The organism is Arcicella rosea (assembly GCF_040543805.1).
Classification (GTDB): domain Bacteria; phylum Bacteroidota; class Bacteroidia; order Cytophagales; family Spirosomataceae; genus Arcicella; species Arcicella rosea.
This window is the reverse complement of sequence record NZ_JBEUMS010000017.1, coordinates 1-115,343: the sequence shown is the minus strand read 5'-3', so window position 1 is coordinate 115,343 and position 115,343 is coordinate 1. Positions and strand designations below refer to the sequence as shown.

General features: G+C 36.0%; 68 protein-coding genes and 1 riboswitch. Of the genes, 34 read left to right on the top strand and 34 right to left on the bottom strand.

Annotation, left to right across the window (positions count from 1 at the left end; genetic code table 11):
- Positions 1-56: 56 nt before the first annotated feature.
- Both ABID42_RS19890 and ABID42_RS19885 read right to left on the bottom strand, forming a co-directional pair.
- Entirely contained in the window at positions 57-1,601 is a 1,545-nt protein-coding gene (locus tag ABID42_RS19890) for a SusD/RagB family nutrient-binding outer membrane lipoprotein (protein WP_367285147.1), read from the bottom strand.
- A gap of 12 nt (positions 1,602-1,613) precedes the next feature.
- A complete protein-coding gene (locus ABID42_RS19885; protein ID WP_367285146.1) occupies positions 1,614-4,814 on the bottom strand; it encodes a SusC/RagA family TonB-linked outer membrane protein in 3,201 nt (1,066 codons plus the stop codon).
- A 254-nt stretch (positions 4,815-5,068) separates the two neighbouring features.
- Here ABID42_RS19885 and ABID42_RS19880 point away from each other — a divergent pair, with 254 nt between their 5' ends.
- A complete protein-coding gene (locus ABID42_RS19880; protein ID WP_323329148.1) occupies positions 5,069-5,827 on the top strand; it encodes a DeoR/GlpR family DNA-binding transcription regulator in 759 nt (252 codons plus the stop codon).
- 122 nt (positions 5,828-5,949) lie between these two features.
- Here ABID42_RS19880 and ABID42_RS19875 read toward each other — a convergent pair whose 3' ends face one another.
- The 5 genes from ABID42_RS19875 to ABID42_RS19855 all read right to left on the bottom strand — a co-directional run bounded on the left by ABID42_RS19875 (position 5,950) and on the right by ABID42_RS19855 (position 12,695).
- Entirely contained in the window at positions 5,950-6,366 is a 417-nt protein-coding gene (locus ABID42_RS19875) for a DUF983 domain-containing protein (RefSeq protein WP_367285145.1), read from the bottom strand.
- 207 nt (positions 6,367-6,573) lie between these two features.
- Positions 6,574-7,824: a sugar MFS transporter gene (locus ABID42_RS19870; protein ID WP_367285144.1), complete on the bottom strand. Its 1,251-nt coding sequence runs from the start codon at positions 7,822-7,824 to the stop codon at positions 6,574-6,576.
- 204 nt (positions 7,825-8,028) lie between these two features.
- On the bottom strand, positions 8,029-9,960 hold the full coding sequence (gene nagB, locus ABID42_RS19865) for a glucosamine-6-phosphate deaminase (protein WP_367285143.1): 1,932 nt from the start codon (positions 9,958-9,960) through the stop codon (positions 8,029-8,031).
- A gap of 458 nt (positions 9,961-10,418) precedes the next feature.
- Complete coding sequence (locus tag ABID42_RS19860; RefSeq protein WP_367285142.1) at positions 10,419-11,882, bottom strand: aldehyde dehydrogenase (NADP(+)); 1,464 nt, start codon at positions 11,880-11,882, stop codon at positions 10,419-10,421.
- Between the two features lie 99 nt (positions 11,883-11,981).
- Complete coding sequence (locus tag ABID42_RS19855) at positions 11,982-12,695, bottom strand: NUDIX hydrolase (protein ID WP_367285141.1); 714 nt, start codon at positions 12,693-12,695, stop codon at positions 11,982-11,984.
- A gap of 210 nt (positions 12,696-12,905) precedes the next feature.
- Here ABID42_RS19855 and ABID42_RS19850 point away from each other — a divergent pair, with 210 nt between their 5' ends.
- The 7 genes from ABID42_RS19850 (at position 12,906) to ABID42_RS19820 (ending at position 25,641) form a co-directional block, all read left to right on the top strand.
- On the top strand, positions 12,906-16,658 hold the full coding sequence (locus ABID42_RS19850; protein WP_367285140.1) for a ThuA domain-containing protein: 3,753 nt from the start codon (positions 12,906-12,908) through the stop codon (positions 16,656-16,658).
- Positions 16,659-16,722: 64 nt separating this feature from the next.
- A complete protein-coding gene (locus ABID42_RS19845) occupies positions 16,723-17,718 on the top strand; it encodes a sugar phosphate isomerase/epimerase family protein (protein ID WP_367285139.1) in 996 nt (331 codons plus the stop codon).
- A gap of 354 nt (positions 17,719-18,072) precedes the next feature.
- Entirely contained in the window at positions 18,073-19,374 is a 1,302-nt protein-coding gene (locus ABID42_RS19840; protein WP_367285138.1) for a leucine-rich repeat-containing protein kinase family protein, read from the top strand.
- Positions 19,375-19,537: 163 nt separating this feature from the next.
- Positions 19,538-21,757, top strand: a complete 2,220-nt coding sequence (locus tag ABID42_RS19835; RefSeq protein WP_367285137.1) for a TonB-dependent receptor — start codon at positions 19,538-19,540, stop codon at positions 21,755-21,757.
- A 187-nt stretch (positions 21,758-21,944) separates the two neighbouring features.
- Entirely contained in the window at positions 21,945-23,690 is a 1,746-nt protein-coding gene (locus ABID42_RS19830) for a DUF885 family protein (protein ID WP_367285136.1), read from the top strand.
- 19 nt (positions 23,691-23,709) lie between these two features.
- Positions 23,710-24,960 (top strand): NAD(P)/FAD-dependent oxidoreductase, encoded by a 1,251-nt coding sequence (locus ABID42_RS19825; RefSeq protein ID WP_367285135.1) that lies wholly within the window; start codon positions 23,710-23,712, stop codon positions 24,958-24,960.
- Between the two features lie 72 nt (positions 24,961-25,032).
- On the top strand, positions 25,033-25,641 hold the full coding sequence (locus tag ABID42_RS19820) for a Crp/Fnr family transcriptional regulator (RefSeq protein WP_367285134.1): 609 nt from the start codon (positions 25,033-25,035) through the stop codon (positions 25,639-25,641).
- 43 nt (positions 25,642-25,684) lie between these two features.
- On the opposite strand, the gene ABID42_RS19815 is transcribed toward ABID42_RS19820, so the two are convergent.
- Together ABID42_RS19815 and ABID42_RS19810 are read right to left on the bottom strand one after the other, a co-directional pair.
- Entirely contained in the window at positions 25,685-27,370 is a 1,686-nt protein-coding gene (locus ABID42_RS19815; protein ID WP_367285133.1) for a RagB/SusD family nutrient uptake outer membrane protein, read from the bottom strand.
- Between the two features lie 128 nt (positions 27,371-27,498).
- Positions 27,499-30,558 (bottom strand): SusC/RagA family TonB-linked outer membrane protein, encoded by a 3,060-nt coding sequence (locus ABID42_RS19810; protein WP_367285132.1) that lies wholly within the window; start codon positions 30,556-30,558, stop codon positions 27,499-27,501.
- 379 nt (positions 30,559-30,937) lie between these two features.
- A riboswitch (cobalamin riboswitch) is annotated at positions 30,938-31,155 on the top strand.
- Positions 31,156-31,357: 202 nt separating this feature from the next.
- On the opposite strand from ABID42_RS19810, the gene metE reads away from it, so the two are divergent.
- Positions 31,358-33,688 (top strand): 5-methyltetrahydropteroyltriglutamate--homocysteine S-methyltransferase, encoded by a 2,331-nt coding sequence (gene metE, locus ABID42_RS19805; protein WP_367285131.1) that lies wholly within the window; start codon positions 31,358-31,360, stop codon positions 33,686-33,688.
- 39 nt (positions 33,689-33,727) lie between these two features.
- Here metE and ABID42_RS19800 read toward each other — a convergent pair whose 3' ends face one another.
- The 4 genes from ABID42_RS19800 to ABID42_RS19785 form a co-directional block, all read right to left on the bottom strand.
- Positions 33,728-34,126, bottom strand: a complete 399-nt coding sequence (locus ABID42_RS19800; protein ID WP_367285130.1) for a helix-turn-helix domain-containing protein — start codon at positions 34,124-34,126, stop codon at positions 33,728-33,730.
- A gap of 11 nt (positions 34,127-34,137) precedes the next feature.
- Entirely contained in the window at positions 34,138-34,434 is a 297-nt protein-coding gene (locus tag ABID42_RS19795; protein WP_323689462.1) for a type II toxin-antitoxin system HigB family toxin, read from the bottom strand.
- A gap of 147 nt (positions 34,435-34,581) precedes the next feature.
- The gene (locus tag ABID42_RS19790) at positions 34,582-37,950 is read right to left on the bottom strand and encodes a DEAD/DEAH box helicase (RefSeq protein WP_367285129.1); all 3,369 of its coding nucleotides are present in this window, start codon (positions 37,948-37,950) and stop codon (positions 34,582-34,584) included.
- Positions 37,951-38,020: 70 nt separating this feature from the next.
- Positions 38,021-39,856 (bottom strand): alkaline phosphatase, encoded by a 1,836-nt coding sequence (locus ABID42_RS19785; protein ID WP_367285128.1) that lies wholly within the window; start codon positions 39,854-39,856, stop codon positions 38,021-38,023.
- Between the two features lie 334 nt (positions 39,857-40,190).
- On the opposite strand from ABID42_RS19785, the gene ABID42_RS19780 reads away from it, so the two are divergent.
- The 3 genes from ABID42_RS19780 to ABID42_RS19770 all read left to right on the top strand — a co-directional run bounded on the left by ABID42_RS19780 (position 40,191) and on the right by ABID42_RS19770 (position 46,098).
- Complete coding sequence (locus ABID42_RS19780; protein ID WP_367285127.1) at positions 40,191-41,594, top strand: TolC family protein; 1,404 nt, start codon at positions 40,191-40,193, stop codon at positions 41,592-41,594.
- 2 nt (positions 41,595-41,596) lie between these two features.
- Complete coding sequence (locus ABID42_RS19775; RefSeq protein WP_367285126.1) at positions 41,597-44,869, top strand: efflux RND transporter permease subunit; 3,273 nt, start codon at positions 41,597-41,599, stop codon at positions 44,867-44,869.
- Positions 44,870-44,979: 110 nt separating this feature from the next.
- Positions 44,980-46,098 (top strand): efflux RND transporter periplasmic adaptor subunit, encoded by a 1,119-nt coding sequence (locus ABID42_RS19770; protein WP_367285125.1) that lies wholly within the window; start codon positions 44,980-44,982, stop codon positions 46,096-46,098.
- A gap of 86 nt (positions 46,099-46,184) precedes the next feature.
- Here ABID42_RS19770 and ABID42_RS19765 read toward each other — a convergent pair whose 3' ends face one another.
- The 4 genes from ABID42_RS19765 to ABID42_RS19750 all read right to left on the bottom strand — a co-directional run bounded on the left by ABID42_RS19765 (position 46,185) and on the right by ABID42_RS19750 (position 55,307).
- Complete coding sequence (locus ABID42_RS19765; protein ID WP_367285124.1) at positions 46,185-48,947, bottom strand: PQQ-dependent sugar dehydrogenase; 2,763 nt, start codon at positions 48,945-48,947, stop codon at positions 46,185-46,187.
- Positions 48,948-49,375: 428 nt separating this feature from the next.
- Complete coding sequence (locus ABID42_RS19760) at positions 49,376-52,534, bottom strand: efflux RND transporter permease subunit (RefSeq protein WP_367285123.1); 3,159 nt, start codon at positions 52,532-52,534, stop codon at positions 49,376-49,378.
- Positions 52,535-52,684: 150 nt separating this feature from the next.
- Entirely contained in the window at positions 52,685-53,827 is a 1,143-nt protein-coding gene (locus ABID42_RS19755) for an efflux RND transporter periplasmic adaptor subunit (RefSeq protein ID WP_367285122.1), read from the bottom strand.
- 112 nt (positions 53,828-53,939) lie between these two features.
- Positions 53,940-55,307, bottom strand: coding sequence for a TolC family protein (locus ABID42_RS19750; protein WP_367285121.1), 1,368 nt, complete (start codon positions 55,305-55,307; stop codon positions 53,940-53,942).
- 753 nt (positions 55,308-56,060) lie between these two features.
- Here ABID42_RS19750 and ABID42_RS19745 point away from each other — a divergent pair.
- The 8 genes from ABID42_RS19745 to ABID42_RS19710 all read left to right on the top strand — a co-directional run bounded on the left by ABID42_RS19745 (position 56,061) and on the right by ABID42_RS19710 (position 69,323).
- Positions 56,061-57,566: a malate:quinone oxidoreductase gene (locus tag ABID42_RS19745; RefSeq protein ID WP_323689472.1), complete on the top strand. Its 1,506-nt coding sequence runs from the start codon at positions 56,061-56,063 to the stop codon at positions 57,564-57,566.
- Positions 57,567-57,704: 138 nt separating this feature from the next.
- Positions 57,705-58,535, top strand: coding sequence for a ThuA domain-containing protein (locus ABID42_RS19740; RefSeq protein WP_367285120.1), 831 nt, complete (start codon positions 57,705-57,707; stop codon positions 58,533-58,535).
- Between the two features lie 218 nt (positions 58,536-58,753).
- A complete protein-coding gene (locus ABID42_RS19735; RefSeq protein ID WP_367285119.1) occupies positions 58,754-60,100 on the top strand; it encodes an SWIM zinc finger family protein in 1,347 nt (448 codons plus the stop codon).
- Positions 60,101-60,103: 3 nt separating this feature from the next.
- Entirely contained in the window at positions 60,104-61,681 is a 1,578-nt protein-coding gene (locus tag ABID42_RS19730; protein ID WP_367285118.1) for a DUF5691 domain-containing protein, read from the top strand.
- 58 nt (positions 61,682-61,739) lie between these two features.
- Positions 61,740-62,816 carry an ATP-binding protein gene (locus tag ABID42_RS19725; RefSeq protein WP_367285117.1) on the top strand — a complete coding sequence of 359 codons (1,077 nt, stop codon included), beginning with the start codon at positions 61,740-61,742 and terminating at the stop codon, positions 62,814-62,816.
- A gap of 37 nt (positions 62,817-62,853) precedes the next feature.
- The gene (locus ABID42_RS19720) at positions 62,854-65,865 is read left to right on the top strand and encodes a DUF4132 domain-containing protein (RefSeq protein WP_367285116.1); all 3,012 of its coding nucleotides are present in this window, start codon (positions 62,854-62,856) and stop codon (positions 65,863-65,865) included.
- 3 nt (positions 65,866-65,868) lie between these two features.
- Entirely contained in the window at positions 65,869-68,139 is a 2,271-nt protein-coding gene (locus ABID42_RS19715) for a DUF5682 family protein (protein ID WP_367285115.1), read from the top strand.
- On the top strand, positions 68,136-69,323 hold the full coding sequence (locus ABID42_RS19710; RefSeq protein ID WP_367285114.1) for a VWA domain-containing protein: 1,188 nt from the start codon (positions 68,136-68,138) through the stop codon (positions 69,321-69,323). The genes ABID42_RS19715 and ABID42_RS19710 overlap by 4 nt, the downstream gene beginning before the upstream one ends.
- A 128-nt stretch (positions 69,324-69,451) precedes the next feature.
- Here ABID42_RS19710 and ABID42_RS19705 read toward each other — a convergent pair whose 3' ends face one another.
- Entirely contained in the window at positions 69,452-70,696 is a 1,245-nt protein-coding gene (locus ABID42_RS19705; protein ID WP_367285113.1) for an MFS transporter, read from the bottom strand.
- A gap of 619 nt (positions 70,697-71,315) precedes the next feature.
- On the opposite strand from ABID42_RS19705, the gene ABID42_RS19700 reads away from it, so the two are divergent.
- Positions 71,316-75,110 carry a T9SS type A sorting domain-containing protein gene (locus ABID42_RS19700; RefSeq protein WP_367285112.1) on the top strand — a complete coding sequence of 1,265 codons (3,795 nt, stop codon included), beginning with the start codon at positions 71,316-71,318 and terminating at the stop codon, positions 75,108-75,110.
- Here the strand turns inward: ABID42_RS19700 and ABID42_RS19695 are convergent.
- A complete protein-coding gene (locus ABID42_RS19695) occupies positions 75,107-75,358 on the bottom strand; it encodes a hypothetical protein (RefSeq protein WP_323689476.1) in 252 nt (83 codons plus the stop codon). The two genes, ABID42_RS19700 and ABID42_RS19695, sit on opposite strands and share 4 nt — an antisense overlap.
- A gap of 310 nt (positions 75,359-75,668) precedes the next feature.
- Here ABID42_RS19695 and ABID42_RS19690 point away from each other — a divergent pair, with 310 nt between their 5' ends.
- The 5 genes from ABID42_RS19690 to ABID42_RS19670 all read left to right on the top strand — a co-directional run bounded on the left by ABID42_RS19690 (position 75,669) and on the right by ABID42_RS19670 (position 80,820).
- Positions 75,669-76,670, top strand: a complete 1,002-nt coding sequence (locus ABID42_RS19690) for a pectinesterase family protein (protein WP_323689477.1) — start codon at positions 75,669-75,671, stop codon at positions 76,668-76,670.
- Positions 76,671-76,853: 183 nt separating this feature from the next.
- Complete coding sequence (locus ABID42_RS19685; RefSeq protein WP_323689478.1) at positions 76,854-77,150, top strand: hypothetical protein; 297 nt, start codon at positions 76,854-76,856, stop codon at positions 77,148-77,150.
- 203 nt (positions 77,151-77,353) lie between these two features.
- Complete coding sequence (locus ABID42_RS19680; protein ID WP_367285111.1) at positions 77,354-79,672, top strand: efflux RND transporter permease subunit; 2,319 nt, start codon at positions 77,354-77,356, stop codon at positions 79,670-79,672.
- A 172-nt stretch (positions 79,673-79,844) separates the two neighbouring features.
- The gene (locus tag ABID42_RS19675) at positions 79,845-80,201 is read left to right on the top strand and encodes a hypothetical protein (protein ID WP_323689480.1); all 357 of its coding nucleotides are present in this window, start codon (positions 79,845-79,847) and stop codon (positions 80,199-80,201) included.
- Between the two features lie 91 nt (positions 80,202-80,292).
- Entirely contained in the window at positions 80,293-80,820 is a 528-nt protein-coding gene (locus tag ABID42_RS19670) for a ferritin (protein WP_323689481.1), read from the top strand.
- 56 nt (positions 80,821-80,876) lie between these two features.
- On the opposite strand, the gene ABID42_RS19665 is transcribed toward ABID42_RS19670, so the two are convergent.
- The 9 genes from ABID42_RS19665 to ABID42_RS19625 form a co-directional block, all read right to left on the bottom strand.
- Positions 80,877-81,128: a (2Fe-2S) ferredoxin domain-containing protein gene (locus ABID42_RS19665; protein WP_323689482.1), complete on the bottom strand. Its 252-nt coding sequence runs from the start codon at positions 81,126-81,128 to the stop codon at positions 80,877-80,879.
- 144 nt (positions 81,129-81,272) lie between these two features.
- A complete protein-coding gene (locus ABID42_RS19660; RefSeq protein ID WP_367285110.1) occupies positions 81,273-82,211 on the bottom strand; it encodes a DUF6607 family protein in 939 nt (312 codons plus the stop codon).
- Positions 82,208-83,413, bottom strand: a complete 1,206-nt coding sequence (locus ABID42_RS19655; RefSeq protein ID WP_367285109.1) for a PepSY-associated TM helix domain-containing protein — start codon at positions 83,411-83,413, stop codon at positions 82,208-82,210. Before ABID42_RS19655 ends, ABID42_RS19660 begins: the two co-directional genes overlap by 4 nt.
- A 4-nt stretch (positions 83,414-83,417) precedes the next feature.
- Positions 83,418-85,739, bottom strand: a complete 2,322-nt coding sequence (locus ABID42_RS19650; protein WP_367285108.1) for a TonB-dependent siderophore receptor — start codon at positions 85,737-85,739, stop codon at positions 83,418-83,420.
- A 30-nt stretch (positions 85,740-85,769) separates the two neighbouring features.
- Positions 85,770-88,100 (bottom strand): TonB-dependent siderophore receptor, encoded by a 2,331-nt coding sequence (locus ABID42_RS19645; protein WP_367285107.1) that lies wholly within the window; start codon positions 88,098-88,100, stop codon positions 85,770-85,772.
- 33 nt (positions 88,101-88,133) lie between these two features.
- Positions 88,134-90,590, bottom strand: a complete 2,457-nt coding sequence (locus ABID42_RS19640) for a TonB-dependent siderophore receptor (protein ID WP_367285106.1) — start codon at positions 90,588-90,590, stop codon at positions 88,134-88,136.
- A gap of 12 nt (positions 90,591-90,602) precedes the next feature.
- Entirely contained in the window at positions 90,603-93,020 is a 2,418-nt protein-coding gene (locus ABID42_RS19635) for a TonB-dependent siderophore receptor (protein WP_367285105.1), read from the bottom strand.
- A 147-nt stretch (positions 93,021-93,167) separates the two neighbouring features.
- On the bottom strand, positions 93,168-94,322 hold the full coding sequence (locus ABID42_RS19630) for a PepSY-associated TM helix domain-containing protein (RefSeq protein ID WP_367285104.1): 1,155 nt from the start codon (positions 94,320-94,322) through the stop codon (positions 93,168-93,170).
- A gap of 20 nt (positions 94,323-94,342) precedes the next feature.
- Positions 94,343-96,709 carry a TonB-dependent siderophore receptor gene (locus tag ABID42_RS19625; protein WP_367285103.1) on the bottom strand — a complete coding sequence of 789 codons (2,367 nt, stop codon included), beginning with the start codon at positions 96,707-96,709 and terminating at the stop codon, positions 94,343-94,345.
- 425 nt (positions 96,710-97,134) lie between these two features.
- Between ABID42_RS19625 and ABID42_RS19620 the strand changes: the two genes are divergently transcribed.
- From ABID42_RS19620 to ABID42_RS19595, 6 genes are all read left to right on the top strand, one after another.
- Positions 97,135-99,192 (top strand): TonB-dependent receptor plug domain-containing protein, encoded by a 2,058-nt coding sequence (locus tag ABID42_RS19620; protein WP_367285102.1) that lies wholly within the window; start codon positions 97,135-97,137, stop codon positions 99,190-99,192.
- A 178-nt stretch (positions 99,193-99,370) separates the two neighbouring features.
- Positions 99,371-99,724: a hypothetical protein gene (locus ABID42_RS19615; RefSeq protein ID WP_323689492.1), complete on the top strand. Its 354-nt coding sequence runs from the start codon at positions 99,371-99,373 to the stop codon at positions 99,722-99,724.
- A 4-nt stretch (positions 99,725-99,728) separates the two neighbouring features.
- Positions 99,729-100,130, top strand: coding sequence for a SpoIIAA family protein (locus tag ABID42_RS19610; protein ID WP_323689493.1), 402 nt, complete (start codon positions 99,729-99,731; stop codon positions 100,128-100,130).
- A 10-nt stretch (positions 100,131-100,140) separates the two neighbouring features.
- The gene (locus ABID42_RS19605; RefSeq protein ID WP_184134048.1) at positions 100,141-100,353 is read left to right on the top strand and encodes a hypothetical protein; all 213 of its coding nucleotides are present in this window, start codon (positions 100,141-100,143) and stop codon (positions 100,351-100,353) included.
- 67 nt (positions 100,354-100,420) lie between these two features.
- The gene (locus ABID42_RS19600; RefSeq protein ID WP_367285101.1) at positions 100,421-101,038 is read left to right on the top strand and encodes an HmuY family protein; all 618 of its coding nucleotides are present in this window, start codon (positions 100,421-100,423) and stop codon (positions 101,036-101,038) included.
- A gap of 145 nt (positions 101,039-101,183) precedes the next feature.
- Complete coding sequence (locus ABID42_RS19595) at positions 101,184-101,516, top strand: DUF6686 family protein (protein WP_184134045.1); 333 nt, start codon at positions 101,184-101,186, stop codon at positions 101,514-101,516.
- A gap of 82 nt (positions 101,517-101,598) precedes the next feature.
- On the opposite strand, the gene ABID42_RS19590 is transcribed toward ABID42_RS19595, so the two are convergent.
- The 4 genes from ABID42_RS19590 to ABID42_RS19575 all read right to left on the bottom strand — a co-directional run bounded on the left by ABID42_RS19590 (position 101,599) and on the right by ABID42_RS19575 (position 108,742).
- Complete coding sequence (locus ABID42_RS19590; RefSeq protein ID WP_367285100.1) at positions 101,599-102,672, bottom strand: phytase; 1,074 nt, start codon at positions 102,670-102,672, stop codon at positions 101,599-101,601.
- Positions 102,673-102,784: 112 nt separating this feature from the next.
- Positions 102,785-104,035 (bottom strand): right-handed parallel beta-helix repeat-containing protein, encoded by a 1,251-nt coding sequence (locus ABID42_RS19585; protein ID WP_367285099.1) that lies wholly within the window; start codon positions 104,033-104,035, stop codon positions 102,785-102,787.
- 22 nt (positions 104,036-104,057) lie between these two features.
- Positions 104,058-106,814: a TonB-dependent receptor gene (locus ABID42_RS19580; RefSeq protein ID WP_367285098.1), complete on the bottom strand. Its 2,757-nt coding sequence runs from the start codon at positions 106,812-106,814 to the stop codon at positions 104,058-104,060.
- Between the two features lie 281 nt (positions 106,815-107,095).
- On the bottom strand, positions 107,096-108,742 hold the full coding sequence (locus ABID42_RS19575) for a tetratricopeptide repeat protein (RefSeq protein ID WP_367285097.1): 1,647 nt from the start codon (positions 108,740-108,742) through the stop codon (positions 107,096-107,098).
- Between the two features lie 265 nt (positions 108,743-109,007).
- On the opposite strand from ABID42_RS19575, the gene ABID42_RS19570 reads away from it, so the two are divergent.
- Positions 109,008-110,273, top strand: coding sequence for an alkaline phosphatase family protein (locus ABID42_RS19570; RefSeq protein ID WP_367285096.1), 1,266 nt, complete (start codon positions 109,008-109,010; stop codon positions 110,271-110,273).
- Positions 110,274-110,380: 107 nt separating this feature from the next.
- On the opposite strand, the gene ABID42_RS19565 is transcribed toward ABID42_RS19570, so the two are convergent.
- Complete coding sequence (locus ABID42_RS19565; protein WP_367285095.1) at positions 110,381-111,301, bottom strand: ParB N-terminal domain-containing protein; 921 nt, start codon at positions 111,299-111,301, stop codon at positions 110,381-110,383.
- 20 nt (positions 111,302-111,321) lie between these two features.
- Positions 111,322-112,269 (bottom strand): ParA family protein, encoded by a 948-nt coding sequence (locus ABID42_RS19560; RefSeq protein ID WP_184134037.1) that lies wholly within the window; start codon positions 112,267-112,269, stop codon positions 111,322-111,324.
- 1,203 nt (positions 112,270-113,472) lie between these two features.
- Between ABID42_RS19560 and ABID42_RS19555 the strand changes: the two genes are divergently transcribed.
- Complete coding sequence (locus tag ABID42_RS19555; protein WP_367285094.1) at positions 113,473-114,951, top strand: replication initiation protein; 1,479 nt, start codon at positions 113,473-113,475, stop codon at positions 114,949-114,951.
- Positions 114,952-115,343: the final 392 nt, after the last annotated feature.

Genomic DNA, 115,343 nt, shown 5'->3' with positions numbered 1-115,343 from the left:
CGTCGCTACGGATGAGGTTCGCTTTTATAATTTAAAATTGGATAATAGCATTTTGATTACTTATCCCACCAAACACGGGTCAATAAATCATCAAGACCTTGTCTTTGAACAGCTTCGTTGTACGACGTTCTGTTAAGTGTTTGTTCAGAAACAGGATACAAGAATCTACGGAAGATTTTACCACCTGTAGCGTTGCCTGGATAAACGTTTGGCGTTAAAGCTGGATAACCTGTACGACGGTAATTATTGTAAACTTCCTGAGCATCAGGGAAAAGTCCAACCCAAACTTCATTGTAAATTTGTTCCGTCTGAGTTGCTACTGTTCCAGTAGTTTTTAAAGCATGAGCCGCAACATAACTATCGATACGTGCTTGAGCAATTGTACCTGTTGTTCCGCTAATTAAATCCCATTGTTTCATCGATGCACGAATTCCTGTTTCATATAAATTAGTAGCAGTTTCTGCACTGTACCAACCTCTTAAAGCTGCTTCTGCCAATAAGAAATTAGATTCAGCTGCTGTAAATAACAACAAAGGAGCATCTACTTTCAATACCGTTGTTTGCTTTGGCTCTGAATAAGTAATAAAATCAGAAGGCTTTGTACCATTGATGGTTGCAGGCATTCCTTTCTGAATACTTTCATCTGAACTTGCCGAACCGTTTACATATACTACAGAAAGAGCACTTAAACGAGGGTCGTTATTGGCTTTCAATGAGTTGATAAATACTTGTTGATATTTTCCACCTTCAGTATTGTTTGTACCGTCGGCACGAAGGTAATTATCATTCAACAACTGCCATGCGATAGGGTTTTTGTTGATGTTTTGCCCTCCAGAAGTATAAGTCATTTTAGCAATATCAGCATACTCTCTGATTACTCCGCCCGCAATTGCCTTAGTTACCCAGCTTTGTGCCGCTGCTGCATCAACTTTTGTTAAACGCATACCCAAGCGAAGCATTAATGAATAAGCAAACTTTTTCCATTGCGTTACATTTCCTTGATAAATCAAATCTGAATTACCGAAAGTTGTCGTATTAGCAATCGTCAAAGCTGTTGCAGATGCTTCTAATTCTTTCAACATATCTGCATAAATCGCACTTTGAGAATCGTATTTAGGCTGAAAAATAGAAAGATTATAGCCTTGTCCTGCATCAGTATAAGGAATATCGCCATACAAATCGGTCAAGCGACTGAAACAATATACTCGCCAAATACGAGCTGTTGCGTATAAATTTACTTTTGTTGGGTCGTCTTTTACGGCTTTAATTACCTCACCAATTTCATTAATCTGATTTGGATAAGAATTGGTAAAAACACCACCTGTGGCATTTACTTGTGAAGCTGTATATTTAGAGCCGAAACCTTCTACATCGTTGTAGCTGGTAGTATATTGCATCAAACCAAACAAAAGGCTACCCTTGTTACCACTGTTGGCTGCGCCATCGTACAAAGCTTTACTGAAGATGTAAGCAGTAGTCGGAACAGAAACGGCATTGGGATTGGTATTGATTTCAGCGAAATCTTTATCGCAAGCCGTAAATAGCGTCATGCTACACGCTGCCAATAAAGGAAATGTATATTTTGAAAATAACTGTTTCATTGTCTTGCTTTTTTAGAATTTCAGATTCAAGTTCAAACCATAAGAACGAGTACGTGGCAAACCGATTGACTCAATCCCTTGTGCAGCGCCGTTCGTTAAGCCTTGCTCAGGGTCAAAATTGTCGGTCTTTTTGTATAAAATCAGAAGGTTACGACCCACTAATGAGACACTTGCCGATTGTACGCCTAAAGATTTCAAGAAACCTGCTGGCAAACGGTAAGAAATAATCACCTGACGTAGTTTTACGAAACTTGCATCATGTACAAATAATTCTGTGTAGCGGTTTAGGTTGTTGTAGTAAGCACTACGCAAATTCGCTACTGGTACAGTATAAGAATAGGCATCACCATTGGCTGTTACACCTTTTAGAGCTAAACCATTTTCACGACCCGGCAAAGTTGATTTCATTAAACCCAAACGAGTAGCATATACTTCCATTACTGAGAAAATACTACCACCAAATTTACCATCAACCAACATGTCTAAAGAGAAGTTTTTGTATTTGAAAGTATTATTCAAACCCATAGTGTATGGTGAAACGCCATTGCCTAAATATTGGTTGTTGTCAGTTTGTAAAGGAAGATTCGAGTTGGTATCATAAATGATATTTCCAGCAGCATCTCTTTTCATACGGTATCCATAAATACCTCCGAATGGCATGCCTACTTGGTTGTTAATGAATGCGTTACCATTTGCAGAGTTACCAATTGAAAAAGTATTAATGCCATCAGCTAATTTTAATACTTCACTTTTGTTATAGGCAAAGTTGAAGCTAGTATTCCATGAGAAATCAGCAGATTTGATTGGTGTACCTTCTAGCAATAATTCTATCCCTTTGTTACTTAATTCACCTGAGTTTAGAATCGCACTTGTATAACCTGATGCACCAGAAATCGGTACACTTACAATATCATTTGATGATTTCTTGTCATATACAGCAGCATCAAAACTTAAACGTCCTCCGAATAATCTTGTGCTTAAACCAAGCTCAAGCGTTGTAGAAGTAAATGGTTTTAAACCAGCGTTGGTAATTGAAGCTGAACTTACGTTTTGTAATGGTACACCACTTGCACTCGGCACATTGCTGTATGCTAAGTTGATAGCGTAAGGGTCAGGACCACCACCACCTACTTGTGCCCATGAACCACGTAGCTTTAAATTGTCAATAACACGTGGCATGTTTATCACATCCGAAAGCATTAAACTTGTACCAATACTTGGATAGAATACATTATTATTTTTAGGACTTAATGTTGAAAACCAGTCCTGACGACCCGTTAAAGTTAAAAACCAGATGCCTTTGTAATCTAAATCTGCTGAACCAAAAACTGAGTTTGTTTTGATATTGCTAGTTACTGGCGTTGCCGTAGAAGTTGCCAAATTTGAATAACTATAGAAGTAAGGAATGGTGTATCCTTGTCCATAGAAATCAAATTGGTTGTTTTTAAACTGGCGAGTATTTGCTCCTCCTAAAACTGATAAGCCTATTGTTTCTGCAAATTTGGTATTATAAGCAGCGGTAATCATACTGTTGGTTTCTGATACATCTGATTTAATGCCATCGTACTGACCTTGAGGGATATACTGCCCACCTGTTGGCATAATACTGGTGAAATTATAATTATAAAAATCACGAGTAGTAGTTGCTTTTAAGGTTAAGTTTTTCAATAAATCATAAGAAACAGATGCTTGTCCGATAAAGCGATCTTTTGTATCTGTTTGTTTGAATTTATTGACGAAAAAATAACCATTCGTTACAATACCTGCATCATTCCAGAAAATCTCATTACCATTTGCATCATGTCCCGGGTTTAACCATCTAACATCCACCGTATTAGCTACTTCATAAGCCATCCAGTTTGGATTACCCAAAGCATCACCTGCGATTGGGCGATTATTTCCTTGCTCAAGATTATATTGTACTACTGCTTCTGCTCTAAGGCGCTCGCTAAGTTTGGCTGAAATATTCAAACTAGCCGTTTTACGATTATAAGTATTAGAAGGCAATACACTTTTTGCACTTAAGTCTGCTAAAGAAAGACGATACAGAATGGCATCATTTCCGCCAGATAAGGCAACTGAGTTCGTAAAAGTAGTTCCTGTCTGATAGAAATTTTTCAAATTATCTTTCTGAGCAAGATATGGGTGATTTTTGCCATCGGCAGCCATATAATTGGTAGAGCCGTCGATTTTTGCTCCAAACGAACGACGACCCGTAGCCTGAGCTTGAGCCAAAGTTGTAGGCATTACGCCGCCATCACCTTGTCCGTATTCATATTGAAAATCTGGAAAAACAGATACATTTTCCATCGTAAAAGTACTGTTGTATTCAAGACCGATACCTTTTTGAGCTTTTCCTTTTTTCGTTGTAATCAAGATTACTCCATTTGCCCCACGTGAACCGTATAATGCTGCGGCCGCACCACCTTTCAATACTGTCATTGATTCAATATCATCAGGGTTGATGGCTGAAATACCATCTCCACGGTCAGTACCCGCTTTCGTTCCTAAACCATTTGGTAATGAGCTTCCGCCCGGAACACTGTTATCAATCGGCATCCCGTTGATTACGTATAAAGGTTGACTGTTACCCGTCAAAGAACCATTACCACGAATTACCACACGACTTGAACCACCCGGACCAGTAGATAAACCTGTAGCATTTACCCCTGCAATTTTACCTGTTAAGCCATTCGCAACGTTGTTTTCACGAGCTTGTGTAAAGTCTGAACCATTAATTTCTGATACAGAATATGCCAATGCTCTTTTGTCTTTTTTTACACCCAAAGCCGTTACCACAACTTCGTTAAGTTGTTGCACGTTTTCTTTTAAAGAAACAGTAATTGAACTTTGATCTGCCGATACAGCTACTTCAAATTTTTCAAAACCGACACTTGTAATAACTAATGTAATGTTTTTAGTAGCAAAATTTTCTGGCAAATTCAATTTGAAATTCCCTTCGGCATCAGTAGTTGCACCAACTCGTGGATTTTCTTTGATAAAAACCGCAGCACCAATCACTGGGCTTGCATCTTTTGCAGCAATAACTTTCCCTCCAATCTCTTTCACAATACTCAATCTTGCTGATTTCGGCAGATGAGTAGCGGTATTTTTATTCACATTAGCATGCGAATTGCCACTTATTGCTAAACTTCCGATGAGAGAAAGCCATAATAAGCGTTGAGAGCCTTTTAATAGTCTAATTTTTTTCATGCTTAAAAGTTTTTTATGGTAAATTGGATTGTTGCAATAAATGCAAATAAATATTGCATTTATTGCACAAACATATAAACTTTTCGTAGAAAAAAAGGCTTTTGTTAAAAAAATATTATTAATGAGTAATTAAATTGAGTATTTTATCTCAATAATTGCAAAGTTTGCAATATAATTTGCGGTAAAAACCACGGATAACTTGCAGTTTTTTTATATCTTTGTTCTACTCAATTTGAAAAAATGTAATTATTATAATGTCGATTAGCTTATTAAAGAAAGAACGTAAAGATTTGATTTTGAAGGAAATCAATGTTCATACAAGAATATCTTTAGGGGAATTAGTAGAATCATTGAATGTATCGGAAGATACCATTCGAAGAGATATTAATGAATTAGCCGAAGAAGGTGAAATTATCAAGATTAGAGGCGGTGCGATGTCGAAAGCTTATCACCATTCTTCAAATCTTAAGGAAACCTATGCGCATTCTCATAAAGTAGAAATCGGACAAAAAGCATTTTCTTTATTGAAAGAAGGAATGTTGGTGTTGATTGGTGGTGGTACTACCATCCGTGAATTTGTGAAACTGATTCCAGAAGATTTTTCGGCTACTTTTATGACGGTCAATCCATTGACTGCCGTTGAGTTATTAGACAAACCCAATATTGAAATTATTCTGATTGGCGGACAAGTATCAAGATATAGCCAAATGTCAATCGGTGGCGAAGTACATCACCGACTTTCAGAAATGAAAGCTGATTTGTGTATTTTGGGAACAAATGCTTTGGATGCTCAGGGAGGAGTAACGGATTCTGACTGGGAAACTGTTCAGGTGAAAAAGGCGATGATGAAAGCTTCGGATAAAGTAGCAGTATTGGCAATTTCTGAAAAATTGAATTCTGTCATGAAAATGAAAGTAGCCGACTTGCAAGAAATCGACTACCTCATTACTGAACTGCCCTCCAATTCACCAGAATTATCTGCTTATCAAAATAGTAAATTGCAGGTTATATAATTGTGAATTAGTGAATTGTGAATTAGTGAATTGTGAATTAGTGATTTTTAAAAATTGGAATAAAATGAATTTTTGGGAACTCAATTTAGATAAACCTCCCTTCCAATCACTAAATCACTAAATCACTCATTCACAATTACTTCTGGTTTGTATTTTACAAAACCGAAGAGATGTAAAAAGATAGATCTTGATATTCTGAAATTAAAAGGGACAGAAATTAAAGAAATTACTGTGATTGGAATGATGTAACCCATAATTGGTGGGTCATTGAAAAACCAATATAAAACCACTCCTAAAACTGCTAATATTAAAATCGAAAAACCGTAACTCACAAACATTGCTCCATACCAAAATCCTGGTTCTACTTCGTAACGCAAATTACAAACAGGGCAATTACTGTGCATTTGGTCAAACTTATCTACTCGAAAAAATGGATATTTAAACATTTTCCCTTCTCTACATTGTGGGCATCTCCCCTCTGCAATGGCTTGAAAACGAGAAGGATGAGGGTCTAATTTTAAGGTCTGATACTGGCTCATATCTTTATTGTTTTATTGAAAGTAAATGACATTTATCATTTAATAATCATACAACAAAGCTAGGGAAGGACTATCCAAAACGATGGTATTTAACAAGCCGTCTATGGTACTTTTTACTTATTTAGTGATTGAGTGAATTGTGAATTAGTGATTAAATAGGAAAAACAATTCACTAACTCACAATTCACTCAATCACTAAATGTCGCTCTACCACGATTGTTTTCTGTGACCTATCGTTGCGAAGAACAAAATATATAAATAGCAAGGAATCAAAATCAAATAAGCTTCTTGAATGCCAAACGACTCAGCCAATTTTCCGTAGAAGTATGGTAAAATCGCTCCGCCACCGATACCCATGATAAGTAAAGCCGAACCGAATTCAGTTTTCTTTCCTAAGCCTTTAATCGCTAATGGAAAAATTGCTGGCCACATCAAAGCATTGGCTAAACCAAGCATTGCCACAAAAGCTACCGAAGTAAAACCAGCAGTAAACACAATACCAAGGGTGAAAATTGAGCCAATAATTCCGCAGTACATTAAAGCTTTATTTTGTGAAATGAATTTTGGAATTGCCACAATACCAACAAAATAACCAACCAACATTGCAATCAACGTTAGCGAAGTAAAGTTTTTAGACACATCTAAACTGATGCCTAACGAACTTCCGTATTGTCCGATGGTATCCCCTGCAATTACTTCAACACCAACACAACAGAAAATCGCTAAAATCCCAAATACTAAATTGGCGTGTTGTAAAACACTCTTCTCTCCTGTTTCTTGAACTGTCTCGTTTTCATCTTTACTTGTGTCAATTTCTGGTAAGCTAGATTTATAAATCAAAAATGCCAAAAGCACTAAAGCAATTGCCATCACGATGTAAGGAACGATTACTCTTCCTGCCAATTCGTTCAAGAGTACTTCTTTTTCAGCAGCTAGGCTTGTTTTTAATTGCGTTTCGATGTCGTCCGCACCATCTAAAATGATTGCTCCTAAAATCAGGGGACTCAAAGCACCTGCAATTTTATTGCAAACACCCATAATACTAATACGTTGCGCTGCACTTTCGATTGGACCTAAAATACTGATATAAGGATTTGAGGCAGTTTGGAGTAAAGAAATCCCAGCACCTTGAATAAATAATCCTGTAAGAAACAGCACAAATGAACGAGATTGAGCCGCAGGCACAAAAATAATTGCGCCAATCGCCATGACAACCAAGCCCCAAGCCATACCGTTTTTAAAACCAACTTTCGTCAGAATCATCGAAGATGGAATCGCTAAAAACACATAAGCAATATAAAAGGCAAAAGTTACCAAAAGTGCTTGAGCGTATTCAAGTTCACAAGCGATTTTGAGGAATGGAATAAGCGTACCGTTGAGCCAAGTGATAAATCCGAAGATGAAAAACAACATCCCGATAATCACGATGGGAGAAAAAAATGATTTACTTTTAGTCATAATGGTGGTTGGTTTGGGGCAAAATATATAAATAAAGTAAGGAACAGATTTCTGAAAGGTTCATATTAAATAAATTCACTACAGGCATCGCCCGTAGTGAATTCTAATGTTCAAGCATTATTAATATATAACCAGTTCTAACTAAATTTTCAAGTTTGTGAATGAAGTAATGCTTGGAATCTTATTCAGACTCCAAGCATAATATTAAAAGTGGTATCGCACAAAAGCCTCGATGGCTGCGTATTCTGCAAAACCTAATTTATTGTATAAATCTGCCGTTGCGCTGTTTCTGTCTTCAGCACGTTGCCAGAATTCTCTCGAATCGTTTCCTTGGAAAACTACTCCGTCTTTTTGTGACTGATGTTTAAAAATCCCGTGACGCTTTTGTAATACTTGTGTTGGGCTCATCGGTACAGCCATTTCAATTTCATGAATGTCCCACTCTGCCCAAGCTCCACGGTATAGCCAAACCCAACAATCGTTCATGTAATCTTCTTTTTTCAAACGCTCAAGCGACTCAAAAATGGCATCCAAACAAACTTTGTGTGTTCCGTGTGGATCAGCTAAATCGCCTGCCGCAAAAATTTGATGTGGTTTTATCTCAGCAATGATATTTGAAACAATTTTGATGTCAGCTTCACCTAATGGCATTTTTTGAATGGCGCCCGTTTCATAAAAAGGCATATCTAGAAAGTGAACATTGGTCGCAGGAATTCCAACGAAACGGCAAGTAGCCTTTGCTTCTCCCTGACGAATAATTCCTTTTACATAACGCACCGCAGGAATATCAATTTCGCTGTCTTTCTTTTTACTTAAAAATGCTCTGGCTTCTTCAAAAACAGTATTGTATTTTCTGTTTTCAATGTCGAAAGCCGAATTGAAATCGTCTAAGAAATCAATAAAACGCAAAGCTTCATCATCAGCAACAGCAATATTTCCAGACGTTTGATATGCCACGTGAACATCATGCTCTTGGTCAACCAAACGTTGGAATGTTCCGCCCATTGAAATAATATCGTCGTCTGGGTGTGGACTAAAAATCAATACTCTTTTTTGTGCAGGGAAAGCTCTTTCTGGTCTGTTGGCATCACTCGCCAACGATTTTCCACCCGGCCAGCCTGTAATGGTATGTTGAAGACTTTGGAATACTTGTAAATTAATATCGTAAGCCTGACCGTAATTCGCTAATAAATCACTTAGTCCGTTTTCGTTATAATCACGATTGGTTAATTTCAGAATCGGTTTGTCTAAGCTCAAAGCCAAATTGGTTACGGCTTTTTTCACCATCATTTTATCCCAAATTACTTCATCAAATAACCAAGGTTTTTTACGACTGCTTAATTCAGAAGCACTTGCTTCGTCTAAAATAAATCTCACATTTTGGTGTCCTTGTAAATATGAAGCTGGAATTTTCTCTGAAACAGGTCCTTCAATCGCTTCTTTAATTACTTGTGCTTTATGTTCACCGAAAGCCAAAAGCACCACTCTTTTTGCTTCCATAATTGCTTTTACGCCCATCGTTACTGCTCTGCGTGGCACTTTTACCAAAGTACCAAAGTCGCCCGCAGCATCCATACGAGTCGTAATATCAAGCGTCATCAATCTTGTTCTTGAGTTCACTAAAGAACCTGGCTCGTTGAAACCTATATGTCCGTTTCTACCGATGCCCAAAATTTGTATATCTAATCCGCCCAATTCTTCAATCTGCGCTTCGTACTCTTTGCAGAAGATGGCGAGTTTTTCTAAAGGTAAAGTTCCTGTTGGAATATGACAGTTTTCAGGAGCAATGTTTACATGATCAAACAACTGTTCTTTCATGAAACGATGATAACTCTGTACTGCATCAGGTTGCATTGGATAATATTCATCCAAATTGAATGTAATCACATTTTCAAAACTCAAGCCTTCACTTTTATGAAGACGAATAAGTTCTGCATATACTTTTTTAGGTGTTGAGCCAGTGGCTAATCCTAAAACTGCGGGTTTTCCTGAAGCATTTTTTTTGCGGATAATTTTGGCAATTTCTTGTGCTACTGCTTTTGAGGCTTCAGCGGCATCTTTATAAATTTTAGTGGGTACTCTTTCTAAAGAGATGGTTTCCTTTTCTAGTTCTATGGCTTCAGTTGCTTCAATCATTTTAATAACAATTTTGAGTAAACATTTCTTAATTTTGAAATAAGACATACAAACTTAAAGACAAATGAATTATAGTGCCTAATGATATTTAAAATAAAAAATTAACAAACAGTAAAATACTTATTTAAGTAATATATTTCTGATTTTATAAAATTTATTGTTTTAAATATTGAATTGAGGGAATTAATGCTTCTTGAAATCGGCAATAAAGTATTGGTTTTTTGGATAAAGCACATAATTTGAAGATAAATTCAATTATAAATTAAAAATATACCAAGATTTTAAGCTTTTTGTTTGGTGAAATAGACAGGAAGAAAGAGAAGTGTTTGGAGAAAGTTCCTATAAAAAGAAGACTGTTGATGAATTTCAGAGAATTTATCAGCAGTCTTTTAGAGTTTATGAAAATTATTAAAAATATCAATATGGAAATATATTTCCGATTACATGAAATTTTGTAATTATTTTTTCCATTCGTTATCAAACATCCTCCAAATGTTCAGCGGATTAGCATCTTGTAATTCTGCTGGTAAAAGACTGTCTGGAAAGCTTTGATAACTTGCAGGACGAACAAAACGTTTGATAGCATCTGGACCAACAGAAGTAAAACGAGCATCCGTACAAGATGGGAATGGCCCGCCGTGGTGCATTGCATAACACACTTCTACTCCTGTAGGCACGCCATTGAAAATTAAACGTCCGCTGATATTTCTAAGCGCTTCTACAATATCATCATTCGCTTGTAATTCTGTTTCTGTCGCCATAAAAGTAGCCGTAAGCTGTCCTTCTAAATGTTGAATAACAGTGGCTAATTGTGTTAAATCTTTACATTTTACCACTAAAGAGAAAGGTCCAAATACTTCTTGGTGCAAAGTAGGATTTGCTAAAAATACATCTGCATCTACCGAAGCCACCGTTGCCAAACCTTGAATAGTATCCGTTTTTTCAACAAGCGACTCTGCTTCTGTTGTTACATCGTCTTGCGCCAAAGCTACTGTTTTCTTGCCTTCGTAGTTTTGATAAATTCCTGCATTCAACATTTTTGAAGGCGAAATTTTCTCGATTTCACCGGCAAGTACTTTAATAAAGTTTTGTAAATCAGCATTATCAACGCCTAAAATCAAGCCCGGATTGGTACAAAATTGCCCAACACCCAAAGTAATCGAACCTGCATACTCTTTAGCAATACTTTCTGAACTTGTCGATAATTTTTCAGGCATCAACACAACTGGATTGATACTTCCCATTTCTGAAAATACAGGAATCGGTTCTGGACGCTGATTCGCCATATCGAACAATGCTTTGCCGCCAGCAAAAGAACCGGTGAAACCAACGGCTTTGGTTACTGGGTGCATTACCAAAGCTTTTCCGATTTCAAAACCATTGCCACCATCTACGTGTGCAAAAGTGCCTTCTGGCATTCCAGTACGTTCAACGGCACGCAAAACCGCATCGGCAATCATCGCTGAAGTACGTGCGTGCGCTGGGTGACCTTTTAAAACTACTGGACAACCAGCAGCTAAAGCCGAAGCCGTGTCGCCACCAGCAGTTGAATAAGCATAAGGGAAATTACTTGCACCAAAAACCACCACAACGCCCAATGGCACAGACATTTTACGAATATCTACTTTTGGCAAAGGTTTGCGGTCTGGTTGAGCCGTGTCAATACGAGCTTCTACCCAAGAACCTTCTTCCAAAAGGTCAGCAAACATTTTTAATTGAAAAATTGTACGTCCACGTTCGCCCAATAAGCGAGCTTCAGGAAGATTGGTTTCTTCCATCGTGGTGTGAATGAGCTCCATGCCCAACGCTTCAATTTCTTCGGCGATGGCTCTTAAAAAAACAGCTTTTTGTTTTCCAGAAACCTTACGGTATTGTTTAAACGCTTCAGCAGATTGAAGCATAATTTTGTTGATATTATCCATGTGATTGATTTCAGCACTTTAATCAATGTGCTACGTATTTTAATAAGGGAAATTAAGAGGTAAATTACTTATTGAACAACAACTAAAATCAATAAATTATTATTTTATGAATTTATAAAGATAAGGCGCTTTATGTGCCGCACCAGTAAATTTCTTTTCTACTCGTTCTAAAATGCCCATCGACAATATTTTTCTTTGAAAATTATCTCTTCTTAAAGGTTTATCCAAAATGGTTTCGTATAACATTTGGAGCTCTTTCATGGTAAACGTATCAGGCAACAAATTAAGTCCAATCAATTTATCATCTAACATAAATCGAAGTGTTTCCAGAGCCTTTAAAGTAATTTCAGCATGATCAAAAGCCAAGTTTGGTAATTGATGAATATCGTGCCATTCGCAAGCTTCGTCATATATACCAATTTTAGTATTTACTTTCGAAAAATCTACCAAGGCATAATAGCCAACTGAAACGAATCTTTCAAAAACCCAACTTTTTTCATCAATCTCAAAGTTATTTGCCAATAATACTTTCTTGAGCGTTTCTCCCGTTGAGCGATTCGCTTTACCAAAAATGTAAAATTGCTCAAGATAAATATCTGTTACGCCTGTTCTTTCTTCTAAAATCCTTTGTGCTGCTGCTTCAATATCTTCATCTTTCATGACATACCCACCCGGCAACGACCACAAGTCTAAATTCTTTACTTTAGGGAATAATACTTTTAATTGCTCGCCATGAAACCCAAAAATTACACAGTCAACGGATAAATGTGGGATGAATTTCCCTTCGTCAATAATTATTTTTTCGGACTCCATAATCTTCCTTTTAGATTCAACATTTTACAAAAATAGTACAAATACTTGGCGGATTCAAGAAAATGAATTATCATTGTTCCATCATGAAACAATGATAAGACTTAATCAATTAATTATTTGATTTTTTACTCATATTTAAAGTAAAAATTAAATAATGGCATTCATTTTCAATCATTTAATTTATTATCTATTTCAAAACAATCATTCAAGATGAACAAAAAACATTACCAATTTCCCAGCTTGATGAATACCCTTTTCTTGATATTGGGTATTTTTTTATTGAGTTCAAGGGTACTTATTGGGCAAACGAATGCGCCAAGGGTATTGGTCTTTAGTAAAACAGCTAGTTTCCGTCATCAATCTATTGAAGCTGGACAAGCTGCTTTCCAAAAAATGGCAAAGGAAAAAGGCTTTACGGTTGACTTAACAGAGGATGCGACAGCTTTTAATGCACTCAACCTGAAACGCTATAATGCAGTGGTATTTTTAAATACAACGGGTGATGTGTTGAATCCTGAACAACAAGTAGAGTTTGAGCGCTATATCCAAGCAGGTGGTGGTTACTTAGGGATTCACGCTGCGACGGATACAGAATACGATTGGCCTTGGTATGGTCGTTTGGCGGGTGCATACTTTTTAGATCATCCAAGCACACCAAGTAATGTGCAAAAAGGCAAATTCTTTGTTTCATTGAAAAATCACTGGGCAACTAAAATGTTACCTGATGAATTTGAGCGTGAAGATGAATTTTATAGTTTCCAGAAAATTGACCCAACCATTAATGTTTTGGTGAAAATTGATGAGAAAACGTATCAAGGAGGACATAATGGTGATAATCACCCAATTAGTTGGTACCATGAATTTGATGGCGGTCGCTCGTTTTATACAGCGATGGGTCATACTGACCAAACGTTTTCTGAACCACTTTTCTTAGGACATCTTTGGGCTGGTTTGAATTATGTAATCGGTGGCGATGCACCAAAACCTTTAGATTATGCAAAGGCTCGTCCAGAAGAAAACCGTTTTTCAAAAGTGGTTTTAGAAGAGAAATTGAGCGAACCAATGGAATTGAGCGTATTGAACGATGGTCGTATATTATTTATCGAACGTCGTGGAGATGTTCGTATTTATAATACTAAAACTAAACAGTTGAAAACGATTGCTTCCATTCCAGTAAGTACAAAATATAAAGACAAAGAAGGTAAAATTTCAGAAGCGGAAGATGGTTTATTGGGCTTGAGTAAAGACCCTAATTTCGCTCAAAATCACTGGATTTATTTATATTATTCTCCAGTTGGCGACGAAGCAAAAAATATCCTGACACGTTATGAATTGCGTGGTGATGAATTGGTATTAGATTCTAAAAAAGTATTGTTAGAGATTCCGACGCAAAGAGAGCAATGTTGCCATACTGGTGGTTCTATCGCTTGGGATAAAATGGGCAACCTTTTCCTTTCAACAGGTGATAATACAAATCCACACGGTTCAAGCGGTTATAGTCCAAGTGATGAACGTCCAGACCGTAGTCCTTGGGATGCTCAAAAATCTTCTGCTAATACCAACGATTTAAGAGGTAAAATCATCAGAATTAAACCTACTCCTGATGGTTCTTATACCATTCCAGAAGGAAATTTATTTGCAAAAGGAACACCAAATACTCGCCCTGAAATTTATACAATGGGTCACCGTAACCCTTTCCGTATTTCAGTTGATCAGAAAAATGGTAATCTTTATTGGGGAGAAGTTGGTCCAGATGCTAACAAACCAGCAGCTGACCGTGGACCAGCAGGACATGACGAAGTAGGACAAGCACGCAAAGCAGGAAATTATGGTTGGCCACATTTTGTAGGTGATAATAAGGCTTATAATAAATTTGATTTTGTGAATAACAAATCATTAGAATTGTGGGATGCCAATGCACCAACGAATACTTCTCCAAACAATACAGGCTTGAAATTATTACCGCCTTCACAAAAAGCATTTATTTGGTATCCTTATGCAGAATCTCCAGAATTCCCATTAGTAGGTAGTGGCGGTAGAAATGCAATGGCTGGTCCAGTTTTCTACAGTGATGCTTTCAAAAATGCAAACCATGCTTTCCCGAAATATTATGATGGAAAAGTATTGATTTACGAATGGATGCGTGGTTGGATTATGGCAGTCACTTTGGATAAAGAAGGCAATTATGTTTCGATGGAACGCTTTATGCCAAGTTATAAATTCAGTAATCCGATGGATATGGAATTTGCTGAAAATGGAGATTTATATATGCTAGAGTACGGTTCTGGTTGGTTTACTGCCAATGATGATGCACGTTTGATTCGCATCGAATACAATGGCGGAAATCGTAAGCCAATTGTACAAATTGCGGCAGATAAAATGGGTGGAGCCATTCCTTTTAAAGTAGCATTGAGTGCAAAAGGAACAGTAGATGCAGATGGTGACATCTTGAAATATTCTTGGAAAATCACCGATAAGAAAGGTTTTGTAAAAGTAATCAATACGCCAGAAGCTAGTTTGACTTTAACAAAAGCGGGAGTTTATAAGGCTACTTTAACGGTTTCAGATGGAAAAGGTGAAAGTAATAGCCAATCGATGGAATTGACGGCAGGAAACGAACCTCCAACGTTAGCTTTTGATTTACCGAAAAGTAACAAAACTTTTTACTTCCCAAATAAACCATTCGATTATGAAGTAAAAGTAAACGATAGAGAAGACGGAAGCTTGGCTAATGGAAAAATCAAACCTGAGCAAGTAGCAGTAAGTATTGATTATTTAGCGGAAGGTTTTGATAAAATTGCTATCGCACAAGGACACCGTTCAGCAGATGCTTCGGCAAGTTTTGCTTCAGGTAAAAAATTGATGGAAGCGAGCGACTGTAAGGCTTGTCACAGTGTTGATAAAAAATCAGTTGGCCCGATGTACAAAGAAGTTGCTGCGAAATACAAAAATGATGGTGGCGCTTTAGAAAGATTGACGAAGAAAGTAATCTCTGGCGGAAGTGGCGTTTGGGGAGAAGTGCCAATGAGTGGTCACCCACAACTTTCAGCTTCGGATGCTTCGGATATGGTGAAGTATATTTTGAGCTTGTCACAAGAAAAAGCAAAAGTAAATTCTTTACCAGTAAAAGGAACTTACACAGCGAAATTACCAGCGAATGACAAAGGACAAGGTGTGTATATTTTACGTGCTTCTTACCAAGATCAAGGCTCAAAAGGAATTCCTTCTTTAGCTTCTGAAAAAACTTATACTTTGCGTAATGCGAAAATGAGTCCTCATAAATTTGATAAATATGAATCTGTTTCAAAAATGTCATTTGGAGGAAATGAATTAGCAATTCCTGCTAAATCTGGTTCTTATGTTTCACTCTCACAAATTGATTTAGGTGAAATCAAACAAATTTCATTCTTAGCCATTACACCAAAACCGCAGTTAAATGCACAAGGTGGAGTTATTGAAATTCGTATTGATTCGCCAACGGGTAAAGTAATTGGCGCATCTCCTTTCCTTGCACCAACAGAAGAAATGAGTTTTGCAGGAAAACCCGTTGCCATTACGGTTACGCCAACGGAAGGAACACATGATTTATATGTAGTTTTCCAAAATCCAAAAGCAGAAGGTCAATCTTTAATGGTAGTGATGGGCGTAGAGTTTAAATCAGAAATTGGTGATTCAGCTCCAACAGCCGTTGCAACACCTGAAGTCAAAACAGATTTGAATATTTATGCAGGTAAATATAAAATGACAGGCTTACCATTTGAATCTATTTCAATCTCTGTAAAAGACGGAAAATTGATAATTGATGCTGGTGGAAATGTAGGAGAATTAACCGCTACCGATACTGCTGACAAATTTGATGCTGGTGGAAAAGGGACTGTTAGTTTTGTGAAAGATGATTCTGGAAATGTTTCTAAAATGAAATTAGAAGCAATGGGAATGGCTTTTGATGGTAAAAAAGAATAAGTATTAAAACATGAGGGCAACAAGGTGAAAACTTTGTTGCCCTTTTTATAATCTTTCAAAACCAATGGAAAACTTAGCACAAAATCATACAAGTCGTCGTGAGTTTATGGGTCAATTGGGCTTATTAACTGCGGCGAGTTTTCTTCCAACAACCATTTTTGGTGCAGCCAAACCACATTTTGAAATCTCTTTGGCTGAATTCTCTTTGGCAGGTTCATTGTTCAGTGGGAAATTGAAAAACATGGATTTTCCAGCCAAAGCTAAAAATGATTTTGGTATCAATGCAGTTGAATATGTTTCGATGTTTTGGGCCGACAAAGCCAAAGACCAAGCGTATTTGAATGAACTGAAACAAAGAACTACCGATTTAGGTGTTCGGAATGTCTTAATTATGGTGGATGCCGAAGGCGATTTAGGAGCAAGCGATGCTTCGCTTCGTCAGAAAGCTGTTGAAAATCATTATAAATGGGTGGATGCGGCTAAATTTTTGGGTTGTCATTCTATCCGTGTAAATATGGATGGCGACGGCACACCTGAAGAAATCATGAAAGCAGGCGTAGATGGTTATGGAAAATTGGTAGAGTACGGTCAAAAAGCGGGTATTGGCGTAATTATCGAAAATCATATTACTATTTCTACCAATCCAGATTGGTTGGTGGCTTTATTGAAACAAGTAAATAACCCTTATGCAGGTTGTTTACCTGATTTTGGCAATTTTATACAAAGAGAAAAGCCTAAAGCCATGACGATGGAAGGGTTTAGAGATGCTAAAGTTATTCATGAATACGATAAATATGATGGTGTAAAAAAACTCATGCCTTTTGCCAAAGGAGTAAGTGCTAAAACCCATTTTTTTGATGAAAACGGAGCTTGTACAGATACAGATTTTGACAAAATGATGCCTATTGTAAACAAAGGTTTGAGCAAAAACTTTAAAGGATTTGTTGGCATTGAATACGAAGGAGGCTTTATGAAAATGATGGGTGCGAAAGAGAATTATCTGGATGAAGATGCTGGCATCCGAGCAACAAAGGCTTTATTAGAAAAAGCAAGAATATAAAATTAGATTACTGAGTACAACAAATAAGCTCTGAGCCTCTCGGAACATACTAAAAGAATCAACAAACACTCTTTTAGTATATCCCGAGAGGCTTTTTTGCGGAAAATTGCGGTATTTAGTATCAACGGAGATACTAAAAGAATATCAAGAGATACTTTTTTGCGGTATTTTGCGTGAAAAAGATTCAACAGAGATACTCAAAGTATCATTTTGGGCTCAAAACCCGCAAAATACCGCAAAAAAACTGCATACTTACATCGGCAATATTTTCAAAAAAATTAAAGCTCATTGCTCAAAGCTCAAAGCTCACAAGCAATTCCTTACTATCTTTGAAAAAACAAACCTTTGCCATTCATGCAGACACTCCAACAATTGTACTCAGGAGAACTATTAGGAACAACCCGCTTAAAATTATCTTGTGGCTTAAAAAGCTTTCCCAAAGAGATTTATACATTAGCTGATACTTTAGAAATTTTAGATTTATCAGGTAATGAACTTTCAGCCTTACCTGATGATTTTGCTCAACTAAAAAAGCTAAAAATTGCCTTCTTTTCTGATAATCTATTCACTGAATTTCCAGCAGTTTTGGGCGAATGCCAAAACCTTGAAATGATTGGTTTTAAAGCCAATCAGATTCAAAGTCTTCCCGAAAATGCTATTCCATATAATACTCGTTGGTTAATTCTGACAAACAATGCTATCGAAAGTATTCCTGCTTCAATCGGTAAATGTAGCCGAATGCAAAAGTTGATGTTGGCAGGCAATCGACTAAAAGCTTTACCCAAAGAATTATCAGCTTGCAAAAACTTGCAATTACTTCGTATTTCAGCCAATCAGATTGAAGTATTTCCCGAAGAATTGCTTTCCTTTCCTCAACTTTCTTGGTTGGCTTTTGCAGGAAATCCTTTCTCAGAAAGTACAGAAGAACAAATAGCCTTAGAAGAAATTTCTTGGCATGAATTGGAGATAAAAGAACAATTAGGCGAAGGAGCTTCGGGAAATATTGCTAAAGCCGAATGGACAATTCGAAATAAAACCATTGCCGTAAAAGTATATAAAGGAGAAGTAACAAGCGACGGTTTACCAACTGATGAAATGAATGCCTGTATTTCGGCAGGAACACATCCGAATTTGGTAACAGTATTGGGCAAAATCAAAGAGCATCCAGCCGATAAACATGGTTTATTGATGGAATTGATTCCTGCTAATTTTAGAAATTTGGGTGGTCCGCCAAGTTTTGAAACTTGTACCAGAGATACTTATCCGCCCGAAACGGTTTTTACTTTAGCAGAAGTGATAAAAATTTCAGCTTCAATTGCCAGCGTTGGCGCACATTTACATGCTTTGGGTGTTTCTCATGGCGACCTTTACGCCCATAATACTTTGGTGGACGAAGAAGCCAATACTTTATTTGGCGATTTTGGGGCAGGAAGTACTTATCATGTGCATTCAAGTAAAGCAGCAGCCGTTCAGCGCTTGGAAGTGAGGGCTTTTGCTTGTTTGTTGGATGATTTATTAAGATATATTCAATCTAGCGAGGCAGAAAATGCGTCAGTACTTATACTTCAAGATTTAGTAAAAAGTTGTATGAACGAAGTAGTTTTGGCTCGCCCAAGCTTTGAAGAAATTTATCAGCGTATTACTTCCTTGAGGTAGTTTTTTGTATTTTTAGAAGAGATTACCTTCAACTATTTTATCAAATCAATAGGAGTGAACCTAAGTCTACTCCTATTGATTTTTTTTTAGATTAGTTTTGTCAACTTTTCAAAAGCTGACAAAACTAATCTAACAGCTAATAAACCTTTCATCATCAACATTCATGAAACAAACGCTTACATTATTTCTTTTACTATTTAACCTAAATCTATTCGCACAAAAACTTGAAGGCTCTATCACCAACACCAACAGAAATCCTATCGAAGGAGGTTTTGTCTTAAACAAACGAATTGACAAACATTCGCATTCCAACAAATTAGGATATTTTGTATTGGATAAAGTCAGTAAAGGCGATACCTTAGAAATCTCTTGCATGGGTTTTAAAACTCAAAAAGTTGTCTATCGCCCAGAGCAAAAATTCTTACAAATCGTTTTGGAAGAAAGTGTATTTCAGTTGAACGAAGTAACGATTAGCCCTGAAGTAAATGCCCAAAGTATCATTTCAAAAATTGATTTAAAGACTTATCCAGTCAATTCTTCCCAAGAAATTTTACGAAAAGTACCGGGTTTGTTCATTGGTCAACACGCTGGTGGTGGTAAGGCAGAGCAGCTATTTCTGCGTGGTTTTGATTTAGACCACGGTACAGACATTAACATTTCTGTTGATGGAATGCCCGTAAATATGGTTTCGCACGCACACGGACAAGGTTATGCGGATTTACATTTTTTGATTCCAGAAACCATTGAGAAAATTGATTATGGAAAAGGGTCGTACTTCGCTAATAAAGGCAATTTAACAACGGCTGGTTACGTAGAGTTTCAAACCAAAGAGCGAATTAAGGAAAGTCAAGTTTCGGTAAATGCTGGAATGTTCAATACTTTTAGGACGATGGCTTTGGTGAATTTATTAGGACAACAAGAAAAACAATCAGCTTATGTCGCCAGTGAATATTTGTATTCCGACGGCCCATTTATTTCTCCACAGAAGTTTAATCGCTTGAATTTGATGGGCAAATATGCTTTGGAATTGCCCAATCAAAACAAAATCAACTTTTCGGTTTCGCATTTTAGTAGTAAATGGAATGCTTCGGGACAAGTACCACAGCGTGCCATTGACGAAGGTTTGATTACTCGTTTCGGGGCAATCGACGATAAAGAAGGCGGAAATACGAGCAGAACGAATGTAAATTTTCAACATACAAAAAAGGTCGGCGAATCACTTTTGATTAAAAACACGGCTTATTACAGTCATTACAATTTTGAACTATATTCCAACTTTACTTTTTTCTTGAACGATTCCACCAATGGCGACCAAATCAAGCAAAAGGAATCCAGAGATATTTTGGGTATGCAATCTGAAATCCACAAATATTACACACTTCCTTCGGGAAATCTCTCTTGGCAGTCGGGTGTAGGTTTTAGATACGATGCAGTAAATGATATTGAGCTTTCGCATACACTCAACCGTACAAAGATTTTGGAAAGGCTCAAATTTGGAAATGTTAAAGAAACCAATGCTTTTGGCTTTACGGGCATTGAATATCATCGTGGCAATTGGCTAATTAATCCGGCTTTGAGATTAGATTATTTCAACTTCAATTATCTTGATAAACTCAATAACAATCAGGTACAATCGGTAGCGAAAGTAATTGCCAGTCCGAAACTAAATATCATTTATAATCCCGATCACGATATTCAATTGTTCTTTAAAGCAGGCAAAGGCTTTCACTCAAACGATACTCGTGTCAGTAGTTTAGCCAGCAATAGCAAAGCAATATTGCCAGTCGCTTATGGTGCAGATTTAGGTATGATTTGGAAACCACAATCACGTTTGATTCTGAATATGGCATTGTGGTACTTGCATCTCGACCAAGAATTTGTCTATGTTGGCGACGAAGCCGTGATTGAAGCCAGTGGAAAATCAGTAAGAAAAGGCTTGGACTTAGGCGTTCGTTATCAAATCAATAATTGGCTATTTTTCAATGCCGACATGACCAATACTTTGGCACGAAGTATCGACGAACCCGAAGGAGCAAATTATATTCCACTCGCTCCAGATTTTACTTTAACAGGTGGTTTGAGCGTAACACATCCATCTGGTTTTTCGGGCGGTTTAAGAGTAAGGCATTTAGGAAATCGTGCAGCGAATGAAGATTATTCTATCGTTGCCAAAGGTTATACTGTTACCGATGCCAACGTAAACTATAAATTCAAGAAAGTAAATTTTGGCTTAATTGCCGAAAACCTTTTCAATGTAAAATGGAACGAAACGCAATTCGCCACGGAATCCAGATTACAGAATGAAGTAAATCCTGTAGAAGAAATTCACTTTACTCCTGGTTTTCCATTCTTCTTGAAAGCTACAGTTGGGGTTAGTTTCTAATTCTTTTTCAAAAAGCTTATTTGAGGTACTTTTTCATGTGAAAAATCATGAAGAAGTACCTTTCTTATTTTCTGTACGCTATTCGAGTTAATTTTAAAGTAGGTATAGATAAAATGTATGAATTGTAAAAGGCTATAATTCTATACTTTTACTTGCTATAATTCGGTAGCCACAATTTCAGCAACAAATGAAAAAATATCGACCACTCTTCAAAAAGTTTTTATTGATTATTTATTGCCTAATCGCTTGTCGTTCAGTCAATTTTGCACAAGTTGCTACAACAGATTTGTACTTACAAACGAGCGAAGTAAACAATGTAATGACGCAATATTATGCCGACAAAGGAATATTGACAAGATTTTACTTTGTTGAACATTCGCCAGAAAGACGAGAACGTATGAAAAAGTTGATTCTCGACTATCAAAATCAATTAACAAAACTCAATTTTAATCAGTTAAACATTGGTGCAAAAGTGGATTATACACTTTTCAAAAGAAATTTAAGCGAAGAACTATATCAATTCACAATAGAAGAAAAAGAGTATGATGCCATCAAAAAATGGTTTCCTTTTGCCGATAGTTTATATACTGTAGAGAAAATAAGAAGAAGAGGAACGCCATTGGATGCCCCAAAATGGGCATTTCAGTTTAATGAAATGGCAAAACAAATTATTTCACTCAATACTAAATTAAGTAAAGACAGTACCATTACCGAAAATTTAGGCAAACGTGGTGCAAATCTTTCTAGGAGTTTGCAAAAAGCCATTAAATCAGTTTATGGTTTTTATAATGGTTATGACCCTCTTTTTACTTGGTGGATGCCACAGCCTTACAATCGTTTGGATTCTTTGTTGAAAGTATATGCCAATAATTTTCAAGGAAAAGGCAAAAATCTTTCTACTCAGAAACCAGATGCCAGTGGAATTGTTGGCAACCCAATTGGGAAAGAAGAAATTATGCGTCGTTTGCAAATCGAAATGATTCCTTACACACCCGAAGAGTTGGTTGATATTGCCAATAAAGAATTCGCTTGGTGCGATGCTGAAATGTTAAAGGCAAGTAAAGAATTAGGCTTTGGAGATAACTGGAAGGCAGCACTTGAATACGTTAAAACCAAATATGTAGAGCCTTCGAAACAACCGCAGGAAATGATGAGGCTTTACAATGAGTCTGTTGATTTTCTCAAGAAAAATCAATTGATAACGATTCCCGCTTTGGCAGAAGAAGGTTGGCGAATGAGTATGATGTCGCCAGAAAGACAATTGGTTAATCCTTTTTTCTTGGGCGGAGAAGAATTTATCATTTCGTACCCAACCAATACCATGACGGAAGACCAAAAATTGATGAGTATGCGGGGAAATAATCCGCATTTTTCAAGAGCGACCGTTCACCATGAATTAATTGCGGGGCATTCTTTACAGTATTTTATGCTGAATAGAAATAAGGTTTATCGTCAGTTCGATACGCCATTTTGGATGGAAGGTTGGGCACTGTATTGGGAATTGTTATTGTATGATATGAATTTCCCAAAATCGCCAGAAGATAAAATTGGAATGCTTTTTTGGCGTATGCACCGTTGTGCTAGAATTATTTTCTCACTCAATTATCATACAAAAAACTGGACACCACAGCAATGTATAGATTTCTTAATCGACCGAGTTGGGCATGAAAAAGCCAATGCCGAAGGCGAAGTAAGGCGTTCGTTTGTGGGCGGTTATGACCCACTTTATCAAATTGCATACATGATTGGCGGGTTACAATTTAGGGCATTAAAAAATGAATTGGTGGATACTGGAAAAATGTCCTACAAACAATTTCATGATGGTGTGATGCAAGAAAACTCTTTACCGATTGAGATGATTAGAGCCATTCTGACGAAGCAATCTTTAGAAAAAGACTTCAAAACAAATTGGCGTTTTTACAAATTCAAATAAGCAATAAATTATTCAAGATATGAAAAGTGTAGTAGTTATAGGTGGTGGAATTATTGGACTAAGTACCGCATATTATTTACAAAAAGCTGGTAATCAGGTAACAGTAATCGACAAAGGCGATTTTTCGGATAACTGTTCCTACGGAAATGCGGGCTATGTTTGTCCGAGTCACTTTATTCCTTTGGCAGCACCGGGCATTATTTGGCAAGGTTTGAAATGGATGTTAAATCCTAAAAGTCCATTTTATGTAAAACCGTCTTTGAATCCTGCTTTATTTGATTGGGGTTTAAAATTCATGAAAAGTGCTACCGAAAAAAATGTAGCCAATTCAGCCATTCCATTAAGAGATATTTCACTACTCAGTCAGCATGAATTTGCTGAATGGGCTTGTTTACCACATTTCGATTTCGCCTACGAACACAAAGGAATGCTAGAAGTATTTCAGACGGAAGCCGTACAAGCACATGCACATCATACTGTAGAAAAGGCTCAAGAATTAGGGTTAGACGTTACTTTATTGAATTATGATGAACTGCAAGCCTTAGAGCCTCAAACAAAAATTAACGGACTGGGTGCTTTATTCTTTAAATGTGACGCACATCTTTATCCAGACAAATTGATGCGAGTATTATTGAAAGACCTCGCAAGCAAAGCTGTTATACTGAAAGCCAATGAGGAAGTAATTCGTTTTGAAAAAAGTAATGGAAAAATCACGAAAGTAATTACGCCAAAACAAGCTTATGAAGCCGATGATTTTGTGATTGCTACGGGTTCATGGAGTAGAGAATTGGCAGAAATGGTGGCGGTAAATTTACCTCTAATGCCGGGAAGAGGATATTCTGTTACTTTAGAGGATTCGCCTTATCAAGTCAATCATCCTATTATTTTGGCGGAAGGAAGAGTAGCCGTAACGCCAATGGATGGCAATAAAATTCGCTTTGGCGGTACGATGGAAGTGGTTTCTACCAAAACGCCACCACAATATCACCGAGTAGAAGGCATTTTAAAATCGGTGAAAGACTTTTTCCCTGAGTTTGATATTCAGCAACCAAGTAATGATAAAATTTGGTACGGTTATCGTCCATGCTCTGCCGATGGCTTACCTTATATTGGCAAAACGAAGCAACATAAAAACGTTGTGATTGCCACTGGACACTCGATGATGGGCTTAAGTCTTGGTCCTGCAACAGGTAAATTAGTAGCTGAATTGGTGAACGAACAGCCGACAAGTATCGACATAAAGGCTTTTGATGTAGAACGTTTTGGTTAAGATAATTGGAAATTATTTGTATTTTTGAGGAGAACCTAAATCTTTCAGCAACTTAAAAGTTGTTATCTTACAATGAATACAAACGCTCCTTTAAGTACTTATTTCGACCAAATCAATAAAAATGTTTGTAAAAATGTAGCTTTTTCGGAAGAAGAACTACGCATTTTTAACGAACATCTTCAATACAAAACCATCAAGAAAAAGACCTTTTTATTACAAGAAGGTGAAATTTGTAATTTCGAAGCATTCGTCATCAAAGGTTGTATGCGAAAGTATTATATCGATAAAAATGGCTTTGAAGTAGTCTTACAATTTGCCATTGAAGATTGGTGGGTAAGTGACATTGCCAGTTTCCACGAACAAAAACCTTCTAATTTATTTATTGAGGCTTTAGAAGACTGTGAGATTTTTGTGTTAACGCCTGAAAAAAAAGAAGCTTTATTAGCCAAAGCGCCCAAATTTGAAAGACAATTTAGGTTACTTGTTCAGAAAAATTTATCGGCAACACAAAGTAGGTTGATTAATTCTATCGCTCAGACTGCCCATGAACGATACGCTGATTTTTTGAAAAAATATCCAAAAATTCCGCAAAGAGTCGCACAACATTACATTGCTTCATACCTTGGTATTTCAGCAGAATTCCTCAGTAAAGTAAGAGCTAAAATGGCGAAAGAGAAATAATTAAAAAGCGGTTGAGAAACATTTCTCAACCGCTTTTTATTAATTAATATCCAGCATTCTGAACTAAATATCCTGGAATATTAGAAGCTCCGTCAATCGCTGTTTGTGGAATTGGGAAGATTCTTTTGTTTTTATCAGTATTTGATTTTTCCGTCCATTTATCTTCGAATTTTCCAAAACGAATCATGTCTGTACGACGAAGCATTTCCCAATAAAATTCAAATCCTCTTTCACGATACAATAAATCTAAAGACATAGTCGTCAAAGCTGGTGCTGGTGCGCTGTAAGTTCTTGCAGCTCTTACAGTATTTACATCTGCTAAAGCACTCGCAACATCATTACTTCTACGCAATTTTGCTTCGGCTCTCATCAAGTAAACATCTGCCAAACGCAAGATTACGATGTCAGCTTCACCAAAGTTTCTACCACTTACCGATTTTTTACTGAATTCATATTTTTCTACTCTGTAACCAGTATTATAATTACTTCCTGCTACTGTAAAATCAATTTGTTCTGTAAAGTCAACGGCTAATGTTGGTTTGTTTCTTGTATCATAAACCAATTTACCCACTTTCATTTTTCCATCAGCACATTTCAAGAAAACACCATTTCTACGAATCAATCCATATTGTTGTCCTCTTAAAATACCACGGTTGATATTAAAGTTTTCAGCAGCCACACATGAATCCGCAGGATTTGAATAAATAGAAAGGTTCTCTCTGTAAAATCTTGGGTCAACTTTCGGGTCTTGTGAACCATAAGCATTTACCCAAGTACGGTAGAAATCAGAAGTAATCGCTGGACCATCTGTACCGTTTGCATTTGGATACGCTGGCAATGGAAACTGATCACCCGAAAGCGAGAAGTACGCCAAACGGTTATGTCCATTCAATTCAGCACGTTGATCTACCGCAAAAACTAATTCTTTGTTAGTATGATTATCCGAATTGAAAATAGAGAAATAATCTCTCGCTAATTGGTATTGACCAGAAGCAATAATTTTATCAGTATATTCAATTACTTTGTCTAAATCTTCATTTTTGAAAGTAACAGCAGTTGCGTAAGGGTCACGATATACACCAGCATTTAAATATAATCTTGCTAATAATCCCCAAACAGCTCCTTTTGTTAATCTTCCAGGACCAACATTGGTTTCTAAATTTGGTTCAACAGCCAATAATTCACTTTTGATGTATTCAACGGCTTTGTCGCCTCTCAAAATAGTTGAGTTTTCACCGATGTCATTTTTCACGAAAACTAAACCGAAAAGGTCTAAAGTCAACATCGAATAATAGGCTCTCATCCCTCTTGCTTCTGCTAAATAGGTTTTAGCTATTGGGTCTTTAGAATTTGGCAAAGTATTGATAGCCGTGATAGCTCTTGACATTCCTTGCAAAATAAAATTCCAAGTATTTCTTAAATTCGGGTCAGTACTTGTTTGTGTATGTGCGTGCAAAGCCAAGTAAATACCATTATCGCCCCAGTCGGTTCCGCCACGGTAAGGTAAAATTGCTTCATCCGTAGAGATTTCCTGAATAGCAAAGTAATTGGTATGTAAAAAAATATCTGGAAGCCTTGCATAAACAGGCGCCATAATTCCGTCGGCAGCTTGTTTTTCAGAAAGGTTTGAAATGAAAGATTCATCCAATACTACTTCTTCAAGATTGGTACAACTTTCAATGGATAATATGCCCATTAGAGCGAATAAAACATATATTTTCTTTTTCATGATTTCGATGATTTGTAATTTGAAAATTTGGTAATTTGAAGATTTGAAAATGATTTTTTCTCAATCATCGCATCAACCAAAGATTGAACAGATAACGGTTAACTGCTTTCAGATAACAGTACTGTCAATTAAAATGAAATATTTAAGCCAAAAATGACAGACCTAGCTTTTGGATAACTTAGGTAATCAATTCCGTAAGAAGTAATACCGTTAACTGTTCTATCCGTATTTACTTCCGGATCAAAACCATCGTATTTTGTAAATACAGCAAGGTTTTGTCCTGTTACAGAAAGTCTCAAAGTAGAAACCCATTTGCTGATTCCTAAAGCTTTAGTATTTACATTATAACCTAAAGTCAAGTTATTCAAACGTAAGAAAGCGCCATCTTTCAAATATCTTGTCGATACTGGAGCGGAGTTATTCACTGATTCGTTTGTTGAAGCAATGGCTTCTGCCGTTGTATTGATACCTTTTGATAATCTTAATTTATAGAAGTTTGCGTTGGCGGTATTGTCATAAATTTTGTTACCCGAAACTCCGTTGAAATTGATTGACAAATCAAATCCTTTATAGTTTGCACGACCAAAGAAGTTAAATTGTTTCGTTGGTAAAGCACTTCCTGCAGCGATACGGTCTTTGTCCGTTACAATTCCATCGCCATCTACATCACGGAAAGTACTGATTCCTTTGTCGTCAAATCCTGTGAATTCTTTCAAGAAGAAAGTTCCAATTGGCTGACCGCTTACATAACCGTTGATTGTTGCTGAAGTCAAACCAGAACCTGAAGCAGAACCTGAAGGAATTACTGAGTAAGGAGAATTTTTAACAACATTATCAATAAAAGTAACGTTTCCACCTAATTCATAAGTAAAGCCTTCTGTAGCAGTATGACGATAGTTTAGTTCTAATTCTAAACCTTTGTTGGTAATCGTCATATCTTTTACATTTGTCCAGAAAGTACCTGCTGGCTGCACTGGATCGGCTGGAATTACTTCTAATAAAATATCGCCAGATACTTTATTGAAGACATCAATTGTACCTGTTAAAGCGCCATTCAAGAAACCAAAGTCAATCCCTAAATCTGTTTGTGTTGATTGTTCCCACTGAATATTCGGGTTTGCCAATCTTGTATAAGAAGTACCTGCTGGAAATGCACCAGTTTCAGATAATGGATAAGAAGTTCCTGCTGAAACAACAGAAGTAAATCTTGCTTGTGTGATTTTTGAAGGAATTTCTTGGTTACCAGTACGTCCCCAACCTGCTCTTACTTTCAAATTACTCAAAGCAGACCCTTTCAAGAATTCTTCTTCAGAGATTCTCCAACCTGCCGAGAAAGAAGGGAAAACGCCATATTTATTGTTTGCTCCAAACTTTGAAGAACCATCAACTCTTAAAGTTGCTGTTAATAAATACTTGTCATTGAACTGATAATTTACTCTTGAGAAAAACGATTGTAATTCATCGTTTGTAGCATAGCCTGTTGGCTTATTGTTTGCCAAAGTAAGTTCTTGTCCTAAACCAGGATTATAAATTGGTTCAATATCAGAAATCGGGAATTTATTGATACTGTATGAACGTCCACGGAACATGAATTTCTGATACGAATGTCCCACTAAAGCAGAAAAACTATGTTCTTTGATTGCTTTTGTATAAGTCAAATAGTTTTCAATCAAGCGGTTAGTATTTGTAATATTGATTGTTTCTAAACGACCATCTTGCAAAGGCACTGCATTTGCCAACGATTGTAAATCACGAGTAGAGCTTGAATTATCAATCCCGAAATTCAATTTATAGACTAAACCATCAATGATTTTGATAGAAGGAGAAATGTTTCCGATGATACGAGTAATAGAAGTAGCATCTTTTTCCAATTTCATCGTCGTCAATGGATTTACACCATTTACATACGAGTACGGTTGTCCTTTATCGTCATAAGCAGGATAAGTAGGGTTTGTAGAAATCGCTGCTCCGATAATCCCTGTAATTGGCGGTCGTTCATTATACGTATTCGTTGCATTCAAATTCACATCGACAGTCACACGGTCTTCCAATAATTTTTGGGTTACGTTAATACGACCCGTGTAACGGTCTAATTGGTTATTTTTCAGAATACCTTCTTGGTTTTGAATTCCGAAAGAAGCATAATAGGTCAATTTTTCAGCACCACCACCTAATGAAATATTATGGTTTTTAGTAAGTGCTGTTCTTGAAATTTCTTTCTGCCAATCGGTTGAAGCCTTCAAATCTTCCAAAACGCCTCCTAATGCTGGTACTTGTTTACGGTATTCATCAGCCGAGAAAATAGGCAGAGCTCTCGCCATTGTTGAGAAACCATAACTTGTAGAATAATTGAAAGAAGAAAAACCTGTTTTCCCTTTTTTAGTCGTGATTAAAATAACCCCGTTAGCTCCTCTTGAACCATAAATTGCTGTTGCCGAAGCATCTTTCAATACATCAATTGATTCAATATCTTGTGGATTCAAAAAGTTCAGCGGATTCGTTGCTCCACCGCTACTTGAATTATCTAAAGCCAAACCATCTACTACAAAAAGTGGCGTACTTCCTGTTCTTACTCCGCCTGGTCCACGTACGCTAATATTCTGAACACCACCTGGTTCTCCACTTGCTGAAGTAACATTTACACCCGATACTTTACCTTGTAAAAGTTGTTCTGGCGAGTTGATAATCCCTTGGTTGAATTCCGCAGGTTTCAATGATTTTACCGAACCTGTAATATCTTTTTTCGTTGAACTTCCGTAACCAACTACTACTACTTGCTCTAAGTCTGAAGCACTTGATACAAGCGCTACTTCTATCGTACTTTTTCCTGCAATCGCAATTTCTTGTTTTTCATAACCAATGAATGAAAATACCAAAGTCGCTTTTTCATCTGCCGTAATACTAAAATTTCCGTTGGCATCGGCATTTATACCACGTTTGCTATCTTTTACTAGAATGTTACAACCCGCCAATGGCTCTTTGGTTTTCGCATCAATTACTCTTCCTTTTACAGTAATTTCTTTTACTGCTTTATTAAGTACTGTTTGTTCATAAGCATTTGTTTTATTTGTTGAGAGAAGAGTAACATTACTGGCAAAAGTTGGATTAGCAGAAACGCCAACTGTTGCCCCAACTAAGACTCCAAGGATAAGCTTCGATTGAGTCTTAAAAAAAGGTTTTTTGTTCATTGTTGTTGTGTTGTAAATTGGAATATTCTTATTTTATCACAATATAATTAAATTGCAAACAAAAAAGAAAAATAAGGATTAGGTTTTTAATTGAGGGCGCAAGTTATTCATGTAAGATTTCCGGAAAGTAAAGCCTGTGTTATCAAAACATGATTTTTTCATAACATAGCCTTAATTTATCATTGGATTCATTTTTGAAAAACAATGCTTATTATTTAATAATACAAAAAGATAAATTATCATTTATATTCAAATATATTTATTTAATTATCCTAAATAAATATATTAAATAGTTAAAACATCTATATTTTAAAATATTTAAGGTTAATATATCTACAATCAATTGTTCATTAATACCTTTGCTTCGTAACAGTAAACACCCGTCAATCAGAAGGTTGGTTTTAAGAAAAAGTGAATTGCTTTTTGCTAGAAATTAAAAAGGAATCGTGTGTAAATCACGAACAGACGTGCTACTGTAAGTAACGGTTTCGTTCAGAAACGAATTTTCTTCCGTTTTGTCCATTGTTCTTTTCTAAGAATGAGAAGGGCGAAGAAAATGTTATAAGTCAGGAGACTTGCCTACCTTCTCAATGACTATTCCCTCACGATTAGGGCTTAGTTCACGCATTGATTTTTTACAAATACTTGTCGAATATTAACTGTTTCAGCAGTGAACCAGCGTGTGCTTATGCTTTACGCATGGCGGTGTGGTGTTTTCAAGTTTCATTCGGTGTATCGCAAAAACACACCAAAAAATCATCGAAACCCGATGATGACGAACCTTAAAACAACAATTACTATGTTTACACACAATTTGGGTTACCCACGTATCGGTAGCAAAAGAGAATTAAAACGTGCTTCTGAGCAATTTTGGGCTGGTAAAAGCACGAAAGATGAATTACTTTGGATTGGTCGCCAAATCAAAAGACAAAACTGGCAGCTTCAACAAGATGCTGGCATTGATTTGATTCCTTCGAATGATTTTTCACTTTATGACCATATTTTGGACACTGCCATGTTGGTCGGAGCAATTCCAGAACGTTATCATGCTTTGGTGGACGGACAAACCAACCGTGAATTAGACATTTACTTTGCAATGGCAAGGGGCGTACAACGTGACGGACTCGATATCAAAGCGATGGAAATGACCAAATGGTTTGATACGAACTACCATTACATCGTTCCTGAATTCACTAAAAATCAACACTTTAAAAGATATTCTGATAAAATTATTATTGACTTTGAAGATGCCAAACAAATAGGAATTGTGACAAAACCTGTTTTGATTGGTCCAGTTTCATTTCTTTTATTGGGAAAAGAAAAGGAAGCTGGTTTTCATCGCATTGATTTATTAGAAAAATTATTGCCGATTTATATAGACATTTTACAAGAATTGGCGATTCGTGGAGCAAAATGGATGCAATTAGATGAACCTTGTTTGACCTTGGATTTGACAGAAAACGAGCAAATTGCTTTCCAACAAGCTTATCAAAAAATCAAAAAGGCAGTACCAAACTTAAATATTTTGGTCGCTACTTATTTTGAATGTACAGGCGAAAATATTTATGTAGCCACTACTTTAGACATTGATGCTTTACACCTTGATTTGGTACGTTGTCCTTCGCAATTGGATGATATTTTTGAGCAAACAGATTTTGCCCAAACTGAAAAAATCTTATCGCTTGGTGTTGTCGATGGTAGAAATATTTGGAAGAATGACTATGCTAAATCCTTGAAATTCATCCAAAAAGCAATTGATACTTTAGGACAAGAAAGAGTAATGATTGCACCTTCCTGTTCATTATTACACTCTCCTTGCGATTTGGATTTAGAACAAAATGAACAAGTACTTACACCAGAAATCAAAAATTGGATGGCTTTTGCCAAGCAAAAGTTGAATGAAATAAATGTGCTAAGAAAACTTTCTGAACCAGCATCTGCTTCATTATTTGCTCAACAATTTACTGAAAATCAGCAGGCGATTCAAAGTAGAAAAGATTCAAAGCTGATTCATAAACCACAAGTAAAAGCAAGAGTAGCCGCTTTGACGGAACAAGATTCACATCGCCCAAGTCCGTTTAGTGTTCGTCAGGCTTTACAGTTGGACACCTTAAAACTTCCACTTTTCCCAACTACAACCATTGGTTCGTTTCCGCAAACCGATGATGTACGTGTATTGAGAGCGAACCTTAAAAAAGGAGTAATTTCACAGGAAGAATACGATGCCCAAATTGCGATAGAAATTGAAAAATCTATCCATTGGCAAGAAGAAATTGGCTTGGATGTATTGGTGCATGGCGAATTTGAGCGCAATGACATGGTAGAATATTTCGGCGAACAATTATCTGGATATGTATTTTCTCAGAATGGTTGGGTACAAAGTTATGGTAGTCGCTGTGTGAAACCACCAATTATTTATGGTGACGTTGAACGCCCTGTGGCGATGACGGTTCGTTGGTCGGAATTTGCACAATCGAAAACGCAAAAACTGATGAAAGGAATGCTTACTGGACCAATTACGATTTTACAATGGTCATTTGTAAGAGACGACCAAGCTCGCAAAACCACGGCTTTCCAAATTGCAATGGCGATTCGTGATGAAGTATTAGATTTAGAAAAAGCGGGTATCAAAGTGATTCAAATTGACGAACCTGCTATTCGTGAAGGTTTGCCTTTACGCCGTGCCGATTGGGAATATTACTTGCAATGGGCAGTTGAAGCCTTCCGTTTAAGTGCATCTGGCGTGAAAGACGAAACGCAAATTCATACGCACATGTGTTATTCTGAATTTAATGACATCATCAAACACATTGCCGACATGGATGCCGACGTGATTACGATTGAAACTTCACGCTCTCAAATGGAATTGTTGGATGCTTTTGTTGACTTTAAATATCCAAATGAAATCGGACCAGGCGTATATGACATTCACTCGCCACGAGTACCCGAAACAGAAGAAATGTTGGCACTGTTAGAGAAAGCTTTGGTGAATATTCCAGCCAGAAATTTATGGGTAAATCCAGATTGTGGCTTGAAAACTCGCCGTTGGGCAGAAACAGAATTGGCTTTGAAAAATATGATTAAAGCGACTACGCTTTTAAGAGAAAAAGTAAAAGAGGGCGTTTGTTAAAAACCATAAGGCGAGATTTCATCTCGCCTTATTTTGTTTTTAGGCTAAAAGTACTTCAGCTGGAATCCCTAAACCATGATAAAGATTTTTTACCATTTTCAGCGTAAGTGGTCTTTTTCTATTTAGTACTTCTGAAACTCGATTCTCGCCTCCAAAATACTTCGCTACTTCTTTTTGAGAAAGATTTAGCATCTCAATTCTTTGTTTAATTGATTCAATCGGATCAAGTTTTTCAATTGGGAAATGCTTTTTCTCATAATCTAATGCTAAAACCGATATTGCATCTAAAATATCTAAAGCTCTATTTCTTGTTGCTTCATCTTCGATTAAATCAGCATCAATCAAAGCATCAATTAAGGCAGAAGCTCGCTCGAAGTCAGCTTGATTAGTAATCGGTTTGATTTCAATTGCATCAAGATTGATGGTTAGTGATTTCATAATTTCTTTATTTAAATGTTCTTTATATCGTCGATTTTATCATACTCTTTATGCGTTCCAACGAATCTCACAAATACCCATTTTTTTGAATATTCATACTTTGCAATAAGTCTGTATTTATTTCGACAAATATTAAATACAATACGATTATTCCCCACAGTATCAGCACCTTTAAATAAGGAAATCACCTCATTAGGGCTATTAAAATCATACTCTTCATTAACTTCATGCCAAGTTTTGAGTGCTGCTTCTGAATCTGGGTATAACTCCCAAAAATCTCTTAATCTGGCTTTTGTGAATATTCTCATTTTCGTAAAAATTAATAGTGTAGTATTATAAAATTCCCTAAATGGGAATTTTAGGTAAATGTAAAAACATTTTTCATGAAAAACTATTCTATATCAATTATAATAAAATAATCACTAAATCACTCATTCACAACTCACTAACTAAACTCACGGCTTTCCGCCCACCAAAGCCAACAAATCATCTTTGGTAAATGACTTCAACATCAAAGTATCAGTCTTGATTAAATCACCGACTAAATCATTTTTGGATTCCTGCAAACGCATGATTTTTTCTTCAATCGTATTCGGACAAATCAGCCTTACTGCCACTACATTTTTCTTTTGTCCGATGCGATAACAACGGTCAATTGCCTGATTTTCAACCGCAGGATTCCACCACGGGTCAATTAAATACACGTAATCTGCTTCTGTCAAATTCAAGCCCGTCCCTCCTGCTTTTAAACTGATTAAAAATACTCTTACTTGTTTATTCTCCTGAAATTCATTTACTTTTTCTTCTCGTTTTTTTGTTTGACCAGTTAAGTATTCAAAAGAAATATCACGCTTTACGAGTTCCTTTTTTATCAAATCCAGCATCGTGACGAATTGTGAAAAAACTAAGATTTTATGTTCGGAAGATTTCATTTCAATTTCCTCCATCAAAGCCTCAATTTTAGACGATTCTCCGCCATAAAATTCTTCTTCATTCAATAAAGCTGGTGAATCACAAATTTGTCGAAGCTTTGTCAAGCCCGTCAAAATGTGCATACTTTCTTTGGGAATATCGCCTTCAATTTTATGATTCAAAAACTCTCTGAATTCCTTTTCATAAGCATCATATACTTTTCTTTGTTGCTCGCCCATTTCACAGTAAATCACTACTTCAGTTTTGTCTGGCAACTCTTTTGCGACTTGTTTTTTGGTTCTCCGCAGAATAAAAGGACTCACTTTCTGCTGTAATTGCTTTGCTTTTTTCTGGTCTTTAAACTTATCAATCGGCATAGAATAATGGTCTTTAAAATGCTGAAGACTCCCCAATAATCCCGGACAAGTAAAAGAAAGCTGACCGTATAAATCAAAAGTGTTGTTTTCAATCGGTGTACCCGTCAACACGATTTTATTACGAGCCGACAACAAACAAGCAGCCTGATAACGCTGAGAACTTGGGTTTTTAATCGCTTGTGATTCATCCAGAAAAATATAATTGAAATGATACTTTTTCAAGAAAGTGACGTCCGATAAAAGTGTTCCGTAAGAAGTCAAAATGATTTCATATTCTTCAAATCCTTTGGTACTTTTTACACGATTACTTCCATAAACACTCAATATTTTAATAGAAGGGGCAAATTTGGCTACTTCGGCTTCCCAGTTAAAAATCAACGAAGTAGGCACTACAATCAAGTTTGTATTTTGTACTTTTTTACTTCTTTGTGATAAAATAAAAGTGATAATTTGAATGGTTTTCCCCAAACCCATATCATCTGCCAAGCAACCGCCGAAACCAAATTCATCCAAGAAATTGAGCCAATTCAAGCCTTGTTTTTGATAATCTCTTAACGTCGCATTCAAAGCTTCTGGAATTGCTACGTTTTCAATTTTTTCAAAATCCTTCAGTTTATTGGTATAAAGCGTCAATTCTTGTTTTACTTCATTTTCCAAAAACTCTTCTTTAAACATCCGTCGAATCTCCGAAAAATTACTTTTCGGAATCCTGATTTTATGCTCAACAATCTCTCCTGCTTCAAAATATTCTGTGAATTGCTGTATCCATTGCGCTGGCAAAATGCCTAAAGTTCCATCGCCCAATTGCACATATTTACTTCTGTTTCTGAGCGATTTTTGCAATTGTTTTAAAGGTACTTGTTGCTTGCCATAACGAACCGATAATTCGGTTTCAAACCAACGAATGCCACTCGTTACGTTAACAGTAACTCGTGCTTTGTTGTAATTTCGCTTATTTTCTTTCAGTTCGTTAAAGCCTAAAATGGTAATTCCTTGGTTTTGCCATTCTTCAAAAGCCTCTAAAAACCAATCTTCATCCAGAAAATGCCTCCGATGTAAAAAGAAATAATTATGGTCGAGCTGGTCTTCAAAATCAGGATGTTGTTTTATTAAATCAGCCGTAAACTGGATTTCTGCATTATTATCTCGTTCTAACAAGAAAACATTTCCGTTAAAATCTGAGGCATAAATCTGCTTTTGAGAAAGTACTGGCACTTCTACTTTTCCGTATTTGATAACGGGCGTAATCAAAATATAATCCTCTGAATCAGACAGATAAATGATTTTTTGCTGATTTACATCAAATGTATTTTCTTCAATTTGAGCGGGCGTAGCTGGTCGGATATAAGAATAATGTACTCGAATCCTATTTTCGAGTTTGTATAAAATATTCTTTTGGAACTCCTCAAATTTTGAACGATGAACCAAAATTTTATGATTATTCTGCTTGAAAAAAGTAATGATTCTGAGGAAATCTGGATTTTCAATTAAATATAAAGTATCCGTAATTTGAATAAAATAATCAAATTTTATCGACAGCGCTTTTAAGTCATATACTCTATCATTAATCAGTAATTCTGCCGAAACTTCATGAAAAATGTCTTTATAATCAATCTGCATTTTCATGTCTATTTTCAACAATTTCAAGCGAATCGGAACAACGGAATTGGCATTTACTTTATCCGAAATTTTAGGGTCATGATAAAATACTTCAAGATTCAGCGGATTTCTCGCCAAAGCTTTTAAGCCTTCAAAAAGTGTTTTAGATGATTTTTCATGATTGGGCTGTTGAAATTTCAGAATACTTGTATAAAATTTAACTTCCTCTATTTCAGCAGTTTTCCAGATAAAATCTAATGGATTAATGGTTTTAAGTGGATTTTTTATCTTTCCATCTTTAGTCGATTGTGCTTCATACAATTCAACAATCAAGTGGTCATAATAGCGATGTTTTCCCAAAACAATCACCATTTTTTGGTTTTCTCCCAAAAGGGCAAAAGGAATATTCGGAAGTGTTGATTGTGGTAATAAAGAATTACTGAGTAACGTATTACTTACCTGATTTACAGCGATTAATTCCTTTAATTTTGGCTTAATCGACAACTTAAAAGGATTGTATTCTAACCAAAAGTATTCGTCTAAATTCTTTTCGTTTTCTAAACCATAATCTTTGGCAAAAGTTACCATTTTATTATGGCGAAGAGCATCATCAAAAAACACTCTAAGCGTCTGTCTTTCAGTCAGATTCAGCAATACTTGTACTTGATGTTCACAGAGATTTTTGATGGGCGCATTGCAATTACAAGCGAGTTTGATGGAATCTTTTTCTTGTCTGACCGTAACGGTGACAAAATCCATGCGAGTTAAATAGACAGGAATTTCTGTATAATTCAGCTCAATTTTTTCAGGTTGAAGGTCAAAAAAGCCTTTTTCGTCCGTTGAAACGAGCGATGAACTGTGCTTTAAAATGGTTAAATAAGTAAGCGTTGAAATATTGAGGTTTTCAAAAGTATATGTTAGTTGACGAGGGAGCATATTTGGCTTTGAGCTTTGAGCCGTGAGTTATGAGCATTAAAAAAACTTATAGCTCACGGCTCAAAGCTCATCACTTTATCCGCAGGCATTTAAGCAACTTCTCAAAAATAGTATTATTTTCATAAAATCCCGTGAAAAGTTGTGCATTTGGACCATAAGCAACCACAGGAACAGCAATTCCAGAATGGTCGTTGGTACTGAAATTACCTTCTAATTTTCCTGTTTTGAAATCGCCTTCTAATAAAGACAAACCGCCCGTTTCGTGGTCTGCGGTGATGATAATCGTTGTTTCGCCATTTTTATCGGCATATTCTAAGGCTTTTCCGATTACTTTATCGAAATCCAACATTTCGTTCGCTACATAATTCAACTGGTTGGCATGTCCGCCCCAATCAATTTTTGAACCTTCTAACATCAAGAAAAAACCATTTGGCGAAGTACTTTCCAATTGTTTTACGGCAGCCTCAAAAGCTTCAGAAAGATACTCTCCTCTTCCTTCGTGTTTCGGACGAACTTCGTTTTTATCGACAAACACAAAGGTTTTTTCTTGTGTTTGGGCTTGTTTAAGTTCATCAATGCTAGCAAGAATTTTTCCCTTTTTACTAAGATTAGCTAAAGTTTCTGGTCTGAAAGCTTCTTTTCCTGCGCCAATGATTAATGAAATCGGACTTGTCGCCAAATCATCTGCAATCAATTGCGACCAATCTCTTTCTGGCTGATGTGCATAAAAAGAAGCGGGCGTTGCTCCCGTAATTTCCTCCGAAACCACTAAGCCCACTTTGATTTTCTTTTTATCTAGTATTTCTGAAATATTTTCCAAAGGTTGCTGTTTCGTATTCATACCGATGTAGCGATTGTTCGTTTTTTCGCCTGTAGAAAAAGCCGTCGCTCCCGCCGCTGAATCTGTACAAAAACTATCCGCAGAATTGGTTTTTGAAAAACCAATATGTTTAAAATTTGTCCAGTTTAGTTTACCCCCATTGGCTGTAATTCCACTATAAATTTGAGCCAAGCCCATGCCGTCGCCAATCAAGAAAATGATATTTTTTGATTTCTTTTGAATACCATCAGCTTGATACGTTGGCAAGTAAGGAATGTGTTGAGCAATTGGTTTGGCAGAAAAAGCCTCAAGGTTTTTGATATAATTTGCCAATTCAGATAAATTATCTGTTCCGATATAATCTACGCCCAATTTCATCAAAGCTTTATAGGCTGTTAGCGAATTAGGAACTGCCCAAAAACGAACTGGCTTTCCGATGCGATGGACGGAATCAACAAAGTTTTTTACTTTCAAGTATTGTGGTGCGGTGATGAGTCCTTTGCCATTCCAACGAGTAAAATCTGTAATGCTCGTGCTTATTAATGCAACTCGCTCAAAATTTTTGGGAGAATAATTTTGGTTTCGGCGACCATCGAAGTAAAAAATATCATCAAATTTATCAAAATCAGTACTTTTTGGTATATCGCCACTGATGACGATTTGAACAGCATTTGGATTATTTTTTACATCAAAATAATTACGATAAGGCTTTAATTGCTTTTCTAAAAGCTTCAAAGCTTGTTCGCCATCTTCTTTAATATCAATCAATAATTGTAGGCGTTGCCCATCTTTATATATTTTCCCATCGTTCATTGCAATTTGTTTGAGTAATGGTTCAAGGTATAAAGTTTTAAAAGTGCGATTCAAACGAATAGATTCCTTTTCATGAGCAACGACCAATTCTTCGCCTTGTTTAAAAAGGTCTGCTTCAATCATGCCAAAATGTAAAGAGTAGGCTTCATAAAAAGGTAAATCGTGTAAGTAATCATTGTGGGCATGAGTATTTTTCATGGAATAAGCCGCTGGCTGAGCCAAAGCTTTTGTTCCTAAAAGAAGCGCAAGAAAAAGGAAAAAATGTTTTTTCATGTTGTTGACAAAAGAAAGGGTTTTAAAAATGCAAAAGTATCCTTGCCATGTTAGGGAATTATTACCAGAAAATTAATCAATGAGCCAAGTTTTGTAAAAAGGCTTAAGTCTTTCCGAAAGTTTCAAAAAGTAAAAATCTTGGTTTATTTATATTTTTTTATTTTTTCTACTAATAATTCAATTGAGCAAATTACCTGAGTGATTTATCATTCCGAGTAAGCATAAATATATCAAAATGGTACAATAGCCTATAAAGCAAATCAAAATGTTTGAATATATTTGGTCAACTCAATAGACTAATAAGTGTGCGCTTCAATTCAATAGCAAATTTAATATGATGATGTTCCAAAAATACCGACGCATTTTAGTGTTTTTATCCTGCATATTGGCGTCTGGTTCTTCTCTGGCACAAGAGCCTTTCTTGAAATTATCGGATGCCATTCAGCTTGGCTTAGAAAATTACAATTCTATCAAAGCCAAAAAGAATTACCTAAAGGCTTCGGAAGCATTGGTGATAAATGCTCAGAAACAGTTTTTGCCAGACGTAACAGCGGCGATACAAAACAATTATGGAACAGCCAACGGGCAATTTGGGTCTTTATATCCCTACAGGGGCGTTGGGATGGCAGCGGCTGGCCCAAGTTCGGAAAGCCAAAATTGGAATACAGCTTTTGGGGCTTTGTACGCTTCGAACGTCAATTGGGATATATATACTTTTGGTCGTTTAAAAGCGAGTGTGGACATTGCCCGTTCGCAAGTATCAAGAGATTCTTTGGATTTACAACAAGAAAAGTTTGCTCATGCCATTAAAATCACGGCAGCATATTTCAGTCTTTTAACAGCACAAAAATTCGTAGAAATTAGTAAACAGAATTACAAAAGAGTATCGGCCTTGCGTGATGTAATTAAAGCAAGAACAGCGAATGGTTTGAATGCAGGTGTGGATTCTTCGATTACTAATGCAGAGGTTTCTAACGCCAGACTCGGCGAAATCGAAGCACAAAACATTGAACTACAAGCGACCAACCAATTGGCAATTTTGTTGAATACTCCAACGAAACACTTTCAATTAGATACTTTATATTTCAGTAAAATTCCTGAGCAATTGGGTTCTACTTTAGCGATAGAAAATAATCCGACTCTTCAATTGGTAAAATCACGCATTAGTATTGCAGAAAATACGCAGAAACTCCTGAGCAGAAATAAACTACCCGTAATTAGTGTGTTCGGTTCATTTCAGTCGAAAGCTTCTGGTTTTGACTATGACTACTCTCCTACCAATAATCATGTTGATAAAAACTACTTTTCAGGCATTGCTCCATCCAGAAGTAATTTTATTCTTGGGGCGGGGATGTTCTGGAATTTTATGTCGCCCACCAAAATCAATCATCAAATTAAGGCACAGCAGTTTATCAGCGAAGGCTTAAAAAGTGAATACGATTTGATGGAAAATCAACTAAAAAGCCAAATGATTTTAGCAGATCAACGCATTGAAAATGCTTTGTTGACCTACAAAGAATCACCGATTCAATTAGATGCCGCCCGAAATGTTTACGAACAAAAAGCGGTATTGTATAAAAACGGACTTTCGAACATCATCGACCTTACCCAAGCTTTGTTCGTGCTGAACAGAGCCGAAACCAATATCAGCGTTGCCTATGCCAACGTTTGGCAAGCTTTAGTATTAAAAGCAGCCAGCAACGGAGACATCGATTTACTCATCAAACAAGCTAGATAATAATGAATTTAATCAAAACAGCTTTACGCAAACCTATCACGATACTTGTATTGGTGGCTGGTTTGTTGTTCTTTGGTATCAATGCTATCAGGAATATCAAAATTGATATTTTCCCTGATATGAATATGCCCGTGATTTATATTTCACATCCATTTGGTGGTTATACGCCTACACAAATGGAGTCTTTTTTTGGGCGTCAGTACGTTAACCTTTTACTCTATGTTTCGGGTGTTAAAAGCATAGAAACCAAAAATATACAAGGTTTAACCTTGATGAAACTTACTTTTTATCAAGGTACAAACATGGCTCAGGCGGCGGCAGAAGTATCCGCTTTTAGTAATCGTGCTCAAGCTATTTTCCCGCCCGGCTCACAACCGCCATTTATTTTACGTTTTGATGCTTCTACTTTACCAGTTGGACAATTGGTTTTGAGTAGTCCAATTCGTTCAAATAATGAATTATCCGACCTTGCCAATACTTATATTCGTTCGTCTTTTAGTTCGATTCCGGGTTTGATTTCCCCTGCTCCATTTGGTGGAAACGTGCGAACGGTTGTGATTAAAGCCGACCCAGAATTGATGCGTTCGCATAATATGACGGTCGATCAAATTGTAGAAGCCATTCGTCTCAATAACCAAACTTCTCCTTCTGGAAACGTGCGTGTTGGCGATTATAATTATATCACGCCATCCAACACGACGATTAAAACCGTCAAAGATTTTGAACAAATTCCGCTCTTTAAAGGTGGTGTACAAAACCTTTTTCTGAGAGATGTTGCCGTAGTAGAAGATGCCGCCGATATTACAGGAAGTTATGCTTTAATCAACGGCAAACGTTCTGTTTACTTGGCAATTACCAAATCTGCCAATGCTTCTACTTGGGAAGTAGTTCAGAATCTTAAAAAAGCTTTGCCAAAACTGCAAAGTCAATTACCAGAAGATGTTACACTTTCTTATGAATTTGACCAATCTGTTTACGTAATCAATGCCGTAAAAAGTTTACTTTCCGAAGGAGCAATCGGAGCGATTTTAACAGGTTTAATGGTTTTACTCTTTTTGGGCGATGCCAGAGGTGCTTTGATTGTAATCCTGACGATTCCGACTTCTATCATTGCGGGCGTACTCTTTTTACAATTGTGCGGACAAACGATTAATATCATGACGCTGAGTGGACTTTCTTTAGCAATTGGTATTTTGGTCGATGAATCCACCGTGACGATTGAAAATATTCACCAACATTTAGATTTGGGCAAACCCAAAGCCTTAGCCGTTTGGGATGCTTGTAAAGAAATCGCCTTTCCGAAACTCTTGATTCTCTTCTGTATTTTGGCAGTTTTTGCACCAGCCTTTACGATGACGGGCATTCCGGGAGCCTTGTTTTTACCTTTGGCTTTAGCCATTGGTTTCTCGATGTTGGTTTCATTCCTTTTGTCGCAAACCTTTGTGCCAATTATGGCAAACTGGTTGATGAAAGTACACGAACGCCCACACAGTACTAATTTGCCAGATAATGAAGATTTCATTGCTTCTAAAATAAGTGTTGCTTCAGAATTCAATCAGATTACACAGAAAAAGGATTTTGTAGAACATCCTCCTAAAAAAATAAGTATTTTCGATCGTTTCAAAAATTCGTTTTTGGCAATGCTTGAAAAGATTTTCCCTTATCGTAAAGCATTGGTTGTAGCATATTTAGTAGTTATTTCTGGTTTAGCCTTTTTGTTGCTAAGTACTATTGGAAGAGACGTTTTACCGAAAACCAATGGCGGACAATTTCAAGTTCGTTTGCGTGCCAAAGAAGGAACAAGAATTGAACGAACCGAACAAAAATTGATTCAATCTATCGCCATTCTTGAAAAAATGGTTGGAAAAGAAAACGTTGAAATTACTTCTGCTTTCGTCGGGCAACATCCCGGGCTTTTCTCTACCAGTCCGATTTACTTGTTTATGAGTGGTCCGCAAGAAGCCGTTTTACAAGTTCAATTAAATGAACATTTTGAAGTGGATTTGGAAGAACTAAAAGACGATTTCAGAAAAAGAATCAAAGCGACCATTCCAGACTTGAAACTTTCTTTTGAACCGATTGAATTGACTGATAAAATCCTAAGCCAAGGTTCGCCAACGCCAATCGAAGTACGTTTAGCAGGAAGAAGTAAGAAAAATAACGAAGAATATGCCAAAAAACTGATTGCTAAATTAAGTGAAATCAGCTATTTGCGAGATGTGCAATTGGGTCAGCCCATCAAATATCCAGCCATTAATATTAATATCGACCGAGTACGAGCTTCGCAATTAGGTGTAGATATGAGTGAAATTTCACGTACACTTACTGCCTCTACATCTTCGTCTCGTTATACCGATAAAAGTGTTTGGGTCGATGAAAAATCAGGTTTGACTTATAGTGTACAAGTACAAATTCCTGAAAACAAAATGACTAGTGTTGGTGATATTGGTGAAATTTCTTTGCAACGAAATTCAATAAGACCCGTTCTGAGCGATGTTGCGACGATTCAAAACGATACCATTTATGGTGAAAACGATAACTTAGGCGCTTTGCCAACGCTTTCGGTAACTGCCAATTTATACAAACAAGATTTGGGAACGGCAACAGCAGATGTAAGTAAAGCCATTGCTTCGCTCGGAGAGTTACCAAGAGGTTTAACCATTGAGCCAATCGGTTTAAGTAAAGTACTGACAGAAACTTTAGATAGTTTACAAGCTGGTTTATTAGTTGCCATTGTGGTGATTTTCTTGATGTTAGCAGCTAATTTCCAATCATTTAAAGTATCTATCGTTATTCTCACGACCATTCCAGCGGTGGTTTTAGGGGCTTTGTTGATGTTGAGATTGACGAATTCTACGCTGAATTTACAGTCGTACATGGGCATTATTATGTCGGTCGGCGTATCTATTGCCAATGCCGTTTTATTAATTACCAATGCGGAGCAACTTCGAAAAATAACAGGCAATGCTTTGGAAGCAGCCAAAGAAGCGGCAGCCTTGCGGATTCGTCCAATTTTAATGACGAGTGTGGCGATGGTTGTCGGGATGATTCCGATGGCTTCTGGTTTAGGAGAAGGTGGCGACCAAACATCTCCACTGGCTCGTGCCGTGATTGGCGGATTGATTGCCTCAACTTTTGCGGCTTTAATTATACTTCCTTTGGTATTTGCTTGGTTTCAAGAAAAAACATCAACAGAATCTGTTTCCCTTGACCCAGAAGACAAGGAAAGTAAACATTATATTCCTACGATTTACGAGAGTGGAATGGGGGAATAAGTAAGTTAGTGAATTGTGATTGAGTGATTAAAATTTGTCAACAAAAAAATAAACTTTTAGCTAACAGCTCAATGCTCACAGCTATTAGCTAAAAGCTAAAAAATACAACCATGAAATCAAAAGCTATAAAATCAATTTTAACTGTCGCTGGCTTATTTTCTGCCACGATATTATTCAATAGTTGCGGGCATTCGGAAGCGAAAAAAGAAGAAAAATCAACCGCACCAACAGTACACAGCGTTGAAGTTTTTGCTTTGGAAAAAGGCATGATGTCAACCACGATTCAAATTCCTGGAGAATTAATCGCCAAACATAGCGTGGATTTATACGCCAAAGTAAACAGCTTTGTGCAAAAAATGAACGTTGATGTGGGGACAGAAGTAAAAGAAGGACAGTTATTGGTAACGATGGAAGCACCAGAACTTTCTTCACAACTATCGGCGGCGGCTTCAAGATTACAATCACAAGAAGCCATATATGCGGCAAGTAAAGCTTTGTACGACAGACTTTTACAAACCAGTAAAACCGCAGGAACGATTTCTCCCAATGAATTAGACCAAGCTTTGGCACGTAAAAATGCTGATTTCGCACAATTGGATGCCGCCAAATCAAGCTATAAAGAAATTGCAGATAATAAGAATTACTTGGCAATCCGTGCGCCATTTAGTGGTTTTATTACGGCTCGTAATATCAGTGTTGGGGCTTATGTTGGTCCTTCAGGAAAAGGCTCTGAATTTCCGATGTTTACTTTACAAGACCAGAAAAAATTACGTTTAATCGTCTTGATTCCAGAAGCTTATACTTCTTATTTAGGCGATAAAAATGAAATTACTTTTACGGTAAAAGCTTTCCCAAGCGAAGTATTTAAAGCAAAAATCAATCGTTTGGCGGGTGCTTTAGACACGAAATTTCGTTCAGAGCGCATTGAAATGGACATTGATAATAGTCAAAAGAAACTATTGCCGGGCATGGTTGCCGAAGTAAAAATTTCTTTCCCAGCTACAGAAAAAACTTTTGTTGTACCCAAAGCTGCCGTTGCGAATGCCCCAGAAAAAGTATTTGTCGTAAAAATCGTCAATGGAAAAGCTGAATGGATAGAAGTAAGAAAAGGTAGAGAAGCCGAAGGAAAAGTAGAAATTTATGGTGATTTATCAGAAGGCGACCAATTAGTAAAAGTAGCAACAGAAGAAATTAGAGAAGGTGTTGAAGTAAAAATCAAGAAGGATTAAGTATTATACGGACTATTTTCCAACAAAAAAGCATCCATTCAATGATGAATGGATGCTTTTTGTTTTCTACCAAAATATTATAATACTTACTTTCCAACCGTCGCTTTTGTAGCTTGTTTTTGTGCAGCTGTCGGTACAAAATCTATCCATTCTAAACTGAATAAATCTCTATTTGGCGTTGATGTTTTTACAAATACAAAGTACAAATCATGCTTGCCTGTCGTTGCTTGAAGTCCAGCACTTTTTTCTGTATAAGTATTCCAGTTACCTGTTGGCTCATAGTTTAAAGTACTTATCAAAGCACCAGTTGGCGAATCTGCATGTACCTCAATCGTTGCTCCTTTATCTCTTGAAGAATAACGATAAGTCAATTGTTCAATATTTTTTAAGTCAATATTTTTCAACACAAAATATGAACCATTATGGATACTTCCTAATCGCTTTTCTTGTTTGCTAACATTGCTCAACTCATCTGCTTCGCTACCATAAATTTTTGTTGGACGTAACACCAACACATCTGTTTTATTCAAAGCTAATACAGCTTTTGTTTTGCCTTGTGGCGCAACCAAAGAACCTTTATCTGTATATGAAGCCGTTAAAACGTAGCGTCCTTCTTGTTCTTTTCCAACGTGTTCTTTTAGTGTTACCGAACCTTTTTGAGGAATTCTGTTTTCAATTGGTTCATTCCCTAAGGATAGAATATACTTCACCATTTCGGTTGTTTCTTCACGAGAAAGTTGTGGGTGAGCACTCATTTCACGGTCGTCCCAAACACCACCACCACCGATGATGATTTTGTTCGCCAATTTAGCAATCGCAGTTTTATCGTCTTTGTATCTTTTAGAAACTTCTGTAAATGATGGACCCACAGATTTTGCATTTACTTGGTGACAAGCCTTACAGTCTGAACCAGCAATTAAAGATTTCCCTAAACTAAAAGTAGAAGTCAATTGTTGGTGTCCCATCAATGGTTCTTTGCTTACTTTAGGAATATAATTCAATACCACTTTTACACGTTTTGAATCAATCAATTGGTCTTCCTTATCCTTCACACTAACCGAATATTTAAAAGGCGTTTGTGTTGGAATGAAGAAAGTACTGTTGTCTGTCGTAGCGATGGCTACTTCTGGTACAGTATTACCAACTTTAATATTGATAGTACTTGTGTTACTTGCTCCTAATTGGTCTTTTACAGTAAGTGAAACTTTATAAATACCATTTTTACTGAAAGTATAAGTTGGATTTACTTCGTTAGAAATCACTTTCCCTTCAAATTTCCATTGGTAACTTAACTTATCGCCTTTATCAAAATCATGGCTTTTATCTCCTGTGAAAGCTACTTTAAAAGGAGCAAGTCCTATAGTATCTGCCGCAATCGCTTTCGCTACTGGCGCACGGTTACCACTATTGAAGTCGATTTTTACTAAACGAGCATCTTCGTTATCAATACCATAAACTGAACCATATTCTAATAAATAAACGCTACCATCTGGCCCAATTTCCATATCTACTGGACGACGGAAATCACCTGTAGTTGGCATAAATGCTTCCATTGATTGGTAATTTTGTTGTTCGTCTAAACGTACTGCATAAATCCAGTTACGCATCCAGTCGTACACAAATAAAGCTTTATCATAATAAGCAGGCAATTTACTTGGGTTTGCCAAAGAAGCATCAAAATGATAAACTGGACCGCCCATCGCACATCTACCGCCAACTCCTAATTCAGGGAATTCTGTCGATTTGTTATATGGATACCAAATCATTGCTTTTTGTGCTGGAGGCAAATTTTTCATCCCTGTATTATAAGGAGAATTATTTACTGGAGCATTTGCTTCGAAAGGAACGCCTACTTTTTTGGTCGCAAAATCATATTGATTGTAAGCTTTATTATCGCCTACAAAATATGGCCAGCCATAATTTCCGGCTTTTTTCGCTTGGTTAAATTCGTCATAACCACGTGGACCTTGTACGCCATCTGTTCCTGCATCAGGACCAATTTCGCCCCAATATAAAATTGAAGTAGCTGGGTCAACCGAAATACGGTATGGATTACGACAACCCATTACATAAATTTCAGGACGAGTACCCGCCATTCCTTTCGGGAATAAATTGCCTTCTGGAATAGTATAAGAACCATCTGATTCTACATGAATACGAAGAATTTTTCCACGTAAATCATTCGGGTTTCCTGCCGAACGTTGCGCATCAAAAATTGGTCTTTTTTCTCTTTCGTCGATAGGCGCATGTCCATTTGATTCAAAAGGCACTGTATTATCACCTGTTGAAATAAACAAATTGCCATGAGCATCCCAAGCCATAGAACCACCTGTATGGGCACTTACTTCTAAATCAAGTGGAAATTCAATGATAGATTTTTCGCTTTCAATATCAAGTGTGCTATCATCATTTACTTTAAATCTCCCGATTCTCTGTTTGGTTTGTCCTTTATCTTCAATGGTATAAAAGAAGTAGAGATAATGATTTTTGGCAAAATTAGGGTCAATCGTCATCCCTAATAAACCATTCAAATATTTATCAACCGCCTTTACAGGGAAATCATAGAGTAATCTTGTTTTTTTCTGTACGGGGTCATACACATAAAATTTGCCCGCTCTTTCTACAAAGAAAACACGACCGTCTGGCGCAACTGCCAATTCCATCGGTTCGTTGAGGTCATTAGAAAGTACGCTTTTCTTAAAGCGATTTTCTTCTGGTCGGTTTAGAGTATCAGCCCACACCTGAGCCTTTTCGGCTTTTACTTGGGTGGTGGTGGCATCATGGGTAAGAGAGCTTAAACCTAGAAACGCTCCTAGATATAAACTGTATTTAGCGAAAGTAATAGACATTGAGTGTATATTAATTAAATAATAGAATACAAAGATTTAGCCCCTCTACAGATAAAGACATAAAGTGATTATTCAACAATTGTATTGAATAATACAAATTTATAAAGTAGAAAGCATAATGCTGTCTGGTTATTCGTCAAAAATGGGGGGTAAACTAATCCTGACTCTTTCCCTTTTACAAATGCCTTATTCCCTAAATAGACAGATTATTTTATTTAATACTCTTTGTAATGAAAAAATATTAGAGAGAAGTAAAATAAGTAGTGATTGGTGTTTTTAATTTTCAGCTAATTCCGACAAATAAAAACGTCACTAAATTGTATTGATTACATAACTCTGTAAAAATTAAAGAGATTTTATCATGAACAAAAAAAGGCTTCACTGTGAAATCATTTCACGGTGAAGCCTTTTTCAATCCGATTATTTATTTACTCTACTTCTAAATCAGAAGCGATGGTTGGTTTTTTCTTCCATCCTGCAATTTTTTCAATCAATACAAAAAGTACTGGTACGACGAAAATTGCTAAAGAGGTTGCAGATAACATCCCACCAAATACTGTCCAACCAATGGTTTTACGAGATTCTGCCGCTGCTCCACTGGCAAATGCCAAAGGTAAAACGCCCAGAATGAAAGCGAGGGAAGTCATAATAATTGGTCGTAAACGTAATTGTACGGCTTCTAAAGTAGCTGGCACTAAATCCATTCCTCTATCAACCCGTTCTTTGGCAAATTCTACAATCAAAATAGCATTTTTTGCTGCCAAACCAATCAAGGTAATCAAACCGATTTGGGCATAAATATTATTAGAAAGATTCGGCAATAAAGTAAGCGTTAAGATTGAACCAAAAGCTCCAATCGGCACGGCAAATAATACTGAGAATGGAACCGACCAGCTTTCATACAAAGCCGCTAAGAACAAGAACACGAAGACAATAGAAATTGCAAAAATCGTGGTTGTGCTATCGCCTGCCTTTAATTCTTCGCTACTCATACCCGAAAATTCATACGAATAACCTGTTGGCAAAGTAGTTGCTGCTACTTCTTTCAACGCTGTAATGGCTTGTCCACTACTAAAGCCCGGCTTCGGCGAACCATTAATTTCAATAGAACGATAAACGTTATAATGCGAAATCAAGGAAGCATTTTCAACCACTTTCGCTTTTACTAAAGCTTTCAAAGGCACCATATTTCCGACGTTATTTCTTACATAAAACTTTTCAATTTTATCTAAAGAAGAACGGTAACTACTATCCGCCTGCACCATTACTCTAAAGTTTCTGCCATATAAAGTAAAATCGTTGATATATGAACTACCCAATAAAGTAGAAAGCGTACCAAAAACATCAGATACTTGTACGCCTTGTTTTTTGGCTTGATCACGATCTACATCTATCTGATAACTTGGCGTGCGTGAACTAAAGAAAGTAAATGCCATACCAATTTCTGGACGCTGATTAACTGCCGCCAAGAATTTACGGGCTACTTTTTCAAATTGCTGAACATTGTCTGGACTGGTTGTCTGTAAAAGTTCAAAAGTAAAACCTGCGGTTTGACCTAGCCCAGGAATTGCTGGCGGTGCAATTGCAAGGACTCTGGCTTCTTTAATATCAGCCGTACTCTTTTTAATTTTTTCAATCACCGCTTGAACGTGATGTTCTTTCCCTTCTCTTGACGACCAAGGCTTTAAGTTCACAAAGAAAGTACCTACGTTTGTTTTGTTAGAGAAACTCACGACGTTTAAACCAGCAATACCACCCACTACCCTTACTTCTGGCAATACTTCCAAGCGCTTCATAATGGTTTGAAACAACGCTACGTTTCTGCTCGTAGAAGTAGCTTCTGGCATTTCGTAAGTTACATATAAACGTCCTTCATCTTCTGTAGGAATGAAACCTGTTGGTTTTGATTTGAACAAGTATCCTAAACCCACAAACAAACAAACCATCATCACCAAAACCATTGGCGTAGCTTTAATCCATTTTGCAACACCTCTTGTATATGAATGTGAAAGGCTATCAAATTTAGTATTGAACCAAGCAAAGAATTTTTCTAAAGCATTTTTTTGCGCATTTTTATCTTTCGATGGTTTCAGCATGATTGTACACAATGCTGGCGTTAAAGAAAGTGCCACAAATGCCGAAAGAATTACAGAAACAGCAATCGTAATGGCAAATTGTTGGTATAACCTTCCAACGATTCCAGGTACAAAACTTACAGGAACAAACACCGCAGCAAGAATTAAAGCAATGGCAATTACTGGTCCTGAAATATCTTTCATGGCCTTTTTCGTTGCTTGTTTTGGTGTCATTCCGTGTTCATCCATATTGTGTTGTACGGCTTCTACCACCACAATGGCATCATCCACTACGATACCAATTGCTAATACAAAGGCAAACAAAGTCAATGTATTAATCGTAAAACCAAAAGGGATAAAGAAGATAAACGTTCCGATTAATGACACAGGAATTGCCAAGATTGGAATCAAAGTAGCTCTCCAGTTTTGTAAGAATAAGAATACCACCAGAATTACTAAAATCAAGGCTTCAACCAAAGTATGAATTACTTCTTCAATTGATACTTTTACAACCGAAGCTGATTCTAAAGGCACAACGTAGTCAATATCTTTCGGGAAAGTTTTTTTCATTTCTTCCAAAGCTTTCGTTACTCCTTCGTAAGTATTCAAAGCATTTCCACCCGGCGCTAAATAAATGATTACAAAAGCGGCTGGTTTTCCAGAAACAAAGGCATTTACGCCATAATCAAATCTTCCTAATTCTACTCTAGCTACATCCTTCAGATACACAATACTTCCCGTAGCTGGTACAGTACGAACGATGATATTTTCAAATTGGTCTTTTGTATTTAAACGACTGTTTGTCAGAACACTATATTCAAAAGCCTGCGTAGAAGGTTGTGGATTCCCTCCTACTACACCCGCTGCAATTTGAAGGTTTTGTTCTGCTAAAGCCGCTGTAATATCGCTTGGCGTCATACGCATGGCTGCCAATTTTTCTGGATTCAACCAGATTCTCATCCCGAAATCATCCGCTCTCGATACAATATCCCCTACTCCTTTTACTCTTTGAAGCGCATCTTTTACGTAGATATTAGCGAAGTTACCGATGAATTTTGCATCATGCGTACCTTTTGGCGAATACAAAGCCAATGCCATCATGATACTTGGATTACGCTTACGAACCGTTAAACCAAGACGTTTTACGGCATCTGGCAAAGTGGGTTGTGCCACACTTACTCGGTTCTGAACATCCAATGCGGCAATGTTTACATCTGTGCCGATGTCGAAAGTAACGTTAATACTACTTTGTCCGCTACTGGTACTGTTACTCGACATATAAGTCATGCCCGGCGTACCGTTGATTTGCGTTTCAATCGGTGTGGTGGTGGTTTGCTCAACCGTCTGGGCATCTGCTCCTGTAAAGTTACCAGAAACAGTAACGGTTGGAGGCGTAATATCTGGATATTGTGAGATAGGCAATGTAGTCAAGGCAATGATTCCTACGATGACAAGCACCAATGAGGTAACAATTGCGGTGATTGGCCTTTTTATAAAAACATCTGCTATCATTTCTATATTTTTTAATTTTTTTGAGTCTTTGAGTTGATAAGTCTATGAGTTTAAAGCTTATGTGTTGATAAGACATCTTTATGATTTTGAACTCATAAACTTTGTACTCATAAACCTTAAAACTCATTTACTCATAAACTCTCAATAAGCTTATTTTTTCGCTGGTGTAGCCGAAGGAACTTCCGTTGTATAAACAGCACCTTCACGTAAATTTTGAATTCCTTCAACGACTATTTTATCGCCTTCTTTCAACCCTTCTTTCACAATAATGTTAGTACCCAAAGCTGTTCCCAAGTGTACTCTTTTTTGCGTTACTTTACTGCTATCGCCCGGTACATACACAAAAAATTCTCCTAATTGTTCAGAGATTGCTTTGTAAGGAATCACAACGGCTTTGCTAGAAGTACTCAATACTCTAACGGTTCCAGTCATGCCTGAACGAAGTAAATTCTTAGGATTAGGGAAAGCCAGTCTAGTTTTTATCGTTCCAGTTTGTGGGTCAACGGCTCTATCCATCAAAAGGATTTTTCCTGTATGTGGATAAATATCTCCCCCAAATGCAAGTGTAAAAGTAGAATCATTGTTGGCTTTCCCTTTTTGGATTAAGTTGCTGAAGTAGTAAATATCTTTTTGGTCAACATTAAAATCAACCGCTAATTGATTATCCGTAGAAACCGTATTCAAAATCGTTTGTCCTGCCGTTACAGCTGCTCCTTTTTTCACTAAAGAAATACCAATTGTTCCATCAAAAGGCGCATATACTTTGGTGTAACGCACATTGGTTTGTACACCTTTGATATTTGCTTTTGAGGCTTCCACTTGTTTTTTAGCTACTTCCAAAGCAGCATCTGCATTATCAACCAATTGTTTGGCTACGGCATCATTTTTCGCTAATTCTTGAAAACGATTCGCATCTTTTTGTGCTTTTGCTAAATTGGCTTCTTGTACGCTCAAATTCGCTACGGCTTGGTCGTAATTTGCTTCATATAACTGTGTATCAATTGAATACAACAATTGTCCTTTGCGAACTCTTGAACCATCGCTAAAATGTACGCCCGTAATAAAACCACTTACTTGTGGTCTTAATTCTACCACATCCAAAGCCGTTACTGTAGCAGGATATTCATCATGATACGAAGCATCTGTTACTTGTACGGCTTCAATCGTTACAGGAACGGGAGGCAATGCTGGCATTTGTCCTGCCTTTTTATCACCGCATGAGCTTAATAAAAATAAAGCCGCAATGATTGAAAATTGTGTTGATTTATCGAAAAACATATTGATTCTGTTCATTTATTTGTCTGTTATTCGTTGCTGTTTTACCAGAAGATTATTTTGTGAATGAGTGAATCATTTCTAAAGAAAATTCCATTCGCAATTCACTAACTCACAACTCATCTATTAATTAATAAGCTAATTGTCCTAATGATTTTTGTACATCTACTTTACTCGATAACACCAAGTAAAGTGAATTATAATAATTGATTCTTGCCGTGCGAAGGTCGGTTTCAGAAGTAATTACTTCTAAATATGTTTTAATGCCCGAACGATATTGCAATTGAATTAAATCATAGACTTCTTTTGCCAATTCCATGTTTTCTTTTTGTGAAAGAAACACTGCCAAATTACTCTTATAAGTAGCTAAAGCTTGTTGGTATTCTGTGTTGACGCTCAATTTCAGATTTTTAACGTCTAAATCTACACGCTTGAGTTGCCATTCGGCAGAGTTGATATTGGCTTTTCGTTTTCCTCCTTGAAAAATCGGTAAAGAAAGTGTTATGTTGGCGAATGAGTTCGGATAATTTCTTGAATATAAATCTGTAAACGAGTTATTCAAAAAGTTAAGATTATACGCTCCGTTGAAAGAAACCGAAGGTAAATAACTCCATTTATTGTACTTCAATTCGGCTTCACGAAGGTTTTTTAAAGTAGCTAATTGTTTGTATTCAATGCGTGAAGTAAAATCTGATTGTTGTAAAGTATCAATCACGATGTCTCTATCTAATTGTAAAGTATCATACACAATCACCAATTCTTCGTTTTCAGGATATGCCATCAACGACTTCAAGTTTTGTAATCTTGCTTTCAACAATTCTTCATTGCTTTTCTTCAATGCCAAAGTATTGTTCAAAGTAATGCTTACTCTTTTGTAATCTATTTTATCCGTAGTTCCTGCATTGTATTGATTTTTAGCATCTTTCAAACTTCTTTGTAAACGAATAATGTCGCCTTCGGTTACTTTTATTTGTTGTTTCGTTGCCAATACTGCATAAAAAGCTTTGGAAACATTAGCCGCTAAATTGATTTTAGCATTCGCCGTTGTTTGGCTTGCTTGCAAACGCACATCGTTCTGACTTCTATTCGCTAAAAGTGCATCACGATTAAAAAGGTTTTGCGAAAGCGAAAACTGTGCCGCCGAAGTATTATCAACACCCAATTTTACAGGGTTTCCACCGATGATACTTGTCTGAACCAAAAAGTTATGCTGTAGATTGTAGTTAAAATTGATTTGAGGATACCAATCGGCTAATTTTCCCTTGATGGTGTTTTCAACGATGCGCTGGTCGATAAGTGATTGTTGAATTTGTGGGTGATTTTTTATCGCATATTGTACTACATTCTCAAGCGTGGCATCATCTAATTTGGGCGTTGCCACAAGCTTTTCCGACGAATTTTCTTGAACAACCGTTTGGGAGTATAGATTCGAGGGAATTTTTAAAACCAATAACGTTGTAAGCAACATCATTGGTAGTATTTTTCTAGTCTGACGCATGAATTTGATAGGTAAAATAATTTGTTTTGAATAAATATAAACGGACTTACTGCATTATTTGGATAATAACATGACTTTATAACCTATAAAAAATGATATTCGTTCATGAATTGAAAAAAATAGTCAATTTTGTTGTCTATTTTTTTCAAAATAGGATTATGGCACTTTCTCAATAGTATCTTCTCTTTCTGAAAAATACGTTTTACTACAATGCCTACTCTTCAAAATCATTACGAAATCATTTATTACTACACATTGGATTATCAATCCCAATCATTTAAAAGGCTTATAATACCTTATAAATCTTCCTCTGATTTCAACAAAATTGATATTGACAAAATCTGAAAACAAAGTTCCTACATTTTTTAAAAGGGGCTGTTATACAAATTCCTGTTATTTCTACCATTATTGCTGATGGCAATCTGTATTTGATAAAATTCAGTCTCTGCTTAATTGCTGATTCACAAAGAGCTAAACAAGTACAATCTGTATTCCTCTCATTTTTCTTCTAAGTAAAATTTTTATAAAATCTGTAAAGGCATTGTAAAGTTTTTCCGCAATTTATAGATTAATTCTAATGAGTAATTGGACATAACTTATAAGATTACCCCTAGCTGTTTGTTTAGGATATTTGAGGTAATAACTTTGTTTGGTGAACTAAATATTGGATAAATCCTATTATGAATCTCCAATTTTCAAACTGACAAAATCCATTTTTTCTTCTTTTAGAATTGTCCAAAAATTAATTGATTTATGACTAGTAAAAATAATAATTCAGACGAAGTTCTTGATGTAGTATTGATTGGAGCAGGAATTATGAGTGCCACGTTAGGAGCATTACTCAAAGAACTGCAACCAGATTTAAGTATAGAAGTATTTGAACGCTTAGACATTGCGGCAGCCGAAAGTTCGGATGCTTGGAATAATGCGGGAACTGGCCACTCGGCTTTTTGCGAATTAAACTATACGCCTCAATTACCTGATGGTTCTGTCGAGATTTCAAAGGCAATTGCTATTGCAGAGTCTTTTGAAGTATCAAAACAGTTTTGGTCTTATCTTGTACAGAAAAGAAATGATGTGTCGCCAGAGGCTTTTATCAAAAGTACTCCGCACATGAGTTTTGTTTGGGGCGAAAAAAATGTAGAGTATTTACATAAAAGATTTACCCGTTTGCAAGAATCCCATTTATTCAACGGAATGATTTATTCTGAAGACCCACAACAACTTTCGGAATGGATGCCTTTGGTAATGGAAGGTAGAAATCCAGAGGAAAAAGTGGCAGCAACCAGAATGGATTTAGGAACAGATGTAAACTTTGGTTCATTAACCAGAATTATGTTTGAAGACTTACAACATGATCAAAATGTTTCGATTCATTTCAATCATGAAGTAAGAAAGCTGAAGAAAAAAGACGGTTTCTGGAAAATAAAAGTAAAAGATTTGACAACTGGCGAGAAAAGAGTTGTTAGAGCTAAATTCGTCTTCATCGGTGCTGGTGGTGGTTCATTACCATTATTAGAAAAAGCTGCGATTCCAGAAGGAAAAGGTTTTGGTGGTTTCCCTGTAAGTGGACAATGGTTGAAATGTGTAAATCCAGAAATTATCGAGCGTCACAACGCTAAAGTATATGGAAAAGCTGCTGTTGGTTCTCCGCCAATGTCGGTTCCTCACTTGGATACTCGTATGATTGATGGTAAAAAAGCATTACTTTTTGGTCCTTACGCAGGTTTCTCGACTCGTTTCTTGAAAAATGGTTCATTGTTAGATTTACCTTTATCTATCAAACCAAATAATATTTACCCGATGATTTCGGCTGGTTTAGACAATATTCCTTTGACAAAATATTTAATTGACCAAGTTCGTCAATCGCCAGAAGATCGTTTGGTGGCTCTTAGAGACTATTTGCCAAATGCTAAAATGGAAGATTGGGAATTAGAAACGGCTGGTCAGCGTGTACAAGTAATTAAGAAAGACCCAAAACATGGTGGAATTCTTGAATTCGGAACAGAAGTAGTAAGTGCTGCAGACGGTTCAATAGCAGCTTTGTTAGGCGCTTCTCCGGGCGCATCAACTGCGGTTTCAATTATGCTTACTTTGTTGGAACGTTGTTATCCAGAACAATTGAAATCTGGTGAATGGCAAGAAAAACTAAAACAAATGATTCCTTCATTCGGTGAATCTTTGAGCAAAAATGCCGAATTAAGCGAAAATATAAGAATGCAAACAGCGGAAGCGCTACAATTACAAGTAGCGGTATAATCGTTTTGTTTTCGAAATAGAAAGTCAATTAAGGGAAGCCTTGATTGACTTTTTTGTTTTACACCAATTAAAAGAGGATAGAAAAGAATAATGAATGCGCTTAAATTTAGACAATCAATCGTCATAAACAGCATTCAAATGTTTCAGCTTAGACTTTCGTTTTTACTCTTTTTGCTATTAAGTATTTTTACTTTTTCAGAAAGTATTGCACAAAAAACGCCTGCTAATTTTAAAGTCATTGGTTTTTATACTGCCAAGAACGATCAAGCGCATATTAGTTATGTACACGAAGCCAATAAATGGTTTGCTGAAATGGCGAAAAAACATCATTTCAGTTATGATTCTACCAATAATTGGCAAAACCTGAATGCTGATTTTCTTTCAACATATCAAGTTGTACTATTTTTGGATACTCGTCCCGAAACGCCTGAGCAAAGAATCGCATTTCAGCAATACATGGAAAATGGCGGTGCTTGGATGGGATTTCATTTTGCAGGTTTTGCTCTCAACAATTCTACTTATCCCCAAAATTGGGATTGGTATCATGAACAGTTTTTAGGCTCTGGCGAATATAAAAGCAATACTTGGCGACCAACTTCTGCAATATTAAAAGTCGAAGATTCAAAACATCCAATTGCAAAACATTTGCCCCAAACCTTTGCTTCTGCACCAAATGAATGGTATCGTTGGGCGAATGATTTACGAAAAAATCCTTCTATTGAAGTATTACTTTCTATTCATCCCAATAGTTTTCCATTAGGAACTGGACCCAAAGCACATGAAATTTGGCACAGTGGCGACTATCCTGTGGTTTGGACGAACAAAAAGTATAAAATGATTTACGTCAATATGGGACATAATGACATTGATTATGAGCACAAAACAAACGCAGATTTATCGAATACTTTTCAGAACAAAATACAAAGTCAGTTAATACTTAATGGACTTTTATGGTTAGGGAAAAAATAAAAACGCCCAAATGGACAATTAGACCATTTGGGCATTTTTATTTATTCTTTCTCAATTTGGATATTTATAGAACAATTACTTTATTTGAAGGAATAAAAACACCCAGCAGCCTATGTAATGCAGATAATAAATTAAAGCAAATAAAAGCTTTGTACATTGGTATGTTAGATTCATGACACAGATTTAAAGTTTACAAACCTTATTTAACTATCCTCACCTTGAACTTTTCAGAACAACAAGTAGAAACACTTGCTCCGGATGCTGCTTCTTTGAAAGCAGGCAAGGCATTATCGAATGCCAATCAGTGGTTGGTAAAGCAAATCAATGAGCGAGTACTTTGGGGCGAAATCAAAGGAAGTGGCTCAAAACCTTATCGAACCCAAATAGATTTACAAAATATCGCCTATAAATGCTCCTGCCCTTCTTTCAAATTCCCTTGTAAGCATGGTATTGGCTTGATGATGGCTTTTGCTAAACAACCCACTTTGTTTTCAAAAACTGATATTGAACCTGACTGGGTAAAGGAATGGATGGATAAACGAAGTCAGAAAGCAGAGAAAAAAGCAGAAGTAAGTACGCCAATTTCGTCAGATAATGATGAGAAAGCCTCAAAAAGCAAAGAAAAGCGTCAAAACGAACGCCTTTTACAAGTAGAAGGCGGGATTGCTGAATTAGAGTTGTGGCTGAAAGATTTGCTAAGAACTGGCTTTTTATCCTTGCCAAGCAAAGGCGTTCAATACTTTGAGCAAACGGCGGCTCGCATGGTCGATGCCAAAGCAACAGGTTTGGCAGGAAGAGTTCGGGCTTTTAGAGACTTAAATTATCTTCATAATAATGATTGGCAAAAAGAATCTCTGCGAATTGCCGCCGAATTGTTTTTGCTGATAGAAGCTTTTAAAAACGCTTCAAAATTATCCCCTGAATGGCAACAAAGTCTTAAAAATTTAGTGGGCTGGAATCAATCATCTAAAGAATTATTACAAAATCATGATGCTGAAAAAGTAAAAGATATTTGGATAGCTTTAGGACAAGAACAGCAAGAATCAGAAGGGATAATTGTACAACGCAATTGGCTTTGGGGTACAAAAACGAATCGCTCGGCTTTGATTCTCAATTTTGGTACGCCTTATTCTCCACTCGAAAATGTCATTTTACCTGGAACTTTCATTGAAGCAGAATTAGCCTTTTTCCCTGCTGTTTTGCCACATCGAGCGGTTATTTATCTACAAAAAGGATTTGTTGAAAAACTTGATACAATTCCTGAAATGCTTGACGATTGGACGGCGGCGTTTCAATACCGTTCGGAATTACTCAGTAAATATCCATTTGTGAATGATATTCCGATGATTATCAAATGTTTGCGTTTTGTCCTCAATCAAAAGAAACATATCCTTTGCGATGAAAATAAGTACTACCATGAAATAAGTCTTTCTTGGACAGAGGAAAAAATGCTAACACTCTACGCCTACGCAGGAAGTACACCTGTGAATTTAGCAGGGGTTTTCAGACGAGATGGCTTTTTGCCTTTGGGAATTGTAGAAGGAGACAACTATTTAATGTTATAAAATATGTTACAACAGCTTATCAATACTGCACTTCTTGGCACAGAAAAAATGGGCTTTGATGAAAAATTATTGCCTGAAAGTATCCGCAATATTATCGAGAAAATGCCTGACACAGACAAAGAAGCCCGTTTTTTTAAAACGGTAGCACTCTTGTCATTTTATGAAGAAGCAGGACAAAAACCTAAACGTTTTGAAGGAGATTTTCCGATAGAAAACCTTAAAAGTGACGCTGTAGTTGCGTCCCCAAAATTTGCTTCTATCTTGAATGAAATCCTTGAAATTCCATACAATTTAAGAAATGATTTATTGACGCTTTGGCTTGATAAATTGATAGAAAATAAACAAATCTGTACGGCAAAATCAACCGTTGCGTTGTTGAATTCGATAGAGAGTTTACCTAAAAAATTACATCCAAAAATCATTAAAGTACTCAGTAAAAATGGTTTAGAATTATTGGCTTTCAAAACAAGTATCTCAGCCACAACACAAGTTTCAGATGAACAAATCTGGAAAGAAGGCAAGCTTGCCGAACGAAGAGAATTATTTAGTGAACTGAGAAATGAAGACGCTCAGAAAGCTTTGGCTTTATTGGAAAGTACTTGGAAAGAGGAATCGTTGAATGATAAAAGAGCTTTTGTAGAAGTAATAAAAACAACTTTTCAGCCCTCGGATGTCGTTTTTTTAGAAAGTATTCTTCCAGAATTTGCCTTCAAAGCAAAAGAACGTAAAACGCAAAAAGAAATCAGACAGACGATAAAAGGTTTGTTGATGGGAATAAAAACCACTGAAAGTTATAGCAATACTGCGGCAGCTTTAAAAAGTTATTTTCATCAGGAAAAAGCCAAAGGAATGATGGGATGGATTGGCAAAGAAAATAAAGTCCTTGTACTCCCCGATACAGACGACGACTTTATGAATACCAGTAAAATGGAGGCTGAGTACGGCATGGAGTTATCGCCAGACGTTGCCATATTCACCACAAACCAGCATTATTGGTTTGCTTGTTTCTTAGAATATTTACCTTTTGATTTTTGGACTCAGCATTTAGAAAAAGATGTACCCGCAACGGTAAAGTACTTTATTTCAGAAGTTTTTACGGTAAAACTCTCAGGAAAAAAATTAGCCATTTTTTTGAATGCACTTATCAATAATGCCCTTCAACATAAAAATGTAGCTTTAGCAAAAGCTCTTTTGAAAATTACTTCTTTGAACGACCAACTTCCTCTTTTGGGTTTATTACCCGAAGATGAGAAAGAAGAGTACATACTTTCAACCAAACAATTAGCTTCGCTTCAAGCCTTAGAAGCTTGTTTTAGTAATTTTCATGGTACTTGGTCGGCAGATTTTTCAAAGGCTATTTTACAAGAATGTTATACCATACTCATCGAAAAGAATACTTATATCTCAGAACAGCTTGGCGTTAATATGGTAAAATATTTACATCCTTCTGTCAGTGTTTTCTTGCTTAATACCAATCAGTATCCTGCTTCAACCAATCATTATTATATCAGACATTGGGAAAAATATTTTGTGGAAGCGATTGTAAAATCACAGAGAATCAGACAAAAAATAAATACGTAAAGCTTAACTGTTGTATCAAAAATATTAGATAAAAGTCCCCATTTTAAACAATTATCCTATGACTCTTTTACGCCAACACGCAGAAGTACAATTTTCGGAAGAATTAGCCGAACTCAAAAAACAAGATACAGGACATTTGCCTCCGAACTGGCAATTAACGCCACAAGCGGTAGTTACTTATTTAATGGGGGGGAAACTTAAAAATGGCTTTGAGATTTCGCCAAAATATATTGGCGACCGTCGTTTGATGGAAATAGCCGTGGCGACACTCACGACCGACCGAGCTTTGTTACTTTACGGTTTGCCCGGAACAGCAAAATCTTGGGTTTCAGAACACATAGCAGCGGCAATCTCTGGCGACTCTACTTTATTGATTCAAGGAACGGCAGGAACAGGAGAAGAAGCCATTCGTTACGGCTGGAATTACGCTCGCCTATTGGCAGAAGGCCCAAGCGAAGGAGCATTAGTAACTACGCCTATGATGACCGCCATGAAAAACGGAAAAATCGCCAGAATTGAAGAATTGACACGTATTTCAGCAGATGTGCAAGACACTTTGATTACGGTACTTTCCGAGAAAACAATGCCTATTCCTGAATTGAGTATTGAAGTACAAGCTATCCGAGGATTTAATGTAATCGCTACTGCCAATAACCGAGACAAAGGCGTAAATGAACTTTCGGGAGCATTGAAGAGACGTTTCAATACCGTTATTTTACCCCTTCCAGAGACTGCAAAAGAAGAAGTTGATATTGTTCGTAGGCGAGTAGCCAGCCTTGCAAAAAGTTTGGATTTACCCGTACAAGCTCCTGCTTTACAGGAAATTCAGCGTATTGTAAAGATTTTCAGAGAATTAAGGAATGGCGTAACCGAAGACGGAAAAACCAAACTAAAATCGCCGACAGGTTCGCTAAGTACTGCCGAAGCAATTTCGGTTGTGAATAATGGTTTAGCTTTAGCCGCTCATTTTGGCGATGGTAATATGAATGCCCAAGATTTAGCCGCAGGCATCATGGGAGCAATCGTAAAAGACCCCGTACAAGACAAAATCGTATGGAAAGAGTATTTAGAAACAGTTATTAAAAGCAGAGAAGAATGGAAAGATATTTATCGGGCTTGTAGGGAGTTGTCGTAATCTTATATCACTTATTTACCATCTTAATTCTAATCTTATGAACACGAAAGAACAGGCTATTCAACAAGCTTATGATAGAACTCTTTGGCAAATTGAACATAGCAATCTGAATGAAGCTAAAGACCTATCAAAATCATTGGATAATTTAAAATCTATTTTGTTGGGCGAAGTACCCGTACCAGCCAATTTTAGGGAAATAGTTATAGGATTCAAACATAATTATTTAACTACCTTTTTAACGGTTGCTATTTCGCATAACTATCAGCTTTGGAGTTCCCAAGACCCAATTATACAAAGCTTGATAAAACCTGCTAACCAAGACTCAGGAGTATATTGGTTAGTGAATGCGTACATATTCTACAAACTAACAAATTCCGAAACCGATGATGCTGATGATTGTTTAGACTTTTTGCAAAAGCAAGGATTTACAAAAAAGCAAATTGTAGAATGTGTGATTGAGAGTAAAAGTTATAATACATATTTTAGGGATATATATCATAATGATGGAAAGTCGGAAAGGAAATTAACTTCATTTGCTAAATTCTTACTCAAACTTCTAAAGGAAAACAAAAATATTCTTGGGATTTCTTTTGGTGAAAATTACTTAGATTTAGTGGAAAATGGTGCATTTCATGGTTATAATTCAACAGGTTTTAGAGATGCTACACTTCAATTTTTATATGAATATTACCCTCAAGGGCTGGAGGGTAAATATGAGAAGTATATATGTGATTCACAAATCTATGATAATAAGACAATCCTCAAATTTAATTTGAGCAACGCCCTTTTTATCCTTGAAAAGAATACTCAAAAACATGAAGAAGTAGTTTTAAATGCCATGTTTAAAGGAAAAGCTCTATTTGAAGAGAAATTTTCAATTTATGCCAAACTATGCGAAAGTTTTCCAAGTAAATATCAAGTAAAAGTTCTTGAACTCATAGACGAGTATATGAATGAACGAGCAAAATCAACTTTTCATGTTGATAGAGTATGGGGTATGATGTATGAAAATGATGCAATTTATGAACAAACACGTTATCGGTTAAGTACGGCTATGGCAAAATTCTTATTGAAATATGATGCCGAAAATGCCCAAGTTAAAATACATACTTACGTTTCAACATCAGATTTTTTATATCCTGAATTTATACGCTTCTTAAGTAATGAATTTAAAGAGAATAGTTTAGAGTATTTAGCAATTGCTTTATACAAATCTGTCAAATATGTAAGGAAGGATTATTTTTCAACAGTTTTGTTTTGTATAGGAAATTATAATTTTCAATCAATTGAAGATAAGATTTGGGATTTTGCTGAAAATCATGCAAACAAAGCAAATCGAATACTGGCTGCTCAGGCACTCAGTAAATTAGGAGATGCAGTTTTTGAACGAGCGAAAGGATTATTAAGTGCTAAAACTGTTGATAGTAGAGTTACTGGGGCTTTGGTATTATCATACTTAAATACCGATGTTGCCATTGATGCTCTTAAAAAAGTTGTTGACACAGAGAAAAATGATGATACTCGTGATATAATTTTAGAAACACTTTCAGAACAACTTTACGGAAGAAAACTGACCTTTTCTCAACTTCAAGAACTGATACAAACAGCAGAAAAACGAGGAAAACTTAATAAGTTTAATGAAAAATGGATTGATGAGAGTACATTACCAAAGCTTGTTTGGGAAGAAAATGGTACAGAACTAAATCAATCTCAAGTTAGATTCCTTTTCTATCGGATGGCTCGAAGTAAAGGGTTAAATTCTGATATTGAAGCTCGTCAAGTAATCAATGCGTTGGATAAAAGTAAATGTGGTGAATTTGCTAAAAAACTGATTCAAGCCTTTTTTGAAAGTGGTTCTAATACAAATTTTAAGCATTATCTCTCTACTGGTGGGCAGATGGGAGGAAATGAGATTTTACCAATCTTGAATACCATTTTCAAGAAAAACATGGAGGATAAGCGATATAAAATGGCTGAATACTCGGTGGAAGCGATAGCGATGGTTGGTACAGATAAAGCACTAAGAATCGTTGAAGTTATTTCGAGAAAATTTGCCAGTAAACGCCCTTCTGTAAGTGAAAGAGCTATACAAGCATTGGATGCTGCTGCCCTCGAATTAAATATAACTGCCGATGAATTAGCAGATAGAATAGTTCCAGACTTTGGCTTTGATGGCTTGTTTAAACCATTTAAGGTTGGCGAGGATGAATATCGTGTTTTTGTTAATTCAGATTTTAACCTATGTTTTTTCGATGAAGATAACAAAATGCGTAAAGCCGTTCCAAAAGAGACTCCTTCTGATTTAAAAAAAGAGTTTAAAGAAATTGAAAAGGAAATCAGAGACATCGTAAAAACCCAAAGTAGCCGCTTAGAAAATTGCTTGACAGATTCAAGACATTGGAAAGCCAAGCAATGGCAAGTAATTTTCTTACAGAACCCAATTATGTTTGTCTATGCAATGAAGCTTCTTTGGGGAGTATTTGATGAAAATGATACTTTGAAGGAGGTCTTTTATTGCTCAGATGGAGCGTCCCTTTACAATGAAAAGGATGAAGAAATAACCTTAAACAATACTGATACCATTAGAATTTTACATCCTATTTATCTGATTTCAGAACAGTTGGTGACTTGGAAAGACAAAACCTATGAAATAAGCTTTAAGGGAATATTCCCACAACTTGAGAGGAAAACATTTCATATTCTTGAAGAAGAAAAGGAAAAAAATTATACTCGTGTATTGGCTAATGTAGATATTCCAAAGGGGGCAGATTTTGTATCTTCAACGATTGAAAAGTATGGCTGGATTAAATCTAATGGCGATGGTGGGCGACTTGAGCTTACAAAGAAGTTCAAAAGAAATGATATTAAAGCATCAGTACATATTGAAGGCTTATATGCTTGGTATCAAGGTGGAACAGCTACTGCTACTGTAAAGGATATTTATTTTATGAAGGAAAATTGGCAGGATAAAATTGTGCTCAAAAACATACCTCCAATATTTTACTCAGAAGTAATTGCTGATATAGATAAACTCATTCAAGCTACTTAAACTATGCCTATAACAATCCTCGGTATTCGTCATCATGGTGTGGGGTCGGCAAAAAATGTGGCTGAACGCTTGGAACAACTGTGTCCTGATATGATTTTGATTGAAGGCCCGCCCGAAATCACCGAAGCTTTAGCATTAGTCGGTCATACGGATTTGAAACCGCCTGTATCGGTAATGATTTATAATACCGAAAACCCCAGACAATCATCATTTTATCCTTTTGCAGCGTATTCGCCCGAATGGGTGGCGGCTGTTTATGCCAACAAAAATAATATTCCTTTACGAGCGATGGACTTGCCTGCGGCGATTGGATTTCAGATTGATACTTTGAAACAACAAGAAGCTCAGGCAATGGCTGAACAAAAAAGTGAAACGGAAGAAACGGATACGCCAATTCTTCCTCCTAAAATTTCCCCTCGTGACCCTCTTGGCTATTTGGCAGAAGTATCGGGCTTTAGTTCTGGAGAAGCTTTTTGGGAACATCACTTTGAAAAAAATTATATTAAAAATAACGCCACAGACCACTTCGAGGCGGTTGCTTTAGCGATGGGTTCGCTCAGAGAACAGCAGGTTTTATCTTCTTTAGACGAAGAAAACGTCTATCGTGAAGCCTATATGCGTGAAGTAATTCGGAAAGCACAAAATGAATTATACAGCAATATCGTCGTGATTTGTGGGGCTTGGCATGCCCCTGTACTTCAAGAAGTAGATAAATCGGCTAAGGCTGATACCAAGATTTTAAAAGCTTTGCCCAAAACAAAAATCAAAGTATTAGCAACTTGGATTCCGTGGACAAATCAGCGACTTTCGATACACTCGGGCTATGGTGCAGGCATTTATTCGCCGGGATGGTTTGAACATATCTGGAAAATACCTGATGATTATGATTTACATTGGTTGACCAAAGTAGCCGATGTGTTCAGAAAAAAGAATGTAGATATTTCTACGGCTCATATCATTGAAGCGGTGCGTTTGGCTGAAAGCTTGGCGGCTTTGCGTAATTTCCCCAAAGTCAGTTTAGAAGAACTTAACGAAGCTACTTTGGCTGTTATGTGCATGGGCGATGCTATTATGCTAAACTTAGTGCGAGAGGAATTAATTATAGGAAAAAAGCTGGGCAAAGTGCCTGTTGATATTCCTAAAGTACCTCTCCAAGAAGATTTTGAGCGGACAATCAAATCGCTCCGTTTACCGCTTACGGCGAATGCAAAACAGTACGATTTGGATTTACGTAATGAGAATGATTTAAAGAGAAGTATTTTTTTACATCGTTTAGAAATTCTGGAAATTACTTGGGCAAAACGTGTGGACAGTAGAAGTAAAGGTACTTTCAAGGAGTCATGGAAATTGGAATGGGAACCCGAAATGATGATTTCAATCATCGACAAAGCCTTTTTTGGTAATACCATTCAGACGGCAGCCCAACAAGTAATTAAAAATCAATTAGAGCAAGAAACTTCTGTTGGAAAAGTAGCCGAACTGATTCAAAAAACCATTCCTGCTGAATTATTTGAAATTATCGGCGTATTGCTAAACAAAGTAGATGAGCTTGCGACAATTTCAGCCGACATTATGGATTTGATGTTTGCTTATCCGCCTTTGGTACAAGTAAGTCGTTATGGAAACGTTCGTAAAACTGACCTTTCAATGATTCAAGGCATTGTAGATAGCCTAATTACTAAAATAGCCATTGGTTTACCAAATGCTTGTTATGGATTAGATGAAGTTAATGCTGAGAAGATGTTTCAAAAAATTGGACAAGTAAATCAGGCCGTTCAATTGAATGACAAACCTGAAATTGACCAAATATGGATGGACGCTTTGAGTAAATTATTAAAAAAAACAGGCGTAAATCAACTTATAAAAGGTTGTACTTGTCGCTTATTATTGGATGCTCAATACCTTTCAGAAGAAGAAACAGACAGACAGCTATATTATTCATTATCAGCCAATAACGACCCCATAGAAGTAGCCGCTTGGATTGAAGGCTTTTTGAAAGGAAGTGGAATGATTTTGATTTATGACAACAAACTGTGGAATCTGATTTATCGCTGGGTAGTCCAAATTCAGGAAGATGTTTTTATGGAATTATTACCCATTTTACGCCGAACCTTTTCCAAGTTTGAATACGCCGAACGACGTCAGATTGGTGAAAAAGCAAAAGCAGGAATCATTACAGATGATTATGCAAGTACTTCAAATACAGCAGAAGAATTAGACGAGAAACGAGCAGAAATGGTTTTACCTGTGTTGGAAATGTTAATGGGAATATGATGACAAACGAAGAACAACTCAAAAAATGGCGGTTAATTTTGGGCGGAGATGAAGCCGATGGAATTGGTTGCCAGTTATCTGATACAGAAATTCAGATTGATAAGGCCCTGACGGCTTTGTATGATTTGGACAAAAAGCAAAAATTCGATTATACTCAGTCGAAAACTAAAGGTGGGAGCGAAAGTTCAAGTCCAAGTGTTGCTCGTTGGTTGGGGGATATTCGTAATTATTTTCCGCAGTCGGTTGTGAAAGTCATGCAAAATGATGCTTTGAAACATCCAGAGTTGCAAAAGAAAATGATGCTCGAACCCGAAATTTTAGAGCAGACCACACCCGACGTACATTTGGTAGCAACTTTGATGGAACTGGGAAAATTAATCCCTTCAAAAACAAAAGACACCGCTCGCCGTGTCGTTGAAAAAGTAGTGGATGAATTGATGCAAAAATTAGAGCAAAAAACAATTGCTGCTTTGTCAGGTGCATTAAGCCGTTCGGTTAGGAATTATCGTCCTCGCTATAATGAAATAGATTGGAATACCACCATCAGAAAGAATCTCAAACATTATCAGCCTGATTACAAGACGATTATTCCAGAAGTAAAAGTGGGTTATGGACGAAAAGCAAAGCGTTCGCTCAAAGATATTGTACTGTGTTTAGACCAAAGTGGTTCTATGGGGACGTCTGTGGTGTATTCTGGCATTTTTGGGGCTGTGATGGCTTCTTTGCCTAATGTAAAAACCCAGATGATTGTATTTGATACACAAGTAGCAGACCTTACAGAAGACTTGCAAGACCCTGTTGATTTACTTTTTGGCGTACAGTTAGGAGGCGGAACAGACATTAATTTGGCTTTACAGTACTGTCAGGAAATTATTAAAAAGCCTGATGACACAATTTTGGTATTGATTACAGATTTGTATGAAGGCGGAAATCTTGCACAGATGCGTAAACGTGTCGTTGCCTTAGTTGAGTTGGGGGTACAAGTAATTTGTTTACTTGCCCTTAATGATGATGGAAGTCCTTCTTATGATGCCGCTAATGCGAAATTCTTTTCTGAGCATCATATTCCTGTTTTTGCTTGTACTCCCGATATGTTTCCAGATTTGATGGCTTCAGCTATTCAAAAGAAAGATTTATTTCAATGGGCTGGCGAAAATGATATCGTATTGAAGGGTCTTTCATAAATCAGTCAAAAAGAGTTTTGCATAATATTTCTCCAAATGGTCAAAAAGATCATTTGGAGAAAGTGGGAAACGCATATAAATCGACTAAATAGTTAAAAGATCTGATAGATTCATATAAAAATCTACTTTTATTCTTCTTCTAAATAATCCAAATCCTTACCATGTGTTTCAGGAATGGTTAAAATAGAATAGAATGCCAATGTAAAGCAAATTACGCCAACAATAGCTGCGGCATGAAATACGCCTATTTCTACTTTCAAATTTGCGTAAAGTACAGTCATACCAATTACCGTTCCACGTACCATATTCGGAACAGTAGTAGCGGCAGTTGCTCTAAGGTTTGTCCCAAATTGTTCGGCACCGATAGTAACGAACATCGCCCAATATCCTACTGAAAAACCCATACAAACACATAATATATATAAACCAGATGCTGTAGAAATACCTGCATAAAGGAAGATGATACTACAAATCAATGAAAGGACTAACAGAATAGTAACCGCTTTTTTTCTGGATTCTAATAACTGACTTATCACACCACTAGATAAGTCGCCTATGGCAAGGCCTACATAGCAAAACATAATAGCTTTACCAGGTTCAATATTTTCTGGAATACCCATTTTCTTTCCAAATTCATTGGCGAAAGTGGCTAAAATACCAATTACAAACCATGTAGGCATACCAATAGCAATACATTTTAAATATCGTTGTAGTCTATCCGCATTTGTAAAAAGAGCGAAGAAATTACCTTTACTTACATGTTTCTGTTTCTTAGCATTTTCAAACATACCAGATTCAAAAACGCTTATTCTCATCAAAAGTAGGATAATACCTAAACCGCCACCAATAAAATAAGCATTTCGCCAACCACCAAATTGGGTTACGGTAAAATATGCAGCTACTGCGCCGAACAAGCCAACACCAGCAACTAAAGAAGAGCCTAATGCTCGTAATTCTTTAGGCAATACTTCCGAAACTAAAGTAATTCCTGCCCCTAATTCACCCGCTAAACCTACCCCAGCGATAAATCGTAAAATAGCATAAGTAGTAGGGTCTTGGATAAAACCACAAGCAATATTGGCAATAGAATAAGTAACAATAGAACCAAAAAGTACAGATAATCTTCCTTTTTTATCTCCTAAAACGCCCCATAAAATCCCTCCTATTAATAAACCACCCATTTGCCAATTTAGAATATCTTTTCCGACAGAAGAGATTTCCTCATCATTCAAGCCTAAATCTCGCAAACTTGAAACCCGAACAATTCCAAATAAAAGAAGATCATAAATATCAACAAAATAACCTAAAGAGGCGACAATCACAGGGATACTCAGGAGATGTTGCAAGGGAGTTTTTGAAAGCGTATTAGTCATGTTCAATTTGTTAAAAAGGGTTTGTTACAAAAATCTTAAGGAAATACAATCAATCCAATTCTATTGTAACAAAATCTATTATTTAAATACATTAGGTCTATGTTTCTACTTCATTCATCATTAAATCTGTTTTTCCAATTTAAAGTATCTCAAATCTTAATATTTGACATTAATCATACTTTTAAGAAACTGTACTCATAACGCCATTGAATGAATTGTGGCTAGCTTTGTATAAAATTATTTATAATAATTGTTTCTTTATTTTAAAATTTTGCGACTATACACTTGTTGTTCTCGTATATTTTATGAAAACACACAAAACTTGATGAAAATTTTGTAAAAACAACTTTTGAAGAATAAAAGTTATGAATACAAGTATATTTTCAATCAACGCTATCTTCTCAATTTTTTTACGTCGAAACGAGTAAATAAAAGCTGAAATAGGAAAATAAATTTTAATTATTTTTTAATATTTTACAGAAATAGCCAACTTAATTTCTTAACTTGGGATAACAAATTCTTCGTTTGCTTCAAAACAAATTGAAAATTTTATAAATAACATTGAAATTGTCTTATTTTTTACTTTTTTATTCACTCCATTTTTAACCGCCAATAAACAATGGAAAAACGCTTACTTTTTATCTTAATATACCTAGCTCCACTTCTAGGTTTTAGCCAAAGTATTGAAAGAATCAAAATTGCTTCTATCACTCCTAGCGAAAATACAGGACAAGATTATAGCCCATGGCTAAATGATGACTTGAATGATCAAGTACAAAGTGCTTGGACAGGAAATTTCAAATGGGTTGATGTAACGCTTTCATTAGAAAGGTCATGTAAAGTTTCTAAAATATCTTTATACGATGCGCAAGGAACTTTTGAAAATACTCCCGTATCAATTTATGCTACAGATGGCACAAACAAAGTACTCTTAGGTCTTTTTAAAGGGCTAACATATAATTCGTTTGTTGACATCATTCTCGATACTCCTGTCGATGCAAAGGCTATCATCATTCATAAATATGCCAATGATATTCCGCAAAAGGTTCAAATCTATGGTATTCCAACAAGTGCCATTATTGTTCCAACACAACCTGTTGTAACTCCTGCGCCAGTTGTTGTGGTTGCACCAACAGTTGCGGCAGAACGCATTAAAATAACTGCTGTAAAACCAAGCGAGGAAACAGGTCAGGACTTTACACCTTGGTTGAATGATGATTTAAACAATTACGTTGAAAATGCTTGGGGAAGTAGTAATAATAGATGGGTTGATGTAAAATTGACCCTAGAAAAACGCAGTAAAATCACAAAATTATCTTTGTATGATACAGAAGGGTCTTTCACTGAACACCCTGTATCTCTTTATGCCTTAGACGGAACGAATAAGACATTACTAGGTACTTTTGAAGGACTTACTTATAAAACATTTGTTGATATTGTGGTAGCAAGCCCATTTGATGCGGATGCCATTATAGTGCGTAAGTATGGAAATGATATTCCGCAAAAAGTATATGTTTATGGTTTAGCGGCTACAACTCCTGCTGTATCAACACAAGAAGAACCAGTTGTAACACCTGAGCCTAATCCAGTTGTGATTACTCCAACGCCCGCACCCACTCCAACAGAGCCAACGGCTATTCCAGAACGCATTAAAATCATTGCTGTAAAACCTAGCGAAAATACAGGACAAGACTTTACTCCTTGGTTGAATGATGATTTAAACAATTACGTTGAAAGTGCTTGGGGAAGTAATAACAATAAATGGGTTGATGTTAAACTGACACTAGAAAAACGCAGTAAAATCACAAAATTATCTTTGTATGATACAGAAGGAACTTTTACAGAGCATCCTGTTTCTCTTTATGCTTTAGATGGTGCGAATAAAGTATTACTCGGTACTTTTGAAGGACTTACTTATAAAACATTTGTAGATATTGTAGTGGCAAGCCCATTCGATGCTGATGCCATTATTGTTCGTAAATATGGAAATGATATTCCGCAAAAAGTATATGTTTATGGTTTAGCGGCCACAACTCCTGCTGTATCAGTACCAGAAGAACCAGTTGTAACGCCTGAACCTGATCCAGTTGTGGTTACTCCAACGCCTACACCTACTCCTGTTGTGAAAGGTACAAAAATTACAATCGACCCTAAACGTTGGTATGAACTTAACACAATTGGAAGAGGTTTAAAAGAATTAGTTGATGGCGATTTAACAACTACCGTTGAACAAAGTTGGGTAAAAGTATTGACAAATTACGATGCCTACTATCCACTTCTTGACGATGAGCAAATCACATTAGAGAGCATTCGTTTTTACGATGGTCAAGGGATTTTTACAAATGACCCTATGACGCTTTCTATCATTACAGATAAATGGGAAAGAATTCCAGTTGCCAAATTCACAGGAGAAGCCTACAATACATGGGTTGGACCAGACCCTGCTAATCCAAGTTCATTTGTATTAGCAACCCCTCCAACTGGAAAGATTAGATATTTGGTTATCAATACTCATGGACAATATCCAACTGAAATGGAATTATATGGTACACATACACCAAGTACAAAGCCAGTAACTGTTGCACACAACACCGTTAAAATGAGAGATGGGTTTGGTGCAAATGGTTTCGAATGGGATTTTTACAACCCATTTGATGCTGATGAAATCGACGAAACAAAATTCAATGCAGTTAAATCTTTCACAGGATTCCGTCATTATTTAGACTGGGATAAATTAGAAGCTCGTGAAGGAAGTTATACTTTCAACCCTACATTCAATGGTGGCTGGGATTACGACAAAGTGTATGAACGTTGTAAAAAACAAGGAATTGAAGTATTGGCTTGTATCCAAACAGCTCCAGACTGGCTTGTAAATACGTATCCAGAGGCTCAAAGAGATCGCAATGTTACTCCTGTTAAATACGGAAAATCTATCACTGACCCTGCTTCTTATATTGAGCAAGCTCGTGTTGCGTTTCAATATGCCGCTCGCTATGGAAGCAACCCTAATGTTGATAGAACTCTTTTAAGTGTTTATGACAAACCACGTTGGACTTTCGACCGTGTAAATACTATTAAAGTAGGTTTAGGAGTAGTAAAATATATGGAATGTGGTAATGAGCGTGATAAATGGTGGAAAGGACGTAGTGCATATCAAACCGCTCGTGAGCATGCAGCAAATTTATCTGCATTCTATGATGGACATAAAAACACAATGGGTCCTGGTGTTGGTGCTAAAAATGCTGACCCTAATATGAAGATTGTAATGGCTGGATTAGCCTCTGCATCAACTGATTATGTAAGAGGAATGATTGATTGGTGTAAAGAATTCAGAGGTTATAAAGCTGATGGAACTGTTGATTTATGCTGGGACGTAATCAATTATCATCTTTATTCAGATGATGCCAATTCAAGCCAAAGCGGAACATCTAGTCGTGGTGCGGCACCAGAAGTATCAAAAGCTGGACAAACAGCAAAAGATTTTGTTCAAATGGCTCATGATTATGCTTATGATATGCCTGTTTGGATTTCAGAATTAGGTTATGACCTTAACCAAGGAAGTGCCTTGAAAGCGATTCCAATTGGCAATAAATCTGAATATGTTACACAAGCAGATTGGACTTTAAGATCATCATTAATGTATAATCGTTTAGGAGTATCAAAAACTTTCTTTTATGAAATTTATGATGATGGCTTCGACAATCCGATACACTTTAGCTCATCTGGTTTAATTAATCAAGATAAAACTCGCAGACCTGCAGCAGATTATCTATATCAAACAAATAAATTGATGGGTGAATATGTATATAAAGAAACGATTTCTCAAGACCCAATGGTTGACCGTTACGAATTAAATGGTAAATCTGCTTATGTCTTATTTATTCCAGATGAAAAAGGTCGTACAGGAAGCTATACGTTGAATCTTGGAAATGTTTCTAAAGCAAATTTATATACCCCAAAAGTAGGCGCAGACTCTATGAGTGTTTCAGCTCTTAGTGGTAATGCAGGAGCATTTACATTAAATGTTACAGAAACGCCAATTTTCTTGATACCAACAGGAACAGAAACTGCAACAGTTAAAACGGGAAGCGTTACTCCTACTAAAGAAATGTTTAGCCTTGCTAGTACAGAAAAGTTAAGTAATGAAATGCCAGCGTTAACATCATTAAATACATATCCTAATCCAACAACTGATTATGTATTATTAACCCTTGAAAACGAAAGCACAGAAAATTTAGAAGTAAAAGTAAGCGACTTAACACTAGGCAGAGTAATGATTCAAGATGTTTATGAAAAAACTGGCGTAAAATTCTCTCAAAAAATAAGCCTTAGTGACTTACCTGTTGGAAGTTATGCAATAGAAGTGGTTCAAGGAAAAGATCAAATGGTGAAAAAAATCATTAAAACAAATTAGAATAAACTTAGCTGCCCTATAATTTTTTTAGTGGCAGCTAAGTATGGTTTTCTTTTTCCTGTATTAATTAATTTTACATCTGTTCTGAAAACCGTTCCTAATTGCATTTGGCTACGTTGTTTTCGGGAACAGCTCACCCACAAAACTGGAACTTTTTGACCTTCTTTTGGGCGTACTCTTATTCTTTTACTTTTAGCATCGTAAATTGTGGATAAAAATATATCCTTAAAATAAATTGATTCAGCCATAACCTTTTAGTATTTAAGCAATTACAATTTAAGCAAAATCATTCATATTCAATAAAGGAAGACTTCTATTTAATTGGAAGTCTTCTTTTGTTTTAAACCCATTACTGATGGTTCTCTTCCATCAAAAAACTTCATTTCTTAGTAATATTTTACAAAAAAGACAATTAAAATCATATTTTTTGTTGATAAGTTTATATAATTTTGCAAAACTAAAGATTACTTAACCAAAAACAATTACTAAACATTAAATAAGGGCGCATTTTGGCTTGATTTAGCCAAAACTGTTCCTGATATTGAATAGACAAATACCATGTCAAAATTAAAATACTTTTTCCTTTACTTATGCTGTATGCTAAGTATGGATTTATTGGCTTCACCAGCTAAACAAATAACGGTGGCGAAAGATGGTAGCGGAGATTTTAAAAGTATCCAAGAAGCTTTTGATGCTATTCCTCTTAACAATAATAGCCCTGTTTTTATCTTTGTTAAAAACGGCACTTATAAGGAAAAAGTCGTACTAGATTCTACCAAAAATATGGTGACGCTCGTCGGAGAAAATGCCTCTGGTACCATTTTAACTTTCGATGATTATTCTGGGAAATTAGGGAAAAACGGCATAAAAATAAGTACTACCACTTCTGCATCGGCAAGAATTGTTGCAGATGATTTTACTGCCGTAAACATTACTTTTGCAAATGGTGCTGGTCCTGTAGGACAAGCAGTAGCGATGTTGGTTGATGGCGATAAGGCTCGTTTTATCAATTGTCGCTTTCTAGGATTTCAAGATACATTATATCCTAAGCGTGCTGGTACTCGACAGTATTATAAAAACTGTTATATTGAAGGAACTGTCGATTTTATTTTTGGTTGGGCAATTGCTTATTTTGACCATTGCCAATTAAATGGTAAATTAGATGCAGGTTTTTTTACGGCTGCCTCAACACCAGAGAATCAATCTCATGGTTTTGTTTTTAACCGTTGTACTTTAACGGGAAGCGCCCCAGCCGCTACTTATTATTTAGGAAGACCGTGGCGAGATTATGCCAAAACTGTATTTTTATGTTGCGAAATGTCGAACATCATTAAGCCAGAAGGATGGCACAATTGGCATAAAGTAAATGCCGAAAAAACTGCTTTTTATGCAGAGTATCATTCAAAAGAAGTTGGTGGAATTTCGCAAGCAAGAGTACAATGGTCGAAACAATTAGAGAAATCAGACCTCAAGAAATATACAGTACAAAACGTACTTGGAGGAAATGACCAGTGGAAAGCGACAAAAGGACTTTCAAAACTGGTTAAAACAAAAGTTTAAGAACCCTCTTTGCTTTCAATTTGTAATTCAGCCTTGTATCATTCTGATGCAGGGCTTTTTTCTTGTTCCTCAGCTCTAGCCTCTTCTTGTTAAAAATCTTTCTTTCTAACAAAAAACACCCTATTTTTGCATTCTGATATGCAAAAAAAATCTTTCATAATACGGTTATTTAGCACATTATTGATGTGTCAAATATTGGTGTTTTCTGTTTATGGAAGAACTCTTTCGGTAAAACAGGCACAGTATTTTGGCAAACACAAATGCAAAATTGAAAGTCCTAGCGAACAACAAACCCTTGGCTCAAATATTAGAGTATTTATAGACTTAAACGCTACAGACGAGCAGCCCGAAACGTTATCAATCCTTTCTTGCATTCAAAATACCAATCCTTTAGCATTCCAGTTTGAAACGCCCTCTCATTTTAAACGATATTTTTATCAGATTTTATTTGAGCATTTTATCGCTAAAAATGCCCCTTGAATTTCTTCTTGAAAACAATTTCACAAAAGCTTTACAAAGTTTTTGATGATTTTACGTTATTCAATCACTAGTTTTATCAATTTATCGCTTTCCATTTATTAGAAAAATCTAAAAATGAAAGGCAATATCCTTACTGATTCCTGATTGTTTATTCAGGAAATAATCCTTTTGTCGCTACATCAGGATTCCAAAATCATATCATTATGTGGAATACAATTGCCAAATTAATCATCCAATATCGCATACTCTGGATAGGAATTATTCTCAGTTCAACGATTTTTATGGGTTATGAAGCTAGCAGAATTGAGCTTTCTTATGAAATTGCTAGGATTCTTCCCGCCTACGACCCTATCGAAAAAGAGTACCAAGATTTTCGTAAAACTTTTGGTGAAGACGGCAGTATCATGGTAATCGGCTGGCAGTCGCCAAAGCTTTTCGAATTAGAAAAGTATCAAAATCTGGTTAAGCTAACAGAAGATATTAAACAATTAGAAGGTATCAAAAACATTATTTCGATTGCTAATCTATACGAATTAAAGCGAAATGATGCCCTCAAAAAATTTGAAGTTGTACCAATTCATGGTAATACTTCTATTTCTCAAGTACAATTAGATTCTATTCAGCAAAAGGTTTTAGCCTTGAAATTTTATGACGGAAAGGTAATTAATCAAGAAAGCAATACGGCTTTGATGGCAATTACTTTCAATGAAAAAACATTGAATTCAGCCAATAGAATTGCCATTGTGAATCAGATAAAAAAACTGGCGACAGATTACTCCATTAAAAATCAGACCGAATTACACTTTTCGGGTATGCCTTTTATCCGTACCGCTACAATGCTAAAGGTTTCGAAGGAAATGAAACTGTTTATGGGTTTAGCCATTTTGATTACAGGTGTTATTCTCTGGTTCTTCTTCCGCTCAGTGCGCTTTACGCTTATTTCAATCGTTGTGGTATTGGTTGGTGTGATTTTTTCACTGGGAACGCTTCAATTAATTGGCTATAAAATCACAATTCTGACAGGATTAATTCCACCATTATTAGTTGTAATTGGAGTACCAAATGCCATTTTCTTGATTAATAAATACCAAGCAGAATTAATTCAGCATGGCAATAAAGAGCTGGCGTTGAAAAATATGATTACTGGCATTGGGCTTTCTACTTTCTTGGCGAATGTCACCACAGCCATTGGTTTCGGCGTTTTTTACTTTACCAACAGTAGCCTTTTAGTTGAATTTGGTGTCATTGCTGCACTCAATGTCATGATTACTTATCTGCTTTGTATTCTATTAATTCCGATTGCGCTGTTTTATATGGGCTTGCCAAAGGCTCGTCATTTAAAACATTTAGAAGTAAAATGGATTAATAATTTTCTAGCAAAAATCAATTACTTGGTACATCATCAACGAAAAGCCATTTATTCTGTGGTTTTGGTTGTGGTTCTCATTTCGGCTTATGGCATCACGAAAGTACAAGTGATTGGTTACGTGGTTGATGATTTACCCAAAAATGACCCAATCTACACGGATTTAAGATTTTTCGAGAAAAATTTCAATGGTGTTTTGCCTTTCGAAATCATGATTGATACCAAAAAGCCAAATGGAGTTTTTGCAGATCAGGCTCGTACTTTATACAAAATCAAGGCTTTACAAAACAAAATGAGAGCCTATAAGGAATTCTCAAAACCATTATCAATTGTTGAAGCAACTAGATTTTTATATCAATCATATCGTGGTGGCGATGCTAAGTATTTTGTATTGCCGAACGTATTGGAACTTTCTAAATTGACGGAATATGTACAAAATGGTGGCGCTTCTTCAAAACAATTCAAGTCGTTTTTAAATGAAGATAAAAGCGTTACTCGTATCAGTTTCCAAATGGCTGATGTGGGTTCTGTTCGTATTAAAGAATTAATAGACGAAATTCGCCCACAAGTAGATGAAATATTCGACCCAAAAGAATACAAAGTAAGTTTAACAGGACACAGTTTGGTTTTCTTGAAAAGTAACGATTACTTACTTTCAAATCTTTACGAAAGTTTACTGATTGCCATCGGTTTGATTGCCATTGTTGGTATGGCTCTCTTCCGTTCTATTCCAGTAATTATTCTTTCAAAACTTCCTTGTTTAATTCCTTTGGCATTAACAGCGGGTTTGATGGGTTTCTGGGATATACACTTTAAACCATCTACCATTCTTGTATTTAGCATTACTTTCGGAATTGCTTCCGACGGAACAGTTTACTTCCTAACAAGGTATCGTCAGGAATTATACGAAAGAGGTCATAGCGTTTCGCAAGCCATCACCAACAGTATTTTCGGCACGGGTTTAAGCATGGTTTATACCGCCATTATTCTTTTCTGTGGGTTTTCAATTTTTGCGGTTTCAAGTTTTGGTGGTACTGCGGCAATGGGCGTAATGGTTTCAATTACTTTATTGGTTGCGATGGTTACTAATCTGATTTTATTGCCATCATTATTACTAACGATTGCAGACTATCAACAAAAAAAGAAAACGGTTTAGTTAAAAGAGTAAAGTACTAGAACGTAATTAGTTATATGTCAAAATAAGGCATTTTAGCTGTTTTTCATTTAAAATATTGCCTTTGTTAAATTTTATTTAGACTTATTTCAAATAATGCTTGATTTAATTCTTTTTGAAGCTTAATTTTGAGGAAGATAAAAAATGAGAATCAATGTTATTTTCGAGTACTTACCAACATGAATTATTCACAACCCAAAAGGGAAGTGTGTTGCAATGCGATTTATCGGATAAAATTTATTTGAATTTTAAAGAATTGACCTTTGCTTTTAAAATTCAAGATTTTTTAGCTTTCAGAAGAAAAGTTCAAGCGGTTAATATTCATGAAATGATTTTTAACATTTCAGATCAATATGACTTTGAGATTCTTGAGTTTCCTCAAAATCAACTTTCGCTTAAATTAACTTTATGTGATATTGTTCAATTAAGAGAATTGCTTGATGGAGCAAGATTCGCACTTGAAATGTATTCGATGTTGCACGAGGTATTGGGAGACTTCGAGGTTGTTTAGACTTAGTACAAATTCTAAGCATTTTTCTTCAATACCAAAGCTTTCTATTTCCTTTTTTAGTAATTTGACCTATATAAAAAAGAGAAACAACATGAAAGATTTATTAAGACTCCGTACTTCTCTTAAAGAAGAAATCGAAATAGCATTAAATGCTCAGTGCAAGATAGAAGCTGAGGCTTCTCAAAGATATTTAGCGATGGCTTCGTGGCTAGATAGAAATGGATATGCAAAGTCTGCTGAATATCTTTACAAACAAGCTGAAGAAGAAAGAGAACACTTCCTTAAGATTTTTAAATATATCACAGAAGTAGGCGGAACTGCTATTACACCCGTGATTGATGAAGTAGCGCAAGAATTCGCTTCTTTAAAAAGTGTTTTTGAAATCGCTTTACAAAGTGAAATTGCAGTAACCATTTCAATCAATAAAATTGTAGCAAAAGCCCGTGAAGTAAACGATTATGCTACGGAAGATTTTATGATGTGGTTTGTAACTGAACAAAGAGAAGAAGAAAAGAATGCTCGCAGAGCCTTAGAATTGTTTGATTTGATTGATTCAGAAAGCCCAACAGGGAAATTTGTTCTGGATAAAGAAATCGCAAAAATTGGTAGCGACGAGTAATAAAATCATTATAATGAAAAAGGGCTTTCTGAGTAATTCAGAAAGCCCTTTTTGCTTTAGCTTAAAATTATTTCCTTAAAAAGTTTATCTGCTTGCCATATCGAAACCTCAGTAAACCATTGATTACTGGGTTGAAAACACATCACCGGAGCATGCTTGCAATGATCGGTACATTCTATTTTGACGATACCGACAGTATCATCCATACCATGCTTTTTGATAGACTCCTTCAAAAATTTTCGGACATCTTTATGCTTGCCGCATTTTTTTCCATCGCATACAAAAATTGTTTTTTCTGGGAAGCTCATCTCTTTATCAATTAAAATACGAAACAAATATACATTGATATATCTATTTCGTATTTCAATTTGCCTTTTATTTCCAATCAGGAATTAGGACTTGAATTTATCATTCGTCTTGTATCTTTTCTCTAAAATCTTTCTTCTTAAAAGCTAATTTTTAAAAGAATACAAATCGCTATTAATCAGATATTTATTAATTAACGAACGAATTTCTGTTTGGCGTTGAGCAGCATTTTTTACTTCTTTTTTCTTGAATCCTTCTACTAAATCATCTAATTCTTTCCACAACATTTTTCCATCTTCTGACTTTGCTTTTAGGCTTATACCTTTGTTTTGGGCAATCAATTGCCCCCAAACGGCACGTACATCTACCCAGTACTCTCTGTTTTTTGCCCAAAAATCAATGGCTTGTTTACATTTAGCATCATCTACTTTTTGATAATCATTCAATCCTTTTTCTTGAGCCAATAATTTATCGCCCGAAGCATCACGAATTACTTTATCGTTATCTTGTTCGTGCAAATAACCCGCAGGCGTAACATGAATACGATTATTTCTTCTTAATACTTGATAATCAGAGCGTTTAGTATATTCTCTTCTTGGAAGTGGCGCATCTGTAATATTTGCCCAAAGATGCTTGCCATCTTTATGAATCCACGAAGCCGTACCTTCATAACGTGGCATATCATTTACTTCAAAAACAGATTGCGTCCATTGTCCTTTTACTTGGTTTTTAGGCAATTGTGTTGCTTTCCAAGTCATTCCTTTATCAAAAGCCAATAAATCTGTGTTTTCATACTGCCAATCTTCACGCCAGTGTTTTATCACCATTGTGTCATTAATGACTAGTAAGTGCATCAACACTAATTTATCTTTGCTTTCTTCATCTACAAAAACCCATTCTCTTCCACCTGTTACATAACGGTCGTGAAATTGATAGCTTTTTTCTGGTGCAAACGTTTCGGCGTAGCTAAATTTTATATCAAAACAACCACATTGACCTTTGATTGCCTTGATGTCTTCTGATTTTTGAGCATTTGCTAAGATTGATACTCCCATCAATACAATAGCGGTGAATAGTTTTTTCATGATATTTTTGACATTACTTTTTGTGATACTTCTTTGGAATGTTTAATCGTTTTTGACTGCTTTTTTTCCTTTTTTCTTCGACCCCACCAAATGTAAAAACCCGTAACAGGCAATGAAGCGGCAATAAACGAAGCCATAAAAGCTAATATCATACCTGTAAGCCCAAGTACTTTACCGACGTGGATATCATAAATCATCGCAGTGAATTTTTCTGCGCCTGTCTGTGTGTCGTAGGCTTTATTTTTGATTAGTTCGCCACTTTTTTGGTCGAATGTCAAGAAGCTTCTTTTGATATAATTATCGGCGTTGTGGTAAATATTGGCACGAATCGTCCCTTTGGAATTTTCTTTTTCTGGAAGGTTAAACATAAAAACCTTGCCCGCTGGCACTGTTTGATGTGCTTTGTCTGATATTTTCTGTAAAATGCGTGAAGTTTGAGCCGTCAATAAAGTATCAGAATTTACGGGTACTTCTTTGGCAGGAATATGCCCACCATTAGCAGTCCAAATCACCGTCGCTTTGAACCAATCGAAAGCAAACCAAAGCCCAGTAAGTGAAACACATAATGCTAACAATAAGCTATAAAAGCCTGGAACGTTATGTAAATCATAGTTTTTACGCTTCCATTGTGTCGTTTTTTTCCAGTCAAAACGAATACGTTGTTTTAGCGCTGCTTTATTTTTAGGCCACCAAAGGACTAAACCAGAAATCAATAAAACAATAAACATGACGGTACTCCAACCTACAATTTGTTTCCCGACTTTACCCAAAAGAAGGTCGTAGTGCAAACGCAAAACAATTGGGAAGAGCGTATATTTTGTGTTTTCTACATCCAATACTGCTCCGTTATAAGGATTCAGATAAACCGTGTAGTTGTACTCCCATTGTTGAAAATAATTCCAACCTTTAGCGTTGTATTTGAATGCTACAAATTGGTAACTTCCTTGTTTATCGACAGGAGTAACAATACGAGTAATGGGTTTCTCTTTCCCTAATTGGTCTTGAGCAATTGCATGGAGATTATCTAATGGCAAAGGAGGCTTTTTTTGTGCCGAAACATAAAGCTTATCAGCTTTCCACCAGTTTTGAAGTTCCTGTTCAAAACAGTAAATACAACCTGTTACCCCTAATATAAACACCACTAGCCCAGATACTAATCCGAGCCAGAGGTGTACTTGTCCAATGATTTTTTTAATGGTCATTTTATTAAAATTTGAAAGACATACTTACTGCATAATTCCTTAATGGTTGCGCATAACCATAAGCATCCCAGTTTTTCTGGTCTGTTAGGTTATTCACTTTTAGCCCAAATCTTACTTTTGGTAAATCGTAAAAAACAGTTGCATTCAGAAGTGTATAAGCTGGATAGTAGAAAGTATTGGCTGTTGAGAAAAACATTTTATCGACATAATAGCCTCCAAAGCCAAGTCCAAGGTTTTTAAGTGCTTTGTCTGTGAATTTATAACTAAGCCAGAAGTTGGCTACATTTTCAGGAGCAGAAGCTACTTTTTTACCTTCAGTAGTTTTATCGGTTGCTTTGATAATTCTGTTGTCGTTATAAGCATAGCCTGCGAAAATATTGAATCCCTTAAACGGATTGGCAACGATTTCAAATTCTAAACCTTTACTTTCCTGTTCTGCATCTTGAAAAGAAACTCCTTTTTCATCTCTACGAATGGCATCATCAATAGCGATATGATAATAGCTTAATGTTAGATTCAGTTTTTTATCAAGTAATTCTGTTTTAATTCCTCCTTCAGACTGCACAGCATAAATCGGTTTTGGAACAAATTGCTCGCCCGTTGGCTGATTAATAGGCGCTTGGTTTTGGAAACCACTCATATAATTTCCAAATACAACTACTTTATCTTTCAGTACTTGATAAACGAATCCTAATTTGGGTGCTAAAGCCGTTTGGTTATATTTGGGCGTTGATGGAATTCCTTTATAATTGAAATTATCAATTCTCAAACTCAACATTGCAGAGAGTCTGTCGGTTAAATTCACTACATCAGAAACATAAACACTGGTTGTAATTTGGTCGGCAACATCAAAAGGAACCATTCCACCACGATTCAAAATAGCTTGGTCAATTTTAGCTTTGGTTAGTGGACTTGAGGCTTTGGTAACATTTACGGTATCTATAAAACCATTGTTACTTACTAAAGAGTAATCGAATGTGCCATTAAAAAAGCGGTAATTAGCTCCTGCTAACATTTTATGGCTAATACTTCCTGTATTAAAAGTACCTGTAAAGTTTTGTTGGAAATTGGTATAATTATTGGCAATCGGGCCATAAATCAATACATTTCTGGCTACCAAAGTTGGCGAAAGCCAAGTGAGGTAGTTTTGATAACTGTGCTTTACATTTTCAGTCACGTATGAAAACAAGGTAGAAGAATTCCAATTGCTAGCAATTTTATAATTAGCCTCTAAAAAGTATTTAGAAGAAAATGTTTCAGCATTGGCATCATCGTTGAAAAGGCTTTTCTTGTAATCTATCGGAAATTGTTCTGGGCTAGTATAACCTGAAGGATTATTGACTCGAGTATAAATAGAACGAGTTTGGTTGATGCTCAAAAATTCAATGTCCGCCAAAATACGTAAACGATTATTGATTTGATAAGAAAAACTTGGGGCAATCAAAAACGTATTATTATGTCCTTGACTTAAATGACTATACTGTCTGTTTAGAACAGTATTTACTCTTAACAAAGCCGTTTTATCTTCATTCACAGGCGTATTAATATCGGCGGTAACACGATTAAGTCCGAAACTTCCAAGAGTATAAGAAACATCTCCTTTGAAAGTTTCAAAAGGTTTCTTTGTCACCAAATTCACCACGCCACCAAAAGAAGAAATGGACGCTCCAAACAATGTTCCCGATGGACCTTTGATAACTTCAATGCGTTCAACATTTCCGATTTCAACGGATGAGCGAGAAGCAGTTGTTTCCATTCCATTTCGGGCATTGATTCCCGTAGAAAAACCTCTTGAAGTAATTCCAAAACCACCAGCAGGATAATTGATGGGAGCAGCTCCCACCGCATTTGCCAATGCTCCATTAATATTGGTTACTACTTGTTCTTGCAGTAATTCTTTAGGAATTACGGTGTAAACCTGTGGATTTTCAAGGTTTTTCAAAGGCAAACGAGCTACAAAATCCGTTTCTTTTTGCGAAAATTTATTAGAATTCGACTGCACAACAACTTCTTGTAATTGATTCGCATTTTCAGCTAAAGTAAAATTTACTACTAAAGTTTGCCCAGCTTTTACTTCAATTTCTTGTTCTTTGGTTTCAAGTCCAACCAAACTTACCTTTAGTTTATACGTTCCAGCTTTGATGCGTTCAATTTTGTATTCTCCGTTTTCGTTAGCAATTGTTCCTTTGTTTGTTCCGTTTAATTGTACGTTTACAAATTCAGCAGGTTTGCCATCGGAAGTATTTATTTTCCCTTTAATGGTAGCATTTTGCCCAAATGACAAAATGCTACAGATGGTTAAGAGGTAGGTTAAATATAATTTCATGATTTCTATTTTCTCTTAAAGAATAAAAGTTTAGAATTTAAGAATGAGGTTTGCTAAAATATTGAATGGTTTCTGAGGCGAACCCGCTGAACTCCAATATTGTTGGTCGAGTAGGTTATTCGCTTTTAGCGCTAATCTGTATTTAGGTTGGTCATAAAAAATAGAGGCATTGAGCAAAGTATAAGATGGAATAACGAAGACATTGGTACTCTCGAACCAAGATTCTCCCACATAATTCCCTCCTACTCCCAAACCAACTCCTCTAAAATCTCCTTTCGTGAGATAATAACTTACCCAAATATTGGCTACATCTTTCGGACTAGCCGTTAGCGATTTACCATTTAAGGCTTCAGATGCTTTGGTGTATTTATTCTCATTTTTGGCATAACCCGCAACGATATTTAAACCTGAAATTGGGTTAGCGATAAGTTCTACGTCCCATCCTTTGCTATTCTGCGTACCGTTTTGAAGCGTAAAACTCTGACCATTAATTACTTCTGTACGAGTAGCGTTGGTTACAGAAATATCGTAATAACTGATAGAGGCATTCAGTTTGTTTTTTACCAAATCAAGTTTTACTCCTGTTTCCCATTGATTAGCATATTGAGGCTTCAATACTAAAACGGTATTATCTGGCTGATTAACAGGTGCTAAATTCACAAAGCCATTCATATAATTGGCAAAAAGAGCAACTTTTTCTTTTAATGGCTGATAAACTAATCCCATTTTTGGAGATAATGAAGTTTGTTCGTAACCTCCTTTAAATGTTCCTGTAGAAAGCGTATAATCACCTTTTGTTGAGTACCTATCTACACGCAAGCTCAACATTGCCATTAATTCTGGCGTAATATTGATAACATCAGAAGCATATACTCCAAGAGATTTAGAATTGAAAGTGGTAGTCGTAAAACCTCTTTTTACTGATAATTCATTAATCTTATAGACATTAAAATCTTTTACGGCTTTATTAATATTCAGCGTATCATAAGTAATCGTTGAACGATTAAGTGCATTATAATTCACACTATAATCGACACCAACAACCATTCTATTTTTCAGTGAACCTAGCGTAAAATCTCCGATGAAATTTTGTTGAAAATGTACATTCCCAAAAGTTTCAGGCGTTTGGTTTCTCACAGTTCGCATCACGGTAGAATCCGTTAACATCGACAGCGTTGTCCAATAAAAATGTTCGTAAGCTCCTTCTGAAAACAAAAACTTCGTTTCCGATTTCCAATTTTTAGAAAGCTTGTACTCCATTTGTCCGCCAAAATTTGTCGCACGGTTTTGAACATCAACGTTATTATTGGTCAACGAACGATTATATCCAAGTTTTAACTCATCAAAACTTCTTGCTTTCACTCTTGCAAGCGAAGCAATGGCAAAACTTGACACCGTATAAGTACTTCTAGTAATATCAAGGTCAACTGTAAATTTTAAGCGGTCATTTACTTGGTAGGTAATCGTTGGAGCGATAGTAAAATTTCTAGCAAAACCTTGGTCTTGGAATGAATCCTCCGATTGCCATCCAGTGTTCAATCTGAAAAGTGCCGTTTTTTCATCATTCAATGGCACATTAACATCTGCGGCTACTCTTGAAAAACCAAAACTTCCTGCCGTAAAACTTACGTCTCCACCAAAAGTGTCGTATGGTTTTTTCGTTACATAGTTAAAAACACCTCCAAAAGTAGCATTTCTATTTCCTCCGAATAAAGTCCCCGAAGGTCCTTTCAATACTTCTACTCTTTCTAAAATAATTGGATTCATCGGAGCAACGGCACTGGTAATCATACAGTTACGCATTCCAACGGTTGTAGCGAATCCTCTTGTTGTCATTCCTTGCGAGCCCCCTGCTGAAAAATTTGGCACAGCTCCTGGAACATTTCTGTATAAATCTGAACGTTCTGTAATTACTTGCTCTTGCATCAACGCTTTTCCAACCACACTATATACTTGTGAGTTTTCTAGGTTTTTCAAGGGCATTCTAGCCACACTTTCTGTTTCTTTTTGCGAAAATTTATTGGTATTCGACTGAACAACAACTTCTTGCAATTGATTCGCACTTTCAGCTAAGGCAAAATCAATTATTAACGTTTCACCTGCTTTTACTTCAATTTGTTGTTCTTTCGTTTCCAGTCCAACCAAACTTACTTTTAGTTTATATGTTCCTGCTTTGATACGTTCAATTTTGTATTCTCCGTTTTCGTTAGAGATTGTTCCTTTGTTCGTTCCGTTTAATTGTACATTTACAAATTCGGCAGGTTTGCCATCAGAAGTACTTATTTTTCCTTTGATAGTAGCATTTTGAGCAAATGCGATGACATTAAAGAGTAAAAACACTATGGTAAAATATGATTTCATTTCGATTTTTTTTATTGGGTTTTTCGGAAAATATTAAAAAGCATAGCCAACGCTCAACATCCAGTTGCGTGGTGCGCCCGGGAACATTCTGATTTTATCGTATCCGCCCACCCAATAAGTTTTATTGGTTAAGTTGTTAGCGTTTAATTGAATCTGACATTTAGCAATCTTATAGTAAATTGCTCCTGTAAAAAGCTGATATGTTGGAATTACTTGTGGTTCAGCATTCGCTGCCACAATTGAACCCAAACGTTCAGTGGCGAAATTTGTTCCTAAACCAATGCCCAGTCCGCTTAAACTTCCTTTTCCGATAACATATTTTGTCCAGATATTTCCTTGGTGTTTTGGTGCATTTGGCTTCTGGCGACCGATTAAAGTTTCGTCTTTACTTTGGGTAAAAGTGGCGTCGTTGTAGGAATAATTGATGATTAAATTCCAATTGGTAGCCAATTGTCCGATAACATCCAATTCTATCCCTTTTGATACTTCACGTCCTACTTGTGTCAATAAATCAGGTTGACCACTTACGCCCGCATTGTACAAAGCGCCATCAACCGTTAATTGATAGATTGAAACATTGGCTGTTAATCTCTTATCAAACCAATCAGATTTTGCACCAACTTCATAAAGTGTACTGTAAAGTGGATCGAAAGGACCGCCAGCATTTACGTTAGAAAGTGCTGTAGAAGTTTGTGGCTGATAACCTTTCACGAAAGTACCATAAGCATTCACGTTTTTATTTAGGCTATACACCAAGCCTAATCTTGGAATAAGAGCTTTTTGAGTTACTTTATTCTCGGTAGCTGTTTTATAATTTTCTAAATCCGTAAAATAATCTTGACGTAAACCTAAGAGTACTTGTAGCTTTTTATAAGTAATCTGGTCTTGCAAATACACGCCTTGCGTTGAATAAAACGTTGGTGCATAGTCTGTTCTTTGATAGAAATATTTACTCATATCCGCCAAAAAGTAAGGATTAGCTGCCGTTAAATCATAATGAGCAACATTCGGAACGGGATTTCCTTTGGCATCTAATAGGTAATTAGCTTTTTTCGTTGGGTCATATGTATTGATACTTCCTGTATTAGTAGCATTTCTATAACCTCTCGCCGTAAGTTGCGAACCGCCTGCGGCTAATACTTCTTGGGCATAATCATAACCCAAAACTACCTTATGGGCAGTTTGTCCTAAGTCAAAATCAATGTTGAAGTAATTAGAAACATTATCAACATTGAAGGTTCTTTTACGGATAAAAACCTGCATTTCAACCTGCGAATCTATCAATGCTCCTGCCGCATCTTTGGCATAAGTATTGGCAGAACGGTGTTCCAATAAATCTTCGTCATAAGCAGTACGCATGAATGACGAATTGAAACTAACATGATTTGAAAACTTATGATTTAAGGAAATCGTAGCATTATATACGTTTTCTTTCAAATAATCATTTGAACGGTTTAATGATTTAGAAATCGGGGTAGAATATAAATCTCCTGTTCCCAATACTGATTGACCTCTATCTAATCGAGAATCAGCACTTTGTAGAACAATATCAAAATTTAAACGGGTTTTATTATTGGGTAAGAAGGAAAAAGACGGAGCAATGATATAGTTTTTTTCGAATTGTAAATCTCGGAATGAACCAGAATTTTCATAGCCCAAATTCAAACGATACAAGAGTGTTTTCTCTTCGTTCATTGGCCCTGTAAAGTCGGCTGTAGTACGGAAATTAGCAAAACTTCCCATCGAAATATTGAAAGATTGGCGTTTTTCGTCCAGAGGTTTTTTCGTTACACGATTCAAAGAACCGCCCGCCGCTGCATTTCCAAATAATGCTGATGATGGGCCCTTGATGACTTCTACTCGTTCGATATGTGGAATCAATTGCTGTTTCCAGAAACTTGTAAAAGCACGCATTCCGTTTACTAACATCGAATAATTATCGTTTCCACTTACACGATGTCCTCTGATAGTCAAATCATTATAAAATGAAAACTGACTTACACCACTCATGTTTTTTACAATATCATTTACCCGAAAAGCAGCTTGGTCTTGAATCAATTCTTTGGTAACATAACTGATTGACTGCGGTAAATCTTTCAATGCCGTTGCCGATTTAGAACCGATAAACGTTGAATTGTTCTTGTATTCAGTTTCTTTTCTACCTGTAATTTCAACGGTTTGTAATTCCGTTAGCGATTCATTTAATTGAATCACTAACGGTGAATTTTCAGAGGTAACTTTTATTTTTTGAAGAATCGTTTCATAACCAATTCCCGAAAGCTGTAAAGTATATTCGCCTTCTTTGATGTTGGCAATTGAGAAAAAACCATCTTGATTAGTCGTTGTTCCAAACTTTGTACCTTTCAATATTACATTAATACCCGGCAATTTGATATTTTTTGTGTCAGAAATGCTTCCTGACAAAGTACTTTTCTGAGCAAAAACACACAAGCTCAGAAAAGTAAAAATACTTGTTAAATATAATTTCATGAATGATGAGATTTAAAATTTGAAAGTAACGCTACCCATTAAACGACGAGGCATTTGTGGTTCTACGGTTGACCAACCACTGAAATACTCTTTGTTGGTCAGGTTATCTACTTTTAAGCCCACTCTGAATTTTTGTACACTATAAAATACTGTTGCATTCAACACCGTATAACTTGGCAAAGTAAATACGCCCGTTATCGCATTGTTGGTGATTTCGTTTTTGCCAGCATAATTTCCACCAAAACCTAAACCTAAACCTTTGGCTTGTCCTTTTAAGAAAGTGTAGCTCGCCCAAAAATTCACCAAATCGGCTGGTCCAGCACTATTAGGGCGACGGTTCAATAAACTTTCAGCTACTTTAATTTGCTTACTGTCGTTATGAGCATAGCCAAACATTACATTTAAACCATTGATAGGATTCGCAACTAAATCAAATTCAACACCTTTACTTTGTTGAGAACCATCTTGAACAGTAACATTATATTGTCTTCCATCACGAATCAGGATGTCTGAACGAGTTATGTTATCAACCATAATATCATAATAACTTGCCGTTAAACTCAAGCGATTATGCAAAAGGTCTAGCTTAACACCACCTTCATACTGGTTCGCTTGTTGTGGTTTAAAAGTTCCATCAATATCTGCAAAAGGCTGCGTAACAGGCGCTACATTTCTGAAACCATTCATGTAATTACCAAAAATGGCTACTTTGTCTTTTAATAATTGGTACACCAAACCCAATTTTGGTGAAAAAGCATCTTGTTTATACTTACCAGTAGTTATGCCTGTAGCAAAATTGGTTGTTCCTACATTTTCAAAATGGTCGAAACGCAAACTTGCCATTACCATTAATTTCTCTGTAAGATTAAACACATCCGAAACATAAGCACTGTAGGTTTTAGATTCAGTTTGTGATTTCGTTGGTGCAGTATTGGTAGCCAATTTTGCATCTAAAGCTTGTTTCGTTAACATCGCATAACGTGGGTCGTTTTCTTTACTGGTATTTATTTGGTCGAATAAAATATAAGCCGAGCTATTGTTATGCGTAATGAGTTGTAGGTAATCTACACCAACCAAGAAACGGTTACGAATTTTACCAATGTTGAAATCGCCAATAAAGTTTTGTTGAAGATTCGTCGTTGTACCTGTGGCAGTTTGGTCGCTAATCAAGCGGTTAATCAAAGTATCACTTGCTTGTTGATACATAATATAAGAATAGTAACCATCTGAATTTCTGACACTTTTAGAAATGTTTGTTTGCGAAGTCCATTTATCGGAAATCTTGTAATTTGCCTGACCGAAAACATTGAGCGTATTGTTTGTAATCGTAATATCGTTACTTGTATAAGAACGGAAATAATTAAACTGTAATTCTTCTGGCGTTTTTGCGATTAATGGACGAGCTCTATTCAAGAAAATCATCAATGGATTTGTACCCGTTTGCGTCATGAACTCTGTCGTAATATTTACCGACAATTTATCATTCACTTTATAAGTAAGGCTTGGTGCCACAAAAGTACTTTTTCTAAAACCTGCATCTTGGAAACTACCTTGGTAATTCGTAGAACCGTTGATTCTCAACAAAGCGTGCTGTTCTTTATCAAGTGGTGTATTGACATCTACGGCAAGTCTGCTCAAATCATAACCACCTATTGAATAGCTGATTTCTCCGCCAAAACTTTCGTAGGGTTTCTTGGTAACGATGTTCAACAAGCCACCAAAAGAAATCAAACTACTGCCAAAAAGTGTTCCTGATGGTCCTTTGATACTTTCAATTCGTTCGATATTAGCAGGGTCAATTCCTCCGTTGGTTTGTCCAGCTACACCATTGATCATGGTTGGTTGTACCGAAAAACCACGCATCGAAAAATATCCCGCACCGTCTCCACCTCTTCCTGTGGCTGTCCAAAGGCGATTAACTCCCGGCGCATTTTTAATGGCATCGTCAAAACTTGTCACCAATTGTTCTTTCAAAAGTTCTTTACTTACCACATTATAAGCTTGTGGATTTTCAAGATTTTTCAAAGGCATCCTCGCCACAAAATCCGTTTCTTTTTGTGCGAATTTATTGTTGGCAGATACCACTACTTCTTGCAATTGATTGGCTGTTTCGGCTAAAGTAAAATCAACGACAAGTGTTTTTCCTGCTTTTACTTCTATGCGTTGTTCTTTCGTTTCTAATCCGATTAAACTTACTTTAATCGTAAAACTTCCTGCTTTTACACGCTCCAAACGATATGCTCCGTTTACGTCAGAAATTGTTCCTTTCGTCGTGCCGTTCAATTGTACATTTACAAATTCGGCAGGCTTGCCATCGGCAGTAGTTATTTTCCCTTTGATAATGGCATTTTGAGCAAAAACAGCATTGACAGTCATCAATAAAATGATGACGATAGCTGTACTCTTTCTAAAAAAGTATAAATTTTTCATGGGTTAATTATTGATTGTACTCAGTATTTTTAAGAATTTATTGAGGTTTTAACATGAGAATCCCCTACCCCAAAATTTCAGATTTGGGGTAATAATTGATTTTTAATAAACTTTACTTTGATAAACGATTCAAAACAAAACCAAGCTTTAGCTATATACTTTGCTACTGACAGTAGCTGTGGCTTGCTTTTTTCTTCTGCCCCACCAGATAAATACGCCTGAAATGGGTAAACTGGCTGCAACTAAACTCACTAAAAAGGCAAGTACTTTTCCAGCAAAACCAAAGATTGCCCCAACATGAATGTCATAATTCATTCTGATGACTTTGTCTGCTAATTTTGCTTCATGGAATCTGCCATAAAGATGATTTACCGATAATTCTTTCAAAGAGTATTGGTCAAAATATCGGTAATCTATTTTCCAGTATGTTCCGATTTCAGTATTCACGTTGACGGCAATGGATGCTGAATCGGACTCTGGAATGTGTACTTCTATGGTTGTAGCATTAGGATGTTCTACCAACATTTTCTGCCAAATCCTATCAATGGCTGGTGATTCTGCTGTTATTATTGTTTTCTGTTTTATATCTGAATAAGCTTCGGTGAAAACCGTTGATTTCTCTCCACCTAAACGCCAATAAACAGAATTAGCAAACCATTGAAAGCCCCAAACTAAACCCGTTAAGGCAATTATTAACACAATCCAAGCAGAGTAAAAGCCCAAAACATTGTGCAAATCATAGTTTTTACGCTTCCATTTTGTAGTGTTTTTCCAGCGAAACCAGAAGCGTTGTTTGGCTGCACTTTCGTTTTTGGGCCACCACAAGATGATACCAGAAATCAGCATCACGACAAAAATCAATGTCGAAATGGCTACTGTTGGCTGACCAATGTTCGGCGGAAGCCATAAGTAATAATGACCCATGAGTACGATTCTGAAAAAATCGCTGTCCATGTCTTTTACTTTTAGCACTTCGCCTGTGTAAGGATTGAGGTAAGCAATGTAATAATAGGACGGCTCGTAATGAAAAAAAATAGCCTGAGCCGACTTTGTTTTTCCAGAATACATCACTGCATGAAGCTGTTTGTCTGGCAAAGCTTTTTTTGCAATTGCTTCTAATTTAGAAGGTTCCAAAAATGCTTTATTTTGAGCTTCCACAAAACGAAAAGGCTGAGTAAAGTCTTGAATTTCTTCTTGAAAAGCATATAAACAACCTGTAATAGAAACGATAAACACCACAAGACCAGAAGCAAGCCCAAGCCAAAGGTGAATCTTTCCTATGATTTTTTTAAAATTTTGCATAAAATCTTACTAAAAATGGCTTAAAACTTATAATTAATACTCAATCTAGCATTACGCAAAGCCTCTGTTTGTGAATAATAATAATTGTTCCAAGCGTAATACGAACCTCCCGTTATTAGATAAGCATTGAAAAGGTTATTGACATTCAAGGCTATTCCAAATTTATCGAACTGATAAGATACCGCTCCATCAAAACGAGTATAGTTTGGCATTGAAGGATCAACGTCTTTGTTGTAAGCTCCGTACCAGTTACTTCTTCCTGCTAAATGTTGTACACCAAACGATAAACCCAACCCTTTTGCTTTTCCAGATTGAAAACGATAATTCAACCAAGTATTAAAAATATTTTTGTCTGTTCCTGGTACTTGTCTGCTTACTTGCGAGCCGTCTGTGTCTTTCGTTACTTTTGCATCCGTTATCGCATAATTCATCGTAAGTTCTAAGCCCTCAAGCACTTGTCCTCTTACATCAAATTCTAACCCTTGCGTTTGTGTTTGTCCTAACTGGATAGAGAAATACAGATGATTTGGGTCTTCTGTTAGTACATTATTTTTAGTGATTTTATAAGCTGCAACCGATGCCATCCAGCGACCGTTCAACCATTCTCTTTTTAAGCCAATTTCTTTGTTGTCACCGATGATTGGATCAAACTTCTTTCCTTCATAAGTACCGCCAGCTTGTGGGATAAAGGCTTTGTCATAAACAGCATACACGCTAGTGCTTTTATCAATTGAATAACTCAAACCTACTCTTGGCGTAAATTTACTTACCCCAACTGTTCCAGAATAAGGGTCAGTATCATTCGTTGTTGTGTAGCGTCCTGCTAAAGTAAAACGGAGTTTATCATTCAGAAATCTTATTTCATCCTGAGCATAAAATGCCGTGTAGCTATTGTTATAATGTACTCCACGCTCACGAATATCTAAACTGCGGTCGAATTTTGGATAGTCTTTAGAAGCTACTTGTCCATAAACAGGATTATACACATTCAGATTACCAATAACACCTGCTTGAGCCCAGTCGTGATAATAGTCTTTATTTCCCATGTCAATTCCTGCCAAAATACGGTGCTTGATACTTCCTGTTTCTACATCACCATTTAAAAAGAATTGCCCGACTTTCGTTTCTCCTAAAATATCCCAAATAGAAGTCGTTCTTTTTAAAGTATCGCCACTAAAACCCGATGCCCAAAGGCTTTGTCCCACTTGGTCGTAATGCAAATACGCTAATTGTCCCGTAAACTTCCAATTGGCATTAATGCTGTGCGAAAGCGTTAGGAACAAAGATTGGTCTTTGATTGTCGTTGGTTTTAAATTAGGTTCCAAAGTGGTGAAATTATAAGGCAAATCACTGATTCCTTTTGCAGAGAAAGCATAAGCCGAACCAATTGCCGACATCTCAACGCCTTGATAAGTATATTCGGCTGTTAATGAAGTTTTTGGATTGATTTGGTATTTAATTACAGGAGCTATCGAAACTCTATTGTTGTATTCAAAATTACGATGAGTACCTTTCATTTGTCCCATTACGTTCAGACGATAAAGTATTTTACCGTCTTTACTCAATTTTCCATCAAAATCTGCAGTACTGCGGTACGTTCCGAAGCTACCGACCGTCATGCCTATTTCAGATTTAGTAATGCCCGTTGGTTTTTTGGTTACTACATTATAAAAACCACTTGGTTCACCACTGGCAAGCATAAATCCTGCTGGACCTTTTACGATTTCAATGCGTTCTACCATACTCATATCTTCAGTAAGTGGTCCCCATACTTCGGTTACGTTCATACCATTTCTGAAAGCGGCAATTCTTGAACCACGCATCACAATACGGGCGTAAGTTTCCCAATGTTCTGAACGTGACGCACCACTTACATTACGAGTAACGCCTTCGGACATATCAAAAATCTGTTGGTCTTTTAATGCTTGTGCCGTAACCACCTGAATATTTTGTGGAAGTTCCAATAATGGTGTTTTTAAACGAAGTGAAATAGAAGGATAATCAGTTACATATTTGCTTGGATTTGATACGACCACGACTTCTCTTAGTTGTTTACTATCTTCTGTTAAAGTAAAATTGATTTCTTTACTTTCTCCTGCCGCAAGTATTATGCTTTCTTTCTGTGCTTCTAAACCTACAAAACTTGCTTGTACCGTATATTTTCCGGGTTTTATCTCTGTAATTTCATAAGCTCCATTGACATCTGCAATAACGCCTTTGTTTGTTCCTTTCAACACGACATTTACAAATTCTGCTGCTTTTCCATCACTTGTAAATACTTTTCCTTTTACTGTTGCTGTATTCTGAGCAAAGGCAATCACACTATTTAAAAATATAACGCTACTGAAAACAATCTTTATGACCTGTTTTGATAACTGTTTTTTCATGATAATTTTTATAAGGATTAAAAAAACTGTATTCGCCAATGTGGTTTTGACTCTGCAAATATTATACTTATTTAGACTAATTCAAAATAATTTCCGTTTTTATTTGGAATCTTTCTAAATAATCATTTACCTTTGTCATGCTTCTTTGGGAGACGAAAGAGTCAAGATGCAAGAGACAAGACGAATTGTGTGGACTTGAAGACTTTAGGACTCTAAGACACAAGAAGAAAAGAGAAAAGAAGTAATTGTTTATTCTTGAAATTTGAACCTTGAGGCATTTAAAGATAATTTCAATATTTTTCATCGAAACCTATTCAATCAATAAAATACTATTTAGAAAGCTGAGAACCGAAAAAAGGATGCTCATTATCAATAATCTTATGAAAGGGTTAATTTCCTTACTATTAATACTTTATACTTTAAACATGTTTGGACAACAGAAACATGTGGCAAATGATAGTTTAAAAACAAGTAATTTGAATGAAGTTGTTGTAACCGCTACTCGCAATGAAAGGGCTTTAAACGCTGTACCCATGCCTGTAACACTGATTGGGCAGAAACAGATTCGGGCAATGGGTTCATTGCGATTAAGTGAAGTGTTGGCAGAACAAACGGGACTTTTTATCGTGAATGATCACGGACAAGGCATTCAAATTCAAGGTTTTAATCCAGATTATACTTTAATACTCTTAGACGGAGAACCTTTAGTTGGGCGAACAGCGGGTACTTTAGAATTATCAAGATTGGCTGTTGCCAACATTAAACAGATTGAAATTGTAAAAGGTCCATCGTCAAGTTTGTATGGTTCTGAAGCTTTGGCTGGCGTGGTGAATATTATTACTGAAAGACCAAATGGCACAAAAGGCTCTTTTTCTGCAAGATATGGAACGAATCAGACGAGTGATTTAGCTGGAAATTTAAGCATGAAAACGAAAAAGTCGGGTTTTAATCTTTTCTTAAATCGTTATGCTTCTGGCGGATATGATTTTACGCCTGAAACTTTCGGAGCAACGGTTTCGCCGTTTCAGAATTATACGATTACACCAAAGTTTACTTATGATTTTTCTAAAAACATAAGTTTGAATATTTCGACAAGATATAATCTTGAAAATCAACAAAGTAGCTTATTGGTTGGAAGTGACCAAATCGCTGGAACGGGTTCTGTAAAAGATTGGAACATTAATCCAAGCCTGAGAATTGCCTTCAATCAAAACCTAAAAGCAGTTTTCAGATTTTATAATACGCATTACAAAACCAATTCTGAGCTTTTATATCAGAAAGACAATAACGTATATGATGCTACGTACTTTTCTCAAACCTTTCAAAGACCCGAAATCCAGGTGGATTATGCTTTAGGGAAAAAGCAATTTTTAACGCTTGGTGTAGGGAAAATTTGGGAAAGTGTAGAAGCAACTCGATACGACGATACCAAAAAATTTGAAACTAATTATGGTTTCTTCCAATACGAAAATTTACTGGTGAATTCTCTAAACCTAACAGTTGGCGGTCGTTTTGACGCTCACTCCGCTTACAAAGCTCAGTTTAGCCCCAAAGTATCGGTGGCTTACGACTTATCTAAAAAGGTAAGGCTCAACGGCTCTGTTGGAGTGGGTTTCAAAGCACCAGATTTCCGACAGTTGTACCTCAATTTCACCAATGCAGTGGCTGGTTATAGTGTGTTTGGCACGCAAGAAGTCGCTTATAATTTGGCTCGTTTACAAGCCGAAAATCAGATTTCAGAAGTACTTTTTGATGTTAATAGACTCGGAGAATTAAAAGCTGAAAGTTCCCTTGCTTATAATTTTGGCGGAAAAGTTGATTTGGATAATGGGCTGAAAATCAAAGTAAATGCTTTTAGAAATGATATTTCAAACTTGATTCAAACCCAAGCCGTTGCGCTAAAAACCAACGGACAAAGTGTTTTTAGCTACATGAATCTCACCAAGGCTTTTACACAAGGCATTGAATTGGATGCTAGTTATACAATTGCAAACCAACAATCGCCCATTACGCTAAGTGCTGGCTATCAGTTTTTGGAAGCAAAAGATAAAGAAGTAGTTGACAAAATTGAAAAAGGAGAACTGTTTAGAAGAGACCCTGAAACTTTGATTACCGAAAGAGTAAAAGCATCTGATTATGAAGGACTTTTCAATCGTTCACGTCATTCAGCTAATTTTAAAGTATTCTACGAAAATACAAAAAATGGATTAACTGCCTCATTAAGAGGAATTTATAGAAGTAGATACGGTTTTGCAGATTATAATGGAAATGGAATTGCTGATGTTGACAATGAATTTGTAAAAGGCTATGTTACTTGGAATATTTCAGCCAGTAAAACCTTCAAAGAACAATTCAGAGTACAAGCTGGAATTGATAATGCACTTGGTTATACAAACACTAAAAACATTCCAAATTTAGCTGGAAGACTCATTTGGTTAAGTGTTGGCATCAACCTTGAAAAAAACAAGATTACAGAACAATAGTAGTGAATTCTGATTGTGGGAAGACTTAGAATTCACAAGAATAAGTAAATGACTACAATTTTATCATAGTCATTTCTAATCGATTTCGTTTTATTTTTTCTTTTCGTTCACATGGTACAAAAACAGTCTTGGCTTATCAAGGCTGTTTTTAAAAAGCTTTCTACTAAACTTTATCAAGATGAAAGAGACACAACAAAAACATATCATTTTAATCGAAACAGATAATGCCAGCGCTTGGCAATGTAAGTGTTGTAATGAAATACAAATTCAATTTAAAAACACATTGATGACTTTTGAATGGCTTTCCATGATTCGTTTTTTGAAAAAATTAAATGAAGCACCTCATGCAGAAAAATTTTATGTCATAGAATTGTGCAATTTAAGAGATATTCCATCAATACAAACAGATGTATTTTCATCAGGAATTTGTTTAAGTAATGCCGAAATGAAAGAGTTTTTATTTGTACTGCACACAGCCTGTGAAAGAATTGATTTAGACTTGATTTTCAGAAATACACTTCATAACAACTAAGCCAATGGTACAGATTGAAACGCATTTTAAATGCCCTGTTTTTTCGATGAAAATCAGCGGAAAAACAACTCAGGAAGATACCAGAAGCTATTTATCAGAAATGAGTAAGTTGATTGGTAAAAATGAAAACTTCGGTTTACTCTTCGATTATCCAGAAGGAAATCTTTGTCGTGAAAGGGGCGTCATCAAACTAGAAACTACTTGGTTCAAACATTATCGTAGAGAGTTTTCAAAACAGTGTTTTGGTATTGCAATCGTTACAAAATCATTTTTCATGGCAAACGTCTATCACCATATTGTACAATATTTAGCCAAACGTACTTATGGCTGTCCTGTAAATATTTTTGAAACTCGCTCTGATGCTCAAAGATGGTTAATGGACTTGTATTTAACTCCTAAACAATAAAATCAATCAGATGGAAACATTAGTGTTTAAAACAAACATTGCCTCTCCTATTGGCATACAAGCCATTTGGGACGCACTCAAGTCAATCGGAATTAGCAATTTCAACATTGATTTTCACGATGTGAACAAGATTTTAAAAATTGTATCTGAACAATTTACCCCTTGTGAAAAAATCATTAATGCTCTTGCAGGCTTAGGTTATCAATGCGAGAAAATATCTTAAACTCAAATTAAACAGCTTTGGGCTAAAGGCTCAAAGCTTTCATTATCATACAATTAACTCACACACAATGAATTCTTTTCAAAAATTTACCTTATCAACTTTAGTAATTAGTACACTTTTTTCTGCTTGCAAAAAAGACGATGACGTTGTAGTACAACCTGTAAAATCTGAAACAGTAAAAGATTTACCAGCCGACCCAACCACTTCTGTTGGAGCAAACGGACAGCCAACTGGCACAGGAAAATATACTTTTTTCAGTTTTAAAAATGGTATCATAGCAAGTACAGACTCAGCAAGCTTGAAATGGGACATTGGTTTTAAGGCAACTACAATCATCACAAATGGTGGAACTTCGGGTAGCGGACAAGCCGCTGCGTTAGTTGTAAATGGCATTTTTAATGAAATAACAGAAGTACCAGCATCAGCAACTTTTGCGCAAGATTCAAAAACAGCATTTGCCATCCCGACAGGTTCTGGAAATGGCTGGTATAGCTATGCAAATGGCATTATTTCACCAACTGCTGGGAAAGTAATTTTAATCAAAACGGCGGAAGGGAAATACGCAAAAGTAGAAATTTTGAGCTATTACAAAGGTGCGCCAACAACGCCAGCTGCCACCGATGCTGCTCGTTATTATACTTTCAGATATGTGTATCAACCTGAAACGAGTACAAAGTTTAACTGATCATATTGAATCGCTCAATGAGAGAGTAAAAGACATCACTCTCTTGCATAAACTGCCACTGCTTTGCGGTGGTAGTTTTTCTTAAATTTCGGATGTTGAATATCGGAAATTTAAAATTCATTACTTCTTGCTAAAAGCTATTTTTATGGAAAATTCACACGATTTCAATACACTAACCGAAAATGAAAACGGTTATATTGGCTATTGTCCATGTTGCAGGAAGTACAATCTTGCATACAAAAATTCCTTATTCATTCTCAATGAATTTGAGTTCGGAGCTTTTCAAGAAATGTTAGAAAACAGGGTTGGTATTCTTGATTTTTGGACTTCGCACGGCAAAGAATTTATGATGCGAACACCTTTGAAAAACTATTATATTTTGTGGAAAGAAAGCGAAATTGACGAAGTATTGGAAATGATGGAAGAGATTGCTTTGTTGGTAGAAGCTCATAGAGTTGTCAATATCAATAAAAACTAAACTTTTAAGTGCTGAATTTGGAGTGTAGCATGACGAGTGAAACTTATTTGTTATTCATCACTCCACACTCCAAACTCAACATTTATTTCAGTTCTTTTCCTGCCATGTCTTCCCATTTGTAGAAATGGAAAGTACGGTCGTCGCTCATGGCGATGAATAATCCTTTTTTGAAAGTACTATTTAAAGGCACAGAAACCACTTCTGAGCCATCACTTTGTACAGCTTTTACTTTCACCACTTTCAATAATAGATGCTCGTTTGGATTTTGAGCTGTTCCTTCACGACTAAAAATATGAAACTGGTTCGCTCCTTGGTCAGAAACCAAAATATATCCTGTTTTTTTTGAAGTCTGATAAATAGAAATTCCTTCATGGTCTTCTGTAAAACCAGTAGTAGCAAACAAGGCTAATTCTTGATTTCCTTTTGAAGGTTCAGCAAAATACTTTCTTACGCCAACGCCTTCATCAGAATAATACACATAACCCAATTCATCATCTACAGCAATGGATTCTATTTCTTTTTTGCCACTGTACGCTCCAAATTTTCTAACTAAAGTAGCTTTTACTTGTCCTGTTCCATCATCTTCTAAAAGATATTGCCAAAGATAAGTACCATCAGTTGGACCAGATTTTCTTCCGACAATAGCATAAATTTTCCCTGTTTTATTTTTGTACAAGGCAATGCCCATCAAATCACGAAACTCCGCTCCTGTTTCATTTTCAAAAACTTCAATGCCGCCATTGTCAACGGGTTTCATATCGGGCAAAGTGTAAATTCTAAGCTTATGCGTAAAACGTTCTGTTGTTACCGCAATGTCTGTGGCTTTGTTATTGAGTATTAAGCCATACTCAATATCCACATTATCAGGTCTTTTCAGGTTTCGAACCACTTTATCTTCTTGAATTTTTCCTTGTAAATCATACACATACAAAGCTCCGTCGATGTCTTTATCTGTGCCAATAATAAGGCTTTTACTGGCATCTTGTGGGTTAATCCAAACTGCGGGGTCATCGGTATCGTGTTTTACAGGTTCAGTGATAAAAGTAGGCTGAATAATATGTTGTTCGCTGTTATTAGTTTTTGTTTGAACTGCCACTTGTTTACAAGCAGTAAGCGAAAAACCAAGTAAAAAAATGCTTAAAAACCGTTGGTTCATTATTTATCTCTTTTTTAATTGTGATTGAGTGAGTTGTGAATTAGTGAATTAAGGTTTTATTACTTTTTAGGTCATTCACTAATTCACAACTCACTCAATCACTCATTCACAATTATTTAGCCCCAAATGCACCAATATAAGACGCTGGTTCTGGTGATTTGTAGGTTTGTCCATTTATCGAAAGACCTTCTTTGAAATTTCTGCTAAAAGTAGTAATTCCTTTGTTCAAAGCTGGCGAACCAGTAGCCAAGTGGAAATCCCAAGTAGTTGAGAAATCAGCATTTGATTGACTCGTACTTACTGGATAATTCACAAATTTAGGGTCATTATCGCCAGCTTTATTACTGATAATATCGTTTGTTCCAGTTATGATTTCAGTACTTGGTTGGAATTGAGTTGCTCCTTCTTGAGAATACGAATAATACAAAGAATTACTTGCTTTAGAACGACTATCTTCTGGCTTCTTCACATCTCTTTTAATACCAAAACGACAGTTTGCCATCAAATTATTGTACAATTCTGCACGCACACTTGCTTCTACCCAAATAGAACCACCTTTAATCGTTGGTCTTCTCCAACCTGTATTTACAATCGTATTATTGTAAGCCACCACATAAGCTTGCGGAGTACGGTCGCCAGAATTTGATAATTTCAAGGCATTTGTATTGGTGCTGTAAATCAAATTATAAGCAACGTCAGCCACACAACCCGATTTAATATTGATGCCTTCGCCACCACTTTCACCCGTTGTATGAAAAATATTATTGGTAAAAATAATACTTCCGCCTTCTAAATAAGTGCAGTCATCATGCCAGAAACGAACTGTTGAGTTTTGCATCACCAATTTCCCCGCTGTGTTAGAAAACCAGATTGCTGGGTCGAATTCACCGCTAACGGCTTTGTATAAACCTTGCTTTACAGAAGTTGAAGATTCTGTCGTTACTGCTCCGCCATATTCTAAAATTGCATTACTGATTACTAATTCAGAACAAGTTTTTGAAGCTAAAATGCCGCCCCATAATTTACCAAATTTGTTTTTTGTAATTCTTGCACTTTCTGGAACTGTCAATTTCACTGGATTTGCTGTACTTCCCAATACATACAAATTACCGTTTACGATGATTTCTGGCTTAGTCGTTGTATCCATTACTACGGTTACGCCTTCTTCAATCGTCAAGCTTTTTCCTGCTGGAATAATGATGTCTGTTTTTACTTGAATGATAGAACCTTTTGTCCAAGTACCTGATACTTCACCTGTTACCGATTGTTCTACGACTGGCGTTGTCGTATTATCGTCTTTGCTACACGCAGCAAACAAGGTCATCAATAAAAAGATGCCCACAAACATTTTTGAATTTTTCATGATAAGGATTTAATTTTTTGTTTTAGTATTTGAATTTTATGCCGATTAAATAACTTCTTTGGTAATAATCTTCTCGAATCAAGGTTTTGCCATTACTGTTGGCTTGGTCTGGAATATTGTTGTTTACAGGATTGGTATTTTTGATGAAAACTCGCATCGGAGTATTCAATAAATTGTTGGCTTTGGCGAAAATCACCCAGCGGTCATTCAGCTTTTTTTCTACCGAAAAATCCATCTGAATAAAAGCTTCTTGCCACAAATCATTGTCTAAAAACTGCGAAACGGTATTGATACGCTCGCCAGTGTACGAAGCCGCTAACTGGGCATCCCAACCTGTTTTATTATTTTTATAGAGTAAAGAAAAATTACCGATATGTTCTGACTGTCCGTACAAAGGACGAGTTTGATTGACAGCTATTGAACTCAAATTTCCTGCACTATCACGCACTCTGATATTCTTTTTGGTAGTAATTGAAGAATGGGTATAAGTATAATTCGCTTTGATTCCGAAGTTTCTAAAGTACTTGATAGCATCCAGTTCAAATCCATAATTATTGGCATTTCCGAAATTTCCGGGTGTATAAAATACGTCTTGCCCACGTGTTTCATCTACTTGTAAAGTGTATTCAATCGGATTTTTGATTGCTTTATAAAAAATCCCAGCCATTACTTGGTCTGAAAGATTTGGGAAATACTCGTATCGCAAATCAACATTATCCGCTACGGCACGTTGTAAATCTGGATTTCCTCTTTCTTGAAATTCTTCGTTCACTACTTTTCCCGGTACAATCTCAAAAAAGCCTGGGCGATTGATAGAACGGAAATAAGAAGTACGCAAATTTTGAGAATTGTTCAAGCTATGTTTGATATTCAAACTTGGTAAAAAATCTGTATAAACCTGATTGCCGGAAGGACGAAGTTCTCCCAAAGGAAACAGCATTTGATAACCTTGGTCTGTATTTTCTACCCGAAGTCCACCGATAATTTGCGTAGCTTTCGTATTCAATTTTGCCATTAAATAACCTGCAGCAATTTTTTCAGTAGCATCATAATTCAAAGCCGAAGCCACCGTTCCTCTTGGATTTTGAACGGTAAAATTTACTTCATCATAACTGTTAAAATCTTTTCCGTAAACTGCAAAAGGGTTCGTTGGTTGCAAAACATAATTGTTGTAAAAATTACTTCTTTGTTTATCACGATATAATCCACCCGCACTGATTTCCAATGGATTACCTTTCCACAAACTTAAATAAGTAAGATTCAGATAAGTGGCGAAATCTCGGTCGTCGTTATGTTCCCAACGTCGGCTACTTTGTTGCGGATAAATTTTCGTTTCTACAAAATTTTCTCTTTTGCCCAATACACTAAAACTTGTATTGTCTGGCATTTGATTTGAAGCCGTAGAATACACCGCCGACCAATTGAATTTCAATTTTTCGTTTAATTGATGCGTTCCTTGCAAAGTACTGTTGAAAATTTGTTGTTGTGTTACTCTTGAACGAATCCCGAAAGTCAAGCCAGCATTTCCTTTTTCTGGGTCGTAGCCTCCCGAAGAGTATTCTGTTGTTTTGGTGTCTCTTAATTGTTCATTCAGCAAATTCATATAGGCGTTGTACCATTGAATTTTATTGTTTTCGTTCAAACGAAAATCAATTTTAGCGTGCAATCCCAAACGCTCCTGACGCTCAGAATATTGGCGCTCTGATAAACTGGTAATTCTTGATGTTTTTTCGGTGTCATAAACCGTTGAAGAATAGAATTTGCTATTACTTCCACGATAAGTATTCTGAAAACTTCCTGCTAAAATTACACCCAAACGATTTTGTAGAAAACGGTTTCCAATAGATAAACCGCCCACAATATTTGGAATAGGCTTTTTTGTTTGAAGTGTTAGTGTTCCTTTCGGGAAATCTTTTGCCGTGGCAGAGTATGTACTTCCGTTCAATTCATAAGGCGATAATTGCTGAATCTGACTGGCATCAAAACTTGTAAAGCCACGATTCATAAATAATTCGTTGTAACCGCCAGCCAAATTTCCTTTGATTTCCAACTGATTCGGTGCGTCCTTCATCACCATATTTACCACACCGCCAACGGCATCGCCTTCTAAATCAGGCGTTAATGTTTTGAATACTTCTAATCGCCCTAATAATTCTGAAGGAAAAATATCTAAAGGAACATAACGATACTTGTTGTCTGGACTTGGAATTTTGATACCATTCACCAAAGTATAATTGTAACGTTTGTCCATGCCTCGCAAAATGGCATATTGTCCATCGCCATTGCTGTTTCGTTCAATAGAAACGCCCGATACTCTTTGTATTAAATTAGCAACGGTTAAATCTGGTGAAATCTCAATCGCTCTTCCCGAAACAATATTCATCAACTGATTGGCTTTTCGTTCTGAAAAACGAGCTGAATTTTCGGTTGATTTATCGGTACTGGCTCTTACGACAACTTCATTCAAAGATTGTTTAACATCTGGTTCTAAATTCAAGCTTAGAAAAACATCTTCTTTGCCAATACTTATTTCCCTAGTAATCGTTTGATAAGCTACATAACTAATTTTTACTTGATATTTCCCTGCTGGAAGATGCTTGATACTGAAAGAACCATCTAAACCAGTAGCATCATAAAAGCCTTTTTTATCCAATCTGATATTCGCTCCAATCAATGGTTCACCCGTTTCTTTGTCGATTACTTTCCCGCTTAATGTTCCTGAAAAAGCTGCGAAGGAAGTAAGGATAAAAAAACTAATCAGGCTGTAAATTCTGTTCATGTTTTCTTTGTATTGTTTTTATTTCGCTTACTGACGTTTTTTAATGTCAGAGAAATAAAAAATTATTTGCACTCTTTTTTTGATGAAGCAAAGGTGCAAATACAATCAGAATAGAAACAAATTCCGAGCGTTACAAAAAGGCAACAGCGTTACAAAGCACATAAACAAGAAGGCAACAAGGGAAACAAAAATAATATAATTAACTGATTATCAGTAGTATAAAAATTTATATTCGATACATTATCAAATTGTTACCGTTACATTTCCGAATCGTTAAGTACTTATAAAGCTTGAATAAATGCCGAAAGACTATCGCCTTGAGCAAGGTTTAATTTCTTTCTCAATCGGTATCGAACTACTCGTAAACTATCTTGTGAGATGCCCAACAACGAAGAAATATCCGCAGAATTTAGATTCATTTTTAGCAGTGCAATCAATCGTAAATCGTTCGCAGTAAGATTCTCTGAACTAGCCTTTAGTTTATCAAAAAAGCTTTGATGTACTTGTTCAAAAATTCCTCTGAATTCTTCCCAATACTGGTCATGATTAAAACTTTGATTGATTTCCTGCATGATTTGTCGAAGCTGACGTTTGGGATCTCGACGATCGTCTTTAATCATTTCTTCTAATCGGTGATAGAGTTTTTCAAGCAATTGATTTTTCTGAATAACGTGCAGCGTGTGCGAACTCAATTCTTTTGATTTGATTTCCAAAAGGTTTTTTAGGTTTTCTTCTTCCAGTACTTTGTTGCGTAAATCTACTTCCATCAAGGCTTTTTGCGTTTCATAAACATGGTTTCTTTCTTCATTCAAAAATCGTTCACTCTTGATTTTCAACCGCTGGCGACTGATGATAACAGTTGCCAAAGCTGCCAATAAAATCGTGACGATTCCAATCGCTAAACCAATGATTTGATTCGTCTTTCTGGCATTATTCAGTTGTTCTATTTCATTATTCTTTTTGGTAATATCATACATTACTTGCAACAAAGCCAATTGCTTATTGCTGTTTTCATCATAAATATCCAAAGCTGTTTTTCGGCTTAATTCTAAATAATGAAAAGCACTGTCGTTGATTCCCATCAAATTATAGGCTTTCGCAATGTCTCGATAAGCTCCCGATAATTGATAGTTTTCTTTAGAATCTAGGGCTAAATCCAAAGCTTTTTTTGAATAAATCAAACCTTCTTTTAGCTTTCCTGTTTTTCTCAAAACATCGCCTAAATTATTCAAAACCTCAATTTGAGCAATTTGATTCTTTGTTTTTTGATTGATTGTAAAAGATTGTTGATAATAAAAGTAAGCGGAATCGTAACGAGCTAAATCTTCATAAATACTTCCAATGTTTTCATAAATCTTAGACATTCCCTGTCGATTATTGATTTTTTGATAGTGACTCATCGCTTGTCGCTGATATGTAAAAGCACTGTCATACTTCTGTTGTTTTTCGTATAATTGACCAATCTTGCCTAAAGTGTTTGCCATTCCCAAATCGTTATGAGTACTTTTATAAATAGCAAAAGCTTCGTCGTAATGTTGACGAGCAAGATTTCGCTGGCGATTGTAATAATACAAAACGCCCAAATCGTTCAAATTTTCTGCCAATAAATCCTTCTTTTGATTCGCCTTAAATATTTTACTTGCTTGTAAATGGAAATCCAAAGCCTGCGGATAATGCCCAAAATGATAGCAAATTTGTCCCATTTGCTGTAAGTAAATGCCAGCTTGCACAACATCTTTTTGTTCGTTGGCTTTATTATATTTTTCTTTCAAAAGCCGAAAAGTAGCGTCTGGATTATGAGAGAATAATCCAGTATTTTCATTCTCTTCTTGTTTAAGCGACTGCGAAAAAAGGTTGGGAAGAAAAAGAATGATTAGCAAAAAGCTTTTCAGGAAACGAAACAAGGAGTAATGTTTGAAGTAATTCATAAGGAGTATCGAATAAAGATTCTTTCAAATTTCCACTTGATACTTCTCATAATTTGTACGCCACACAGAAGTTTAACAAATATTTAATGTAACGATGATGTACTTAGCCATTTTAAATTTGACTTTTGTGCCGATTTGATGAAGGAAAAGAATAGATTAAAACAAGTTTTTGATTTTGAAAAAGAATGGGTTAAATTGCTTTTAGAGATTTCATCAATTCACTTCAACAAATTTTAAAGCCTATCAATTTTTGATAGTATTTCAAATGAAAAAATCAATAAAACTATTCTTCTTCGTTCTTTCATATTTGTGCTTGTACAATGGCTTTTCTCAGGATTTAACCCAACAAATCATTCCTAACCGTACAAATAGCCAAGAACAGCAACAAAAACCTTATGTTATTTTAATTTCGGCAGATGGTTTCAGAGCAGACTTTACAGATAAATATCAAGCAAAAAATCTTCGTAAATTAAGTAATGATGGCGTAACGGCTTCGTTCATGTTTCCGTCTTTTCCTTCGCTTACTTTCCCAAACCATTATAGTATCGTTACAGGAATGTATCCATCGCATCATGGTTTGGTTGATAATTCATTTTATGATGCTCAACGTCAAGAAAATTATGGGATGAGTAATAAAAAAGCAGTTGCCGATGGCTCTTGGTATGGCGGAACACCTCTTTGGGTTTTGGCAGAAAAACAGCAAATGCTCAGCGCCAGCTTTTATTGGGTTGCTTCTGAAAGTAATATTAAAGGTACTTTACCTACTTATTATTACAATTACAACGAGAAAATTGATATTGATACTCGTATTCAGACTGTAAAAAATTGGTTACAATTGCCAGAAGATAAACGCCCGCATATTATTACTTTCTATTTTCCAGAAGTAGATCACGAAGCGCATACTTATGGACCAGATTCAAAAGAAACGGAAGAATCCGTACATTTTGTCGATAAAAGTATTGGTAAACTCGTTGCTACGGTAGATTCTCTTCATTTACCCGTAAACTTCGTTTTTGTTTCTGACCACGGAATGACAAAAGTTGAAAACGAACATCCAATGCTACTGCCTGCTGCGATTGACCCCGCTAAATTTATCATTCCTCGTGGCGATGCTTTACTCCAGCTTTATGCAAAAGATAAAAAAGATATTTTACCAACTTACAAAGCCTTGAAAAAGGAAGCGAAAGATTTTGATGTGTATTTGAAAAAAAATATTCCAAGCCGTTGGCATTACGGAAAAAAGGACGACAAGTATAATCGCATCGGCGATATTTTACTTGTACCTCATTTACCAAAAGTATTTGGTATTACAGGCAAATCAACTACTCCGGGCAAACACGGTTTCGACCCAACTCTGGAAGATATGCACGCAACGTTTTTTGCTTGGGGACCAGCCTTCAAAACGCAAACAAAAATTGATGGCTTTGAAAACGTGAATATTTATCCAATGATTAGCAAAATTCTTGGCTTAAAATACGAACACAAAATCGACGGAAAACTGAAAGTTTTAGACGGAATTTTAAAGAAGTAAAACGAAAAAGCTCAGATGGTCAAAATGTCCATCTGAGCTTTTTTAATATTTTCAATTTCTATCTGGTCATTTTTTCCTAATGGACATTTTGACCATCTGACAAATTCTTAGTTTAATATCAATTTGAATTCTTGTAAAGCGATTTCAACGGCTTCAAAAGCTTGGATACTTCTGGTTTGATAAGCTTCGTTAATCGTACTTAATACTTTGTTATACTTTTCTTGAGCAATGTCGATTTGACCACTCTCCGTACTTTTCTCTTTTGATACTTGTTGTAAAATTTCATCTACTTTTTCAATATCATTAATCGACTGGTTTTCTTCATTCGATTTTGCCAATAATTGAATCTTATTTTTGTCAACTTTCTTCTTGCCAGAAAGTACTTCATTACGAAGTGTTGGCGTTAGTTTTTCTAATCCTTCTGCAAAAGCAGCATCTCTCCTAATCGTTTTTTCTCCAACGTTATATTCTTTCGCTAATCTTTCCGCAGTAGTGATTTTAGGCTCTTTTTCCAAATGGACATTTTGACCATCTGAGTCTATTTCTTCTTTTTTGCCTTGTAAATTACCAATAACATCGTTTTTCTCAGTATTGTATCGCAATCCACGTAAATATGATGCCTGTTGTGCATTCAGGTTTCTTCGTCCCAATTGCAAATCAATCATGTGTTCTTTTACTTCTTTAAAAGAATTAAACGACAATAATTGAACATTGAAAGTAATTCCAAATTCCTTGCAAATTCCGTAGCGATTATGCCCGTCAATTAACACATAAGCTGGTTCGAATTCGCTTCCTAAGCCAATAACATCTTTGGTGGTTTCCCAAAGTAACAAAGGGTCTTTACAGCCATTTGCCAATAAATTTGCTTTCAATTGTGCCAACTCTGAGTCCAACAGTGGCGGAATAAAGCTTTTTAATTCTTCAAGAACAGTAATATTCTGTTTAATCGACTCCAAAGGCGAAAAACTACTATTTGTGATAGCTACTCTTGCTTTCTCTGCAATCGACATTTTGATGTTCTTTGCCATTTTCTAAAATGTTAATTGGTTTAAAATAATGATAAGTATTCGTCACAAAATTCTTCGTAGCATTTTGCCGCTTCTGAATCTTTGTCAAACGTTCTGATGGGAATTTGCTCAATTTGCGCTTTCTGAAAAGCAATTAAATGTTTAATTTCTTTATCAAATACTTTGGTATGCGGGAAAATACTTCTCACAGTCTCCTTAATTCCATCGTGAACGGTATTTTTTCTAACCATCGTAAACACAATACCATCCACTTGTAAAGCGGGATTAAATATCTGACGAGCTTCCGAAATACGTTCTAATAAAGTATTTAAGCCTTTTAAAGCCGACATTTCAGGCAAAAGAGTAATTAAACAACTATTCGAAGCCTGCATCGCACTCATCGTAAGAATATTCAATGACGGTGGGCAGTCAATCAAGATGAAATCATAATTCTGACTCAATCTTGCAATCAGTATTTTCAAACGCTGCTCTCCTCCTACTTTATTCACCAATTCTGTTTCAGCTTTTGCTAATTCAATATCAGAAGGCGCAATGTCTAAGTTTTCGCCAATATTATAGATTGGTAAATCGGCTAATTTTACCAAACTTGTATATACTTGTTGCTCATCACGAATCTGTACATCAAAAATTTGACTTAAATTTCCCTGAGGGTCTAAATCAATAATCAATACTTTAAAGCCTTTTTTAGCAATTGCTTCACCCAAATATCCCGTTGTGGTAGTTTTGCCAACTCCACCTTTGTGATTGATTACCGAAACAACTCTAGCCTTTTCATACAAATCAATTGAAAACCCATAAGAAGTCACCACAGGCAAAAGTAACTCTAAATGTTTTTCACTTAAGTTACGTTCTCCTTTCAATGCTTTGGCTAAAGTATCCTTCGCAAGTCCAGCTTCTCTTTCCAATGTCGCCACTGAAATTGCATTTCTTCTTCTGAGAAACCTCAATAATAATTCTTGAGTCAACATTTATATAATGATTTGAAATGAAAATATTATCAAATGTACTGTTTTTGCATGATATATTATGCGATGTAATCAAAAAAGCATAAAATTTCATACATGAATTACGTTATAAGTTCTTTTAAAAAAGACAAAGAAAAAAGAATCGCTCTCTCAAATCTTTTTCTTTTTTGAGAGAGGCTTTTTTAATATATTTTTAAAAGAGTTTTTTAATATATTTTTTAGCACCTCTGTAACTAATTGAAAAACAATATATTATATCATATTTTGGCAACAAATTGTAGGTGGTTTGGCAACAAATTGTAGGTGATTAAGCAACAATTTGTAGGTGATAGGCAACAAATTGTAGGTAATTAAGCAACAAAATGTAGGTGGTAGGCAACAAATTGTAGGTATTAAGCAACAAAATGTAGGTGGTTAATAATTATGAATAAAATCAATATTCTTTAAGTTGATGATTTATAGATATTTATAAAATCATTAGGCAACAAAATGTAGGTGTGAGTACAAATTACTAGAAAAAAACTTGGAAATGTCGATAATCTTCTCGCTTTGAAGTATTAGGCAACAAATTGTAGGTAAAAGCTCTTTTTTTAGTTTTTAAAATTACTTTCAAAAATGTGTTTTTCCTTCCTCTTTCTTTATCCATTTTGTTTATAAAGCTTAAAGTAAAATGATACATCTTTTCTATTAATTAGGCAACAAATTGTAGGTAGTTTTTGGAGGCTTTATAGGCTTCTTTTTTCTTGAATTAAGCAACAAATTGTAGGTAAAAATAAGAAATATGTCTTGTTTACTATTTCTACCACATCTTCTACTTCTTTTTCGACTAATTAAGCAACAAATTGTAGGTAAAACAGATATACGCTAGTCTATATACTTCCTTTATGATAATCTAACATTAATTCTTAGGTATTTCAACCAATTTCATGGTTTAAAAAGATATATTTCCCATTCAATATCTTAATTATGCAACAAATTGTAGGTATTCTTATGAAATATAGGCTTTTCATCCTGATTAAATCATATTTTATTAGGCAACAAAATGTAGGTGAACGATTAGTTAAAGGCAATTATCAGATGATAATCTTTGTTTTTAGGTGTTAAAATAACAATCGAATGATTCTGTAAAAAAACAGCTTACTTTGGAAACATTTTTTTGTAAAGTTGCCAAAAGAAATTAGTTTTGTATAGGTAACCAATATGCAGATGAAAAATGAATTAGAACCAAGCTTGAGTATTGAATTATTTCAGAATAATCCAGATTATCTGATTTTCAATAATCCATTAGCCAATCCAAAATTCATTAGAAGAATTTCTAAGAATGAATCGGTTTCGGTAGATGATATTTATACCAGAAAACTATTCATTGAAATAGCTTCTCGTCTAAAGCCCTCACATTTGTTTGGAATGGAACAAAATGAAAGTGTTTGTTTTACCATTCATATTAAAGACTTTTTAGAAAGAATAGGAGTAACGCACAAAAAGGGCTATAATTATTTGATAGAAAGTGCTGAAATGCTTCAAACTACTTTATTAAAGTGGCGTGAAGGAAAACTAGAAGTAAGTACAACGATTATTTCCCAAATGATTCATGACGAAGGTTCTGGGAAAATACAGCTTTTCATTGTGCGAGATTTAGCTCAAAAAATTTTAGAAGTAAATGAAAGAGAAAATTTCAGTTTCTTGAAAGAGAATTTCTTTAGATTACAGAATAGCCAATCAATTAAATTGTATCCATTTTTCAAGTCTTGGTTAAACAAAGGCTTTTATGAAATAGATATTGAACGCTTCAAAATTCAATTTGAATATAATACCAGCGGATACCTGAAATTCTCTAATCTTGAGAAAAGAGTACTCATTCCAGCCATTGAGGAAATCAACGACAAAACAGACATCTTTATTACTTATCAAAAGAAAGGAACGAACCTTGATAAATTACGCCCAAAAATCACAGGATTATTGTTTTTCATTAAGTTAAAAAAGAAAGCCTCATCAACAGGCGACGACGATGCTTTCAGAATGATTGAATTCAAAAGTTTCTCAGAAATGACAGAACCTTTGAAACAAGAAGAACAGCCCGATAATAATACATACTTATATACACTCTTCAAGAAAATCAATTTAGTAGAGAAACCAGAAGTAAATACCATAGAAATAGAAATAGATGCGTATGTTGAAAAAAATGGGAGAGAAGTAGTAGAAGATTGTTTCAATGCTTTAATAGATAAAAAAGTAGTAGTACGAAGTATGGCATACTTTAGTACGAAAAATTTGTTCGAGCAACATCAAGGCTACACCAAACAGAAAAAGAAGAAAGTAGAAGAGAAAAAACAGAAGATTAAACAGGAAGCAGAAAAAGCAAATAAACAAGAAGAGTTTAAAAGACTTGTAATTCTATTTAAAGAAGCAGAACTAAATTACTTTGAAAGAAGATATGATGCTTTGAACGATAGCGATAAGCTTACCTTAATAAATGAAATGCAAGAAGCAGGCCGAAATAGTGAATGGTATTTTAGTGCGGACAAGCAACCCACTCAAATTGCCAAACAGCACATGGGCATGATTTTCTCCTTAAGAGATTTATATAATCCATATAACCGCCTTGAAAAATTCCAATATTGGATGAGTAAAGAAGGAAGAGAGGTAGAAATATCTGATGATATGATACAATTACTAAATTATTAGGCTGTTATTCATCAGCATAGTCGTAAATATCCAAGTTACTTTCAAAAAGTAGCTTGGATATTTTAGTTTTATGTAGAGTTGATTTAATTCTTTCAAAAACCCAATATGTTTATTTTTTGTATTTTTATAATTATTTCAATTGTGAAAAATTGAGTAGTTTTCGTCATTACTTTTTAATCGTTTTTTATTGAAAATATTTTTCATTTTAACTTATTGAACTACAGTATATTTACAAAAAACTTTAAAAAAAAGTTAATTTTTTTAATGCAGAGCCATTGTATTTACAAATAAAGCTTGCATCTTTGCACTCCCAAACGACGCCAACGGGCTGAGGGAATAAGGGGGAAGGGAGTAATTAGGAAGATAATTACTAACAAAATTTAGGAATCGGA

Excerpts from the sequence above, each read along its gene's own strand:
- ABID42_RS19890 (WP_367285147.1), bottom strand. The coding sequence starts at position 1,601 with ATGAAACAGTTATTTTCAAAATATACATTTCCTTTATTGGCAGCGTGT.
- ABID42_RS19885 (WP_367285146.1), bottom strand. The coding sequence starts at position 4,814 with ATGAAAAAAATTAGACTATTAAAAGGCTCTCAACGCTTATTATGGCTT.
- ABID42_RS19880 (WP_323329148.1), top strand. The coding sequence starts at position 5,069 with ATGTCGATTAGCTTATTAAAGAAAGAACGTAAAGATTTGATTTTGAAG.
- ABID42_RS19875 (WP_367285145.1), bottom strand. The coding sequence starts at position 6,366 with ATGAGCCAGTATCAGACCTTAAAATTAGACCCTCATCCTTCTCGTTTT.
- ABID42_RS19870 (WP_367285144.1), bottom strand. The coding sequence starts at position 7,824 with ATGACTAAAAGTAAATCATTTTTTTCTCCCATCGTGATTATCGGGATG.
- nagB (WP_367285143.1), bottom strand. The coding sequence starts at position 9,960 with ATGATTGAAGCAACTGAAGCCATAGAACTAGAAAAGGAAACCATCTCT.
- ABID42_RS19860 (WP_367285142.1), bottom strand. The coding sequence starts at position 11,882 with ATGGATAATATCAACAAAATTATGCTTCAATCTGCTGAAGCGTTTAAA.
- ABID42_RS19855 (WP_367285141.1), bottom strand. The coding sequence starts at position 12,695 with ATGGAGTCCGAAAAAATAATTATTGACGAAGGGAAATTCATCCCACAT.
- ABID42_RS19850 (WP_367285140.1), top strand. The coding sequence starts at position 12,906 with ATGAACAAAAAACATTACCAATTTCCCAGCTTGATGAATACCCTTTTC.
- ABID42_RS19845 (WP_367285139.1), top strand. The coding sequence starts at position 16,723 with ATGGAAAACTTAGCACAAAATCATACAAGTCGTCGTGAGTTTATGGGT.
- ABID42_RS19840 (WP_367285138.1), top strand. The coding sequence starts at position 18,073 with ATGCAGACACTCCAACAATTGTACTCAGGAGAACTATTAGGAACAACC.
- ABID42_RS19835 (WP_367285137.1), top strand. The coding sequence starts at position 19,538 with ATGAAACAAACGCTTACATTATTTCTTTTACTATTTAACCTAAATCTA.
- ABID42_RS19830 (WP_367285136.1), top strand. The coding sequence starts at position 21,945 with ATGAAAAAATATCGACCACTCTTCAAAAAGTTTTTATTGATTATTTAT.
- ABID42_RS19825 (WP_367285135.1), top strand. The coding sequence starts at position 23,710 with ATGAAAAGTGTAGTAGTTATAGGTGGTGGAATTATTGGACTAAGTACC.
- ABID42_RS19820 (WP_367285134.1), top strand. The coding sequence starts at position 25,033 with ATGAATACAAACGCTCCTTTAAGTACTTATTTCGACCAAATCAATAAA.
- ABID42_RS19815 (WP_367285133.1), bottom strand. The coding sequence starts at position 27,370 with ATGAAAAAGAAAATATATGTTTTATTCGCTCTAATGGGCATATTATCC.
- ABID42_RS19810 (WP_367285132.1), bottom strand. The coding sequence starts at position 30,558 with ATGAACAAAAAACCTTTTTTTAAGACTCAATCGAAGCTTATCCTTGGA.
- metE (WP_367285131.1), top strand. The coding sequence starts at position 31,358 with ATGTTTACACACAATTTGGGTTACCCACGTATCGGTAGCAAAAGAGAA.
- ABID42_RS19800 (WP_367285130.1), bottom strand. The coding sequence starts at position 34,126 with ATGAAATCACTAACCATCAATCTTGATGCAATTGAAATCAAACCGATT.
- ABID42_RS19795 (WP_323689462.1), bottom strand. The coding sequence starts at position 34,434 with ATGAGAATATTCACAAAAGCCAGATTAAGAGATTTTTGGGAGTTATAC.
- ABID42_RS19790 (WP_367285129.1), bottom strand. The coding sequence starts at position 37,950 with ATGCTCCCTCGTCAACTAACATATACTTTTGAAAACCTCAATATTTCA.
- ABID42_RS19785 (WP_367285128.1), bottom strand. The coding sequence starts at position 39,856 with ATGAAAAAACATTTTTTCCTTTTTCTTGCGCTTCTTTTAGGAACAAAA.
- ABID42_RS19780 (WP_367285127.1), top strand. The coding sequence starts at position 40,191 with ATGATGATGTTCCAAAAATACCGACGCATTTTAGTGTTTTTATCCTGC.
- ABID42_RS19775 (WP_367285126.1), top strand. The coding sequence starts at position 41,597 with ATGAATTTAATCAAAACAGCTTTACGCAAACCTATCACGATACTTGTA.
- ABID42_RS19770 (WP_367285125.1), top strand. The coding sequence starts at position 44,980 with ATGAAATCAAAAGCTATAAAATCAATTTTAACTGTCGCTGGCTTATTT.
- ABID42_RS19765 (WP_367285124.1), bottom strand. The coding sequence starts at position 48,947 with ATGTCTATTACTTTCGCTAAATACAGTTTATATCTAGGAGCGTTTCTA.
- ABID42_RS19760 (WP_367285123.1), bottom strand. The coding sequence starts at position 52,534 with ATGATAGCAGATGTTTTTATAAAAAGGCCAATCACCGCAATTGTTACC.
- ABID42_RS19755 (WP_367285122.1), bottom strand. The coding sequence starts at position 53,827 with ATGAACAGAATCAATATGTTTTTCGATAAATCAACACAATTTTCAATC.
- ABID42_RS19750 (WP_367285121.1), bottom strand. The coding sequence starts at position 55,307 with ATGCGTCAGACTAGAAAAATACTACCAATGATGTTGCTTACAACGTTA.
- ABID42_RS19745 (WP_323689472.1), top strand. The coding sequence starts at position 56,061 with ATGACTAGTAAAAATAATAATTCAGACGAAGTTCTTGATGTAGTATTG.
- ABID42_RS19740 (WP_367285120.1), top strand. The coding sequence starts at position 57,705 with ATGTTTCAGCTTAGACTTTCGTTTTTACTCTTTTTGCTATTAAGTATT.
- ABID42_RS19730 (WP_367285118.1), top strand. The coding sequence starts at position 60,104 with ATGTTACAACAGCTTATCAATACTGCACTTCTTGGCACAGAAAAAATG.
- ABID42_RS19725 (WP_367285117.1), top strand. The coding sequence starts at position 61,740 with ATGACTCTTTTACGCCAACACGCAGAAGTACAATTTTCGGAAGAATTA.
- ABID42_RS19720 (WP_367285116.1), top strand. The coding sequence starts at position 62,854 with ATGAACACGAAAGAACAGGCTATTCAACAAGCTTATGATAGAACTCTT.
- ABID42_RS19715 (WP_367285115.1), top strand. The coding sequence starts at position 65,869 with ATGCCTATAACAATCCTCGGTATTCGTCATCATGGTGTGGGGTCGGCA.
- ABID42_RS19710 (WP_367285114.1), top strand. The coding sequence starts at position 68,136 with ATGATGACAAACGAAGAACAACTCAAAAAATGGCGGTTAATTTTGGGC.
- ABID42_RS19705 (WP_367285113.1), bottom strand. The coding sequence starts at position 70,696 with ATGACTAATACGCTTTCAAAAACTCCCTTGCAACATCTCCTGAGTATC.
- ABID42_RS19700 (WP_367285112.1), top strand. The coding sequence starts at position 71,316 with ATGGAAAAACGCTTACTTTTTATCTTAATATACCTAGCTCCACTTCTA.
- ABID42_RS19695 (WP_323689476.1), bottom strand. The coding sequence starts at position 75,358 with ATGGCTGAATCAATTTATTTTAAGGATATATTTTTATCCACAATTTAC.
- ABID42_RS19690 (WP_323689477.1), top strand. The coding sequence starts at position 75,669 with ATGTCAAAATTAAAATACTTTTTCCTTTACTTATGCTGTATGCTAAGT.
- ABID42_RS19685 (WP_323689478.1), top strand. The coding sequence starts at position 76,854 with ATGTGTCAAATATTGGTGTTTTCTGTTTATGGAAGAACTCTTTCGGTA.
- ABID42_RS19680 (WP_367285111.1), top strand. The coding sequence starts at position 77,354 with ATGTGGAATACAATTGCCAAATTAATCATCCAATATCGCATACTCTGG.
- ABID42_RS19675 (WP_323689480.1), top strand. The coding sequence starts at position 79,845 with ATGTTATTTTCGAGTACTTACCAACATGAATTATTCACAACCCAAAAG.
- ABID42_RS19670 (WP_323689481.1), top strand. The coding sequence starts at position 80,293 with ATGAAAGATTTATTAAGACTCCGTACTTCTCTTAAAGAAGAAATCGAA.
- ABID42_RS19665 (WP_323689482.1), bottom strand. The coding sequence starts at position 81,128 with ATGAGCTTCCCAGAAAAAACAATTTTTGTATGCGATGGAAAAAAATGC.
- ABID42_RS19660 (WP_367285110.1), bottom strand. The coding sequence starts at position 82,211 with ATGAAAAAACTATTCACCGCTATTGTATTGATGGGAGTATCAATCTTA.
- ABID42_RS19655 (WP_367285109.1), bottom strand. The coding sequence starts at position 83,413 with ATGACCATTAAAAAAATCATTGGACAAGTACACCTCTGGCTCGGATTA.
- ABID42_RS19650 (WP_367285108.1), bottom strand. The coding sequence starts at position 85,739 with ATGAAATTATATTTAACCTACCTCTTAACCATCTGTAGCATTTTGTCA.
- ABID42_RS19645 (WP_367285107.1), bottom strand. The coding sequence starts at position 88,100 with ATGAAATCATATTTTACCATAGTGTTTTTACTCTTTAATGTCATCGCA.
- ABID42_RS19640 (WP_367285106.1), bottom strand. The coding sequence starts at position 90,590 with ATGAAATTATATTTAACAAGTATTTTTACTTTTCTGAGCTTGTGTGTT.
- ABID42_RS19635 (WP_367285105.1), bottom strand. The coding sequence starts at position 93,020 with ATGAAAAATTTATACTTTTTTAGAAAGAGTACAGCTATCGTCATCATT.
- ABID42_RS19630 (WP_367285104.1), bottom strand. The coding sequence starts at position 94,322 with ATGCAAAATTTTAAAAAAATCATAGGAAAGATTCACCTTTGGCTTGGG.
- ABID42_RS19625 (WP_367285103.1), bottom strand. The coding sequence starts at position 96,709 with ATGAAAAAACAGTTATCAAAACAGGTCATAAAGATTGTTTTCAGTAGC.
- ABID42_RS19620 (WP_367285102.1), top strand. The coding sequence starts at position 97,135 with ATGTTTGGACAACAGAAACATGTGGCAAATGATAGTTTAAAAACAAGT.
- ABID42_RS19615 (WP_323689492.1), top strand. The coding sequence starts at position 99,371 with ATGAAAGAGACACAACAAAAACATATCATTTTAATCGAAACAGATAAT.
- ABID42_RS19610 (WP_323689493.1), top strand. The coding sequence starts at position 99,729 with ATGGTACAGATTGAAACGCATTTTAAATGCCCTGTTTTTTCGATGAAA.
- ABID42_RS19605 (WP_184134048.1), top strand. The coding sequence starts at position 100,141 with ATGGAAACATTAGTGTTTAAAACAAACATTGCCTCTCCTATTGGCATA.
- ABID42_RS19600 (WP_367285101.1), top strand. The coding sequence starts at position 100,421 with ATGAATTCTTTTCAAAAATTTACCTTATCAACTTTAGTAATTAGTACA.
- ABID42_RS19595 (WP_184134045.1), top strand. The coding sequence starts at position 101,184 with ATGGAAAATTCACACGATTTCAATACACTAACCGAAAATGAAAACGGT.
- ABID42_RS19590 (WP_367285100.1), bottom strand. The coding sequence starts at position 102,672 with ATGAACCAACGGTTTTTAAGCATTTTTTTACTTGGTTTTTCGCTTACT.
- ABID42_RS19585 (WP_367285099.1), bottom strand. The coding sequence starts at position 104,035 with ATGAAAAATTCAAAAATGTTTGTGGGCATCTTTTTATTGATGACCTTG.
- ABID42_RS19580 (WP_367285098.1), bottom strand. The coding sequence starts at position 106,814 with ATGAACAGAATTTACAGCCTGATTAGTTTTTTTATCCTTACTTCCTTC.
- ABID42_RS19575 (WP_367285097.1), bottom strand. The coding sequence starts at position 108,742 with ATGAATTACTTCAAACATTACTCCTTGTTTCGTTTCCTGAAAAGCTTT.
- ABID42_RS19570 (WP_367285096.1), top strand. The coding sequence starts at position 109,008 with ATGAAAAAATCAATAAAACTATTCTTCTTCGTTCTTTCATATTTGTGC.
- ABID42_RS19565 (WP_367285095.1), bottom strand. The coding sequence starts at position 111,301 with ATGGCAAAGAACATCAAAATGTCGATTGCAGAGAAAGCAAGAGTAGCT.
- ABID42_RS19560 (WP_184134037.1), bottom strand. The coding sequence starts at position 112,269 with ATGTTGACTCAAGAATTATTATTGAGGTTTCTCAGAAGAAGAAATGCA.
- ABID42_RS19555 (WP_367285094.1), top strand. The coding sequence starts at position 113,473 with ATGAAAAATGAATTAGAACCAAGCTTGAGTATTGAATTATTTCAGAAT.